Here is a 112,863-nt window from a genome sequence, read left to right on the forward strand (position 1 = left end):
TGATCTCGGCCGATGCCGGACCATCGCTCGCCGCCCTTTTCCGCCGCCTCGCCTCCCGCGCCGAAGCGCTTGCCGCCGCCCATGCCGAAGCCCGGCGGATGGCCGCACGCGGCGATGAAACCCGGTGGCGCCGCGCCGACCTCGTCTGGCCGCTCTTCGCGAAAGGATAAGTGATGGAAATCGCCTTGCGCGCCGCGCTGATCGAATGGCTCGCCGCCGATCCCGCGCTCGTGGCCGAGTTGAACTCGGTAACCGAGGAAACGCCCTCGCGCACCAGCCTGCCGTGGCTGGCCTTGGCCTCCAGCGCCAGCGCCGACTGGAGCTGCAAGACCGCACCGGGCCGGGAAGTGCGCGTCGCGCTCGAACTCCATTGCCGGGGTGACGCGCCCGATGCGGCGGCGGCACTGGTCGCGGCCATCGAGGCGCGGGTGGAAAGCCTTCCGCGCACGCAGCCGACTTTCTCCGCCGCCTCCATCCAGTTCCTGCGGGCCCGCGCCGAACAGCGCGGGGAAAGCCGCCGCGCGATCCTGCTCGAATACCGCTTCCGCCTGCTCGCCGCCTGACCCAACCGCTTCAAAGGAGCCTCACCATGCCCGCCCAGAAAGGCAGCGCCTTCCTTCTCAAGATCTCTAACGGCGGCTCTCCCGCCACTTACCAGACCGTTGCCGGGCTGCGGACCACGCAGATGTCGGTCACGGGCGATGCGGTCGTCGTCACCAGCAAGGAAAGCGGCGGCTGGCGCGAACTGCTTTCGGGGGCCGGGGTCCGCTCGGTCTCGGTAAGCGCGGCGGGCATCTTCCTCGGCAGCACGGCCGAGGCGAAGATTCGCGCCAATGCCATGGCCGGCACCCTCGACGACTACGAACTGAGCTTCGAGGACGGCGAGCGGCTGCGTGGCCGCTTCCTTGTCCAGCGGCTCGATTATGCCGGGGATTTCAACGGCGAGCGCAATTACACGCTCCAGCTCGAAAGCTCCGGCCTGGTGGCGCCGGCATGACCCTTCGACAGGCTCAGGGGGAGCGGGCCAACGCGCTGCGCGGCGAGGCGCTGCTGGAGATCGGCGGCACCGCGCATGTCCTGCGCCCCAGCTTCACCGCGCTGGTCGCCGCCGAGGAGGAACTCGGCCCGCTCTTCGCCCTCGTCGAGCGGGCGGGCGCGGGCCAGCTTCGCCTTTCCGAACTGGCCGCGCTGTTCTGGCATTGCGTCGACCCGCTGCACGCCGTCCCGCGCGAAGCAGTGGGAGAGGCGGTGGTTGCCCAGGGCCTTGCCGCCTGCGCCGCACCGCTGCGGGTGTTGCTCGGCCAGATCCTCAAGGGCAGCGGATGAGCGAAACCCGGCTCGCCCCGGCGGCGCTCAGGCTCTGCGGTCTCGCCGCGCGACAGCTCGGCTGGCGCCCACGGGATTTCTGGGCCGCCACGCCCGCCGAACTCGCCGCCGCGCTCGGCCTGCTGCCCCCTGGGCCAGCTGGCGCCGCCGATGCACCGGGCGTCGACCGGTCCCTGCTCGACAAGCTGATGGAACACGACAATGAGCGATGACATCGACAGCCTGCTGGTGGAAGTCCGCGCCAGCACCGAAGGCTTCACGCGCGACATCGCGCAGATGCGCGGCAGCATCGACGGCGATCTCGTCTCCGGCTTCACCCAGGCCGGGCAGGCGCTGGAAAAGGGCCTGACCGGCGCGATCCGCCGCGGCAGCCTCGGCTTCGACGACCTCAAGCGCGTCGCCCTGAGCACGCTTGGCGAAATCGCGGCACAATCGCTGCAGGGCCTGTTCGGCGCGGCGGGCACGGGGGGCGCAGCCACCGGCGCGCTCGATCTCTCCGGCCTGTTTTCCAGCGTGCTCGGCCTGCCCGGGCGCGCGACCGGGGGCAATGTCTCGCCGGGGCGGGGCTATCTCGTCGGCGAACGCGGACCGGAGCTTTTCGTGCCGACTTCCGCCGGGCGGATCGAGACCGGCACTGGCTCCGGCACCGGTTCCGGCGCCCGCGACGTCAAAGTGGCCATCAACCTCACCGGGCCGCGCGGCGCCAGTACGCCGCAATCGCTCCAGCGCTCGTCCCGCCAGGTCGCCAGCGCGGTGCGCCGCGCCCTTTCCAGCCGCTGATCTCACCGGAGCACCCGACATGGCATTCTGGCTTGCTGACAAGCGCAACGGACAGGAGAGCGACTGGATCAGGCGCTTCGACCCGCGCTTCTGGACCGTCAATTTCCCGCGCCCGATGATGGCCTCCGTCATCTCGACCGGCCCCGACTCCCTACGGGTGGACGCCGCATTCCTGCGCAAGGGCGACCTCGGCGGACTGATCTGGGAGAGCGAGGACCGGCTCGACCACCCGCTGCTCGCCTACAAGGCCGACCGCGACTACGCCCATACCTCGCTCAGCTTCCGCTGGCGTTCCTCGGGGGTGATCCCGCTCGACGCCGGGAACGGTCCGACCCTGACGATAGAGGGACAGGACGCAAGCGGCACCGCGCGCGCCTGGTACGTCCGGCTCTGGAACTATGCCGAGGGGACGGGTGAGGATGCCCGGATCAGCCTGCGCTTTTCGGAGCTGGACGCCGGCTTCGCGCTCCCTGCCGAAGCAGAGCGCATATGGCCCCATGCGATCGACCGCATGTTCATTTCCTTCTGTCCGCCGGGCTACGACGGCAGCACCGCCCCCTTGCCGGCCGAGGCCGAAGGCTGGATCGAACTGAGCGAGATCGCGGTGGACGGCGCGCGCGCCATGCTGGAGATCGGCGACGTCATCCTCCCGCCGAACGGCCTCGCCATGGCGACCGGATTCGACGATCAGGGCGTGCAGACCCCCGCCCGGCTCCTGCGCGGCGTGCGCCAGCTCGGCTACCGGGGCTCGGTGGTCCACTATCTGGGCATGAGCCATTACTTCCGGCTCGCTTCCGCAGACGGAGCCTATCTCGCCGGCATGGGGGGCGACCCGCTCAACGCGCCGACGCGGGTCTGGCACCGCACTTTCTTCGCGGAATGCGTGAAGCTCGGTTTCAACCCGATCGCCTCGCTGTCCTACGAACTGCTCGACCAGCACTGCCCCCCCGCGTGGAAGCAGCGCGACCTGGAGGGCAATCCGGCGCTGACCGGATGGGACCCGCCCTCAACCCTGCTCTCCCCCGCGAACGGTGCCGCAATGGGCTGGCTGCAATCGGTCGGCGCCGCTTTCGCGCAGCTCATGACCGAGGCAGGCGCCGCGGTGCGGTTCCAGGTCGGCGAACCGTGGTGGTGGTGCTTCGCGGACGGCCGCATCTGCCTTTACGATGCCGAGGCGACCGCCCGGCTTGGCGGTGCGCCTGCCGCCATTCCCGACATGCGCGCCCCTCTCGATACCGCGCAAAAGGCCTTGCTGGACGAAGCCGGTGCCCTTCTTGCGCAGTCCACCGCCGATCTCGTGGATGCGGTCCGTGCCGCCGCCGCTCCGGCGCCGGTCGAAACGCTGGCGCTGGTCTTCACGCCCACCCTGCTCGATCCGGCGATGCCCGAGATGCGCCGTGCCAATCTCCCGGTCGGCTGGGCCTCGCCCGCCTTCGACCGTTTGCAGGTGGAGGACTATGACTGGCTCACCGCCGGTGCCGATACCCTGCGCCGTTCCGCCTATGCCGCAGTGAACGAGCGGCTCGGCTATCCCCCCGAAGAGCAGGACTACCTCGCCGGTTTCGTGCTGACGCCGGCGCAAGGCGACCAGTGGCGCCGCATCGACGCCGGGCTGGACGAGGCCCTCGCCCGCTCGCCGCGCGAAGTGGTGGTCTGGGCACTGCCCCAGGTCGCGCGCGACGGCTTCGTCCGCCTTCCCCCCCTCTCTCCGCAAGCCTCAGGAGCCGATCAGATGCAGGCCTTCGACGACGTGCTCTATCCCCTCGCGCTGGGCCGCGATGCCACGGTGATCCCGGAGTTCTCCACTTCGATCTCCGTCACCGCATCCGGCTTCGAACGGCGCAACAGTCTCTGGTCCAACGCCCGCCTGCGCTTCGATGTCGGCCCCGGCGTGCGTTCCGAAGCGGAACTGGGCGAACTGATCGCCTTTTATCGCGCCCGTCGCGGCCCCGCGCGCGGCTTTCGACTGCGCGATCCGAGCGATTACAGTTCGAACGGCATGGTCGGCACGCCAAGCCCGCTCGACCAGCCGCTCGGCACCGGTGACGGCATCACCGCCCGGTTCCCGCTCGTGAAGCGCTACGGCGAAGGAAGCGCCGAACAGGTCCGCCGCGTGACCCGGCCGCTGTTCGACACCCTGCTCGTCTCGATCGGCGGCGCCGTGCAGGTCGGCAACTGGACGCTCGAACCGCAAGGCGTGATCGCGTTCGACGATCCTCCGCCCCTGGGCGCGGCCGTCCGGGCAGGCTTCCTGTTCGACGTGCCGGTGCGCTTTGCGGAAGATCAGCTCGAAGTCGCGGGCGCCGCTTTCGCGGCAGGCGAGGCGCCGAGCGTGCCCGTCGTCGAAATCCGGGAGGCATCATGAGCCGCAAGTGGTTCTCGGGCGACCTGGAAACGGTCGCCACCTTCTGGCGCATCGACCGGCGTGACGGCGTGACCCTGGGCTTCACCACGCACGATGCCGATCTCTGGTTCGACGGCCTCTCGCATCGGGCGTCACCCGGCATGGTTCCGTCCTCGATACGCAAGTCCGCCGGCTTCGAGGCAGACAGTGCCGAAGTGCGCGGCACGATCACGCATGAGGAGATTTCCACGGAAGATCTGGCCACCGGGCGGTTCGACGGTGCCCGTGTCCGCATCGGGCTGATCGACTGGGAAACGCTGGAACACGAAACCCTTTACACCGGCACTATCGGCGCCGTTGCCGAGGAAGACGGTGCGTTCTCCGCCGAACTCGCGTCGCGCAAGGCGGAACTGGCGCGCGATCCGGTCCCCCGCACAAGCCCCGCCTGTCGCGCCGGGTTCTGCGGGCCGGGATGCAATCTCGATCCCCAGCGCTTCACCCGCGAACTGGCCGTCGCACTGGTGGATACCGCCAGCAATACGGTCTCCTTTGCCGAACCGGCCTCTCCGGACCTGTTCGCTGGCGGCACGCTGCGGTGGCTCGAAGGGCCGCAAGCGGGCGTGCGGATGGGCATCGTAGGCGGGGAAGACGGCAGGCTGATCCTCGATGTCCCGCTGGACGGGAGTATTCCGCCCGGCACCCGCGCCTTCCTGCGCGAAGGGTGCGATCATACGCTGGGCACCTGCGCGGAACGGTTCGGCAATGCCGTGAACTTTCGCGGCGAACCCTATCTTCCCGGAAACGACCTGCTCACCCGCTACCCCTCGCCCTCGCAATGACGGGCGAGAATCTGGCCGGGGCGGCGCGGGCACTGATCGGCGTGCCGTTTCGACTTCATGGCCGCGATCCGGCGGCCGGGCTCGATTGCCTCGGCCTCGTCGCGGTCGCCGCGGGCAGGCCCATGGCCGTTCCCAACGGCTACAGCCTTCGCGCCATGCGGATCGACCGCGCAGATGCCGTTGCCGCCGCGCTGGGGCTGGAAGCTGCCACCGGCGGAATCGCGGCGGGCGATGTGCTGATGCTGCGCCCCGGCCCCTGCCAATACCATCTCGCCATCGCGCTCGGCGAGGCGCGCATCGTTCATGCCCATGCGGGCCTGCGCCGCGTCGTAATCGCCCCGCTCCCGCGTGAATGGCCGCTCACCGGGCACTGGCGTGCCCGCTTCGGCTCCCTTTCCTGAAGGACAAGACATGGCAACGCTCGTTTTCAGCACGGTAGGCACGGCGCTGGGCGGCCCGGTCGGCGGTGCGATCGGTTCGCTCGTAGGCAGTCAGTTCGATGCCGCGATCTTCGGATCTCCCAACCGGCAGGGTGCAAGGCTCAAGGAACTGGAAGTGACCACTTCCAGCTACGGCCAGCCCCTCCCCCGTCATTTCGGCCGGATGCGCGTTGCCGGCCAGATGATCTGGGCGGCGGAACTCACCGAGCACAGCGAAACGCTGGGCGGCGGCAAGGGCGCTCCCTCCGTCACGACCTACAGCTATTCGGCCAGCTTTGCCGTGGCACTCTCCAGCCGCCCGATCCTGGCCCTCGGCCGCATCTGGGCCGATGGCAGACTGCTGCGCGGCGCGGAAGGCGACCTCAAGGTCGGCGGTACGCTGCGCATCCATACCGGGCACGGCGATCAGGCCTGCGATCCGCTGATCCTTGCGGCAGAGGGTGAAGCCCTTTGCCCCGCTCACCGCGATCTGGCCTACGTGGTGTTCGAGGATCTCGACCTTTCGGAATATTACAACCACATCCCCGCGCTGACTTTCGAGGTCATCGCCGACGAACGCTTCGATCTCTCCGGGGTGATCGGCGATCTGGTGGAGGATATCGACGCGGCAGTCCCGCTCGAAAGCTTCGGCGGGCTGAGCTGTGACGGGTCTCTGGCGGATATCCTGCAGGTCATAGACCAGGTCGAGCCGCTCTGCACCGATGCCGGGCGGGACCGTCTGGTGATTGCCAGGGAACGGCTGCAGACGAGCCCGATCGCCCTCACCGAAGCCGCGATATCCGCCCAGGACGGCGATTTCGGCGCCGCGACGGGTTTTTCCCGCAGCCGTGCCGCCCCCGGCGAACAGCCGCTGTCGGTGCTGCGCTATTTCGACCGCGACCGCGACTATCTGCCCGGCGTGCAACATGCCACCGGCCGCGCCATTGCCGGAGAACCCCGCGCGCTGGAACTTCCGGCCGCGCTCGATGCCGCCACCGCCCGCAGCCTGATCGAACGCATCCGCAGAAGGATCGACTGGAGCAGGGACCGCATTTCCTGGCGGACCAGCGAACTCGACTGCGATGTCGCGCCCGGTGCCTCGGTGACGTTTCCCGGCCTTCCCGGCCTGTGGCGCGTAGAGGCATGGGAGTGGCGAGACAGCGGCATCGAGATTTCCGCCACCCGCCGCGTGCCGACCGGAGCAGACGCTCCGCCACGGCTTGCAACCGACCCGGGACGGATAAACCCCCAGCCGGATCTCCCCCCCGGCCAGACCGCGCTCGTGGCGCTCGAACTTCCCTACGATGCCGCGACGGGCACGCCAGACAGCGCCCGGCCCATTGCCGCACTGTCCTCCTCCACTGCAAACTGGAGCGGTGCGGCGCTCTTTGCCGACCGCGGCGACGGGGGCCTGCTGCCGCTCGGCCCCAGCGGCCGGATGCGCTCGATCGTCGGCACGGCCTCGACGGCGCTTCCACCGGCAAGCGCGCTGCTGTTCGATCGCGCCTCCACCCTGGAGGTTCGCCTGACAGGGGCGGACCTGCAATTGGCATCGGCATCGCTACGCCAGCTCGCGGAAGGCGCCAACCTTGCCCTCGTGGGTGACGAAATCATCCAGTTCGCCGGCGCCCTGCCGCTTGGCGGCGGCACCTGGCGGCTCACCGGTTTTCTGCGCGGAAGGGGCGGAACGGAAACCGCAATCGGCACGCACCTGCCCGGCGAACCGTTCGTCCTGCTCGACCGCAAGGCCGTCGCGCTCGATCCGGCCATCGTCGGAACCGGGAGCGAACGCCGGATCGTGGCGGCAGGGCGCGGAGATCCCGAGCCGGTCGCCGTCCCGATCCGCCTTGAAGGCATCACATTGCGCCCGCTGGCACCGGTCCACCCTCGTGTCACAAGACTGGCGGACGGCACCTTGCGCGCGGCGTGGACACGCCGCGCACGGGGCAACTGGACATGGCAGGACGGGCTCGACGTGCCCCTGGTCGAACAGACGGAGAGCTATCTCGTGACGTTCGGTGCGATCGGGAGCCCGCTGGCCACGTGGACCCTTGCCGCCCCTTCGATCGATCTCGCCCCCGACCTCGTGGCACGCCTGTCCGCAGGAGCCCCCGGCGAATGGCTGCGCGTGAGGCAGCAGGGAACCCACGCCCTTTCCGAACCCCTTCCCGTCCTTTCGCTGAACTGATCCCAAGGAGCCCAGCATGAGCGATACCATCACTTTCGACAGCGCCAGCGCGCGTTTCTCGCTGCCGTTTCTCTATGCCGGCCAGTCCCAGAAAGAGGTCTTCGTCAACGAAGCCCTGGCCCGCTGCGACATGCTACTGCACCCCGCGATCGAGGGCGAAACCGATCTCCCGCCTCCCTCCCCCTCGGAGGGAGAATGCTGGCTGGTCGGCATGGAAGCGAGCGGGGCCTGGAACGGGCAGGCGGGCACGCTTGCCACATTTCAGGGCGGAAACTGGATGTTCGTGAAACCACGGCACGGAATGCGCGTCTTCGATCTGTCGACCCGGCAGGAGCAACTATTTTGGGGCTCATGGAGAAAAGCTTCCCTTCCCGTGGAACCACTTGGCGGATCGACAGTTGATGTTCAGGCTCGGGCGGTGATCGGTCAACTGGTTGCTGCCCTGCAAGCCTTGGGTATCTTCCCGTCAGCATGACGCGGCACATTGAACAGGGGTAGGAACAGTGCAGTCGATTTCCAATAAATGGGGTCACGAGGCGGCACCAACCCTCCGAAATCGCGACATTCTTGCAACAGTCGCTTTCAATGTGCGCTTGCACACGCAATGCTGAGGGGGTAGACACTCGACGCACTCGGTGGCTCCAAATCTCTTAGTAGGGGAAACGTATGAGGAAACTCGTCCTTGGTCTGGCGCTGGCTTCGACAGCTATCGCCACGCCCGCGCTTGCGCGTGACAAGTCGTGGTATCTTGAACTCGACTTCGGCGGCATGATCGTCGAAGACGCTGATCTTAAGGTCGACGGCGTCAGCAACGCCGCAACTGCCGACTTCAAGACCGGCTTCGACGGCGGCGCCGTTCTCGGTTACGACTTCGGTCCGTTCCGTCTTGAAACCGAAGCCAGCTATCGCCAGGCTCCGGTCAAGTCCTTCGGCGGTGACGCCAGCAACCTGTCGTTCATGGTCAACGGCCTGCTCGATTTCGGTCCCGATGACGGCCTCCAGGGCTTCGTCGGCGGTGGTGCGGGCGTCGCTCGCGTCGATGCCGACTTCATCGACGATTCCGACACCGGCTTCGCATGGCAGGCTATCGCGGGCGTTCGCGCTCCGATCAGCAGCCACTGGGACGTGGGCCTGAAGTATCGCTTCATGAACGTCGCCAATGTCGACCTCGTCGACGTGGACGGTTCGTCGGTCAGCACCCGCTGGCGTTCGCACTCGCTCATGGGCACCCTGGCGTACAACTTCGGCGAACCGGCAGCTCCGCCGCCGCCCCCGCCGCCGCCCCCGCCGCCCCCGCCGCCTCCCCCGCCGCCGCCTCCGCCGCCGGTTGTGGAATGCAACAAGGGTCCGTACATCGTGTTCTTCGACTGGGATAAGTCGGACATCACGCCGGAAGCCGCCACCATTCTCGACAGCGCGATCAGTGCCTATGGCAACTGCAACAGCGTTCCGATCATGCTGGCCGGTTACACCGACCGTTCGGGTACCGAAAAGTACAACCTCGGCCTGTCGGCTCGTCGTAACGACGCTACCCGCGCGTATCTGACCAGCCACGGCATTCCGGACGGCTCGATCTCGAGCCAGGCGTTCGGTGAAGCTAACCCGCGCGTTCCGACTGCTGACGGCGTGCGCGAGCTGCAGAACCGCCGCGTCGAAATCACTTACGGTCCGGGTTCGGGCATGTAAGCGAACCGGCAACGGTTACAGATCAGGGGGTCGGAGCAATCCGGCCCCCTTTTCTTATGGAACTTGCACCAGCATGTTCCCGGCAGCCCGGGCATCCGTGGGCCGGCCGCACAAACGAAAACGCCCCGCGGGTCAGGCGGAGCGTTCGTAATTTCAGCTCTGAAAAAGATCAGGCGGCGTAAGGCGTAGGGTCGATCAGCCCCGCATCGGCAAAGCCGCTCTTTCGCAGGCGGCAGCTGTCACACTCTCCGCAGGCGCGGCCATCCGGCTGCGGATCGTAGCACGACCAGCTCATGCCGGCATCCAGCCCAAGGCGATCCGCCTCGCGGGCGATATCCGCCTTGCCGAGGAACTGCAGCGGCGCGTGAATGCTGAACTTCGTGCCCTCGTCGCCTTCCTTGGTCGCCAGGGTCGCGATGTTCTCGAACGCCGAGATGAATTCGGGACGGCAGTCGGGATAGCCCGAATAGTCCAGCGCGTTCACGCCGATGAATATATCGGAAGCCCCGATTGCCTCGGCCCAAGCCAGCGTAAGCGACAGGAAAACGAGGTTGCGCGCGGGAACATACGTCACCGGAACACCGGGACCGACGCCATCCTTCGGCACCTCGATATCGTCCGTCAGCGCAGACCCGCCGAACTGGCGCAAGTCGAGCGGAAGCACGACATGACGTTCGGCGCCAAGGAAAGCGGCGATCTTGCCGGCGGCATCGATTTCGCACCGATGACGCTGGTTATAGTCGATCGTCAGCGCATTGATGGAATAGCCCGCCTCTCGTGCGAGCCCCGCCGAAACCATCGAATCCAGTCCTCCTGAGAGAAGGACGACCGCCTTGCGGCCTGAAAGCGTTGAAGTATCCTGCATGGTTCTTTCGCTAAGCCTTCGCCGAAGCGATGACAACCACCAGCCGGCAGCGTCAGTTCCGGCAGGAACCGGTCCGCCGTCCCTCAGCGGTGACAACGAAGGGAAGTCCGCTGACGATCCCCTGACTGTCGATCTGGATCAGCCCATTGGTCTCGCGCCGAACCCGCGTTCGGCCATAGCCCTGCCCGCGACAGGTATACTGGACGACGACTTCGTTCGCCGTGTCCTCGACCACGACCGCGCGGCAAGGAATCCCCTGATGCCTGAGCTGAATCAGTTGCCTGCCATTTCCGATGCAAAGGTTGCGCGTGACGCTGCTCTCGCCGTGCTCACGCAGTTCCCAGGAGCCCGGCTCCAGCTGGTCAAGCATCGCAAGCGATCGCTTCTGCCCTTGCGCGCCCGATCCAAGCAGCAGCAATGCCCCGGCTGCCACTGCTACCGTCGCTGCCCTGCGTTTCGTCCAGTCGAATTTGCGGCCCCTCGCGCGCGTTGGCGCAAGACCTCGTGCTTTACCCGTGGTCATCCGCCCCATATCGGTACTCCCGACCGGCAAGACAAGCATCCCCCGCGCCGACAGGTCCGCAACGGCCCGATATGTTCAGACAGGGACGTGCAATATCTTCGAACAGAACGCGCAATCTACCGGAACCATACCGGTTTCATCGCGCATATCCGCCCGCTCGGTCTCGGGAAACCGTCCAAGGATATTCTGATAATATTCCACCGAGCATCGGCAGCCCCGCGTCAACGGCGCCAGCGGCTCCACCCGGATAACATCCTCTTCATGGAACAGGCGCCAGACGAGCTGCTCCAGATTGAGCACCGGATCGACCAGTTCGCCCGCCTGAACGCTGCCCGCCATGATCGAGACATGCTCCCAATCGGGGTGCTGTTCCTTGACGTGAAGGCGCTCCTTGCCTTCCTCGCCATCCGGGAAATGCTGGACGAGCAGGCCCCCCGCAACGCATCGCGGGCCATTGGAACGGACGGCAATGCGGATCACCGTCGGAACCTGCTCGGACTGGGCGAAATAGCTCTGGCAGGCTTCGGCAAGCGATGCGCCTTCAAGCGGCACCACGCCCTGGTAGCGCTCGTTCGAGACGTCCAGATCGAAGGTGATCGCAAGATAGCCCTTGCCGAAGATCGTTTCGAGCGAGCAGTCCTCTTCCAGCTTCTCGGCCAGAACCGGGTCATGTCGCAGATAACCGCGAAGTTCGCCGCCCCGATAGTCGCAAACGAGCAGATCCACAGCTCCGCCTTCGGCTTGCGCCTGGAAGGTCAGCTGAGCGCCCTCCTCCTTCAGAAGCGACCCCATCAAGGCCGTCAGCACCAATGCTTCGGCCAGGACGTGCTTGACCGCCTTGGGGTAGCTATGGGCCGAGAGTACCGTTTCCAGCACAGGGCCAAGGCGCACCACACGACCGCGCGCATGGCGCGAAGGCACGGTGAACGCCAGCACCCGATCGAAGCCGGTATCGTCGTCCCGAGGGAGAAGATCGTCGCTCACAGCTTGCCAAGCGCCCACAGCAGCACGGACTTCTGTCCATGGATGCGGTTTTCGGCCTCGTCCCATACTGCGGACTGAGTGCTGTCGATCACGTCATCCGTCACTTCCTCGCCGCGGTGGGCGGGAAGACAGTGGAGGAACATGGCGCCCGGATTCGCAGCCGCCATCAGCGCCTGATTGACCTGATAGGGCTGCATGGCTGCAACATGCTTCTCGCCGCCCGGCTGCCCCATCGACACCCAGGTATCGGTAACCACGACCTGGGCACCTGCAACCGCTTCGGCCGGGTTCTGCGTCAGAATGACCTCGCCGCCCGCCGCACGAGCGCGCGCGATGAATTCAGTATCCGGCTCGTAGCCCGCAGGGCCGCCGATGCGGATCGTGAATTTCATCAGCCCTGCCGCCTCGATCAGCGAGTTGGCAACGTTGTTGCCATCGCCAAGCCAGGCCAGCTGGAGCCCCGGAAGCGCAAAGCCGCCCTCGACGATCGTCAGCAAGTCGGCAACGATCTGGCAGGGGTGGGAAAGATCCGTCAGCCCGTTGATAACCGGAACCTCGGCATAGTGCGCCAGTTCCTCGATCTTGGCGTGATCGTCGGTACGGATCATGATCGCATCGACCATCCGGCTGAGCACGCGGGCGGTATCGGCGATCGTCTCGCCGCGACCGATCTGGGTGCTGCCCGCTTCGAGAATGAGCGCACTGCCGCCGAGCTGACGCATCGCCATGTCGAACGAGACGCGCGTGCGGGTCGAGTTCTTCTCGAAGATCATGGCAAGCACATGGCCCGCAAGCGGAGCATCGGCGTCGACCTGGCCTTTCGGCCAGGCCTTGCGCGCGGACTTCCGGTCGATCGCATCGTTGATCAGCGCGGCGAGCGCAGGCCCACCGGCATCACTCAGATTGAGGAAATCCCGCATCTTCAGGCGACCTCTTGGGGCTGGTAGCTCGCCGCCGCGGCGGACAGCTTCTCCATGAATTCGTCGATATGGCTGTCGTCGATGACGAGCGGCGGCAGAACGCGGACCACATTGTCACCGGCCGAAACGGTGAGCACCTGATGGTTGTCACGCATATGGGCAACGAAAGCCCGCGGCTCCATCTTCAGCTTCATGCCGATGAACAGGCCGCGGCCATGCACCGAATCGAACAGATCGGGATAGTTGCCGATGAACTGTTCGAGCCGCGAACGCAGTCGCTCGCCCTTTGCGCGCACATCGGCAAGGAATGCCTCATCGGCCACGACGTCGAGCACCGCACCGATCGCTGCCATGGCGAAAGGATTACCGCCATAAGTCGAACCATGCGTTCCGAATACCATCCCGCGCGCGGCCTTTTCGGTGGCAAGGCAGGCGCCGACGGGGAAGCCGCCGCCGATGCCCTTCGCGGTCGACATGATATCGGGCACGATCCCGTACTGCTCGTAGGCGTAGAGCGTACCGGCACGACCGACGCCGCTCTGAACTTCATCGAACACCAGCATCAGGTCATGCTCATCGCAAAGTGCGCGCAGGCCCTGGAGGAATTCGTCCGAAGCGATGCGGATGCCGCCTTCGCCCTGAATCGGCTCAACCAGGAAGCCTGCGGTATTCGGGCCGATAGCGGCCTTTGCGGCTTCCAGATCGTCGAACTCGACATATTTGAAACCGGGCAGCAGTGGCAGGAAGCCCTTGTGCATCTTGTCCTGATTGGACGCGCTGATCGTCGCCATCGTCCGGCCGTGGAAGGCATTCTTGAACGTGATCAACTCGAACTTGTGATCGTTGCCGACGTGCTGATGATAAGCACGCGCAGTCTTGATAGCGCATTCGACCGCTTCGGCGCCCGAGTTGGTGAAGAACACCGTATCGGCGAAGGTCAGTTCGGTCAGGCGGGTGGCAATCGCTTCGCCCTGGGGGCTACCGTAAAGGTTCGAAACGTGCATGAGCGTCTCGGCCTGCTTCTGGACCGCACCGATCAGGCCTTCATGCGAATGACCCAGCAGGTTGACCGCTATCCCGCTTGCAAAATCGAGGAATCGGCGACCGTCTTCACTGATGAGGTGACAATGCTCGCCGCGAACGGGCCGAACGCCGCACCGGGGATACACGGGCATCAGCGGAGTGATCGACATGATGGAATTCCTCGATAACGAATCAGTGACGTGAACGTGAAAACGTGAATCGGAAACGACAAATGGCGGCCCTAACCGGACCGCCATTTGCGCGCTTTTAGGTGTTTGCAGTCCCCCGGTCAAACACCGGGGGCGTTGCAGGCAGGATCAGCCCTGGAGCGGCGCCAGGTTGACCGCCGAGTACTTGCCTCGTCGATCGACCTCGATGTCGAACTCCACGCGATCGCCTTCGTTCAGACCGCCAAGGCCCGAACGCTCAACTGCGCTGATGTGAACGAATGCGTCCGGCTGGCCATCATCACGGGTGATGAAGCCGAAGCCCTTCATGGAGTTGAAGAACTTGACCGTGCCGCTGGCCTTTTCACCGGTCAGCTGACGCTGCGGTGCAGGCTCGCGCTTGGCGACCGGAATCACGTCGCCGACGACGACGAGTTCGCTGGCCGAAATCTTGCCGCCACGATCGACGAGCTGGAATTCGAGCTGCTGGCCTTCGGCCAGGCCTTCAAGGCCGGCACGCTCGACAGCGCTGATGTGAACGAACACATCTTCGCCGCCCTCATCGCGCTGGATGAAGCCGAAACCCTTCGCTCCGTTGAAGAACTTCACGACGCCGCGACCCTGGCCGACGACCTGAGCGGGCATACCGCCACCGCCGCCGCCGCCGCGCGGACCACCGCCGAAGCCACCGCCACGGTTGCCGCCGCCGAAGCCGCCGCGATCACCGCCGCCGCCGCCGCCGAAGCGATCACCGCCGCCGAAACCGCCGCGATCACCGCCACCGCCGAAACGATCGCCGCCACCGAAGCGGTCACCGCCACCGAAGCGATCTTGCCCGGCAAAGAACGGATCGAACTCGTTCTCCCCGAAGCTATCGCGCTTGTCGCGTCCCCTTCCGCGACGACCTCTGTCAAAACCCATGTTTACGAACGTACCTTCGCTGCGCCCCAAAAAGCATACACCCGGACACGTGGACGAACCGCGCCGACCGTCAGGCAAACAGCCGAGAAAAGCCCCGGACCTTTACCTGCAGGCCGGAGTCATACACGAGGTTCTGCCACATGGCGAACACATTTACGTCCCATTCTCCCGCGCCAGGGACGAAATATCGCGTTTTCCGTGCATTCCACCTTGCTTTTCGTCGGAATTGGGAGCTTGACGAGCGCTCATTTCAGGCCGAACCGGTGCCCACAAACACCATTCGACACCGGAGAATCGCGCCCATGTTCCGCCAGATCACCGAGACCGTGTTCGCGAGCCCGCAAATCGGAACGGATGCCATCGCCGAGGCGAAAGCTCTGGGGATCGTGCGGATCATCAACAACCGTCCCGAGGGCGAAAGCGAAGACCAGGTCGCAGGGGACGTCATCGCCGCCGAAGCCGCTGCGGCCGGGATCGATTATGTCGCGATTCCCGTGGGCCACGGCGGCTTCAGCCAGGCTCAGGTCGATGCCATGGCCGATGCGCTCGATACTGCGGAAGGTCCGGTTCTGGCCTACTGCCGTTCGGGTACGCGCTCGACTCTGCTTTGGGCGCTTGCCCGCGCCAAGGCAGGCGACAGCCCTGCCGTGATTGCCTCCAAGGCTGCGGCAGCGGGTTACGACGTTTCCCCGATTCGCCAACTCATCGACATGCTTTCCGCCGGGAAGTGATCCGACGCCGGTTTCCGGTGTTCAGAGCGCGATGTCGCCCTGTTCGCCGGTCCGGATTCGCAGCACGTCTGCCAGATCGAAAACGAAGATCTTGCCGTCACCGATTTCGTCGGTGCTTGCGGCTGCTTTGACGATCTCGATCACCGTGACCGCAAAAGCGTCGGAAACCGCGATTTCCAGCTTCAGCTTCGGAAGCATGCTCGAGGCATATTCCGCCCCCCGGTAGATTTCGGTCTGACCTTTCTGCCGACCGAAGCCGCTTACCTCAGAAACCGTTAGCCCTGAAACGCCGGCGGCCGAGAGGGCATCCCTTACTTCCGTGAACTTGAACGGCTTGATGATCGCGATGATGTACTTCACGCCCGATCTCCCGGTGGAAGGCTGTGGGCAGAACATCACACATTGTCGGCATCGCGACAAAGACAAATCTGGGCAAATCCGCGACAATAAAAAGAATGAAAAATGGGCCGGAGCGGCTGGCTCCGGCCCTTGAGTTTGTGTTCGCAGGAGGAACACCGGGAGGCGGCAACGGATGTAAGGAGAGGAAGAAGTATCCGCCGCCGCCAAGCTCTAGGAGATTTGAAACTTAGTTGTAGGCACGCTCGCCATGTTCGCCGATGTCGAGGCCTTCCTGCTCGACTTCCGGAGCGACGCGCAGGCCGGTGACTGCCTTGGCAACGTAGATCGAGATGACGGTGCCGATGGTGGCCCAGACGATTGCGACGAGAACCGCGATGATCTGCGTTGCGACCTGCGAACCCATCGAGAAGTCGGCGCCGCCGGGTCCACCCAGCGAAGGCGCATAGACGATGCCGGTGCCGATGGCGCCGACGATGCCGCCGATCCCGTGGACACCGAAGGCGTCGAGGGCGTCGTCATAGCCGAGAGCGGGCTTGAGCTTGCTGACCGCGAAGAAGCAGATGATCGAAGCGACGGCGCCCAGGACGATCGCTCCGAACGGGCCCGAGTTGCCCGCTGCCGGGGTAACGGCGACGAGACCCGCCACGATGCCCGAGCAGAAGCCGAGAGCCGAACCCTTGTGGCCGCTGAGACGCTCTGCGAGCATCCAGAACAGGCCCGCAGATGCGGTGGCGACGAAAGTGTTGATCATGGCAAGGGCGGCCGAGCCATTGGCTTCGAGAGCCGAACCGGCGTTGAAGCCGAACCAGCCCACCCACAGCAGGCCGGTGCCGACCATCGTCAGCGTCAGCGAGTGCGGGGGCATCGGCTCGTTGGGATAGCCCTTGCGCTTGCCGAGGATCAGTGCCGCGACGAGCGCCGAAACACCGGCATTGATGTGAACGACGGTACCGCCGGCGAAGTCGAGAGCGGCAGGGAGTTCGGTGCCGAACATCTTGCCTTCGAACAGGAAGCCGCCCGCTGCCCAGACCATGTGCGCGATCGGGAAGTAGGTGATCGTCAGCCAGACGACCGCAAATACCATCACGGCCGAGAACTTGATGCGTTCGACGGTCGAACCGAGGACCAGCGCGACGGTGATCGCGGCGAAGGTCATCTGGAAGCTGATGAAGACGTATTCGCTGATGACTTCGCTGGTGAAGGTCGCCGCCGTGCTGTCAGGCGTGACGCCGGCGAGGAAGAACTTGCCCCAGGCGATGAAGGCATTGCCTTCCGGACCGAAAGCGAGGCCGTAGCCGTACATGACCCAGATCAGCATCGCGAGCGCAGCGGCCGCGCCGATCTGCGTCATCGTCGAAAGCATGTTCTTCGAGCGGGTGAGGCCGCCGTAGAACAGCATGAGGCCGGGCAGGATCATGAGCAGGACCAGGATGGTCGAGGTCATCATCCAGGCATTGTTACCGGGATTGGGGACGGGCGCGGCCGCGGCAGCGGCTTCCTGCGCCCATGCAGGCATGGCGGCGAACAGCGACGCACCAAGAGCGCCGGCGCCGCAAAGAATTTTGCGGTTCATCGTGGTTTCCCTCCTGTCGGAAGCGCCGGTCAAAGCGCGGTATCGCCGGATTCGCCGGTGCGGATGCGCACGGCCGAGGCCAGGTCGAGGACGAAGATCTTGCCGTCGCCAATGGCTTCGGTGCTGGCGACCTGCTGGATCGTTTCCACGATCTTCGGCGCCAGATCGTCGGGCGCTGCCACTTCGATCTTCACCTTGGGGAGCATGTTGGTCGAATACTCGGCCCCACGATAGATTTCCGTCTGACCCTTCTGGCGCCCGAAGCCCTTCACTTCGGAAACGGTCATCCCGGCGACACCGATCGCGCCCAGCGCTTCTCGCACTTCGTCGAGTTTGAAGGGCTTGATGATGGCTATGATGAACTTCATGCCTATCCCCTGTTTGTCACCGGCCCCGCGCCGGCTCCAAACAGTGAATGCAAAGGCCGTGCCAATTTACCAAACGACGGGATTCAAGGGCCTGATCGCTCCGTTCAACGCAAGTGCAGCATGACGTATCGCTCGATTCCTGAGCAGTTGCCTATTTTTTAGGCAACTCAAGCGACGCAAAGACCGGCAGGTGGTCAGATCCTATCGCCGCAAGGGGGCTGTGGTGAACGTTTGTTCCCAGAATCCGCCACTGTTCGGATACGATGATGCGATCCAGCCTTGCCAGAGGCCTGCGGGAAGGAAAGCTCCGACCCGGTACCAGCACCTGCCAGGGGGCATGAAACTCTCGGAAACAGCCGCCGTGGCTGGACCATTCATTCAGATCGCCCATCATCACGGTCGGCACATGTTCATCGCAGGCGCCGACATGGGACAGCACGCTTCGCACCTGCAACCGTCGGCGCAGACCGGACAGGTCGAGGTGCATGCCGACCACCCGAACCTTCCGCCCCTGAACCGAAAGATCCGCACGGATCGCGCCGCGCGGCTCGAGAACCGGCAGGGCCACGGGCTTGGCTTCGAGCAGTTCGATGCCCTTGCGCACAAGCAGGGCATTGCCGTGCCAGCCCAGGCTGTCCGGCTTCATCGACAGGGGCACCGGGACATAATCGGTTGCCCCGTGAATCACCTCCAGCGGCAGCGCGCTCATCCGGCGGCCAAACCGGCGATCCACTTCCTGCAGCGCCACGATGTCGGCATCGATCTCGCGCAGCACCGTGAGGATGCGCTCGGGATCGCGCCGCCGGTCAAGCCCGACGGCCTTGTGGATGTTGTAGCTGGCGAACTTGATCTGCAACGAAGGACTTCCGGCGAATGGGATAGCGTAGCAATCCGCCGGAATAGCATGAGGTTCCCTGTCCGTCGTCCCGGACTTGCCCGCACGCGCGAAAGCGCAGGCTGCGGAGACGGGACGACGAAAGGTTTCAGCGTTCCTTCGTGGCGCTGAAGGTCATGTCCGGGTTGCGTTCCTGCTGATAGTTCACGTCCCACGCCGAGCGGGCCATGAACACGGGATCGCCGTCACGGTCCTTCGCGAGGTTCATCTTGTTGATTTCGCCGAAGTCGCGCAGCGTCTTTTCGTCGCCCTTGATCCAGCGGGCCGTGTCGAACGGGGAAGCTTCGAGCACGGCTTCCACCTTGTACTCGGCTTCGAGGCGGCTGATCAGCACATCGAGCTGAAGCTGGCCGACCACGCCGACGATCCACTGCGAGCCGATTTCCGGGTAGAAGACCTGAATCACGCCTTCTTCCGAAAGGTCGTCGAGCGCCTTGCGGAGCTGCTTGGTCTTGGTCGGATCCTTCAGCGCGACGCGGCGCAGGATTTCCGGCGCGAAGTTCGGCAGGCCGATAAAGCGAACCTGGTTCTTTTCGGAGAGGGTATCGCCCACGCGCAGGGTGCCGTGATTGGGAATGCCGATGATATCGCCCGGCTCGGCATTGTCCGCGATCTCGCGGTCCTGCGCGAAGAACAGGATCGGCGAATGGACCGCGATCGGCTTGCCGAGGCCCGAGGGCGTCAGCTTCATGCCGCGCTTGAAGGTGCCCGAGACCAGACGCATGAAAGCGATGCGGTCACGGTGCATCGGGTCCATGTTGGCCTGGACCTTGAAGATGAAGCCGGTGACTTCCTTGTTGTCCGGCTCGATCGTGCCTTCGTTCGAAGGCTGCGGCCGCGGCGGGGGCGCGAACTTCTCGATCGCGTCGATCAGTTCGGTAACGCCGAAGTTCTTGAGCGCCGAGCCGAAGTAGACCGGCGTAAGGTCGCCGCCCCGATAGGCCTCCACATCGAATTCGGGATAGCCGGCCTGCGCCAGTTCCAGCTCCTCGGCGACGGCATCGGGAAGCGCCGCGCCTTCGTCGACCTTGCCGAGGAATTCCTTGCTCGGCCCTTCGGGGCGGCTGATCTTGCCGCTGGCGATGTCGAGGATACCCTCGAACAGGCCGCCCATGCCGACAGGCCAGGACATCGGGCAGACGTCCAGCGCCAGCATGTCCGCCACTTCGTCCATCAGGTCGAAGCAGGCGCGGCCTTCGCGGTCGACCTTGTTGATGAAGGTGATGATCGGCACCGAACGCAGGCGGCAGACCTCGAAGAGCTTGCGGGTCTGCGGTTCGATACCCTTGGCCGCGTCGATCACCATGATCGCCGAATCGACTGCGGTGAGCGTGCGGTAGGTGTCTTCCGAGAAGTCCTCGTGGCCCGGCGTGTCGAGCAGGTTGAAAGTGATCCCGTCCCGCTCGAACGTCATGACCGAGCTGGTCACGGAGATGCCGCGCTGCTGCTCGATCTTCATCCAGTCAGACCGCGCGCGCCGCGCGGCGCCGCGTGCCTTGACCTGTCCTGCCAGATGGATGGCACCGCCTTGCAGCAGCAGCTTCTCGGTCAGGGTGGTCTTACCGGCGTCAGGGTGCGAGATGATCGCGAAAGTGCGCCGGGACTGGTGGGGAACATTGCTCATCGGCGCGCTATTAGTGGGCGCGGGGCCAGATGGAAAGGGCGGAAAAAAGGGGGAGCCCCCCTCACTACGGCCTGCGGAGTGGACCGTTTCCTGGCCCGCGCTCGGCCCCTGTACCCGGCCCTGTACTCGGCCCCTGCACCTAACCTTCGTCATTGCGAGCGTAGCGAAGCAATCCAGGGCGCGTTACGCCGCTCTGGATTGCCGCGTCGGCTTCGCCTCCTCGCAATGACGAAAGTGGAGGAAGTCAGCCCTCGCGCGCGACCTGGAAGCCGGCGAAGGACTGGCTGACCGGCATCAGTTCCAGCGTGTTGATGTTGAGATGCGGCGGCAGGGTCGCCACCCAGAGCACGGTTCCGGCGATATCCTCGGCCGTCATCGGATTCGCGCCGCCATAGAGGTTGTCCGAAGCCTGCTGGTTGCCGCCGGTCCGCACGAGGGTGAACTCGGTCTCCACCATGCCCGGCTCGATCGAGGTCACGCGCACGCCCGTTCCCGCGAGGTCGGAACGCAGGCCCAGCGAGAACTGGTGCACGAAGGCCTTGGTGCCGCCATAGACGTTGCCGCCCGTGTAAGGGTAAGTCGCCGCCACCGAGGACAAGTTGACGATCGCGCCCTTGCGCGCAACCAGCGCGGGCAGAAGCTTGTGAGTGAGCGAAACCAGCGCGGTGACGTTGGTATCGATCATCGTCTTCCAGCTTTCGAGCGATGCGCTCTGCGCCGGTTCGGTGCCGAGCGCGAGGCCGGCATTGTTGACGAGACAGTCGATCCCGGCGAACTCGGCAGGCAGGGCGGCAAGAGCAGCATCGCGCGCCGCTTCATCGCGCACGTCGAAAATGGCGGCGTGGAACTTGTCCGCGCCCAGTTCGGCCTTCAGCGCGTCCAGACGCTCGGTCCGGCGACCGGTGCCGATCACACGCCAGCCCGCCGTCACGAATGCGCGGGCACAGGCTTCGCCGATGCCGGAGGTAGCCCCGGTTACGAGTGCGGTCTTCATCGGAAATAGGTCTCCTTCAGTCGGCGGTCAGGACGCTGACGTCCATGCGGAAGCTCCGGCTCATGCCGGGTTCGAGCGAAAGCACGCCGGGCTTGGCGCGGAAATCGCCGGAATAACCCAGCGGGTCGGCCATGCCCTGCCAGGGCTCGATGCAAAGATAGTTCGCGCCCGGCTTCTGCCAGATGCCCAGCATCGGCATATCCGGGAAAGCGACGGCAAGCTGTGTACCGCCCGGCGTGCCGAACGTGAGCGAGCGACTGGCAAGCCGATCCCAGATCAGGGCATCGGTCTCGAACTGCGCGGCTTCGGGCATGAGCAGATGCCCCTCGACCGGAGTGGCGACGGGTTCGGGCTGGACGAGACCGGTCGGCAGGTCGATGCGGCGGATCGGCTGGGGCTCCGCTTGCTCGAAAGCGATCGTGTGATCGGCCTTGGCGGCGCCGCCCGGCAGCGGCCAGGCGAAAGCGGGGTGATAGCCGAAGCTGAACGGCATGGCCCCGTCTCCGGCGTTGATCACCGTCGCCGTGGTGTGCAGGCACATGCCTTCGAGGCGGAATTCCAGATCCAGCGCGAAGGCGAAAGGATAGACCTTGCGGGTTTCCGCACTGTCGCGGAGGCGGAAGACGGCGCGATCGGCCGCGGTTTCGACCACGTCGAACAACGAATGGCGCGCGAAGCCGTGCTTGGGCAGTTCGTATTCGCGGCCATCGAGGCGATAGCGATTACCGTTCAGCGCGCCGACGATCGGGAACAGGATCGGCGCATGTCCGGTCCAGAACGCCGGATCGGCGTCTGTCATGTATTCCCGGCCGAAGCGGTCGGTCAGAGACCAGAGTTCGGCCCCGAACGGGGTGATCCGCGCGGTGAGTTCGCCGGAAGAAATGGTCACGAATTCCATGTCGGTCACCGGCTCACTCCAGAAGCGTCGTCCCGGACCCGGTCCGGGACGACGTAATGCATCAACCGCGCAGCACGGCGCCAAGCTTGGCGGCGGCGGCAGTCACCTTGCTGCTGATCGCCTTCAAGTCTTCTTCCTTGTAGCTCTTTTCGAGCGGTTGGAGAGTGACTTCGAGCGCGAGCGACTTCTGGCCTTCCGGCACGCCTGCCCCACGGAAGTCGTCGAACAGACGGGCCGAGACGATATTCGCCTTGTCTGCACCGGCAACCATGCGGACGAGATCGCCCGCAGCCTGCTCGACCGGGACGAGGAACGCGAAGTCGCGAGTCACCGCCTGCAGCGCCGGGGGCGCGTAGCGGGTACGGGCGAAGGTAGCAGCGCCCTTCCTGCCGGGGATCGCGTCGAGATAGATCTCGGCAATCGCCACCGGACCTTCGATGTCGAACTGCCTGGCGACAGTCGGGTGCAGCATGCCGAAGCGCGCCAGCACGTTCTTGGGCCCAAGGCGCAGCGTGGCCGACTGGCCGGGGTGGAACTGCGGACCGGCCTCACCCATGACCTGCAGCTTCTCGACCGGGGCGCCGGCCTCAGCCAGCAGCGCGGTCACTTCGGCCTTGGCGTCGTAGGCGTCGAACGCAGTCGCCTTGCCGGTCGCCCAGCCGCGCGAAACCTTCTCGCCGGCCAGCACGAAGCCGAGCGCCAGACGCTCATCGCTCGCGCCGCCCTCTCCGCGCAGATAGCGACGGCCGAGTTCGAACAGGCGAAGCGACGAGGCGCCGCGATCGAGGTTGCGCTTGGCCGCCATCAGCAGGCCCGGCAGCAGCGACGGCCGCATGACCTTCATGTCCTCGCTGATCGGGTTGGCGAGCGACCACAGGGCGTTTCCATCCGCGAAGGCATCGGCCTCGGCGGAGGGCAGGAACGACCAGGTTACCGCCTCGTGCAGACCGCGCGCAGCAGCCGCACGGCGAACACGGCGCTCCAGCGCCTGCGTCGGCGTGGCGGTCGGACGGGCGACACCGTCAGCGCGCGGCAGGGCCACGCTGGTCACCTTGTCGAGACCGTGGATGCGGACGACTTCCTCGACGATATCGGGCGCGCCATCCACGTCCGGGCGCCAGCCGGGGACGGTAACGGCCCACGACGTGTCGAAGTTCGCCTGCTCGGCCACCACCGAGAAGCCGAGGCTTCCCAGAATGCGCTGCTGCTCAGCCGCTTCGATGCGGACGCCGCCCAGCTTCTCGGTCAGCGCCGGATCGAAGTGGACGATCTTCGGCGTGCTCGGCGCTGCACCGCTGCGCACCGCCTGCGAAGCCTCACCGCCGCACAGCGTCTGGATCAGCTGGGTCAGGTGGTCGAGGCCGGTATCGAGGAAATTCGGATCGATCCCACGCTCGAAACGGCTACGCGCGTCCGAGGTGAGGTTGAGCTTGCGGCCGGTCCTGGCGATGCGCTCGGGATCGAAATAAGCGATTTCGAGCAGGACGTCGGTGGTCTCGTCCCCGCAGCCCGAATGCTCGCCGCCCATGATGCCCGCAATGTCGTGCACGCCCGAATCGTCGGCGATCACGGTCATCTCGGCGTCGAGCGTGTAGGTCTTCTCGTTCAGCGCAACGACCGTTTCGCCATCCTTCGCCCGGCGCGCGACGACGGCGCCGTTCAGCTTGGCGAGGTCATAGGCGTGGGCCGGGCGACCATAGGCCAGCATCAGGTAGTTGGTGGCATCCACCAGCGCCGAGATCGGACGCTGCCCTGCCGCCTTCAGGCGATCCTGCAGCCACTGCGGCGAGGGGCCGTTCTTCACGCCCTTGATCACGCGGCCGTGGAACGCCGGGCAACCCTCGGCATCGTCGGTGCGCACGTCCACCGGGCAGGGGAAGCTGCCGGCGATGTCCAACGCCTCGATCGGCTTCAGCGTGCCCAGGCCGGCGGCGGCCAGATCGCGGGCGATGCCGTAGACGCCCATGCAGTCCGGACGGTTGGGGGTGATGGCCACCTCGATCACCGGATCGGCGCCGTGGTAGTCCGCGAAAGGCGTGCCGACCGGCGCGTCTTCGGGCAGTTCAATGATGCCGTCGTGATCTTCGCCCAGCTCCAGCTCGCGCGTGGAGCACATCATGCCGTTCGATTCGACGCCGCGCACGGCAGCGACCTTCAGCACCATGCCGTTGGCGGGCACGGTCGCACCGGGCAGGCCCAGCACGCCGACAAGGCCAGCCCGCGCGTTCGGCGCGCCGCAGACGACCTGCAGCACGCCCTCACCCGTATCGACGGTCAGGACCTGCAGCTTGTCCGCCTGCGGATGCTTGTCGGCGGTGAGCACCTTCGCCACGCGGAAGCCCGAAAGCTTGGCAGCGGGGTCTTCGATGCCTTCGACCTCAAGGCCGATGGCGTTGAGCTTCAGGGCGATATCCTCAAGCGAGGCGTCGGTCTCAAGGTACTGCTTGAGCCAGGAAAGCGAGAACTTCATTTTCTAGATCCTTCCCGCGCTCAGGCCGGAGTGCCGACGCCGCCCGAAAGGGTCGGCACGTCGAGGGCGGAGAAACCGTAGTGGGAGAGCCAGCGCACATCGCCGTCGAAGAAGGCGCGCAGGTCGTCCATGCCGTACTTCAGCATGGCCAGGCGATCGATGCCGATGCCGAAGGCGAACCCTTGCCATTCGTCGGGATCGAGCCCGGCGAATTCGATGACGCGGCGGTTGACCATGCCCGAGCCGAGCACTTCCATCCAGCCGCCCTCGCCCTTCGACGGATCGCCGCCGATCACGCGCTTGCCGTCGATCAGGGTGAAGCCGATATCCGCTTCCACCGAAGGCTCGGTGAAGGGGAAGTAGCTGGGGCGCAGGCGCAGGACGATGTCCTCACGCTCGAAGAACGCCTTCAGGAACGTCTCCAGCGTCCACTTGAGGTGGCCGAGGTGGACGTCCTTGTCGATCACCAGACCTTCGACCTGGTGGAACATCGGCGTGTGGGTGGCGTCGCTGTCCGAACGGTAGACCCGGCCCGGCGCGATGATGCGCAGCGGCGCGCCCTGCTTGAGCATCGTGCGCATCTGCACGGGCGAAGTGTGCGTGCGCAGCAGCATCTCGCGTTCCTGCGCATCGCGGTCCGGGAAATAGAAAGTGTCGTGCATCGCGCGCGCCGGGTGGCTTTCCGGCATGTTGAGCGCGGTGAAATTGTGCCAGTCGTCCTCGATCTCCGGCCCGGTGGCGACAGAGAAGCCGAGGTCGGCGAAGATCTCGGCAATCTCGTCCATCACTTGCGAGATCGGGTGGACGGTGCCGCGCGGTGCTTCGGGTGCGGGCAGCGAAAGGTCGATGGTCTCGGCAGCAAGCCGGGCTTCCAGCGCGGCGCCTTCCAGCGCATCCTTTCGGGCGGCGAGCGCATCGCTCACGCTTTCGCGCAAGGCGTGGATCTTCGGTCCTTCGACCTTGCGCTCTTCGGGATCGAGCTTGCCCAGCGTCTTGAGCAGGCCGGAAATCGAGCCCTGCTTGCCCAGAAACTCGACACGCAGGGCCTCCAGCGTTTCGAGATCGGATGCTTCCGCAATCCGCGAGAGCGCCTCCTGGCCGGTTGCTGCGTAGTCCACTGGTGTCTGCCTGACTGTTGCTGAATCTGGAAGCGCGGTCCTTAGGGGGCCGGCGGGCAAATCGCAACGCCGAGGGTAAGTCCCGCGACCATCATCGAGCCGAAAAGGCCGCTATCTTCCCATGAGCCGCGCATGGCGGGCCCGCTCTCGCATGAGGGGGCCTGTAACCGGCTTTTCAAGCTGCGCATATTGCCGCGGGGTCATGCCCATGAATGCGCGGAAATCGCGAACGAACTGCGCCTGATCGTGATAGGCCGCGTCGATCGCACCGATCCACTTGCGCTTGGGTTCCAGAGTGAACTGCTCGATACTGCGCAGGAAGCGCTGCCGACGCAGCAGGAGCTTGGGCGTGAAGCCGAACGCCGCCCTGCAGATACGCTCCACCATGCGGGGATGCGCGCGCACCCGGGCCGCGAGATCGGTTGCCGAGCGCACTTCCGTATCGGTCAGCGCATCGCAAAGCGCCAGAATCAGCCCCTCATGGGGCACGACGCGGCGGGGAACCGCCTCCAGGAATGCGATCAGCAGATCGAGTTGCTCACCGGGCGATTCTTCATGTGCGAGGAGATCGTAAAGCGGCCGCAGCCGGGCGAAAGCCTCGTCCTGATCGCCATCTGCGAGCACGTTCGCATAGCGATCGGCGGATACGCCAACCAGGGCGGCCCATCCCAATGGCGTCAGGCGAAAGCCCCACTGCCGCGCAGGCCCCATCGAGAAGCGCACTTCTTCCGAACGCGGCCCCGCTACGGTAAATCGGCAGCCGGCAATGGACGATCCGCTCCGCATCGTCCCCTCGATGCTGGCACCGTAGTGAAATCGCAAACTGGCCCAATCGGGAAACAATACGTCATGAAGACGCTCCCCCTCGCCCAGATCGATTTCGCAATAAAACAGCACCGAAACGTAGCGATCCAGCCCGGAAGGCACTGGACAATATTGTATTACCACCCTTCTTGCCGTCATTCCCTGTCTATTCTTCGCACCAGAAAACCCCCCATCCCCGGTCGTAAAGCCACTTCGACAGGAGCGCAAATACTTCGAAGGGCAAAAAAATTCGGGGCGCGGATGCCATCGCACCCACGCCCCGAATCATGTTCTTCGCGATCGAGAAGCCCGGCGGCCAGCGCCGGTCTTCATCGGATCAGGCCGGAAGAGCGGCCTTCGCCTGAGCGATCACAGTCGAGAACACCGAACCCTCGTTCATGGCGAGGTCGGCCATCGACTTGCGATCGAGCTCGATGCCGGCAAGCTTGATGCCGTGCATGAACTGCGAGTAGGTCAGGCCTTCGGCGCGGACGGCAGCGTTGATACGCTGGATCCAGAGCGCGCGGAAGGTCCGCTTCTTGATCTTGCGGTCGCGATACGCGTACTGGCCGGCCTTTTCGACGGCCTGACGGGCAACGCGGATCGTGTTCTTGCGGCGGCCGCGGTAACCCTTGGCCTGTTCCAGAAGACGCTTGTGCTTGGCGCGGGTGGTAACACCCCTCTTGATACGGCTCATCGGTCAGTACTCCTCAGTTGAGCCCGTAGGGCGCCCACTTTTTGATCGTCTTGGCATCGGCGTCGGAAATGACTTCGGTGCCGCGATTCTGGCGGATGTACTTGCCGTTATGGCTCATCAGGCGGTGGCGCTTGCCGGCAACGCCGTGCTTCACCTTGCCGGTGGCGGTGAGCTTGAAGCGCTTCTTCACACCGCTCTTGGTCTTCAGCTTGGGCATTTTCGTCTCCTTTCACAGGGACACGTCCGGTCAGCCATGGCAGCCCTTTTCGCCAGGCGGACGCGCGAATCTCTTTGGTAAAGACTCAACCGTGTCGATTGAAGCGCGGGCCTTTAGTTGGAGAAGGGCCGGATGGCAACCCCTGCAACGACGCCTGCAGCGCGCGCCCGCCGTCAGGCACCGTTTCGCGGTGTCGTGAAGGCCTGCCGTCCGGTCCGCTCCAGCCAGGCGAGATAGTCTCCGCCAAGGATGGGCCGCGATCCGCCGGGAAGTTCGATGCGCCAGAGATAAAGCGCCGCGCGGGTCCGGCGCCCTGCCTGCGTCCGCACCGGCAGGCTGGCCCGGCGATATTCCCGCCCCTCGTACCGATCCAGCGTCGCCAGGTCGCCGGGTCTCAAGGCAAGCTCGCAAAGCGTTCCGCGCACGCGTGCCGCGGACTTGGCGGGCACGAGCGCCGGAAACCAGCCGTTGCCGCCGCAGACGGCATGGATGTGCCCCGGCACGCTGGCCGGTTCCCCGCGCACCATCCGTTCGGCAACCCAGCGCCCCATCCGCGTACCGGCGTGGGGCTGCAGGGTGCCGTAGACGAACAGCCGCAGCGTGCGCGCCTCCCGCGTCAGTGGTGGCAGTCCAGCGCTTCGACGACATCCTCAAGCCGCGCAGGATCGCCCAGCGCCAGGACGTGCCCGTCCGACTGCGCGTTGAGCGGTTCGCCGTTCCAGTCGCACATGGTGCCGCCCGCACCCTCGACCACCGGCACCAGCGCCGCCCAGTCGTGAATCTTGAGCCCCGCTTCGCACACCACGTCGAGATGGCCGGAGGCGAGCAGGCCGTAGTTGTAGCAGTCCCCCCCCATGACCATGCGCTTGTGGTCGGTCTTCGCCGCCAGCGCCATGAAGTGCTCGCCCTGATGGTCATCGAAATAATGCGGACCGGTCGTCGCCAGCATGGCCTCGGAGAGTTCCCGGCACGAACGGGTCCGCACTTCCTGCCCGTTGAAGGTGGTGGCGAAGCCGCTCGCGCCCACCCAGCGTTCGCGCAGGATCGGCTGGTCGATGATCCCGAGCACGGGCCAGCCATCTACCAGCAAGGCGATCAGCGTGCCGAAGATAGGCCTTCCGGCAATGAACGAAACGGTGCCGTCGATCGGGTCGAGAACCCAGGTCCGGCCGGACGAGCCTTCCTCCGTGCCGAACTCTTCGCCGATGATACCGTCGCGCGGCACTTCTGCCTTGAGAATGCGCCGCATCACCTCCTCGGCGGAACGATCGGCCACGGTTACGGGCGAGGCATCGCCCTTTCGCTCGATACCGACGCCGGATCGGAAATGCGGGCGAATCGCGTCACCGGCGGCATCGGCGAGGCGCAGGGCGAGGGCAATGTCGTTATCCAGTTTCATGCCCCCGCTCTGCCCGTCGCCGCGCGGACTGGTCAAGGGACCATCGAAAAAACCCCGGAAATGGGAGAAAACAGCACGCGTTTTCGCCTCTTATATGGTTTTCCCACATTGCAGCCGAAGCGCGAGGGACCTAGTTTTCCGGTGCGGGGAGCGTCACTCAAGACGGGCAGGGCATGCACTACAGAATGCGTCCGGCAATCGACAGGTCGATCGCGCCGGAACAAGGGTTGCCCCGAGAGGGTCAGCCGATCAGTTACAACCGGGCTCCGGCGCCGGACCTCGCCCCCTGGATCTCACGGCTCTACGTGACCAGGATTGCGGCGCCGGTGGATCACACCGTTTCCTGCGGCCTGCTGTGCGACGCGGCATTCCTGCGCGTCCAGCTTGCCGGCCTGTGGGAAGCCCGGACCGCCGACGGCCGCGTGGAAGCGGGAAACGGGGCGATGTTCTTCGGTCCGCATTCCCGCCGGATGCCGATCGCGATGACGGGAAGCTTCATCAGCGTCGGGATGGCTTTCCGGCCGGGCGCCTGTACCGCGCTGCGCGGTCCGCATATCGCCGAATATGTCGACCGCATCGTCCCGACCGACGCGATCGGGATGCCCTCGGACCAGATACTCTCGATGCTTCCCCCGGATGGCGAACCGGAGGACTGGCTCCAGGCCATCGAGGACATCATCCGTGCGCGGGTTCTGGAGCTCGGCTGCGAAGCGCCCGATCCGGTCACCGCCCGCTTCGAAGAAATCTGCTACCGCGATCCGACCAAGACGGTGGGCAGGGCCGCGATCGAATGCGGCGTGGAACGACGCAAGCTGGAGCGCGTGATCAGCCGCGATTTCGGCATGGCGCCCAAGCAGGTCCTGCGCCGGGCCCGCGCGCTAGACATGGCAAGCTGCCTTCGCGGTGTGGCCGACAGGGAGGAAGCGGACGAGATCGCCCTGCGCTACTATGACGAGAGCCACCTCATCCACGAATTCACCGAGCTGTTCGGGATATCGCCCCGCCAGTTCGTGATAACGCCCCAGCCGATCCTGACGATTGCCCTGGAATCGCGCCAGTCCCGGCGGCTGGAAGCGCTGAAGCGGCTCAGGCCCGGACAGAGCAGGCCGTGGGAGTGACGCGGAACGCAAAACGCCTCCGGCGCGTGCCGGAGGCGTTTTTGATCGCAACGTTCCACGTGTGACAATCGCCTCCCGAGGGAGGCAGATGCCGATCAGTCGAACAGGCTCGAAACCGAGCTTTCGTCGGCGATGCGGCGGATCGCCTCGCCGATCAGCGGCGCGATGGTCAGGATGCGGATCTTGTCCGACTGCTGCGCGGCTTCGGTCGCCTGGATCGAATCGGTGATGACCAGTTCCTTCAGCGCCGAGTTGGTGACGCGCGAAACCGCCGCACCGGACAGCACGCCGTGGGTGATGTAGGCGGTGACGCTGGTGGCGCCTTCGTCCATCAGGGCCTGCGCGGCGTTGCAGAGCGTGCCGCCCGAATCGATGATGTCGTCGATCAGGATGCAGGCGCGGCCCTTCACGTCGCCGATGATGTTCATGACTTCCGACTGGCCGGGACGGTCACGACGCTTGTCGACGATGGCGAGCGGCGCATTGTCGAGGCGCTTGGCCAGCGAACGGGCGCGCACCACGCCGCCGACGTCAGGCGAAACCACCATCAGCGACTGGTCGCCGTAGCGGGCCTGGATATCCGCCGCCATGACGGGGGCCGCGAAGAGGTTGTCGGTGGGGATGTCGAAGAAGCCCTGGATCTGGCCAGCGTGCAGATCGACCGAGAGCACTCGGTCGGCGCCGGCTTCGGTAATCAGGTTGGCGACCAGCTTGGCCGAAATCGGCGTGCGCGGACCGGGCTTGCGATCCTGGCGGGCGTAACCGAAGTAGGGGATGACCGCCGTGATGCGCTTGGCCGAAGCGCGGCGCAGCGCGTCTATGCCGATCAGCAGCTCCATGAGATTGTCGTTCACGGGATAGCTGGTGGGCTGGACGATGAAGACATCCTCGCCGCGCACGTTCTCGTGGATTTCGACGAAGATTTCCTCGTCGGCGAAGCGGCGCACCGCCGCATCGGTGAGCGGCAGTTCGAGATACCCCGCGATCGCACGAGCGAGCGGAAGGTTGCTGTTGCCGGACATGATCTTCATTGCGAATCCCCGAGACGGCCGATTGGGCTATGGCTGAACGCGCCCGCCTCTAGCCATGAGTCATCGGATTGCAATAGAAAGCGGCGCTTTTCACCGTGAAGCCAACGCGAAAAGGCCGGCCCCGGATATCCCGGAACCGGCCTTTCGAATGTACAAGTGCTTGATTGGAAAAGCGCCCCGCGCCCATCCATCGCGCCGTCAGCCGTGACGGTGTTCGCCCTTGATCCAGCGCACCGTCCCCGAGCTGGCCCGCATGACGACACTCTCCGTCGTCATCTTGCCGCCCTTGAGGCGCTTGACGCCGGAGAGCAGCGAACCATCGGTAACGCCGGTGGCCGCAAAAATGCAGTCGCCCTTGGCGAGATCCTTGAGCGTGTAGATCCGGTCGAGATCCTCGATGCCCCACTTGCGGGCGCGGCTGCGCTCGTCATCGTTGCGGAACAGGAGCTTGCCCTGGATCTGGCCGCCGACGCAGCGCAGGGCGGCCGCCGCCAGCACGCCTTCCGGTGCGCCGCCGGAGCCCATGTAGATATCGATCGTGGTGTTCTCGTCCGTCACCGCGATCACGCCGGCCACGTCGCCATCGGGGATCAGGTGGATGCCGCAGCCGATGTCGCGAAGCTCCGCAATCAGATCGGCATGGCGCGGACGATCGAGCACGCAGACGATGATCTCTTCCGGCTTCACGCCCTTGGCCGCTGCCACCGCCGCGACGTTCTCGGTCGCGGTCTTGCGCAGGTCGATCACGCCATCGGGATAGCCGGGGCCGACCGCCAGCTTCTGCATGTAGACGTCGGGAGCGTTCAGCAGGCCGCCCTCTTCGGCAGCGGCAAGGACGGCCAGCGCGTTCGGGCCTGCCTTGGCGGTGATCGTCGTGCCTTCCAGCGGATCGAGCGCGATATCGATCTTCGGACCGCGATCCGGGGCGCCGCCCACCTTCTCGCCGATGAACAGCATCGGCGCCTCGTCGCGCTCACCCTCGCCGATGACGACGGTGCCGTCCATGTAAAGCGTGTCGAAAGCCTTGCGCATTGCCTCGACTGCGGCATGGTCCGCAGCCTTCTCGTCGCCGCGACCGATGAGATGCGAGGCGGCGATCGCCGCTGCCTCGGTTACACGGACCATTTCGAGCACGAGAACGCGGTCGAGAACTTTACTTGCAGGAGTCTTGTTTTCAGGCATGTTCACTCCGGATTAATCCGAGGAGGAAAGGTTCGGGGAGCGGCTTAGACAGAGGAATTTCAATTGTCGAGAAGATGGCGGATACTATTCGCAATCGCATTGTCAGCCCCCGCTCCGGCGATCGCACAGGTGAATACCGGCGGCGCCACGACGACTTCAGGCGCCGGTTCCAACACCCCCTCCATATCCGATGAAGATCGCGCCGTGGCGCAGAAGATGATGTCCCAGGGAGGCCGGATAACGCCGGAATCGGCCCGCAAGCGCTGCCTGCGCGAAGGCCGTCCGGGTGAAATCGTGGTCTGCGCCCCGGACGAGGAAAAGTACCGGATCCCGTCCACTTCGCAGGAAGATCCGGAATCGCCGCAAGCGCTGAACGACGGCAGGCTCCATCCGCCCGACGTTGCCGGCAACGGCATCTTCAGGGGCAAGGCCACGATGGGCGGGATGTGCCTCGTGCCGCCCTGTCCGAAAACGCCCTACCTGATCGATCTGTCCTCCATCCCGGAGGCGCCGGCAGGCTCGGACGCGGACAAGATCGCCAAAGGCGAGATGCGCGCGCACTGAGGGGAGCGAAAGACTGGCGGGAGCGAACGGGCGCATCATGGCGCCCGTTCGTTCTCTCACCCCTCGATGATCTGCATCACCAGCGGCCGGGCGGTCAGGCTGTCCGATCCGTCGAGGATGCGCAGCGCTTCGTTCACGGCCGATTCGGGGCCATCATGCGTGACGATGGCAAGGATCGCCTCGCCAGCCTGCTCGGCCTCGCCCTTCTGGATCATGCTGGCGATCGAGACGCCGGCATCGCGCATGGCCGCCGTGATGTTGGCCAGCACGCCCGGACGGTCCGGCACGGTGAAGCGGATGTAGCACCGTCCGCGGCGGTGCCCGGTCGGCGCCGGCTCCATCGCCTCCAGTTCGCCCTCGGGCATCGAGAACGCCGCCCCCTTCTCACCGCGCGCGATATCCATGATATCGGCAACGACGGCGCTGGCGGTCGGCCCGTCACCGGCACCGGCACCCTGGAACAGCAGGCGCCCCATGAAATTGCCCTCGGCGACAACCGCATTGGTCGCACCATCGACATGGGCCAGCGGATGGTCGAACGGCACCAGATGCGGATGGACCCGCTGGAACAGGCGGCTGGAACCGTCTGCCCGGTCAACCTCGCTCATGCCGATCAGGCGGATCACATAGCCCAGCGAACGTGCCTGCTCGATGTCAGCAGCCTTCACGCGGGAAATGCCGGTCGTCTCCACCGCATCGAAGCGCAGACGCGATCCGAAGGCGATCGCAGCCAGGATAGAGAGCTTGTGCGCGGCGTCGATGCCCTCGACGTCGAAGGTCGGATCGGCCTCTGCATAACCCATGCGCTGGGCCTCGGCGAGAACATCGCCAAAGTCGCGCCCGGTATCCTCCATGGTGGACAGGATGTAATTGCAGGTGCCGTTCAGTATGCCGTAGACCCGTTCTATGGCATTGGCTGCAGCGCCTTCGCTAAGGCCCTTGATCACCGGGATTCCGCCCGCCACCGCCGCCTCGAACTTGAGCGCAACCCCAGCCTTTTCGGCAGCGGAAGCCAGTTCCAGGCCATGGTGCGCGATCATCGCCTTGTTGGCGGTGACAAGGCCCTTGCCCTGGCCGATGGCATTGCGCGCCAGCGCCAGTGCAGGACCGTCCGAGCCGCCGACCATCTCCACCACCACATCGACATCGGGGCGAGCGGCAAGCGCAGCGGGGTCGTCTACCCAGTCATAGCGCGAAAGGTCGACACCGCGATCCTTCGTGCGGTCACGCGCGCTGACGGCGGCAATGCGAATCGGCCTCCGCGCACGGCGGGCAATCAGTTCGGCATTGGTCTCGATGAGACGGACGACACCCGTGCCGACGGTCCCCAGACCGGCCAGCGCAATATTCAGCGGTTCAACCATGGAGTTCCCTTTCGGGAGCGGCACCTAGGGGAGCCTACGGCGAAATTCCAGTACCTTCGCGCTCCCCATCGGCGAAACCTCTCGCCGGCCCGGCTCAACCCTGCCCGAGCGTCCTGCGGCACGGGCCGAGTTCGCCCAGAACCGTGCGATAGTCGGCATCGGCCTGACGGCGTTCCTCGATCCCCTCGGAAACATTGGCGCGAGGCGGCGGATTGTTCGGCAGGAAGCAGGCGAGCCGATACCATTCGATGGTCTCGGGCTGTGGCGGATTGCCGATGTCCGCCACCAGCTCGGAGAAGGACACCCCCCAGGCCGGAGGCGAGCCCGGCTCGTGATGGACCGTGATCGAAGCAGCCGCGCCTTCGCGGGTGTTGAGGAAAATCTGCGTCTCCCCCTGTCCCGCAAGATTGCCCGGAACATAGAGCAGTTCACGTACCCCGGTGATGTGCACAGGCGCGTCGGGAGAGAGCAGCGTCTTGAGAATGCCCCTCACGCGCGCTTCCGCCTGATCGGTCCAGACCTGCTGGGCGGTCGGCGTCACCAGTTGAAGCTCTCCGGGCCGCCCCGGAACGGCGCGTGCGAACAGCAGAACGTCCTGCTTCTTGAGATTCGGTGCCTTGCCCCTGGAATCGAGCGGCAGGTCGACCAGATAGACGAGCGATTCGCCGATCGGGGCCTTGCCGGCGATCAGCGCACGGGTCTGGGCCGTGACATAGAATCGCCCCATTCCCGGCGCCCGTCCCGGCGCGCGTTCATCCTCGACACGGACCATTTTGCGGACCTGCGCCTTAACCACGAGTCCAGCCGATTCGGAGAGATCGGCGATGTCGGCGAAAGTGGGGCCGGATGCATCCATTGCGGGCGCGGATGCGGTTAACTGCGCCAGGGCCGGAACTGCCTGCACGGCCAGCGCAACTCCCCCGAGATTCGCGACAAGTCGGTGCAACTTCGATGACATGCGAGGCAAACTCCGTGGAAAAGGCCAGCCTATAGCGGCTTGGGGCTCGGCCACAAAATCCCCCTTTTTCGATTGGAACTTATCCGCGCTGAATTGACCGTTAACGATTGACGTGCCGATAAGGCGTTGCACATGTGCAACTGCCCGGCTAAGAAACTCGCAAAATGGGGCCAAAAAACTAAAAAGTCCCACGGTTCGCCTCCCGTAAAATGTCAACGGAAAGGCTGACTGTCAGCCGTCAGGGTGGGTAATTTGGAGTTTCGTCATGGACCTTGCCTCCGGGTGAGGGCCATGGGCGCCCTTGGACACGTCCGGCTCGGGCTTTTCCGGGGCTTGGTAATGGAGTGATGCGTTTGAATGGCTTACGCTGACCAGCAAATGAGCGGTAACAAGATTACCGCGCTTGTCATTGTTGCGCTGATCCACGTCTTTGTAGGCTATGCGCTCGTCACGGGCCTGGCCTACCAGGCTGCGCAACAGGTCATCAAGAAGGTGACCACAGTCGACATCAAGGAAGAGAAACCGAAGGAGGAAGAGCCGCCGCCGCCGCCGCCGGAGCCGCAGGAAAATACCCCGCCGCCTCCGATCGTAGCGCCGCCGCCGCCGATCAACATCGCCCCGGCACCGCCGCCGGTGCAGACGGTGATCACACCTCCGCCGGCACCGCCGGTGGTGATCACGACCGCGGCGCCCCCGGCACCGCCGGCACCGCCGGCTGCGCCTCCCGGACCGTCAAAGGCTCGCGGCGTTTCGCCGAAGGGTCAGGCTGGCTGGGCTGCCCGCATTCAGAACAACTACCCGACCAAGGCTGCTCGTGAAGAGCGTGAAGGCCGCGTCGGTGTACGCGTTGCGATCGGTCCCGACGGCAAGGTCACGAGTTGCTCCGTCACTTCTTCGAGCGGTAGCCCCGATCTCGACGAAGCGGCTTGCGACGGCATGACCCGTTATGCGCGCTACAACCCCGCGCTTGACGATGCCGGCAACCCGATCGCGGGCAGCACTTCGACGGCGATCGTCTACAAGCTCAACTAACTTCTGACTGGTCGGGCCCACACCCGCGCCCGGATCGGTCCCTGCATTCTTCTTGAGAGGTAAATCGCATGCTTATCGTTGATATCCTTGCCGCCGCGGGCGATGCCGCGCCGCAGAACAAGTTCGGTTTCATGGAAGCCCTCCAGGCCGGTGGTTTCATCTCGTATGCCACCGTCATCATCATGGGCATCATGTCGTTCGGTTCGTTCTACATCCTGTTCACCAAGTGGTTCGAGCAGGCCAAGATCATGCGCCAGTTCAACGCAGTGCGCACCACCTTCTGGAAGGCCCCGACCCTTCGCGAAGGCGCAGCCAAGCTCGAGAAGAACAGCGCATGGCGCCAGCTCGTCGACGACGGCATCGCCGCTGAAGACCAGCACGCCAAGATGACCGATTCGCTCGAAGCCCATGACTGGATGCACGCTTCGCTCGCGCGTTCGGAAGCTTCGATCAACGCTCGCCTTGCACAGGGCCTGCCGTTCCTCGCCACCGTCGGCGCAACCGCACCGTTCATCGGTCTGTTCGGTACCGTCGTCGGCATCTACCGCGCCCTGATCGCCATCGGCATCGCCGGTTCGGCTTCGATCGACAAGGTTGCCGGCCCCGTCGGTGAATCGCTGATCATGACCGCACTCGGCCTGATCGTCGCCGTTCCCGCCGTTCTGGCCTACAACTACCTGCAGAGCCGCAACAAGCGCATTGCAGAACTGCTGACCGGCTTCTCGAGCGACGTTCTCGCGAACATCAACTCGCGTGGCGCCGTGAAGCCCCTCGTTGCTGCTGCTCCGGCGAAGCCCGCCGCCGCTCCGGCCAAGCCCGCCGCTGCCCCGGCCAAGCCGTAAGCAGCACGGGACGCGCGCCGCACAAGCGGCCGCGCGTCCAAGGGGCCAGGCGACGGTGCGTTGCATGCGCGTCCGTCGCCTCCCCAAGGCAACGCAAGGATTAGGATAAGACTATGGCGATATCCACGGGCGGAGGCGGTGCCGAAAAACCGATGTCCGAAATCAACACTACGCCGCTCGTCGACGTCATGTTGGTGCTCTTGATCATCTTCCTGATCGCGGTTCCGGTTGCGATCCAGACGATCGAAAAGCTGCGCATTCCGATCATCGAGGCTGTCGAATCGAAGGACAAGGTCGAAAACCTTCTCCTCACCGTTTCGACCACCGACGATGCCGGCAAGGCTGCGGGTGAACCCGGTTATGCCGGTGCTTCGCGCAACGGCGAATGCCGCGTCTACTTCAACAACATCACGCCGGTGACCTCGCAGGAACTGCGCGACCAGGCCTTCAAGCGTCTCGATGCGATCGTGAAGCGCGAAGGTGGCCCGCAGGCCCTTCAGGCCAACCCCGATCTCGTGCCGCAGGTCCACATTCGCGGTGACGTCAACGCCCCGTGGCGCTGCGTTGCCGGTGCGATCTACAACGTCCAGATCTCGGGTTATCCGACGGTTGGTTTCATCACCAACCCGGTTGATCCGAACGGCTGACGTTCAGGCAGGAACAGGAGTAACTTTCCATGGCAATGTCAGGCGGTAGCGATGATGGCTCGCCGATGATGGACATGAACACGACGCCGCTTATCGACGTCATGCTCGTGCTCCTCATCATGTTCATCATCACCATCCCGGTTGCGACCCACTCGATCGATATCGATCTCCCGGTCGCGACTCCTCCGGACAACAATCCTCCGCCGGTCGACCCGATCCGTAACAAGGTCGTGCTCACCGCGGATGACAAGATCCTCTGGAACGGCACACAGGTTGACGGTCCGGGTCTGGCCAAGCTGCTCAAGCAGTCGCTCAGCTACCCGGTCGAACCCGAGCTGCAGTACCAGCCGGAGCCGCAAGCCAGCTATGAACTCTCGGCCTCCGTGCTGCAGGTCATCAAGGCTGCGGAAGTCACGAAGTTCGGCTTCGTGGGCAACGAACAGTTCCGCGACTTCGGCAAGTAAGCCGACTAGCGGAACCGGTCTCTCAAGGACCAATGAAGGGGCGGAGCAATCCGCCCCTTTTTTGCTGCCCGAAAGCCTTCCAGGGGTTGGGCTTTACTCTTCCTCCGGCAGGGCCACGGGATCCATTCTCATGGCCAGCGAAGCAAGGCTTTCCGCCTCCACCAGCAGGTCTTCGTCAGCCGAGCCCGAGGGGAGCGATTCGCGCCCGATCATGGACAGCGCCGGCACCGAAAGCGGGCTGATCCGATCGAGGTGGACGTGATCGATTTCACGCGCGGCCCGGTCCAGAACATCCGCCACGCGGGCCACGTCCGTCATGCGCGCGCGCGCATCGGCCCAGGCAGCCTCGATCAGCAGGTGATCCGGCTCGTACTTGCGAAGTACGTCGTAAATGAGATCGGTCGAGAACGTGACCTGCCGGCCGGACTTGCGCTTCCCGGGCTGCTGCCGTTCGACGAGACCCGATATGACGGCCACTTCGCGAAAGGCGCGGCGCAACAGGTAGGATTGCTGTACCCAGTCGACGAATTCATGCGTGAGGATGTCGGGCGACAGCAGCGCCGCCGGGTCGTCCACGGCCTTGAGCCCCCAGACGACCAGCGCATAGTCCGTGGCGACGAAGCCGAGCGGGCCAAGCCCCCGGTCTTCCATGCGCCGGGTTATGAGCATTCCCAGCGACTGGTTCGCCGGCCAGCCTTCGAACGTGTAATAGGTCGTGTAGGCGTGGCCCCGATGCGGAAAGCTCTCCACCAGCAGCCGGCCCGGCGCCGGCAGGTGGGAACGCCAGCCCTGCACCTCCAGCCATTCGCGGACATCATCCGGGAACCGTGCCCATCCTGCCTGGTCGGAAAGCATGGCGCGTACCCGATCGGCGAGATGCGTGGAGATCGGCATCCGCTGCCCCATATAGCTGGGAATGGTCGCCGAACGCCGGGCGGCCCGCACGATCAGCTCCAGATCGCGGAGGGCCTCCACCTCGAGATCCATTCCCGCAAAACGGAAGGTATCGCCGGGCTTCAGGCTGGCCCCGAAGCCTTCCTCCACCCGTCCCAGCGAACGGCCGTTGCGGAACCGAACATCCAGCATCTCCGCATCGACGATAATCCCGGCATTGAGCCGATGCCGCGCGGCATGTTCGGGATGGGTGAGCCTCCAGCGCCAGCCTGAAGTGCCATCCTTCTCCCGCACGATACGGCGGAACCGTTCGTAGGATCGCAAGGCATATCCACCGGTCGCCACGAAATCGAGCACCCTTGCGAAGATGGCCTCGTCCACCCATGCGTAAGCGAGCGAGGAGCGCACTTCCCGCAGCAGGTCCTCCTCCCGGAAAGGGCCGGAACATGCGATGGCCATGACGTGCTGCGCGAGCACGTCAAGCCCACCGGGGCGGAAGCCCTCACCGTCACGCTGGCCCTCCTGAACCGCCTCCCGGGCGGCGAAAGCCTCCAGGAATTCGAAGCGGTTGCCCGGCACCAGCAACGCCTTGCTCGGTTGGTCCAGCCGGTGATTGGCGCGTCCGATGCGTTGCAGCAGGCGCGAGGAGCCCTTTGGCGCACCCATCTGCACCACGAGATCTATATCACCCCAATCGACACCTAGATCGAGGCTGGCGGTACAGACAAGGGCCCTGAGGCGCCCTTCCGCCATCGCGCCTTCCACCTTGCGACGCGCCTCCTTCGAGAGCGAGCCGTGGTGGATTCCGATCGGCAGATTGTCCTCGTTCGCGTTCCAGATTTCCTGGAATATGTACTCCGCGAGAAAGCGGGTGTTGGTGAAGATCAGCGTGGTGCGATGCGCCTTGATCTGTTCGATGAGTTGCGGCACCGCCCAGGTTGCCGCGTGACCGCTCCATGGGATGCGCTCCGCCTGCGGCAGCAGGATCGAGACGTCGGGATCGGCCCCTTCCTCCCCCTCCACGAGTTCGACCCCGTCGATATCGCCCCATGGCGCCAGCCAACCGCGAAAGGCATCGGGATCGGCGAGCGTCGCCGACAGCCCGGCCCGTTGCAGTTCCGGCGACAGCGCCTGAAGCCGGGACAATGCCAATGCCAGCAGGTCTCCCCGTTTGCCCGTGGCAAAGGCATGGATTTCATCGATGACGACGCGCTTGAGCCCGGCGAACAGCCCCGGCGCCTCCGGATAGCTCAGCAGGAGCGAGAGCGACTCCGGGGTGGTGAGCAGGACATGCGGCGGCCGCGCCCGCTGGCGGGCCTTGCGGTCCGAGGGCGTATCGCCGCTGCGCGTCTCGATGCGGATGGGCAGGCCCATCTCCTCCACCGGCGTAAGCAGGTTGCGCTGCACGTCATGGGCAAGGGCCTTCAGCGGCGAGACGTAGAGCGTGTGCAGCCCATCCGGCGCCCTGGCGCCGCCCAGCCGCGAGGGGCAGAACGCCGAGAGGGTCGGCAGGAAGCCCGCCAGCGTCTTGCCCGCGCCGGTATCGGCGACGAGCAATGCATGATTCCCCCGGTCCGAGGCTCCCAGCATCTCCATCTGGTGGCGACGCACCCGCCAGCCGCGCGCAGAGAACCACTCCGCTATCTCCACAGGCACCGGCGGTCCGCCGGTCACGATTTCGGTCTCGAGGAGAACACGGTCTGGAACATCATCCGAGGTGGAGCATATCGGCGCCCAAGAGGAAAGCCCGAGCCCGCATCGAGGTTGCAGGTCCAATCTTCTTGCGCGCCGGGCGGGCTTGGCCGATGAATTCCCATCCCTCGCAAGGAGATCGCGCGCCGATGCCGACCGGACAGGACTTCAGCCACCTGATCGCCCTTGCCGTCAGCCTCGCCCTCGGCCTGCTGGTGGGCCTGCAGCGCGGCTGGGCGGCCCGCGAACAGGCGGACGGCACGCGCTTCGCCGGCATTCGCACTTTTGCCCTGCTCGCCCTGGCGGGAGGCGTGGCGGGCGTGATGTTCGCCGATGCCCCCGGCCCTGCCACCGTGCTCGTCGCTGCCGCCGCCGCGCTGGTGATCGCCGGCTACGTCCGCGATGCCCGCGTCAACGACCGCGTGAGCGGAACCTCGGGCGTGGTGGCCCTGCTCACCCTGGTGAGCGGGCTGCTCGTGGGCATGGGAGAGCGCCTGATCGGCACCGCGATCGCGGTCGTCATGGTCCTGCTGCTCGCCATGCGGGCACAGCTCCATGGCTGGATCGATCGCCTGAGCCAGCGCGAGGTGCTCTCGATCGCCCGCTTCGCGCTCATCGCGCTCGTCATCCTGCCGTTGCTGCCGGACCGGAACTTCGGGCCGTTCGATGCCTGGAACCCCCGCAAGCTCTGGCTGATCGTCGTGTTCGTGTCCGGCTTCTCCTTCGCGGGCTACTTCGCCACGCGGATCGTCGGCGCGGCGCGCGGCATCATCGCCACCGCGGCGGCAGGCGCACTGGTTTCCTCCACGGCCGTCACCGCCTCGATCGCCAATCGCCTGAAGGAAGACACGATCCCGGCGCCGGTCCTGGCCGCCGCGATTTCGGTTTCCTCGGTCGTGATGTTCCTGCGCGTCATGGTGCTGGCGGGATTGCTGGCACCGGCCGCCCTGCCGATGCTCGCCAAGCTCATCGCCCCGGGCCTCGTCGTCAGCCTCGGCTGCGCGGCATTCCACCTGCATCGCACCCGCTTCGTGGAAGCAGGCGACACCAGCCATGAAATGACCATCCGCAATCCGTTCGACATCGGTCCCGCACTCATGCTGACGGGGCTTGTCATGGTGCTGACCGTGGCCTCGCTCTGGGTGCTCCAGAACTTCGGAGACCGGGGCCTTGCGCTGGTCCTTGCGATCTCCGGCACGGTGGACGTCGATTCCGCGATCATCACCATGGGCGGCCTCGCCGGACGGACGCTGGATGCGCGAACCGCCGGTCTCGTCCTGTCCGTGCCGGTGGCGCTGAACACGCTGTTCAAGGGCGGCGTGGTCGCCAGCGTCGCGGGTTGGGAGAAAGGCCGGCAAGGCATCATTCCCCTGATCGCCAGCGCCATCGCGGTCGGCCTGGCCTGGCTGCTCCTGCGCTAGCCCGTAAACCCGCGCCGCAGCCCCGAAGCCGCAAGCTGGGCATCCACTTCGGCGATCAGGCGGGTCAGTCCGGCCGCCGTATCGCTCTCGGCCCGGGCGACCAGCACGTCCTGCGTATTGGATGCCCTGAGCAGCCACCAGCCGTCCGGCGTGGTAACGCGCACACCGTCGATATCCACGAACCGCGCACCGGCCCCGGCCAGACGCTCGCGCACTTCCGCGATCGCGGCGAACTTGCGGCTCTCGTCCACCTGGAATCGCAGTTCAGGCGTGTTGAGCATTTCCGGCATTGCGCCCCTGAGCGCGGTGACCGACCGCCCCAGCCGAACCGTGGCCGCCATCAGCCGCACGGCGGCATAAAGCGCATCGTCGAAGCCGTAGAAGTCGTCGGCGAAGAAGACATGGGCACTCGTCTCCCCCGCAAGCGGCGCGCCGATTTCCTTCATTTTGGACTTCATGTGGGAATGCCCGCTCTTCCACATGAGCGGCTTTCCTCCGTGGCGCGCAATGGCGCCGAACAGCGCGCCCGAGGCCTTGACGTCGGCGATCACGGCGGCACCCGGCATCCGCTGAAGCAGATCCTCGGCAAATATGCCAAGTAACTGGTCCCCCCAGATCACCCGGCCCAGCCCGTCGACAACGCCGATCCGGTCCGCGTCGCCATCAAAAGCCACTCCGAAATCGAGGTTCTTGGCAGCGACGAGCGCCTTCAGATCTGCAAGGTTGCTTTCCTCGGTCGGATCCGGGTGATGGTTGGGAAAATTCCCATCGACTTGGGTGAAAAGCAGATGGTGCTCGCCAGGCAAACGCGAAGTCAGCATTTCCAGCGCGGGCCCGGCAGCCCCGTTTCCGGCATCCCAGCCGATCCGCAACCCCCGCAAGTCGGTGGTCGCGATTCCGGCGATCCCCTCGGCGATCCGGCTGACATAGGGTTCGAGCACATCGCGGACTTCAACGCGCCCGGCGCCTTCGTCCCACTCACCGGCCGCCGCCATGGCCCCAAGGCGGAGGATATCCGCGCCGAAGAACGGGCTTCCTCCCATTACCATCTTGAAGCCATTGTGATCGGCGGGATTGTGGCTGCCAGTTATCTGAATGCCGCCCTGTACATCTTCGGCTGAGGCCTCCGCGTAATAGAGCATCGGCGTCGGCCCCAGGCCGATGCGCACCACGTCCACGCCGCTGGCCGTCAACCCTTCGACAAGAGCCGCTTCCAGCATCGGCGAACTGAGCCGCCCGTCGTAACCCACGGCAACCTTTCGGCCTCCGCCGCGGCGCAGGATCGTTGCAAAGCCGCGCCCGATCGCGCGGGCGTCCGCCGGTCCAAGGTCACGGCCGACCACACCGCGAATGTCGTATTCACGCAGGATCGTGGGATCGAACCTGTGGCTCATGCTCAGCCCTGCACGTCGCCCAGCCTTGCCAGAAGGAGATCGCGGGCCGCGTTCGCCTCATGGACCTTCTCGTTCGATCCGCCCTTGTCGGGATGGACCTGGGTGACGACGCGGCGATGCGCATCGAGAATCTCGCGGCGCCCCGCCCCTTCTGCCACGCCCAGCAGGGCGCGTGCCTGTGCATTGGCGTGGACATCGGCGAAAGACGGGCCGGGCAGCGACTTGCCCTGCCAGGGCCAGCGCCCCTTGATGAGCCGCCAGGCGATGCAGCCGAGCGCGATGAGCCAGAGAAGTTTCATTCGTCGGCGGCGAGTTCGAGGTCCGGCTCGCGGTTCGCCGGCATCGGCAGGTTCAGGCCGGCCACGAGCTGGCGCAGTTCCTGCCGGGCGACCAGATGACTGGTGCCGAGTTCGCCAAGGTGCCCCTTGTCGAGCAGGGTCAGGCCCGAAGGAAACAGCTCGCGGAAGATGACGCGCTCGGACAGCCCGTTGGAAATACGGAAGCCCACGCGCTTGGACAGTTCCAGCAGCGCGCCTTCGAGACGGCGCATGTTCTTCGCCTCGACGTGCTGGACACGGTTGCGCACCACCACCCAGTCCAGCTCCCGGCGACCCTCGTTGATGGTCTTCAGGCCGCGCTTCTTGCGGGTTTCCCACATGAGCTCGGCATAGAAGGAGAGCTTCTTCACCTTGAAGGATTCGCTCTCCACCTGGCCGATCAGGTCGAAGTCGATGAAACTGTCGTTCAGCGGCGTGACGAGCGTGTCCGCCGTCGCCGCGACATGGCGGGCGAACTGGTCGTCACGGCCCGGCGTGTCGAAGATCAGGAAGTCGTAACCTTCGGCAATGGCTTCGGAGAGCTCGTCCAGCTCGTCGATATCGTCGCCATCGTAGACGGAGAAGCGGGCGCCCGGCAGCGCGATCTCGCGGCGGCGCTCGGTTTCCACGCGATTTTCAAGGTAGCGATAGAGCGTGCGCTGGCGCGGATCGAGGTCGATCGCGGCGACCCTGGCGCCCTGATAGGCCAGCGCGATGGCCACGTGAACGGCCGTCGTTGACTTGCCGGTGCCGCCCTTTTCGTTGGCGAAGACGATGCGATGCGCTGTCACGGACCCTGTTCGCTTTCCCTGTTGCCCCCGAGCCATAGCCCGGCAAGCGAAATCAAATCCTTAACCGCCGAAGCGGGTCAAACCCATTGCCGCCCGAGGCGCGGTGCGGCTAAAGGCAGGCGCGACCCCCGGTCAAGTGCATCCTATCGGAGCAGTGACACCCAATGCAAATCCTTCACAGCCTTGATCCACTGCGCCGTGCCGTTGCCGAGCTGCGCCAGGCGGGAACGGCTTCCGGAACTCCGCAAGCAACCATAGCCCTCGTGCCGACCATGGGGGCCTTGCATGAAGGCCATCTGACACTCGTGCGCGCGGCGCGGGAAAAGGCGGATCACGTCGTCGTCTCGATCTTCGTGAACCCGCTCCAGTTCGGCGCGGGCGAGGATCTCGACAAGTATCCGCGCCAGCTCGAACGCGACTGCGCATTGCTGGAGGCCGAGGGCGTGGCCGCGGTCTGGGCCCCCACGGTCGAGGCGATGTATCCGCGAGGGTTTGCCTCCAGCATCTCGGTCTCGGGCGTCAGCGACGGCCTGTGCGGCGCCTCGCGCCCCGGCCATTTCGACGGCGTCGCCACGGTCGTATGCAAGCTGTTCCACCAGGTCCTGCCGGATGTCGCCCTGTTCGGTGAAAAGGACTGGCAGCAGCTCGCCGTGATCCGCCGCATGGCGCGCGACCTCGACCTTACGCGGCCCCATGCCGACGCCGTGCTGGGCGTGCCGACCGTGCGCGAAGTGGACGGGCTCGCCATGTCCTCGCGCAATGCCTACCTCACGCCCGAACAGCGCGAGCAGGCGGTAACACTGCCCATGGCGATGAAAGTCGCGATCGCGGGTATCGAGGCGGGCAAGGATGTTGCCGCCGCCACGGCCCGGCTGAAGGATGCGCTGCTCGCGGGCGGGTTCTCCTCGGTCGACTACGCGGAACTGCGCGACGCCGATGGTCTTGCCCTTCTGGACAGCCGTTCCGATGCCCCGATGCGCCTGCTCGTCGCGGCGCGGATCGGTTCCACCCGCCTGATCGACAATATGGCCGTCTCTCCCCGATAACCCTGCAATTCCAGGGAGAACGCGGGTTCCCCAGCGGCAATTCTCACAGGAATAGTCATTTGCCCCGAGGGATTTCGGGCCTAAAGTCTGCGGGGGTTGTGAAAGCCGCGACGGTCGCTGCGCGGCGCAACAGAGGGACGTCACCATGAAGAAGATCGCCTGCGCGCTGGCCGCGCTTGCCGTCATGACGGGCTCACCCTCGGCATTTGCCGAAGACAAGTCCTCCGCCCGCAAGATTCAGGACAAGGGCACTCAGGAAATCCCCGTGTGCCGCAAGAATCTCGGCACCGTTTCCATCGTCGAGCCGGATAACCAGTGGTGGCGCGAATTCAGCCTCGGCAGTCCCGAGGCGATCCTGCGCGTATTCGTGCAGAGGTCCGGCTGCTTCACGCTGGTCAATCGCGGCCGCTCGCTCCAGAGCAGCGCGATGGAACGCGCGCTCGCCGATCAGGGTGAGCTGCAAAAGGGCTCCAACATCGGCAAGGGCCAGATCAAGGCAGCGGATTACTTCCTCCAGCCGGACATCGTCTCCACCAACAACAATTCCGGCGGCGGCGGTCTTGGCGCGGCCCTTGGCGGCGTAGGCGGCCTGTTCGGGCGCGGCTTCGGCTCGATCGCCGGCGGCCTCAACGTCAAGAAAGGCGAGGCGAACGTCACGCTCTCCATCGTCAATTCGCGCACCACGGTCGAGGAAGCGCTGACCGAGGGTTATGCCCGCAAGTCCGACATCAGCTTCGGCGGCGGTGGCGGCGGCTTCTTCGGCGGCACGTTCGGTGCAGCCGGCGGCGGCGGCTACCAGAACACCCAGATCGGCCAGATCATCGTGCTGGCCTATCTCGATGCCTATACCAAGCTGGTCACGCAGCTTGGCGGCCTGCCCGAGAATGCCTCGGCCGCAGCCCCGCCGGCGCGCTGATCCTCTATCCGTCGCAAGATCGAAAACCATGCCGGCCGGGAAACCTCCCGACCGGCATGCGCGAAGGCGAACCATTGCCCATGAGCGGCCTGAAAACCCTCTACATCGAAGACGACGCCCGCGCCGCCCAGCAAGTGCGCGAACTGGCCGACCAGTCGGACATCGCGCTGGTCTGGGCGGCCAGCGGTCAGGAAGGGCTCAAGCTGGCCGGTGTCGAGCGTTTCGACGTCATCATCCTTGATCGCATGTTGCCCGATCTCGACGGGCTGACCATCCTGTCCCGCCTGCGTGAAAGCGGGATCGGCACGCCGGTGCTCATGCTTTCGGCGCTGGGGCGCACCACGGACCGCGCGGAAGGACTGGACGGCGGCGCTGACGACTATCTGGCCAAGCCGTTCGAGGCAGAGGAACTGCTCGCCCGGCTACGCGCCCTCCATCGCCGCGCTTCCGGACGAGAACACAGCGCGGTCATCCTCTACGGCGCGTTCGAGTGCCATGTGAAGGCCCGCACCGCCTTTCGCGACAACCGCCACCTCGCGCTCAGCCCCAAGGAGTTCGAGCTTTTCCGCTACTTCATGGAAAACGCCGGCGAAATCCTCACCCGCGAAATGCTGCTGCGAGACGTGTGGAAAATGAATTTCGATCCGCAGACCAATGTGGTGGACGTCAACATCGGCCGCCTTCGCCGCAAGCTGGAGGACGGCTTCGATCTCCCTGCGCTGGAAACCATCTGGGGCTCCGGCTACCGCCTGCTGGACGGCCGGTAGGGCGGGCATGGCCGCCGTCGTCGATATCCGCAGGTCCATCTTCGCGCAGATCGTGGCCTGGGCGATCCTGATTGCCGCGCTCATTACCTTCGGGCTCTGGCTGCTGACGAACGCCACGATCCAGCGGACCAATGCGCTGGCTCTCGAACGCGCGGTCGATGTCGATCTGGCCGGCATGGTGGACATCTACGCCAGCGGCGGCACGGTCGAGCTATCCGACCGCATCAACGATCGCCTCGCGCTTCAGCCGCGCGATGCCAATCCGGCCCACTATCTGCTTGCCGATGCCAAGGGCCGCCCACTGGCGGGGGATCTGAGAAGCTGGCCCGGTCTTCACGCCAGCCTTTCGGAAACCGGCGACGTCCAGCTGCCCGATGGCGTGCGCGCCTTTGCCCGCGCGACCCAGCTCGGCCCCGACCTGCGCCTGCTGGTCGCGCATGAATACCGCGATCTTGGGCTGCTGCTCCGGCAGGTGGCCTTTGCCTTCCTGACCGGGGGCCTGCTGGCGGTCGGCGCCGTAGCGCTCGTCGGCTGGCTCGCGGCACAGCGGCTGGCGGGACGGATCGGGCGCATCAACGCCGCCTTCCGCCATCCCGACGACGATGCGCTGACCCAGCTTGCCAGGGATTCCAAGGATCGCGACGAGATCGACGAGCTTACCCGCCATTCGGGCGAAGCCCTTGCCCGTCTGCGCCGCCTTGCCAGCGCCCAGCGCGAAACCACGGATCAGGTGGCACACGAGATGCGCACTCCGCTGATGCATCTCGACAACCGGCTGGTGAAGGCGCTGGCCGCCACGCCCGATGGGGAGATCGCCTCGCGCATCGTCGATGCCCGGCTGGAAATCCGAGGCATCATCCGCATGCTGGAGTCTCTGCTGGACATCGCCGCCAGCCAGGCCCGGCGCGGCGACCGCCACGGCCTTGCTCCCGTCGACCTGAGTCTGCTCGCCGAGCGGCTGGGCGAACTCTATGCCGACAGTGCCGAAGATTCCGGCCATCGGCTGGAGCTGGCGATCACGCCCGGGGTCATCATCGAGGGGGAAGAAATGCAGCTCACCCGCCTCATCACCAATTTGCTCGACAACGCGTTCAAGTTCGTGCCGCTGGGGGGAACCGTGCGCCTCGAACTGGCAATGGGGCCAAGACTGACGGTCTGCGACGATGGCCCCGGCGTGCCCGAAGGCGACCGGGAGCGGATCTTCGACAAGTTCAGCCGGGCCGGGAACCATGGGGCCGCCGGGGGCGGTGCGGAAGGAGCCGGCCTGGGCCTTGCCCTGTGCCGTGCCATCGCCGAGCGGCATCATCTTGAAATCGCGCTCATACCTTCGGAAAAGGGTGCCTGCTTCCTGATTGCCCCCGAGTCGAAGAAATAGAACAGAGACGATGATCGCCCTCACCCATAAAGCCCCGAAGGGCGCCGCGCTCATCGCGTTCCTCCTTGCCGTGCTCCTTCCCGGACCGGCTTCCGCGCAGGCAAGCATGGCAGCGCCCGCAGAAGGACGGGGAGAGCGCGTGGCCACCGCCCTCGCCGCTGCGCAGGACGCCCAGGGCCGGGCGGACCAAAATGCGCTTTCCGATGCCCTGCGCATCATCGACAGGTCCGGTGCCCGCCCGCTCGAAGACTGGAACGGGCCGGACCCTGTCCCAGCGTGGCGCGCGCTCCTTACCGATCGGGCGGCGGTTCCACTGCGCGGCAGCCCGCTCGGTCCGGGCTATCGCTCCGGCCAGGTTCGACCCGGCAAGAGCGAAAGCTTCCAGCAGGTCTTCCTTTCCGGCCGCAAGGCCAGCATCGCCCTTTCCTCTCCGGGCGGCGCACCGCTGAGCCTGCGGGTCGTCGATGCCGATCGCAAACAGGTCTGCGTGTCCGAAACCGCAAGGCAGGCCTGCCGGTGGGTTCCGATCTTCACGCAGCGATATGTGATCGAAGTGCGCAACAGCGGCGAAAGCCAGGCCAGCTACTTCCTCGTCGTGGACTGATCGTCCCGGCGGCAATGCTCCTTCCACCTGCAGGGTGGGACATTTTCGCCTGATGACGAGCGGCAGGATTGGGGTTAGACGGCTGTTCGTGGGCACTCTTCGGCATTTCTTCCGGGCTTCTCCCGGCTTGGCAGCGCTGCTGCTGGCGGCTGCGCTGTGCCTGAAGGTCTTCGTACCGGCCGGCTACATGCCCTCCTCCCAGGGCGGCGCGCTGGTGGTGGAATTGTGCTCCGGCTCCGCTCCGGCAGGCTCGAAGGTTGTCATCCAGATCGAGCGCAAGGCCGGAAGCGGCGGACACGACGACGCCGGCAAGACGATGGACCATCCCTGCGCCTTCTCGTCGCATTCGGCCGCCGCGCTCGGCGGGCCGATAGCCTTGCTGCTGGTCGCGGCGCTGCTCCACGTTTTCGTGGCCGCCATCCTGCGCGATCCGCTGGTGCTGCGCGCTGCCGCCCCCCGAATTCGCCCACCCTTGCGAGGGCCGCCCGCGCTCGCCTGATCCCGTTGCCATGCCGCAAGCCCTTGTGCCCGCGGCATTTCATGCAGGTGCCGCCCGCTTTCCCGGGGACACCTCGCACATGGACGCGCTTGCCGCCGCAAGGCAGCGCTTCCCGATCAGGTGAATATCCACGATGTCCCGATTCCTGCTCGCGCTCGGCGCGGCTCCGCTTGCCTTCTGTTCTGTCCCCGCATTGGCGGGAGAAGCCGCCGGGGAAGCCCCCGGAGATTCCATCCTCGTCGTCGGCCAGCGCAATGTACCGATCAGCCTCGACGCGCGCGGCCTCTCGGTCAGCCTTGGCGACGAACAGTTCGCGGGCGTCAACGCCCAGAACGTCGAAGACCTGATGAAATATGCCCCCGACTTTTTCGTTCGCAAACGCTACGCGGGCGATTCCAACGGCGTTCCCGGCTTTCGCGGCACCCATTCGACCCAAAGCGCCCGCACATTGGTGATGGTGGACGGTTTCACGGTGTCCAACTTCCTCGGTAATTCGTTCGCCTATTCGCCCAAGTGGGGTGTTGTCGGCCCGGGCGAAGTGAGCCAGTTCGACGTGGTCTACGGCCCCTATTCCGCCCGCTATGCCGGCAATTCGATGGGCGGCGTGGTGAACATCACCACCCGCGCGCCTGAACGGACCGAGGCTTTCGCAACGGTTCAGGGCCTCAGCCAGGCTTACGACCAATATGGCACCCACGAGACCTACCGAGGCTATTCCGCCGAAGCCGGCATGGGGTTCCGGCAGGAAAACGGGCCGTGGTCCGTGCGGCTCTCGGGCCGCCACTTCCGCAACGACGGCCACCCGCAGATGTTCTACGGGCTCACGCCATCGGTGCCGACCGGCGGCACGCCCGTCACCGGCGCGATCGTCGACCCCGGCCAGCACATGGCGAACGCACCCGGCACGGCCAGCAACCCCATTTTCGCGGCGCAAAGCCCGGCGGCGATCACGCAGGACCAGGCCAAACTGCGGCTGGGCTATGACGGCACGTCCGGCGCCACCAGCGAACTGCTGCTCGCCTACTGGCACAATCTGGACAGCCAGACCGCACCGGACTGCTATCTGCAAGACAGTTCGGGCCATGCCGTCTGCGACGGTCTCGTCTCCATCGACGGGAAGACCTACACCGCCAGCGGCGCCAACCGGTCCCGCACCATCCGCGACGAACTGTTGGCGGGGCTCAGGTTTTCCATCCCGCTGTCCGATGCGGTGACGGTGCAGGCGAGCGCCTCTACCTACCAGATCCTGCGCTCCGACGCATTTACGTCCAAGGGCTATGCAGCGGGCGAGGCGAACGGTGCCGGCACGCTCGCGCGTCAGGGGCCAACCGACTGGTACACCGGCGAGGCCGCGCTGACAGCAAGGCTCGGCGAACTGGAACTGGCTGGCGGCGGCAGCGCCAACCTCTACCGCACCGACCTTGCGACTTACACGCTGACCAACTGGCGCAGCGATGCCGGGGGCACTTTCGCCAGCCGGACCTTCGGCAAGACCCGCAACCTCGCCGCATGGGCCGAATTGCGCATGCCGGTTGACGCGGTGACGCTGACCTTGGGAGCCCGCTTCGAGGACTGGCGCGCTTTCGATGGCGGGCTTGGCCGGATCGGCACCAGCGGCCAGCCGGTCACCAACCGCTATGCCAGCCGCCATGCCCGGGGCTTTCAGCCCAAGGCCTCGGCCGAATGGGCCATCGACGCCGCTACCCGCCTGCAACTGAGCCTCGCCAGGGCCACGCGTTTTCCCACCGTGGGCGAACTGTTCCAGGGCAGCCTCGATGGTAACGGCAATTTCGACGGCAACAGCTTCGACCCGAATCTGAAGCCCGAACGCTCGACCGATGCCAACCTCCTGCTTGCCCACGATTTCGGCAAAGTGAAGCTCACCGGATCGGCGTTCTGGCAAAAGGTCAGGAACACGATCTTCTCGTTCACCGGGTTCAACCAGAACGGGGTGACGACCTCCAGCTTCAAGAACATCGACCTGACGCGCCAGTATGGCTTCGAACTGATCGCCGAAGCCCGCGATGTGCTGCTGCCGGGGCTGGACCTCGATGCGAACGCGGCATGGATCGATTCCGTCACCCTGCGGAACGACAGCGCCCCCGCCGCCGAAGGCGTGCAGTTCCCGCGCATCCCCCGCTGGCGGCTCAATGGCAACGTACGGTACCGGGTGATCCCGCCGGTCATGATCGCGATCGGCGTGCGCTATGCCAGCCGCCCCAACACCGACCTGTTCGGCCTCCAGCGAGGGGACACTTACGGCTACACCTCCGAACTCTTCGCCCTTGATGCGAAAGTGAACTGGGACGTGACCGAGCAGCTTCGGCTGAGCGCTGGCGTGGACAACATCACCAATGACCGGGCCTGGGTCTACCATCCCTATCCCCAGCGCAGCTTCCTCGTCGAAGCGGGGTGGAAGCTGTGACCGAGGTTCTCCCGGCGCCGCGCAGGGAGCGGTGGTATCGCGCGGTCTGGCGCTGGCATTTCTACGCAGGGCTGCTCTGCGTGCCGCTGGTGCTGTGGCTATCGGTGACGGGCGGGATCTATTTGTTCAAGCCGCAGATCGAAGGGCTGCTCTACGCCCCCTATCGCGATGTCGCCAACCCGGCCGGGCCGCGCCTCGTCCCCGAAGCCATTGCCGCCAGCGCCGTCTCGGCGGTGCCCGGTTCGATCCTGCACAAGTACGTCCTGCCGAAAGCGCCCGGAGATGCGGTGGAAGTGCTGGTCGGCCGGAACGGGGAGGACGTGCGGGTATGGGTCCATCCCCGGACCGGCGAGGTGCTGCACCGGGCCGCCGAAGAAAGCCGCTTCATGCGCGTGGTGTTCCGCCTCCACGGCGAGCTTCTGGCGGGCGACCGGGGATCGGCCCTTGTCGAGACCGCAGCCTGCTGGACGATCGTCATGCTGCTGACCGGCCTGTTCCTGTGGTGGCCGCGCCAGAGCGGGGGACGGCTGGCCGGTGTGCTCTATCCTCGCCTGCGCCGCGGCCGCGCGCTGTTCTGGCGGGATATCCACGCCGTCACCGGCCTGTGGATCACCATTGGCGCGCTGTTCCTCATCGCCTCCGGCCTGCCCTGGGCCAACGCCTGGGGAGATTACTTCCGGCAGGTCCGGGCGATTACCGGTACGCTTGACGGCAAGCAGGACTGGTCGGCCGGTTCCGGCGCGGAAACCCGCGAGCGCGTTCGGGCGGATGCCGGGATGCGGGCGATGATGTCCGAACACGCCGAACACGGGGGCATGTCCATGATGCACATGGCCCCCGCCCCCGCAGCGCTCGATGCGGTGGTCTGGCGCGCGGAGACGCTCCGCTTCGCGGCACCGGTGGAGGTCAGCCCGCCCACCGCTCCCGGCATGCCCTGGCAAGTGCGCAGCCAGGCCGAGAACCGTCCCCGGCGCGACAGCGCGGAAGTGGCCGAAAGCGGCAGGCTGATCGGCATTCAGCGCTTTGCGGACCGCCACTGGATCGACCGCACGGTGGGATACGGGGTCGCGATTCACGAGGGCGCCTGGTGGGGGCTCGCCAATCAGCTTGCCAACCTCGCGGTGCTGATCGGCCTCATGATGCTCTGCATTTCTAGCATCGTGCTGTGGTGGCGTCGCCGTCCCGGCGGGATGCTGGGCGCCCCCGCAAGCTTCGCGCCTCTGCGGCACAGTTGGGCGCTGGTCTTGCTGGTGGTGGTGCTGGCGCTGGTGATGCCGCTGTTCGGGCTCTCGCTGGCGCTGGCGGTTGTGGTGGAAGGGAGTTTCAAGCGGCTTCTTCCGCCCCTTGCCTCGTGGATGGGCTGGCGGAAGGCCTGAAACGAGGAAACGGCGGCGTTCATCCGAACGCCGCCGTCATGCCTCCGGTCAGTCGAGAACCGTCTGCTCATCGGCGGGGTCGGTATGGAATTCGTGCCACACGCCGTTGATGATGCCGAAGCCGACAGCGAGGCCGACGCCGAGAATCCATGAGAAGTACCACATCGTCGTTTCCTCAGTAGAAATCGGGATTGAGGCCGACTTCGCGCTCGGTCACCCGGCCGAACATGACCTTGTAGGCCCAGGCCGTGTAGGCCAGCACGATCGGCAGGAGGATCAGCGTCACCAGCAGCATGATGAACAGCGTCGTATGGCTGGACGATGCGTTCCACACCAGCAGGCTGGAGCGCGGATCGATCGAACTGGGCAGGATGAAGGGGAACATCGAGAGGCCGACAGAGGCGATGATGCCCAGGTTCGCCATCGATGACCCCGCGAAGACCACCGTGTCCTTGCGCCCACGAATGCCGATCAGCGCAACCAGCGGGCCGGCCAGCCCAAGAAGCGGGGCCAGCACCATCCACGGATGCGCGCCGTAGTTGGCAAGCCATGCCCCGGCCGCATGAGCCGCCTGCGCCATGCGCGGGTTCGAGGGGCCGAGCGGATCGACGGTACCGACGATCCGGTAGCCGATGTCGCCCATCGCAAGCCATACGCCGCCCGCTGCATAAAGCACGAAGGCCACGAGCGCGGCGACCTGGCCGTAACGCAGCGCCCGGTCGCGGACCGGACCGTCCTCCAGCTTGAGCGTCAACCAGCCCGCACCATGCAGGACCAGCATCGCCACGGAGACAAGGCCGCCCAGCAGGGCGAAGGGGCTGAACAGGCCGAGCAGGCTGCCTTCGTAGAAGCTGCGCATGTCGCTATCGAGCCGGAAGGGCACGCCCTGCAGGACATTGCCGACCGCCACGCCGAACACCAGCGCGGGAACGAAACCGCCGACGAAGAGCGCCCAGTCCCAGCGCGAACGCCAGGCCGGATCGGCCTTCTTCGAACGGTACTTGAAGCCCACCGGACGCAGGATGAAGGCCGAAAGCACGAGGAACATCGCAATGTAGAAGCCCGAGAAACTTACGGCATACACGTAAGGCCAGGCCGCAAAGATCGCGCCGCCGCCGAGGATGAACCACACCTGGTTGCCTTCCCAGGTGGGGCCGATGGCGTTGATCACCATGCGGCGCTCTGCGTCGGTGCGGCCCACGAAGGGCAGGAGCGAAGCCGAGCCCAGGTCGAAGCCGTCGGTCAGGGCGAAACCGATGAGCAGGATGCCCATCAGCGCCCACCAGATCAGCCGCATCGTTTCATAGTCGAAAGGTATGGACATTCTCGCCTCCGTCTTACTCGGCCGGAATGGCAGTGAAAGTGCTGGCGGGGGCACGCTCGCGAACAGGCTCACCCTCGTAGGGCTCGTAAGGTTCGGGACCGTGGCGGATCGTCGACAGCATCAGCCTGACCTCGATCACCGCCATGATTCCGTAAAGCGCGGTGAAGCCGAAGATCGTCGCCCAGATCTGGGTCGTCGTCAGGCTCGATGCGCCGAGGAAGGTCGGCAGCACACCGTCCACCGCCCAGGGCTGGCGGCCCAGTTCGGCAACGAGCCAGCCCACTTCGATCGCGATCCACGGCAGCGGCATCGCGATCAGGGCCGTGCGCAGGAACCACTTGCGGTCGAACCGGCGGCGCACGGAAAACGCGAATGCGGTGGCGAAGAAGACGATGAAGAAGAAGCCCAGCCCCGCCATGATGCGGAACATGAAGAACAGCGCCGGTACGTTGGGCACGGTGCTCCATGCGGCCTTTTCGATCGTCGCGGCATCGGCCTTGCGCGGGTCGGCGACGAAGCGCTTGAGCAGCAGGGCATAGCCGAGGTCGTTCTTGTTACGCTCCCAGGCTTCGCGCGCGACCATGTCGTTGCGATCGACCTTGAGCTTCTCCACCGCGTCGTAAGCCAGGATACCGCTGCGGATACGCTGGTCGGCGCGTTCCACCAGCGGGATGATGCCGGTAACTTCACCCGAAAGACTGCGCGTTGCGATCAGGCCCAGAACATAGGGAATCTTGATCTCGTAGCGTGTCTCGTGGGCCGAGTTGGAAGGAATGCCGAACAGGGCCAGGCCGGCGGGGGCCTTGTCGGTCTCCCACATGGCTTCCATGGCCGCCAGCTTCATCTGCTGGTTGTCGGTCAGGGCATAGCCGCTCTCGTCACCCAGCACGACGACCGAGAGCGAGGAGGCGAGGCCGAACGCCGCAGCCACGGTGAAGCTGCGCTTGGCCAGCTCGATATGGCGCCCGCGCAGGAGGTAGTAGCAGGACACGCCCAGCACGAAGACGCTGGCGCAGACGTAGCCCGCGCTGACGGTGTGGACGAACTTGGCCTGCGCAACCGGGTTGAAGAGGACGTCCTTGAAGTTGGACACTTCCATGCGCATCGTCTCGGGATTGAACACGGCGCCCGTCGGGTGCTGCATCCAGCCGTTGGCGATGAGAATCCACAGCGCCGAGAGGTTAGAGCCGACGGCGACCATGATCGTCGTCAGCAGGTGGCCGCGCTTGGAAAGCCGGTCCCAGCCGAAGAACATCAGGCCTACGAAGGTCGCTTCCAGGAAGAAGGCCATGAGGCCCTCGATCGCCAGCGGCGCACCGAAGATGTCTCCCACGTAATGCGAGTAGTAGGCCCAGTTGGTGCCGAACTCGAATTCCATGGTGAGGCCGGTAGCCACGCCGAGCACGAAATTGATGCCGAAAAGCTTGCCCCAGAACCGGGTGACGTCCCGCCAGATGGGGCGATCGGTTATGACATATACACTTTCCGTAATTACGATAATGAAGGAAAGGCCCAATGTCAAGGGAACGAAGAGAAAGTGGTACAGCGCCGTCAAGGCGAACTGCAGCCGGGATAGTTCAACCACTGCCATGTCGATCATGTCGAATCCCGCCGTTTTAGCGGCCCAAGGCATTGAGAAATGGTTGCCTTGGGCAGGTTGGTTTCGTAGGGTCGCGTTAGGCTTGCATGTGAAAGCTGTCAAACTTTACTTACATGGTTTCTTTAATTTGATCTATGTCAAATTTGCCAGTTTCTGGCTTCTCGATATTGCCGGGGCAGCGCTCTTTTCGTGGGGCATTGCGAGTGGGGTAGGCCGTATCGCCGAAGGTAGCCCCGTGCTGCTTCCCGCCGCACTTATCCTGTGCGGGGTACTTCTGCGCGCGCTGGCCACTTGCGCGGTTGACCGCCAGGCCGTGTCCGCCGCCCAGACTTCGGGCGAGGAACGGCGTGCCGGACTGTGGCGAAAGCTCCTCGGTGGAAGGCTGGCCAGCCCTTTGTCCACCGGCGAAAGCGCCACGCTTGCGCTGGACCATAACACGGCGATCGAGAATCGCGATATCCGGTTCACGCCCATACGATTCAACGCCGTAATCGGACCCATGGTGGTGGCCGCGGTCGTTGCGCCGTTCAGTTGGGTGGCCGCCGCGATCATGCTGGCCACGCTGTTGCCGTTCACGCTGGGCATGATCCTTGCCGGCACCGCCTCGCGCCGCGCCGCCGAACGCCAGCTTGCCGCACTGGGCGCTCTCTCCGGTCTGTTCGTCGATCGCGTCGCGCACCTTCCGCTGATCCGCCACTTCGGCGCCGAGGCCCGCATCGGAAAGCAGGTGCGCGCCGCCACGGGTGACGTCGCCCGGCGCACCGTCACCGTCCTGCGCACCGCCTTCCTTTCGAACGCCGTGCTGGAATTCTTCTCGGCCCTCTCCATAGCGCTCGTCGCGGTATACTGCGGATTTTCGCTGCTGGGACTGCTGCCCTTCCCCGCCCCCGAAAAGCTCACGCTGGTGCCAGCCTTCTTCGTGCTGGCCATGGCGCCGGAATTCTACCTTCCGATGCGCCGCCTCGCCGCCGCCTATCACGAGAAGCAGCTTGGCGAAGCCGCGGAAAAGGCGCTGGACGCCCTCGCTGCCGAGCCGATCGAAGCGCCCGCATCGCCCCCCGCCGCCTTCGCGGGCCTCAGCGTGGAAGGACTCGCGCTCGCCTTTCCAGGCATCGCCGTGGGGCCGCTCGATTTCGCGATGGCCGAAAACGACCTGGTCGCCCTGACCGGCCCGACCGGCAGCGGCAAGACCAGCACGCTTGCCGCCATCGCCGGCCAACTGGCTCCGGCCGCCGGCCGCGTCGCGGGGGCGAACGGCAACCCGCTGAACGCCGACAGTATCGCCTGGGCCGCCCAGCGCCCCCTGCTGGTGACCGGCACACTCGGCCGCAATCTCGCCCTCGCCTCACCCGGAACAGGGGCGGAGGAAATCCTTGCCGTGGCTCACCGCGTCGGCCTTTCCACACTTCTGGAGCAACGGGGAGGACTGGACATGCCCGTCGATCATGCCGGATCAGGCCTATCCGGCGGAGAGCGGCGCCGTATCGGCCTTGCCCGCGCTATTCTCTCCGACCGCCCGCTGATCCTCTGCGACGAACCCACTGCCGACCTCGATCCCGTTTCGGCCGCCGCGATCGTCACCCTGTTGATCGAACTTTCACGGAGCCGCTGCGTGCTCGTCGCCACCCATGACACTCTCGTCACCAGCGCCGCCCGACGGGAGATCGCCTTGTGAGCACCTCTCATTCAAGCATCGATCGTCCCGGCACCGGCCTCCTCGCCACGGCCGGACTGGCCCGCAGGCGGCTGTTCCTAGCCAGCTTCTGTGCAGCCCTCGCCGCCATCTCCGCCATCGGATTGCTGGCAGTCTCAGGCTGGTTCCTGACTGCCGCAGCGCTCGCAGGGTCGGCTGGCGTGGCCACGGCCATGGCGTTCAACTACCTGATCCCCGGCGCCGCGATTCGCCTGCTGGCCATCGTGCGCACCTTGTCCCGCTACGGCGAGCGCCTCCTTTCCCACAAGGTCGCGCTGGAGGGCATGGCCGAATTGCGCGGCTCGCTGTTCGAAAAGCTTGCCGCACAGGACAGCCGCAAAACCCCCGATACGGCGCCGGGAGAGGCCAGCACCCGGCTGATCGACGATGTCGAGGCGCTGGAAGACCTGGTGATCCGCCAGCCCGCCCGCCACGCTGCACTTGTCGCTGCCGCCACCAGCCTTGCGCTGGTCGCCTTCACCGGGCTTGCGGCGACGATCTTCCTGGCCGCGATGATGGCCGCCCTTCCCGTCCTGTTCGCGCGTATATCCCGGCGGCTCACTCACCTGCCCGCCGAAGCCGCTGCCGCCGCGCTGGGCGACTTGCGCGAACGCTACGTGGAACTGGCGGCATCGCGGGCAGAGATCGCCGCCTATGGCCTTGCAGGGCAGGCTATCGCCGAGCTAGCGCCGCTCGCCCGCAGGCTCGATCTGGCGCGCGCGAAACTGTTTCGTGCCGAGGCGCTGCAGGGCGCCCTGCTTTCGATTTACGGAGCCCTTGGCGTGGCCGGAGTGCTGTTGCTGGCCAAAGCCTCGGCGCCGCTGGTGGCGCTTGCGATGCTGGCGACGACTTCCTCGGTCGAGGCCATGGGCGGCCTTTCGCGCAGCCTGCTTCGCCGCGCCTCGCTCGCGGCGGGCCTTCGCAGGATAGCGGCACTGAACGCGCTCGACCCTGCGCTGTGTCCCACAGCAGAATCGGTGCCGGTGTCACTGACGCTGGGCGGCCGTACTTTCGAGCCCGGCGCGCGAATCGCGATTACCGGGCCGTCCGGCTCGGGCAAGACCCGCGTTCTGCTCGCCCTTGCCGGCATGGGGATGCCCACCGTTTCGCTGCGGCTTGATGGGCAGGATATTGCAAGCTGCCCGCCCCCCCAACTGCGTGCGGCGTTTGCCCTTTCGCCTCAGGACGCACCGATGCTGATCGGCAGCGTGGCCGACAACTTGCGCATTGCCCGACCGGGCCTTGGCGAAGCGGAGATGTGGGAAGCCCTCGAAACCGCCCAGTTGAAAAAGCGTATCGCCCGCAGCGAGTGCGGGCTCGACACGCCCGTTTCGGAAGGCGGCGGCATTCTGTCCGGCGGCGAACGCAAGCGGCTGTCGCTGGCCCGTGCCCTCCTGGCCGGCCGCCCCTGGCTTCTGCTGGACGAACCCAGCGAAGGACTGGACGCGGCGACCGAACAGGCACTCGTCGGCAGCCTGCGCAACTGGCTGGACTGCACCGGAACCGGCCTCGTTCTCGTGTCGCACCGCAAGGCCCCGCTGGACCTGTGCGACGTGCATGTCGCGGTAGAAACGCTCGCCTGAAGGTTCAGCGAAAGACGCGGGCGAACCGTGCCGCGCCGCTGTCAGGCGCAAGCACGGGCGCGTCTTGCGGCGGGGGGACCTCGGCCTTGCCCCCCATAACCGCGAGCGCATGCCCTATGCCGCTCATGCGTTCAGGATCGACCTGATAGAATACCTGCTTGCCGCTACGCTGCGACAGCACCAGGTCGGCCTTTCGCAGGATCGAGAGTTGCTGCGACAGGCCGGGCTGGCCGATGCCGGTAGCATCCTCGATCTCTCCCACCGAAAGCTCCCTTTCGCAAATTGCGTGGAGAATCTGGAGGCGCACCGGGTGGGCGAGGGCGCGCAGGACTTCGGCCAGGGCGTCCAGTTCTTCGGAAACGGATGGATCGGCCATGTCAGCCCCCGTCGCTCAACGGCGCGTGAAACCAGCCGGCCGGATCTTCGGACGCGAACGCCGCCTCCGCCGTTTCGCCTGGAATTCGCAAGAGATCCGCGCCCGGCTGCCAATCGGCCGGTGCCAGCCCGGAGCCGCCACGCACGCGCTGCAGCGCCGTCAGAATGCGCAACATTTCCGGGATCGAGCGGCCCACTGTCAGCGGATAGCTGTTCATCGCCTGAATCACCCCGTCCGGGTCTATGAAATAGGTCATCCGCACGGTGCCGCTGTCATGGGCATTGCTCGAGACCATGCCGTAGCCACGGGCGATCTCCATCGTCGGATCCTCGATGATCGGGAAATCAATGGTGACGCCGGTAGTATCGCGAATCAGGCGAATCCACGCGAGATGCGAATAAAGGCTGTCGACCGACAGTCCCACCAGCCTGCAACCAAGCGCCCCGAACTCCGGAGCGGCGCGGGCGAGGGCCACGACTTCGCTGGTGCAGACCGGGGTGAAGTCAGCCGGATGGGAAAACAGGATCAGCCATTCCCCCCGGCAGCTATCGAGATCAAACGGCCCCTGCGTACTGCGCGCCACGAAGCGCGGCACCACGTCGCCGATTCGCAAAGGCTGCATTGCAACGTCCCAGCCTTCCACGATTTCCCCGCCCGATGTCATTGTCATCGGAAAACAATTACATGTTTATTTTCTACCGTAAAGCGTCACGGACAAAATCAGGCGTGAATCTGCAAGTCAGCCCGCCAAAAGCGGTCATTATCTATTCTGATGGATTATCGAAGAAGGAATTGTCGTAAGTGAAGTCCGTGCCGGGTCATGCGATTGCGAGGTGGTTTCATCTCCGTCACAGCGCCGTACACTTTCGGACAATATGATGCAGATGCGGCAAAAACCTGCGACATGTGGGGCTCAGGAAGGCGTCATCGACAGTCAGGACACGGACCGCACCGATGATTCGCCTCTTTCACGCCGTCGGCGCACTTGCCGCTTCTTCCTGCTTCCTCACAGGCATCAGCGCCCCGTCGCCGAACGCAGCTGCAGACAGACCCGCCATGATCGGTTCCGAACATCCGGTGTTTCTCGGCCGCATGACGGTTTCGGCAACCGCACTGCCCGCGAAATAATACAGGTAAGAGGGAAAAGACGGCTTGGAGCGGGTAGCGGGAATCGAACCCGCATAGCCAGCTTGGAAGGCTGGAGCTTTACCACTAAGCTATACCCGCCCGTTCAGGGACCGTATCCAGCCGTCGTGGCAGCCGCTTGCCACGAGAGGGGCGCCGCCGTCAACGGCTCTCTTTCATATTGTGCCCAATAGATGAACTGGCGGCTTAGTGCCCCGGATAGTCGAGCAGGGCGTGAGGGACGATTCCCGCTTCGCGAAGGCGTTCTCCGCCGCCCAGGTCGGGCAGATCGATTGCGAACAGCGCATGATCGACCCTGGCCCCGACGCGGCGCAGCAATTCAGCAGCGGCCAGCGCGGTGCCGCCGGTGGCCAGCAGATCGTCAACCAGGACGACATGGCTTCCTTCGCCAACCGCTTCCGGATCGACTTCCAGCGTGTCCGTACCGTATTCCAGGGCATAGTCGATGGCGATCACCGGAACCGGCAGCTTGCCCGGCTTGCGGATCGAAATGAACCCCAGCCCCAGACGCGCCGCGATGGCCGCACCGAAAATGAAGCCTCGGGCTTCGACACCGGCGATTGCTTGCGCACCCGCCGCCTCGGCCTTTGCCGCCATCAGTTCGACCGCTGCCGCGAAGCCGGGCCCGTTGCCGACCAGCGTCGTGACGTCACGGAACAGGATGCCGGGCTTGGGAAAGTCCGACACGGTGCGCACCAGCGCCTTGATCTCGTCGATGGTCATGGTCGCCGTCCTTAGGGGCTGGAGCCTGTAAACGAAAGGGCCCCCGCCATGGGAATGGCGGAGGCCCTTCGGTCAGGTCAGGATCGGAAAGCTCAGTGCTTCTTGCCGGCCCAGATGTTGCGGTAGGACATATAGCCCAGGATCGTGGCAAAAAGCAGGAATCCGAGGACCGGCCAGCCGGTCTGCTTGCGCTTTTCCAGCTTGGGCTCGGCAGTCCAGATCAGGAAGGCGGCAACGTCCTTCGACATCTGGTCCACGGTCGCCTTGGTGCCGTCTCCGTAAGTCACCTGGCCCTCACCGGTCAGCGGCGGCGGCATCGCGAGGTTGAGGTTCGCGAAGTACGGGTTGTAATGCAGACCTTCAGGAGTCTTGGAATCCGGGAACTTCTTCAGGAGTTCCGCGGGCTGGTCCTGATACCCGGTCAGTAGCGAGTAGACGTAGGCGGGGCCTTCGTGACGCGCCTTGGTGATCAGCGACAGGTCCGGCGGAGTACCCTGGCCACCATACATGACCGGCGGGAAGTAGTCGGTCGCCATGCCTTCGCGGGTTTCCACTTCGCCGGTCGCGTTGTTGTAGACCGGAACCTGGAACCCCTTGGCGATCGCCTTCACTTCGGCGTCGTTATAGCCAAGCGCGGCAAGGTCACGGAAGGCGACGTGGCGGATCGCGTGACAGGCGGCGCAGACTTCCTTGTAGACCTGGAAACCGCGCTGAAGCTGCTGGCGATCGAACTTGCCGAAGGCGCCATCACTGGCGAAGCTGACTTCCTTGGGCGTGAGATGGAACTCGTGCTCGGCGGTTGCCGCAGGCGGTTCGGTTATCTGTTGATAGGCGCCCTTGCCGAAGGACCATGCCAGGGCCACCGTGAAGAACAGCCCGACGAGGATCGAGAGAATGCGTGCCATGTCTTTCGTCTTTCGTTCCAGCTGTGGTCAGGCGGCTGCCGTCGGCGCGGGCTGCGCCGGGGTCAGCTTGGCGGCTTCATCCTCGCCGAGAACGGACTCGGTGATGGAAAACGGCAGCGGATCCGGCTTCTCGATGGCCGAGACGATCGGGATCACGATCAGGAAGTGCGCGAAGTAATAGAGCGCCGCGATCTGGCTCAGCATCACGTAGGGCTCTGCCGCCGGTGCACCGCCGCAGTAGAACAGTACCGCCATCGCCGGGATCAGGCCGAAGAAGAAGAACTTGCGGTAAAGCGGACGGTACGAACCCGAGCGGACCGGCGAACGGTCCAGCCAGGGCAGGAAGAACCACACGAGGATTGCGCCGAACATTGCCAGCACGCCCATGAGCTTGGCCGGAATGAAGAAGAAGTCCTGCGTGAAGGCGCGCAGGATCGCGTAGAACGGCCAGAAGTACCATTCAGGCACGATGTGCGCGGGGGTGCTCATCGGGTTGGCCGGGATGTAGTTGTCCGGGTGGCCGAGCGCATTCGGGAAGAAGAACAGCGCGGTGCAGAACAGGATCGCGAAGACGCCGATCGCCCAGCCGTCCTTGGCGACGTAGTAGGGATAGAACGGAACGGTGTCGCTCTCGCTCTTCACTTCGACGCCGGTGGGGTTCGACGAACCCGGGATATGCAGCGCCCAGATGTGCAGGATCACCACGCCCACGATGACGAAGGGCAGCAGATAGTGCAGCGAGAAGAAGCGGTTGAGCGCGGCGTTATCCGGTGCGAAACCGCCGAGCAGCCACTGCTGGAGCGGTTCGCCCACGAAGGGAATCGCGCCGAACAGGCCGGTAATGACCTTGGCCCCCCAGAAGCTCATCTGACCCCAGGGCAACACGTAGCCCATGAAGGCGGTGGCCATCATCAGCAGGAAGATCACCACGCCAAGCAGCCACACCATTTCACGCGGGGCCTTGTACGAACCGTAGAAAAAGCCGCGGAAGATGTGGATGTAGATGACGACAAAGAACGCCGAGGCGCCGTTGGCGTGCGCATAGCGCATCATCCAGCCCCAGTTCACGTCGCGCACGGTCTGCTCGACCGTATCGAACGCGACTTGCGTGTTGGCTGCATAGTGCATGGCCATCACGATGCCGGTGACGATCTGCAGGCCGAGGCAGAGCGCGGCGAGGAAACCGAAGTTCCAGAAATAGTTCAGGTTGCGCGGAACCGGATAGCCGCCACCGACCGAATTGTAGACAAGGCGCGGCAGGGGCAGCCTTTCGTCCATCCACTTCATGAAGGGATTGGTCGGGGTATATTCCTTGGCCCAGGGAAAGCTCATGTTCTTGATCCTCTCTCTTGGCCTCAACCGATCTTTACGACCGTGTCAGTGGTGAACGCGTAGTCCGGAACCTCGAGGTTCTTGGGCGCCGGGCCCTTACGGATACGGGCGGCAGTATCGTAGGAAGAGCCGTGGCAGGGGCAGAAGTATCCGCCGAATTCGCCTTTCGGCTCGCCTTCTCCGGCACCGAGCGGAACGCAGCCAAGGTGCGTGCAGACGCCCATGGTGATCAGCCAGTTTTCCTTGCCTTCCTTGGTGCGCTCCTCAAGCGTCTGCGGATCGCGCAGGGAGGAGACGTCCACCTTGTTGGCTTCCGAAATCTCATGCGGCGTCAGGTTGCGCACGAAGACCGGCTGCTTGCGGAAGATCGCCTTGATGGCCTGTCCGGGCTGGATCGAGGAAATGTCGATCTCGGTGGAAGAAGCCGCGAGAACATCCGCCGATGCGGACATCTGGCTGACCAGCGGGACGACGATACCCACGCCGGCGACACCCGCCGCGCTTACCGCGGCGATATTGATGAAATCGCGCCGCCGCACGCCATCTGCTTCTGCCATGTTTGCCCTTGCCTTGTTTTTCGACAACCCACCCCCGGAAATCCGGAAAGCAAGCCCAGATCCTGACCAATTCTATTTTAGCCTGGTATCCCCCGTGACGGTTTAATGATCCGGGAGCGACCCGAAACGAATACCGACTTTGCGGACCTGATATACACGGAAGCCAGCCCTGCCAACCGCCTTTTTGGACGCAAGGGGGCCAGCGACCGCCAACAAATTCAAGGCATAACCGTTCGGCGGTCATCCCGGATGGGTCGGTTCAGCCCAGCCCTATCACCGAAATCTGGCGCCCGTAGGCCGCCTCGCCGCGGTGCGTGGCGCGGCGATAGGAATAGAAACGCCGGGGCGCCGAATAAGTATCAAGGCCAAGACGCTCCACACCGCCGATTCCCGCCGATTCCAGGCGGGAGGCGACATAGAGTTCGAGATCGAACTGCCAGTGCCCATCCCGCCCCGCGGAGAAGAAACGGGAGTTGTCCACCCCCTTGCCGAGGAAGCCGTTCCGGAAGGCATCGTCCACTTCATAGGATGCCTGGGAAATGCACGGGCCGACCGCCGCGACGATGCGCGAACGCTGAGCCCCGAGCGATATCATCTGAGCGATGGTGCTGTCCGTAACCCCGCCGATCGCGCCTTTCCATCCTGCATGCGCCGCGCCGATGACGCCCGCCTCCCGATCTGCAAGCAGGACCGGCGCGCAATCCGCCGTAACGACGCCGATCAGCACGCCCGCCTGACGGGTGACAAGTGCATCGGCATGAGGGCGTTGCTCGTCGCTCCACCCGTCAGCCCCCAGAATTACGCAGTCGGGCGAATGAACCTGATACACCGATAGCAACGACGCCCCCGGCAGAACTGCGGCAGCGGCGCGGCGGCGGTTCTCGGCGACGGCTTCGGGCTCGTCGCCCGAACCCAGGCCGACGTTCAGGCCTTCGACCTCGCCGGTGCTCACACCGCCCCGGCGGCCGAGGAAGCCGTGCGGCAATCCTTCGAGCAGGCCCGCCCGGTTGACTTCGACCGCCTCCCCCACGTCAGCCAAGGCTCTTGCTCACCTGCTCGCGCACGTCGCGCGAAAGGTTCGGCTCCGCGGCGATCTTTTCCAGTTCGGCGCGCATCATCGCGGCGCGGACAGGCTCGATCCGCCGCCAGCGGCCGAGTTGCGGCACGAAGCGCGCTGTCGTCTGCGGATTGATCGGGTCCAGCTTGCGGATCACTTCGCCGATCATCCTGTATCCGGCGCCGCTCGCATCGTGGAACGCCTTGGGGTTGACCGCCGCCGTCATGAAGAGCGCCCGGACCCGGTTGGGGTTGTTCATCGTGAAGTCGGGATGCCGCGACAGTGCCTCGACATGCTCGAGCACCTGTGGGTGGAACGAGCCCGCCTGAAGCGCAAACCACTTGTCGATCACGAGCGCGTTGCCTTCGTACCGGCGCAGGAAGTCCGCCAGCGCTTCCTCGCGCTCGGGGCCGTCGATATTGCAAAGCACGGTCAGCGCCGACTGGCGGTCAGTCATGTTGTCGGCCGCCCGGTACTGCGCGATGGCACGGCGGGCCCCTTCGGCCGCATCGCCCGAAGCGATCAGGACCAGCGCCTGTCCCTTGGTCTTTCGCGCTCCGCGCGCATGCGCCTCGCGAGAGTAAGATACGGCGGAAACGCGGTCATGCAGCGCCCGCAATTCACCGGTGAGTTCGGCGCCGAGCCAGGACTTGAGCGCCTCGCGTTCCTCGTGAATCGCAGCCGGATCTGCCACCAGCACCTGTTCGGCGAGATAGGCGACGCCGGGAAGTACCATCAGCTCGCCGCGCATCAGGTCATCGAGCGCCTCGTCGGCCAGAATCGAGGCAAAGGCCTGCCCGATCGCCTCGCGCCCCTCGGCGCGCGCCGCATCCGAAAGACCGCCGCCGACAGCCGCGACCAGGTGCTGGACCACGAGGCTCTGCATCGCCTCGTACCGGGCGAAGGGATCGTCATCGTGAGCCGCCAGGAACACCAGATCCTCGTTACTCCGCTCGATCTCGATGGCAACGGGGGCCGAGAAGCCGCGATTGATGGAAACCACCGGCGGGCGGGTGAAACCCTCGAACGAAAAGCTGGCGCTGTCCTTGTCGAGCACGATCAGTCGCTCGCCCGAGTGCGTGCCGCTGTCACGGTCATAAAGGGCGATACGCAGCGGAATCGGCACGGCCTGCTTTTCGGGCTGGCCCGGCGTTGCCGGAACGGTCTGGGTCAGCGTGAGGGTTGCCGTTTCCGCCTCGTGCGACAGTTCGGCGGCGACCTGCGGCGTGCCGGCCTGGGAATACCACAGACGGAACTGCGCAAGGTTCAGCCCGGTACCGTCCTCGATTGCCTTGACGAAGTCCTCGCAGGTTGCCGCCTCGCCGTCATGGCGGCCAAAGTAGAGATCGGTGCCCTCACGGAACTTGTCGGTGCCCGCCATGGTCCGCATCATGCGGATCACCTCGGCGCCCTTGTTGTAGACGGTGGCGGTGTAGAAGTTGCTGATTTCCTGATAGGAATCAGGCCGGATAGGGTGTGCCAGCGGCCCCGAATCCTCGGGGAACTGGGCAGCGCGCAGAACCCGCACGTCCTCGATCCGCTTGACCGCCTCGCTGCCCATGTCGGCGCTGAACAACTGATCGCGAAGGACGGTGAAGCCTTCCTTGAGCGAAAGCTGGAACCAGTCCCGGCAGGTCACGCGGTTGCCCGACCAGTTGTGGAAATACTCGTGCCCGATCACGCTCTCGATGCCGTCATAGTCGGCATCGGTCGCGGTTTCCGGCTCCGCCAGGACATAGCGCGTGTTGAAGACGTTGAGGCCCTTGTTCTCCATCGCGCCCATGTTGAAGTCGGAAACGGCAACGACGTTGAACAGGTCCAGATCGTATTCCCGCCCGAAGACCTCCTCATCCCACTTCATCGAGCGGATCAGCGAATCCATCGCGTGATCGGTGCGCTGTTCGTCACCGGGACGGACCCAGATGTTGAGTTCGACCTTGCGGCCGGAGCGGGTCGTGAAATCGGCATGATTGGCCACGAGATCACCCGCGACCAGCGCGAAAAGGTAGCTCGGCTTGGGCCAGGGATCGTGCCATTCCGCCCAGTGCGTACCGTCCTCTCCCTCACCCGTGGCGATGCAGTTGCCATTGGCGAGCAGGATCGGGAACTGCGCCTTGTCGCCCGCCATGCGGACCGAATAGGTGGAGAGCACGTCCGGACGATCGGGGAAGAACGTGATGCGACGGAAACCCTCGGCCTCGCACTGGGTGCAAAGCATTCCGTTGGAGGCGTAGAGCCCCATGAGCTGGCTATTCGCCGCCGGATTCACCGCAGTCTCGACCGCGACTTCGTGTGCCTCCCCGGGCAGTTCGACGAGAAGATCCGGACCGTCGAGGCGCCAGTCGTTCACGGCTTCGCCATCGACGTGGACAGAGAGCGGGGCGATCTGGTCGCCGTTCAGGCGCAGGGTCGACGTGCCGTTCCCTTCCGGGTTGCGGCGGACCGAGAGCCTGGCCAGAACCCGCGTTCCATCGATACCGAGCTGGAAATCGAGGGCGATCTGCGGCACCAGCCACGCCGGCGGCAGATAGTCCTCGCGATGAATGACCGGCGGCGCCTGAGGCGCGGGAGCGGCATCGGCGATCTGCACGTTGGCATCGGGCGAGGAGGGGGTGCTGGCAATGTCCATGCCGCTAAATTAGAGCCTTGCGCTTCGAATGCCAGTCATGGCGCACGAATTCACCGCCGAAACGAGAGGAATGCCTCATGACGCCCCGGATGCCGAAGCGCCTGTTCATTTTCGGGCTGGGCTATACCGCGCGGGTGATCGCAAGCCGCCTCTCCGCACAGGGTTGGGAAGTGATCTCCACCGGCCGCGAAGGAACGCTTTCGTTCGAGGATGCAGGCAATGTCCGTCTCGCGCTGGCCGACGCCGATCATGTGCTTTCCTCCGTTCCGCCCGGCAGCGAGGGACGCGGTGAACCACTCGATCCGGTGCTGGAGCGTTACGGCGATGCAATGAAGGGCAAGGCGCTGTCCTATCTCTCGTCCACCGGGGTCTACGGCGATGCGGGCGGCGCGTGGGTGGACGAAAGCGCGCCCGTGGGCACAGGTCGGCGGACGGCGCGGGCCGAGGCGGACGGCGAATGGCTGTCCCTCGGCGCGCGTGTCTATCGCCTGCCGGGAATATACGGCCCAGGCCGCTCGGTGCTGGATCGTGTGCGCAACGGACGCGCGCACCGCATCGACCTGCCGGGGCAAGTGTTCAGCCGCGTCCACGTCGAGGACATCGCCTCCGGCGTTATCGCCGGGCTGGAGCGGTCGCCGGGTGCCTACAATCTCGCGGATGACCTGCCTTGCAGCCAGAATACGCTGGTCGAGGAAGCCTGCCGCCTGCTGGGCCTTCCGCTGCCGCCGCTGCAGTCGGTGGAGGAGGCGCAGCTCTCCGCCATGGCGCGGGGCTTCTATGCGGAAAACCGCCGCGTGGCGAACGGCAAGGCAAAGCGCGTGCTCGGCTGGACCCCGCGCTTCCCGACTTATCGCGAGGGGCTGCGCGCCCTCAGCGCCACCACCAGCCCCACCGTCGCCAGAACCGCCCCCGAGATCGCCAGCGGCGACCAGCGATAGCCCTCGAACAAGGTCGAGATGAACATGGCAATGATGATGACCGCGACACCGTTATAGGCCGCCTTGCCCGCCCCAAGCTGGCGGATCAGGGTGTAATAGAGGGGGAAGGTCACCACCGAGCCCAGGATCGCCAGATAGGCGGTGCCCAGCCAGTAGGCGGGCTCCGTTGGGATCACCGGCGGTCCGGCAAGGACGTATGCCACCACGAGATCGCAGATCGTGCCATAGAGCATTGCCCATGCCAGCAGGCTTGCCATGGGCAATGCCTTGCCAGTCTCGTTGGCCTGGATCACGTTCGAGACCGAGGCGCACATCATCGCGATCGATGCAAAGACGGTACCCAGCAGGACCTTGCCGCCGAGCGGCGCCTCGTGCGCCTCATGAAGGAGCAACAGCGCCAGTCCGCCGATGGCGATCAGGCTGCCGATGGCGAAACGCCATGTGACGGGCTGCTTCAGCAGCACCCTTGCGAGAATCGCATTGGGCACCAGAAGCAGTCCGATCATCACCGCGACGATCCCGGACGTAAGATGCATCTCGGCCCGGTAGACGAAGTTGTAATTGCCGCAGAATTGCGCCGCGCCCACCGCGAATGCGAGGATCTGTCCGGCCTTGCCCAGCTTCAGGCCCTTCCTCGTCACCACGGCGACGAGGAACATCGCCGGTGTCGCCAGGACGAAACGCCAGGCGACGGACCAGCTTGCCGGCACCTCGCCGATCTGGCCGGTGATGACGAACCACGTCGATCCCCATATGAGCGCCACCAGCAGGAACGGCAGCGCGATCGCGGGCTTCATGAATTCCGGTGCCGCCTCGGTGCCCTCGGTCACAGCGCGGCAATCGCGCGGGCAAGGGCGGAAACGTGTTCCTCCTGCGAATCCCACGCCGTCACCAGCCGGGCGGCATCGTCGCCCCAATCGTAGAACTCGAACCCTTGTCCGCGTAGCGCTTTCCGTTCGGCGGGGGTGGAAACCAGGAATACCTCGTTCGCCTCTACCGCGTGCAGCAGGCGGTCCTTCGCCGCTGCGGCGATCTCGGCTGCCGCCCGGTTTGCCGCGCGCGCATTGTCCAGCCAGAGATCGTCCTCCAGCATCGCGAGAATCTGCGCCGCCAGATAGCGCCCCTTCGATTGCAAATGCCCCGCACGCTTGCGGCGGAAGCGCACCTTTTCCGCCAGAGCCGGGTCGAAGAACACGATGGCCTCGGCGCTCATCCCGCCGTTCTTGACCATGCCGAAGCTCAACGCATCGACATTGCCGGCCGCCTGCGCCGCGTTCCCGCCCAGAAACGCGGCCGCATTGCCGAAACGCGCGCCGTCCATATGCAACCCGAGCCCCCGGGCTTTCGCGAAATCCGAAAGCGCCGCCAGTTCTTCAGGCCGGTAGACCCGGCCATATTCGCTCGCCTGCGTGATCGAGATCGCATGAGGCTGCACCTGATGCACGCCGTCACGAATCGGATCGATGACTTTCGCGGCAGCTTCCGGCGTGATCTTCGCACCTTCCCCGTCCGCCAGCAGCAGCTTTGCACCGTGCAGGAAAAAGCCCGGAGCGCCGCCCTCGTCCATCTCGATATGCGCTTCGCGGTGGCAGATCACCGCGCCATGCGGCTCCACCATCGCCGAAAGCGCGAGGCAATTCGCCGATGTCCCCGTGGCCACCCAGAGAGCGGCGCATTCGCGTCCGAACAGCGCGGAAAAACGCTCATCCAGCGCGCGGCTCAAGCCATCGCCGTCGTAAGGCGAATCCGGCGCATCGGCAGCCTTCATGGCATCCCATATCTTCGGGTGGACCCGCGCGGCGTTGTCGGAAAGGAACTTCATGGCCATATGCCCTGTAAGCGGACGCAAGCGCCGTCAAGCACCCCTCTTCAGGAGATATGCCCGTGGTAGGCGTGACGATCACCAAGCACGAGACCCCGACCGGCGGCGAATACAAGGCCCACATCGCCGACAGCGACATCACCGGCCACCTGACATGGCAGACCCGGGACGGCATTCATTATGCCGACCACACCCTGGTCCCCTCCGAAATCGGCAATCGCGGCGTGGCGGCGCGGCTCGTCGAGGCGATGGTGGCGGACGCGCGGGAGAATCAGTTCAAGATCGCGCCCTTGTGCAGCTACGTCGTGGCGGCATTTCGGCGCCATCCCGAGTGGGAAGACGTAAAGGCCTGATGCGCCGGCCCGGCGGAGAGAGGGTCAGGCAAACGCGCTTACTGCTCCCCGAAACCGCCACCGCCGGGCGTTTCGATCACGAACACGTCCCCCGCCCCCAGCCGGGCCGTGGCAGTGGCTCCCAGTTCCTCCACCGAACCGTCCGCTCGCTCGATCCGGTTACGGCCCGGCTCTCCGTCCATTCCTCCGAACAATCCGAATGGCGCGGTGCCGCGCCGCTGCGAAAGGATGCCGGCCTGCATCGGTTCGAGGAAGCGCACCCGCCGGGTAGCGCCGTCGCCGCCCTTGTGCGCGCCCTTCCCGCCCGAACCGCGACGGATCGAGAATTCCTCCAGCAGCACCGGATAACTGGTTTCCAGCACTTCGGGATCGGTCAGGCGGCTATTGGTCATGTGAGTCTGGACCACCGGCGTACCGTCGAAATCAGGCCCGGCCCCCGAGCCCCCGGCGATCGTTTCGTAATACTGCCTCGTCGCATCGCCGAAGGTGAAGTTGTTCATCGTCCCCTGTGATGCAGCCATCGCGCCAAGCGCGCCGAACAAGGCGTCGGTGATCGACTGGCTGGTCTCCACATTGCCCGCAACGACGGCGGCGGGCGCCTTGGGGTATAGCATCGAGCCTTCCGGCACGCGCAAGGTGATCGGCCGCAGGCACCCCTCGTTCATCGGCACGGCATCGTCGATCAGCGTGCGAACGACATAAAGCACGGCCGCCCGCACGACCGGGAGAGGGGCATTGAAGTTATCGGTAAGCTGGGCACTGGAACCGGCGAAATCGATGACCGCGCCGCGCGCTTCACGGTCGATCGAGATCGAAACCGCTATCTCGGCGCCATTGTCCATCGGCACGCGGAACTCACCGTCCTGAAGCCGGTCGATCAGCGTGCGAACGGCCTGCTCGGCATGGGCCTGCGCATGGGCCATATAGGCGTCCACCACCTCGCGGCCCTGTTCGTCCGCCACCCGGCGCAGCTCCGAAGCACCGCGCTGGCAGGCGGCTAGCTGGGCGCGCAAATCGCCAATGTTCTGCTCGATGGCGCGCGAGGGATGTGGGCCGGAGGCGAGCAGATCGCGCAGCGGTGCTTCCTGAAGCGCGCCGCGATCGACCAGCAGCACATTATCGATCAGCACGCCTTCCTCATCCAGCGAGCGCGAGCCCGGCGGCATCGAACCGGGGCTGATCCCGCCAATATCGGCATGGTGCCCGCGCGCGGCAACGAACCAGGCGGGGACCGTCTCGCCCTCGATGAACACCGGCATGACCACGGTGATATCGGGCAAATGCGTGCCGCCGTCATAGGGCGCATTGAGGACGTAGGCATCGCCGGGCAGGATGCCCCGCCCGTCCTGCCCGTTACCGCGCCGCTGGAGGATCGTGCGCACGCTCTCCCCCATCGAGCCGAGGTGGACCGGCATGTGCGGCGCATTGGCGACAAGGTTTCCCTGCCGGTCGAACAGCGCGCAGGAGAAGTCCAGCCGCTCCCGGATATTCACCGAACTGGCCGATTGCTGGAGCGCGGCTCCCATTTCCTCGGCAATGGCCATGAACAGCGCGCCCATGATCTCCAACCGCACCGGATCGCATTCGGTGGAGCTGTCTGCCTGAACCTGCTGCGGGGCATCCCGGTTGAGGATCAGGTTGCCGACATGATCGACCCGCACACGCCAGCCGGGTTCGACGACAGTGGTGGAAACGTCATCCACCACCAGCAGCGGGCCATCGGCCGTGAAGCCCTCTGCCAGCCCCTCGCGCAGATAGAGCGGCACGCGGTGATGCGCGCCCTGCGTCCAGAGATCGACCTGCTCGGCCGCGGGCGAGGACTTCACGGGAAGAACAAGCGTCGCACCGCCGCCGGAATGGCCGGCATGGACAGCCTCCACCCGCAGCGTCTCGCCGATAAGCTGCTCGCCCGCACCGAAGCCGAAGCGCTGGAGCCAGCCGTCCCGGAATGCCTCCCGCATGGCGCCAAGCGGTCCTACCGGCACTTCGATGGCATTGTCGCTGCCCTTTGGTCGCACCGCCAGCGCAGCCTCGATCGCGATGTCGTCCGCCGCGATGCCCTGCGCGGCCAGCGCCGCGCGGGCTTCGTCCCCCAAGGCGGCAACGGCGGCATCGAGCGACGTCATGGCATTGCCGTCCAGCGGGAGCGCCAAGGTCCGCTGGCGCAGCATCCGCCGGTCGGCAAGGCCCATGCCGTAAGCCGACAGCACCGAGGCGAGCGGGTGGCACAACACGCTGGTCACGCCCAGCGCATCGGCCACCTTGCAGGCGTGCTGCCCGCCCGCGCCGCCGAACGTCACCAGCGCCGCGCGGGTCATGTCGTGGCCGCGCCGCAGCGAGACTGTCTTGATCGCATTGGCCATGTTGGCAACGGCGATCTCCAGGAAGCCTTCCGCCGCCTGTTCGCGCGTCATTTCACGGCCGGTCGCGATGCGAACGGACGCCAGCACTTCGTCCATGCGCGACTGCGCCGCGGCCAGATCGAGCGGCTCATTGCCTTCGGGGCCAAAGACATGCGGGAAATGCCCGGGCCTCAGCTTGCCGAGCAGCAGGTTGCAGTCGGTTACCGCCAGCGGGCCGCCGCGCCGGTAGCAGGCGGGGCCGGGCACAGCGCCCGCGCTCTCCGGCCCCACCAGGAAGCGTGCACCGTCGAAGCGGCAGATCGAGCCGCCGCCGGCTGCCACCGTTTCAATCCGCATCATCGGCACGCGCACGCGCACGCCCGCCACGCGCGTCTCGCTGTCGCGCTCATAGGCACCGGCATAGTGCGAAACGTCGGTGGAGGTTCCGCCCATGTCGAAGCCCAGGACATGATCGAAACCCGCCTCCCTGGCGATGGCCGCCATGCCGACGATGCCGCCCGCCGGGCCCGAGAGGATCGCGTCCTTGCCCGCAAAGGCGTCTCCGGTGGTGAGCCCGCCGCTCGACTGCATGTAGAGCGCCGTGACCTTCGGGCCGAGACCTGCTTCCAGTCCGGCCACATAACGTGCCAGCACCGGCGAGAGATTGGCGTCCACCACCGTCGTATCACCGCGCGCGATCAGCTTGATGAGCGGGGCTACCTCGTGGCTGACCGAAACCTGACTGAAACCGATCTCGCGCGCCAGCCCGGCCAGCGCCGCTTCATGCGCACTGTGGCGATAGCCGTGCATCAGCACTACCGCGACGGCGCGAAAACCCTTGTCGAAATGGCGTTGCAGCCCCTTGCGCGCGGCATCGAGGTCGAGCGGGCGGTGGACGGTGCCGTCGGCGCCGACACGCTCGTCGATCTCCAGCACCGCGGCATTCAGCGGCTGCGGCAGGACGATATGGCGAGCGAAGATGTCGGGCCTTTCCTGGGTCCCGATCTTCAATGCATCGCCGAAGCCCCGCGTGATCGCCAGCAGCACCGGCTCGCCCTTGCCTTCCAGCAGGGCATTAGTGGCAACGGTAGTGCCAAGGCGCAGTTCGGCTTCGGGCAATTCACCTTCGGCGGTTCCGGTCAGCCGCCGCATCGCCTCTACGGCGGCATCGTCGTAACGGCCGGGGTCTTCGGAAAGCAGTTTCAGCCGCTCGAACCGCCCATCGGGCGCGCGCGCCACGATGTCGGTAAAGGTGCCGCCGCGATCGACCCAGAATTGCCACATGTTCGTCATGCCGGGCTTCATGACGGCGACGACGCGGGGAGGAAAGGGAAAAGGTGGAAACTATCCCGCCCCGGCCAGCCCCTTGCGCAACCGGTCGAATGCGGTGCCCGGCCCTTCGGCAAGCCGCGCCTCGACAAGGGCGCAAACCTGATCCGGCGAATGGACCGAAGTATCGATCACCAGATCGGATTCGCTGTTGCGGTAGACTTCCTCGAAGAACCACGGCCGCAGGCGGGAGAGGCGGTCCACGATCCTTGCAACCGCATCCTCGCCCAGCAGGTCCGTAGGCATCCGCTTGGTCATGGCCCGCTCCGCCACCCGCCGTTCCAGCACTTCGAACGGTGGCTTGAGCGTGACGAGCAGGACCGGAAGCCCCTCGGTCCGCCGCAGGAGATCCTGAAGCACCGGTGGATCGGTCATCAGCAGATGGTCGAAAATGACGTTCAGTCCTTGCCGGGAACTCGCCGCCATCCACTCGTGAAAAGCGCCGAAGGCGGCCATGGCACGCGGCGCAAAGCGCCAGCGCAGCGGCCCCTCCGGCCGCGCGGGATCCAGCGGGATCGCCTCGATCCCCTCGGCGGCGAGCGGCCCGTGGTGCCCGAACCGCGCGGGAAGCGTCTGCGCGAGGAAATGATCGATGCCGTAAAGCAACCAGTAGTCCTGCTGCCGCTTCTGGAAAAGCTCGCAGGCCGTGGACTTGCCGGAACCCGAACTGCCATTGACCACGACGATCTGCCCCAGGCTCATGCCGGCGCCCCCGGTGCGATTTCGCCGCGGGCGATGCGCCGGAACCGGTCGGCAGGGCAGAACTCCTGATTGTCGCCCCAAAGCTCCACATCGTCCCAATCCGACCGCATGAGCGACCAGACCACCGTATGGTCCGTATAGCCGGTAAAGATCAGGCCGGTATCGATTTCCGCCACGGCCAGCAATTCCCGCCCGAGCGCGTCGCTCGCCTCGAAACGAATGCGGGACGGGCCGTCCTCTCCCCATTCCAGCACTTCACGGCGACCGGACACGAGGCTGGACAAGACCCCGTCCTTCCAGATGAAACCGCCGATGCAACGTGCCTCGCGGCCCTCACCCATGACGATGGCATGGAAGGCGCGATCCTGCGCGATGCCCCAGAAATAGCCCCCGCAGGCCAGCGATTCATAATCGCGCGCACCGTAGGAACAGTCCCGCAGGGACAGGCAGTCTACCGCGAACTCCTCTCCCTTGCAGCGCAGGGTGCCGGTCATGCGGCCGGGCTGTTCCAGATGGAACTTCGCTGTTGCCGCCTGTCCTGCCTCGCCAGTCCTGAGTTGATGGACCGGGCCGATCGCGGTCCATGTCAGATCGAAGAACAGGCCATCCCGGTCATAGTCCAGCTTGTACCGCGAAAGCGGCTCAATCATCCGGCACGACAGCGAATTGCGCGCCTCCATGTCGAACTTGGCGGCAGTGGCGGGCATCGCCTGGAGATGGGCCCAGTCGTAATGGAGGCAGTTCCACTGATACCGCCCGCTGGCGTCCCACAACACCGGCCCGCCGTTCAGCATGCCCATGTTGGGCCGGAAATAGTGCTGGATCAGCCCGTGAATCCGCCGCTCGGGAAGCGTGACCGAGAACCAGGCGCTTTCATTCCAGTAGGGATTGTCATCACGCTCGGCGGCAAAGAAATCGGCAAACGCAAGGTCGGTCATGAAGCCCTTCTCCTTGCCGGCCATGGCAGCAAGGAGGATGCTTCAAGGCAATGACCGCAGCGGCAATCGCGCCTACCCCAAGCCGCGCGCGCCTACCCGAAGCCGCGCGAAAGCCAGTCCTCGGCCAGCCCGGCGAGGAACGCGGCACCGCGCGGCAAGGCCTTTTCGTCGACCATCATCTTCGTGGAATGGATGCCGCAGCAGTGCTTCCAGTCCGCGCCTTCCTGCGCCACGCCGAGGAAGAACATCGCCCCCGGCACCTTTTCGAGAACGTAGGCGAAGTCCTCCGCGCCCATGATCGGGTCCTTGAGGCGCTGGAATGCCGCCTCGCCGTGAAGGTCGCGGGCCACGCGCTCGCCAAAGTCCACCGCGCGGGCATCGCAGACCGTGACCGGAAAGCCCTCGTGGATCGCCACCTCACCCTTGAAACCATGCGCGCCCGCGATCCCGGCGACGAGCAGCGGCAGTTCCTCCTTCAGGCGGGCGCGGTTGGCGGCGGAAAGCGTGCGCATCGTGCCGGTGAGCCGCGCCGTGTCGGGTATGACATTATGGGCGCTGCCCGCCTCCACCTTGGCGATGGTGACGACGACAGGGTCGAACACACTGAAACGGCGCGCGACCATGGTCTGGATCGCCATGACCACCTCGCAGGCGACCGGAACCGGATCGAGCGTATCGTGCGGCATCGAGGCGTGGCCGCCGCGCCCCGTCACCGCAATGCGCAGTTCGTCCGCCGCAGCCATGAGCGGCCCCGCGCGGCCGCCGATCACGCCGTGAGGAGCATTGGGCATGATGTGCAGCGCAAAGGCGGCATCGGGCAGGGGGCGGTCGAAACCATCGCCGCCCAGTAGCCCGTCCTCCAGCATGAAGCGGGCACCATGATAGCCCTCCTCTCCGGGCTGGAACATGAAGCGGACCTCGCCTTTCAGCCGTTCCGCGCGGGCGGCGAGGAGTTCGGCCGCTCCGGCCAGCATGGCGACGTGGGTGTCATGCCCGCAGGCGTGCATCACCCCGGGAATGGTGGACGCGAAGTCCAGGCCGGTTTCCTCCGGCATCGGCAGCGCATCGGTATCGCCGCGCAGCAACACGCAGCCGCCTTCTCCCGCACCGCCCCTGAGCGTTGCGACGAGGCCGGTCGTCGATGGTCCTTCGCGCCATTCCAGCGGCAGGTGGGACAGGGCCGCCCTGATCTTGTCCCGGGTCTTTGGATTGTGAAGGCCGATCTCGGGTTCGGCATGAACGGCGCGGCGCAGCGCAACGATGCGATCGGCAAGGCCTTCGGCCTGCTGGGTCAGGGAGAGGGAGAGCATGGCGGCATGATAGCTCTCCCCCCTCACCTGTCGAGACTCAGCCTGCGCTGGAATCCGCGACCGGAAGATCGCCTTCGGGATCGGGCATGATCCGGATTTCGTTACGCTCGATCTGCTGGAGCGTTCGCCACGCCATAAGCCCCATGGCGACGTAGGAAACCGCGCCGCCCAGCGCCACCGCCCATGCCGCGCCGCTGGAACCGGTAGGCAGCAGGATGACCAGCCCGATCGCCATCGCCACCAGGGCGATGAGCCGTGCGATCAGCGAATGCCGCGCCCGGCCGGTGGCGTGAAGCACGGGCTCGAAGGCCACGCTGGCAAGGTCGAAGCTCGCCGCAAGGGTCAGCGGCACGAGGATCGCCGCGCCCTGTTCGAAATCGTTGCCGCCGATCACTTCCAGCATCTGCTTGCCCAGCAGCACCGCCACAGTGACGACGACGATGCCGGCAAGACCGGCGATCTTGCTGGTCTGGAGCGCCAGCTTGCGGAATTCCGCCGCCTCGGAGGAAACGCGGGCACGCGCCACTTCGGCATAGACCGACCGTGTGAGCAGCGAGGAAAGCTTGCTGAGCGCCTGCGAAAGCTGCGAGGCGAGGCGGTAAAGGCCTGCCGCCTTGGTGCCCACCCAGGCCCCGACGATCAGCAGCGGGCCGTTCTTCATCGCCGCATCGAGCGTGGAGGCCACGTAAGTCTGCATGAAGAACCGCGTGACGCCGGGATTCTCGTCAATCGACTGGCGCCAATTGCGAAGGTTCCGCAGGTTCACCGCTTCCGGGCAAAGCCGACGCGCCATGACCCAGTAGAGCGCGGCTTCCAGGATATCGATCGCAGCCCATGCGAACAGGAAACGCCCGACGCTCGGCCCGGTCAGCCATATGACCAGAGAAGCGGCCAGTCGTCCGCTGGGAACCACGGCCTCCACATAGACGGCCATGTCGAACCGGTTGAGCGCGCGCACGATGCCGGTGGGCGCCGAAACCAGCGCCCAGAGCGACCCCACGCAGAACCAGAAGGCCACGTCGATGAAATGCGGGTTGAGGTCCAGCATATGGGCGAAGCCGTAGATCAGGATCGCCGCGAGCCCGCAGCCGATGATCGCGCCGACCGCATCGAGTATGCCGCACAGCATCCCGAGGCGGCCAAGCTTGCCCCAGTCCTTCTGGTGGACATGCTCGCTGCCGTAACGGACGACCACGCGCCAGGTCTGGAAACTGGCAAGCGCGATGAGCGCCTGCGCGGTCCCGAAGATCAGCGAAAAGTGGCCGAAATCCTTGAGGCCGAGCGACCGTGTCTGGATGGCCAGATAGGCGATGCCGCAAACGGCACCGAAACCCTTGCCGCCCAGCAGCCAGGCCGTGTTCTGGAGTATCCGCCCTAGCGGAGATTTGCTCTCGCGGCGGTGAAATTTGGCGGACATTGGGCCAGCATGTGAACGAGGGGGAAGAGACTTGCAAGCTATCGCGACCCGGGATGTCACCAGCCTGAACGAATAGGCCCGCACGGGGATCGTCCCGGCCCGTTCGTGCCGCACCTTTTCCTTTTGCCTTGCAATGCCTAGATGCCGGGTTCCTCCCCCAGCACGAAACGTAGAACCTATGATCGAACACGCCATTCTTCTCAGCGCCGGCCAGGGCTCGCGGCTGCTTCCGCTTACCGCCGAACGGCCGAAATGCATGATCGACTTCTCGGGCAAGTCGCTGATCGAATGGCAGATCGAGATGCTGGCGCGCGGCGGCGTGAAGCGGATCGACGTTGTCACCGGCTTCATGACCGACATGCTGGAAGAGCACCTGAATGCGATCAGCGACCCGCGAGTCGAGATCAACATCCGCTTCAACCCTTTCTTCAAGGTGGCGGACAATCTCGGCTCCTGCTGGATCGCGCGCGAGGCGATGCGTGGAGACTTCCTGATCCTCAACGGCGATACGCTGGTGTCGGAGGAAATCGTCAGAAAGGTGCAGCAGGGCGCCGCCGATGCCGACGGCAATCCCTGGCCCATTACCGTTACCGTGGACATCAAGGCCGAAGGCTACGACAGCGACGACATGAAGGTGGAGCGCGAGACCGACGGCCGGCTGGTCCACATCGGCAAGACGCTCACCGCGCAGCAGTCCAACTCCGAATCGATCGGGTTCCTGGCCTTCCGGGGCGAAGGGGCGGACCTATTCCGCGAAACCGTCCGCCAGGCCATGCGGACGCCCGAAGGCGTCCAGCACTGGTATCTCAAGGTCATCGATTCGATTGCCCCCACCGGAAAGGTCGGGACCGTCTCGATCGAGGGCCTGGATTGGGCCGAAGTCGATTTCCTCAACGACATCGAGATCGCGACCGGCCTCACCGATACCTGGAAATGACCCAAAAAGGCGGGCAAAGCCATGCTTTGTCCGCCAACTCCGACTGATAGGCGGGCTAGCGTCGCCCACTGCCACGCGTCATGGCGCCCGCCCTTCAGGACGATCGGGACGGGCGAGCCGAAAAGCCCTCAGCAAGACAGCGTAACTGGCCCTCCGGCGCTTTTACCCTATAGTGCCCGATATGAATGTCCCTTCCCCCGCCCCCGGAAACAAGTCCGCAACCTTTCCTTGTTTTGGGCTGGCTCCCTGGGCGATCGCGGTTCCGTTTCTCGCGGTTGCGGCCATCGCGCTGGGCAAGCCCTCGAATGTGCTGATGGCGGCATCGCTGGCGGTCGTGCTGGGCGGTGCCATCATGTCGGCGGTCTATCATGCCGAAGCCATCGCGCACCGTGTGGGCGAGCCGTTCGGCACGTTGATCCTGGCCTTTGCCGTAACGGTGATCGAAACCTCTCTGATCGTCTCGATCATGCTCAGCGAAGGAAACGGGGCACAGGCATTGGCACGCGATACGGTGATCGCCGCCGTCATGATAACGATCAACGGGATAGTCGGTGTCTGCCTCCTGCTGGGCGGCGGCCGGCACCATGAACAGGGCTATACCCAGTCCGGCGTGAACCACGGCCTCGCCATCCTCGCGACGCTTTCGGTGCTGACCCTGGTGATGCCCAACTATACCACCAGCCAGGTCGGCCCGTTCTACAACGAGAAGCAGCTGATCTTTGTCGGCGTCGTCTCGTTGATGCTCTACGGCACCTTCGTCGTCGCCCAGACGATCCGTCACCGCGACCACTTCCTCTATCCCGAGGAAAGCGATGATGGGCACGAAAAAGTCCCGGTGAACAAGGCCCTGGCTGCGGGCGTCATGCTCCTTGTTGCGCTTGTCGCGGTGGTCATGCTGGCCAAGGCGCTTTCGCCGTCGATCGAGGCCGGAGTGGCCGCCATGGGCGCCCCCCATGCCACGGTCGGCATCATCATCGCCGCACTGGTTCTGGCACCCGAAAGCCTGGCCGCGCTTGGCGCGGCCCGTGCCAACCGGGTGCAGACCAGCCTCAATCTCGCGATCGGTTCGGCACTGGCGACGATCGGTCTCACCATCCCGGCCGTTGCGGTCGCCTCGATGTGGATGGAGCTGGATCTCGAGCTCGGCCTGTCGATCAAGTCGACGGTCCTGCTGGCGCTCACCCTGCTGGTCGCCACGTTGACGCTCAGCACCGGACGGACCACCCTGGTGCAGGGTATGGTCCATCTCGTGATCTTCGCGACCTACCTTTTCACGACCCTGGTTCCGTAGAACCGAGGTTCAACTCCGGTAGAGCGCATCCAGTCGCTCGCCGTAACGCTCCTTGAGCTTGTGGCGCCGAATCTTGAGGCTGGGGGTCATTTCCTCGTTCTCGATCGAGAAGGGTTCGTCCGCGAAAGTGAACTGACGAACCTTCTCGATGACGGAGAGATCGGCATTCACGCGGTCGATCGCGCCGCGAATGACCGCACGGAAAGCGGGCAGCCCCTGGAGCGCCTTGAAATCGAATTTCTCGCCGTTTTCCTTGGCCCACTCCAGAGCCCAGTCGGCATCCGGCACGACGAGCCCGACGATATAGGGCCGGCGGTCGCCATGGACCATGGCCTGCGCGATCTCGGGCTGGAGCGTCAGCATCGATTCGACCTTCTGGGGCGAGACATTGTCGCCCTTGTCGTTGACGATCATGTCCTTCTTGCGGTCGGTAATCATGATGCGCCCGCGCTCGTCGATATGGCCGACGTCGCCGGTGTGCAGCCAGGTGTCGTGCAGTACCGCCTCGGTTGCGGCGGCATTCTGCCAATAGCCCTGCATGACCAGTTCGCCGCGTACGAGAATCTCCCCGTCTTCGGCGATCTTCACTTCCACCCCGCGCAGCGGCGGACCGACCGTATCGTGCTTGATGCCTGCGGCGGGGCGGTTGCAACTGATGATCGGTCCGGCCTCTGTCTGGCCGTAGCCTTGCAGCAGGGTCAGGCCCATGGCGTCGAAAAAGGCCCCGATTTCGGGGTTGAGCGGCGCCCCGCCTGAAACCAGCGCCTTCATCCGCCCGCCGAACTTGGCGCGCACCTTGGGCCGCAGCGTCCGTTCGATCAGCATGTCCAGCGGATAGTCCAGAAGGCGGCGTCGACCGGCCTGCTCGCGTCCGGCGATGCCGAGCGCCATTTCCATGAGCCGGGCGGGGATCGCGCCCTGCTTCTCGATCTGCTTCATGATTCGCGTGCGCAGCACCTCGAACAGGCGCGGGACGACGACCATGATCGTCGGCCGCACTTCCTCGATATTGGACGCGAGCTTGTCGAGCCCTTCGGAATAATAGATTTGCCCGCCGACCGCGATCGGCAGGAACTGGCCTCCGGTATGCTCGTAAGCATGGCTGAGCGGGAGGAAAGAGAGGAAGGTCTCGCTATGATCGAGGCCGAAATCGTCAATGACGATCTGCGCCGCGCCCGCCACGTTCATGAGGAGCATGCCGTGATGCTGCCGCACGCCGCGCGGGGCGCCGCCCGTGCCGCTGGTGTAGATGATGCAGGCAAGATCGCGGCGGCGAACGCCGGCGACCCGCTCGTCCACCTCGGACCGTGCCTTCGCGGCGTCGCCTTCGAGCAATTCCGACCAGTCGTGCACGTCATACGCGCCGCCCTGCATCGGCGGCAGCGGCTCCATACCGATGACATGGCGGCACAAGTCCGTCTGCACGATCGCCGGCAGCAGGGCCTTTGCCAGCTTTCCACTGGAAACGATCGCAGCCCTGGCACCCGAGTTTTCGAGGATATGGATGTGATCGCGGGTCGTGTTGGTGGTGTAGGCGGGCACTGTCACGCAACCCGCCGCCATGATCGCAAGATCGGCAAGGCACCATTCCGGCCGGTTCTCGGAGACGATCAGCACGCGGTCTCCCGCCTGCAGGCCCATCCGGCGCAGCGAAGCGGCAATCAGCGAGACCTTGCGCGCAGCCTCGGCCCAACTGGTGGAATGCCAGGCGCCATCCCGCTTCGCCCAGAGCATCGGCGCATCGCCAAGCCGATCCGCCCGCTTCAGGAACAGCGATACCAGGTTGGTGCACTTGTCGAAGTCACCAAGATCCATGCCGACCCTTTTCCTCTCTCATCATGCGGAAATTTCCCTGCAGATCGTCCGCGTGGATATCCGTTCTGGCCAACGTCTAGGCGCGCGCGATGGTTGCGACAAGCGCGGGACTTGACCTTGTCGTGTGCCTGTCGTGCCAGGCGCCGCGCTATTCAGTGCCCACTGCTTCGGCGATGGAGGCGAATCCGTCGCGCTTCATCAGCCGTTCCAGCCCCTTGCAGACGGTCTTGGCGATTCCCGGTCCCTCATAGACCATGGCGCTGTAGAGCTGCACGAGGCTGGCCCCGGCACGGATGCGATCCCAGGCATGTTCGGCCGTGGCGATACCGCCGACCCCGACCAGCGGGACCGCCCCGCCGGTCGCCTTGCGGAAGTCGCGCAGGCGCTGATGCGCCAGATCCCGCACAGGCGCACCGGAAAGACCGCCGGATTCGCCGCGATGGACCGAACGCAGCGCCGGCCGTGAAATCGTGGTGTTGGACACGATCAGAGCGCCCAGTCGCTTGTCGATCGCAATCCGCGCAATCGCGTCGATGTCCGCCGGTTCGAGATCGGGTGCGACCTTCAGGAATATGGGCGGCCTGGTTTCGCCGCAAACCTCGTCACGGGCTTCGATCACCGCGTCCAGTAGCCCGGTCAGCGCCGATTCGTCCTGAAGCGCGCGAAGGCCCGGCGTATTCGGGCTGGAAATGTTGACGGCCAGATAGCCCGCGAGCGGTGCCATGATCGTCGCCATCCTGGCGTAATCGGCTACGCGGTCGCTGGAATCCTTGTTGGCCCCGATATTGATACCCACCACGCCCGGACGGCCGAGACGGGCGCCCAGATGCGCCTGTGCCGCTGCGCTGCCATGGTTGTTGAAACCCATCCGGTTGATGACGGCGCCATCCTCCACCAGGCGGAACAGGCGCGGCTTCGGGTTGCCCACTTGCGGCAGCGGCGTGATCGAGCCGACTTCGGCATAGCCGAAGCCCAGGCCCAACAGCGCGTCAGGCACTTCGCCGTCCTTGTCGAACCCGGCCGCCATGCCGACGGGGTTCGGGAAAGCGAGTCCCGCCACTTCGGTGGCCAGCGAGGCCGGAAACACGGGCGCGCGCTTCGGCCGCGTGAGCTTGAGCGCCTTGAGGGCGAGGCCATGGGCTGATTCGGCTTCGAGCCGGAACAGGGCGGGTCGGATCAGGGAATAGAGCACGGCTTGCGCATAAACACGTCGCGCCTGTTGCTCAAACGCTTCTTATCACACTCGTGCGCGCAAATTCGACCCGAACCCCGCCGCTCCGGCCGCGCGTGTCGCGTTTATACAATAAATCGCCGGGGTGGCGGCATACAGGAGAGTCGCGACCCGAAGGGCTCGTAGCGGGATGCGCACGAGTTCTTTATTACCTTGACGGCGGTTCCCGGTCCTGACCGGGGACCGCCTTTTTTCTCGGTTTTCCCCTTCGTCGCAGCGAATTCTGTCCAAAAGCGAAAGATTTGCAACAGCGCGGGCGATTTTGTCGCACAAAACCTGTGCGAAACTCCATTGAAACGGGAGGGGTCCTGCACTAGGTGGCAAATCGGAAAGAATTGATCCACTTTAACCGCTGAGTCCCGAAAGCCGCCATATATGCGCCTGTCCAGCATGGCCGATTACGCTGTCGTCATCATGTCCGCCGCGACTCGGCATTCGGGCGCCTGCGCGCATCACCCGGAAGATTCGCGGATGAGCCGCATCTCGGCCGCGCAGCTTGCGGAAGACACCGGCCTGCCCGCTCCGACGGTGCAGAAGCTGGTGAGCAAACTGACTGCCGCGGGATTGCTGCAATCGACCCGCGGCGTGGGCGGCGGGCTGAAGCTCGCCCGCGCTCCCGGGACGATTTCGATTGCGGATATCGTCGAGGCAGTAGAAGGGCCCATCGCGCTCACCGCCTGTCTCGAACAAGGCAAGCACGAATGTACGCTGGAAAGCGGCTGCAGCGTGCGCCCGCACTGGCCGCAGGTAAATGCGGCATTGCGCGGTGCATTGGCGCAAGTGGTCCTGACCCAGCTCGTCGAGGAAGTGTAAATGACTGACGAAACCTCCCCCGAGGGCACCATCGAGGTGCGCGAAGTCCATGGGGACGAAGTGCGGGAAGCGGACGTGCGCGATCAGGCTGCGCGCGAAGCCGCCGCACGCGTGGCCGATTACGAACACGGCTGGGTAGCCGACATCGAGCAGGAATACGGCCCCAAGGGCCTGTCCGAGGATACCGTCCGCTTCATCTCGGCCAAGAAGGACGAGCCGGAGTGGATGCTGGAATGGCGTCTCAAGGCCTATGCCAGGTGGCTTGAGATGACTCCGCCGGACTGGGCCAAGCTCAACGTACCGCCGATCGACTACCAGGAAGCCTATTACTGGGCCGCGCCCAAGAAGAAGCCTTCGCTGTCGAGCCTCGACGAGGTCGATCCCGAAATTCTCAAGGTCTACGAGAAGCTGGGCATTCCGCTGGAGGAGCAGAAAGTGCTCGCCGGTGTCGAAGGCGCGCGCAAGGTGGCCGTGGACGCCGTGTTCGATTCGGTTTCGGTCGCAACGACCTTCCGTAAGGAACTGGAGCAGGCGGGCGTGATCTTCCGCTCGATCTCCGAGGCGATCCGCGAATACCCGGAACTGGTGAAGAAGTGGCTCGGCAAGGTCGTGCCCGTGCAGGACAACTACTTCGCGGCGCTGAATTGCGCGGTCTTCTCGGACGGCACTTTCGTCTACATCCCGGAGGGCGTGCGCTGTCCGATGGAGCTTTCGACCTATTTCCGCATCAACGCGGAGAATACCGGCCAGTTCGAACGCACCCTGATCGTCGCCGAAAAGGGTAGCTACGTATCCTACCTCGAAGGCTGCACCGCGCCGATGCGCGATGAGAACCAGCTTCACGCTGCCGTGGTCGAACTGGTCGCCATGGAAGACGCCGAGATCAAGTACTCGACCGTGCAGAACTGGTACCCCGGCGATGCCAACGGCAAGGGCGGCATCTACAACTTCGTGACCAAGCGCGGCCTGTGCCAGGGCGCGCGCTCGAAGATCTCGTGGACGCAGGTTGAAACCGGATCGGCGATCACCTGGAAGTATCCCAGCTGCGTCCTCAACGGCGAGGATTCGGTGGGCGAGTTCTACTCGGTGGCCGTCACCAACAATTACCAGCAGGCCGATACCGGCACCAAGATGATCCACAACGGCAAGGGCAGCCGCTCGACGATCATTTCCAAGGGCATCTCGGCCGGCAAGTCGAACAACACCTATCGCGGCCTTGTCCGCGTGGCCGCCAATGCGGACGGCGTGCGCAATTTCACCCAGTGCGATTCGCTGCTGCTCGGCAAGGAATGCGGCGCCCACACGGTGCCCTATATCGAAGTGCGCAACCCCAGCGCCCAGATCGAGCACGAGGCGACCACCAGCAAGATCAGCGACGACCAGCTGTTCTACGCCATGCAGCGCGGGCTCGATACCGAGCAGGCGGTAGCGCTGATCGTCAACGGTTTCGCCAAGGAAGTGCTTCAGCAATTGCCGATGGAGTTCGCCGTCGAAGCGCAGAAGCTGCTGGGTATCAGTCTTGAAGGGAGCGTGGGTTGATTTTCGACCGCGGCGCATCCCTCTCTCGCAAGAATTTCGAAGGAACTCTCCCATGACCACCGCCCGCAAGACTCTGGGCATCAGCACGGCCGCCACGCCGAAAGCAGACGCCAAGGCCAGCTTCAACGTTACCGGCGCCCGCCTCGAAACGCTGAAGGAACGCGCCAAGGACCAGCGCCGCAACCCCAGCGAAGCGCAGAAGGCGCTGTGGGCAGAGCTTTCGGGCTCGAAGCTGGGCGGCGTGAAGTTCATTCGCCAGTCGGTGGTCGGCTCGGCCATCGTCGATTTCGCCTGCCCCTCGCGCTGGATCGTGATCCAGCTGAGCGCCGAGGATTCCAACCCGGACGTCAACGAGTTGCAGGACCGCAAGCTTACCGAAGTCGGCATTCGCGTGCTGCGCTTCTCCGAAGAGGAAGTGCTCGGCAACGTCGATACTGTGGTGCGTGAGATCAATACCGAACTCAACGTGCCCTTCGACAAGCGCTCGGCCCGCAGGAAGGCCGGCACCACCGCTTCCCCCCGTTTTGACGAGGGCGCCGAAGGATGACCATGCTCAAGATCGAAAATCTCCAGGCCAATGTCGCCGACAAGCCGATCCTCAAGGGTCTCTCGCTGACGATCAACCCCGGCGAGATTCACGCGATCATGGGGCCCAACGGCGCGGGCAAGTCGACGCTGGGCTACACCCTGGGCGGTCGCCCCGGCTATGAAGTGACCGGCGGTTCGGTCGATTTCCTGGGCCAGGACCTGCTGGAACTGGAACCGCACGAGCGCGCCGCTGCCGGCCTGTTCCTGGGCTTCCAGTATCCGGTCGAGATTCCCGGTGTCTCCTTCGTCCAGTTCCTGCGCGAGGCGGCCAATGCCCAGCGCAAGGGCCGGGACGAGACCCCGCTTTCGGGCGGCGAGTTCCTGAAGCTCGCACGAGAGAAGGCGGGCCTGCTGCGCATGGACATGGACATGCTGAAGCGCCCGGTGAACGTCGGTTTTTCCGGCGGCGAGAAGAAGCGCGCCGAGATGGTGCAGATGGGCATCCTCGATCCAAAGCTGGCGATCCTCGACGAGACCGACTCCGGCCTCGACATCGACGCGCTGCGCATCTGCGGCGAGGGCATCAATTCGATCATGCGCGCGCCCGACAAGGCCGTGCTGCTGATCACGCACTACCAGCGCCTGCTCGACTATGTGAAGCCGGACTTCGTCCACGTCCTTGCAGCCGGCCGGATCGTCAAGACCGGGGGCCCCGACCTTGCGCTGCGGCTTGAGGAAGAGGGCTACGAGGCGGTGGTCCAAGAGACGGCGGCATGAGCGAACTGGCGCCTCTCCCCACGCGGAAGAGCGAAGACTTCCGCTATTCCGACATCGCGGCACTGGCCGATGTCTGGCCGATCGCGCGCGAGAACATCGTCGTGGCCGACGATGCCGAAGATTCGCTCCAGATCGTCGAGGACGGCGCAGCAGCGGTGGCCCGCCACCTCGTCATCTCGCTGGGCAAAGGCGCGAAATTCGACCTTCGCGTGCTTTCGGCGGGTCCCGTTTACGGCCGGATCGCCGTAGATGTGCGGCTGGCCGAAGGTGCGGACTTCACGCTGGGCGCGGCGCAGCTCGCCACCGGCAACGAGACGCTGGAGCTCGTCACCGAAGTCACTCACGCAGGGCTGAACGCAACATCCAGCCAGATCGTGCGCACTGCGCTCGCAGGTCATTCGGTCGGCACCTATCTAGGCCGTATCGCCGTCGAACGCGGGGCAGACGGCACTGATGCCGAACAATCGGTGCGCGCCATGCTGCTGGACCGCACGGCTACCGCCAATGCCCGGCCGGAACTCGAAATCTACGCCGACGACGTCAAGGCGGCACATGGCTGCGCGGTCGGCGAACTCGACGCCAACGGCCTGTTCTACCTGATGAGCCGCGGCCTCACTCCGCCCGAAGCCAAGCGCCTGATGCTCCAGGCGTTCATCGCCGAGGCCTTCACCGGTGCGCCCGGCGAGGCGGAACTGAGCGAAGCCGCCATCGCCCGTCTGGAGCAGATCCTGTGACCGCTGACGTGCTCGTCCTCAAGGACCAGTTCCCCGGTCTTGCCGGAGACTGGCACTATCTCGACACTGCGGCGACCGCACAGAAGCCGCAGGCGGTGATCGACGCCACCGTGAATGCGCTGGGCCGCGACTATGCGACCGTCCACCGTGGAGTCTATGCCCGTTCGGCGGAGATGACGCTGGCTTTCGAGGCGGCACGCCGAAAGGTCGCCGCGTTCCTGGGCGGGCACGAGGATGAGATCGTCTTCACGCGCGGCGCGACCGAGGCGATCAACCTTGTCGCCCAGACATGGGGATCGGCGAACCTCAAGGCCGGCGATCGCATCCTGCTTTCCACGCTGGAGCACCATTCGAACATCGTCCCGTGGCAGATGCTGCGCGATCGCATCGGCGTCGAGATCGACGTCTGCCCCTTGACCGCCGATGGCCGGATCGATCTCGAAGCCGCCGCGCGCATTCTCACCCCGGCCCATAAGCTGGTTGCCTTCGCGCATGTCTCCAACGTGCTCGGTTCGGTGCTGGATGTGGCCGAGGCTGCCAGACTGGCGCATGCGGTCGGCGCTAAGTTGCTGGTGGACGGCTGCCAGGCCGCTCCCCGCATCGCGCTCGACATGAAGGCCATGCAGGCGGACTTCTACGTGTTTTCCGCACACAAGCTCTACGGCCCGACCGGGATCGGAGCGCTGTGGGCTCGCAAGGAAATCCTCGATTCGATGCCGCCCTGGCAGGGCGGCGGCGCGATGATCGACCGCGTCACCTTCGAGAAGACCACTTTTGCACCTGCCCCGCAGCGATTCGAGGCCGGCACGCCGATGATCGTAGAGGCCATCGGACTGGCGGCCGCCATCGACTGGCTCCAGGCTTACGGGCTCGACCGTGCCGAGGCACACGAACGCCACCTTGCCGGCAAGCTGCGCGAGGAACTGGGCAAGCGCAACGACGTGACCCTGTTCGGTCCGGCCGATTCCGTGGGAATCGTCAGTTTCGCGCTCGACGGGGTGCATCCGCACGACCTCGGCACCATATTGGACGAAGAGAACGTAGCAATTCGGGCGGGCCACCACTGCGCGCAGCCGCTGATGGATCAGCTCGGCGTCCCCGCCACCGCCCGCGCAAGCTTCGGGCTCTATAGCGACGACAGCGATATCGAGGCGCTCCTCAAGGGAATCGAGCGCACGAGGAGAATTTTCGGATGAACGACGACACTCCCGTCTCTGGCCCCACCTTCACCGTCGAGGAAGTCGATTCGGTGGCCCCTGCGCCGCGTGCGCGGGTGGACGATGCGCCTGTCGAGCGCAGGCGCGACTATCTGGACGGTTTCCTTGCCGAAAAGCCGCAGGGTATCGACCCCGGCCAGCCCGGCGGCTCGATCTACGACGGCGTGATCGATGCCCTGAAGGAAATCTTCGACCCGGAAATCCCGGTGAATATCTACGACCTCGGCCTGATCTACGGCGTCGAAGTCTCGCCCGAGGCTTCGGTCGCGGTCACGATGACGCTGACCACGCCGCACTGTCCGGTGGCGGAATCGATGCCCGGCGAAGTCGAGATGCGCGTCGCGGCGGTGCCCGGCGTGCGTGACGCCGAGGTCAATCTCGTCTGGGATCCGCCGTGGGACATGGCCAAGATGTCCGACGAGGCAAAGCTCGAACTCGGCATGCTCTGATGGCGACGCTTGCCCCTCCTGCCTTGACCGTGCGCCTTGCCGATTATGCCGACGCGGCCGATGCCGCGCGCGTGGTCGCGCTGCTCGACAGCTATGCGCGCGATCCGATGGGAGGAGGCAAGGCGCTGTCCGATGAGGTCCGCGAACGGCTGGTCCCCGGCCTTGCCGCTCATGGCGGCGCCTTCTCTCTGCTGGCCTTCGCTGGCGAGGAAGCCGTAGGCCTCGCCAACTGCATCACTGGCTTTTCGACTTTCGCCGCGCGGCCCCTGGTGAATATCCACGATATGGCCGTGCGCCCGCAGGTTCGCGGCAAGGGTGTGGGCCGGGCCTTGATGCTGGCGGTAGAAGCAGAGGCCCGCGCGCGCGGCGCCTGCAAGATCACGCTCGAAGTGTTGAGCGGCAATGGCACGGCCAAGGGCCTCTATGCCTCGCTCGGCTACGGCGATTACGCACTGGACCCGCAGGCGGGCACGGCGCTGTTCTGGGAAAAGAAGCTATGACCACAACCACCGAAAGCAGTTCAGTGAAGCCTGTGGCGACAGCGCGGCAGCGCCCTGCCGCCGTGATCCTCACGCCCAATGCCGAGGCGCGGATCGCGAAGCTGATGGCCGATGCCCCCGAAGGGACGATCGGCGTACGCCTTTCGACGCCGCGTCGGGGCTGCTCGGGCCTTGCCTATTCGGTTGACTACGTTGCCGAGGAAAAGCCCTTCGACGAGAAGATCGAAACCCCCGGCGGCATCTTCTACATCGACGGTGCCTCGGTCCTCTACCTGATCGGCAGCGTGATGGACTGGAAGGAAGACGACTTCACCGCCGGCTTCGTATTCGAGAACCCGAATGCCAAGGGCTCGTGCGGCTGCGGGGAAAGCTTTACCGTCTGACTGGCTCCCGCTTGCTCGAGCAGGCATGAAAAAAGGCGTGATCTCGCGGATTATCCGCCAGATCACGCCTTTTTCGTTATCGTGTCGGAGATCGGCGGACTTACTCGGCCGCGACGATCACTTCCGCGTCGCTGATCCGGTTAGGCAGCTGCGCGATGGCAGGCGGCATCTGGCCGCCGTTGGGGCTGAGGCGCCCTTCGAGCCGCGCGCCCTGTTCGATGGTCAGGGCATCATAGGCGACATCGCCGATGATCTGCGCGCTTTTGAGGATCACCACTTCGCGGGCGGCGATGGTTCCGCGCACGGTTCCGGCGATGCGGACCGTTTCGGCGCTGATGCCACCGGCGATCTCGCTATCCTCGCCCTGGATGAGGGCTTTGCAGGAGATGTCGCCGATCACGCGGCCGTCGACGTGGAGGTCGGCGGAAGCCTCGATATTGCCGGTGAGGGTGATGTCGTTCCCGAGCATCGAGAAGCCCGATGCCGAGCCGTTGCGGGTGCTGGTGAAAGTCTTGGCCATGATGTTATCGGGCTTCTTGCTGAACATTGCGGGCGGCCTCGAGGAAGGGGCGTGGATTGACCGGACGCTCATTGACGCGCACTTCGAAGTGAAGATGCGGGCCGGTCGAACGGCCGGTGCTGCCCATTGCGGCGATACGTGCGCCGCCTTCCACTTCCTGCCCGGCGCGAACGCCGAAACCGGAAAGGTGGCCGTAGCGGGTCATCAGGCCATTCCCATGGCTGATTTCGATGCAGTTGCCGTAGCCCTGGCGCTGGCCCACGAAGGTGACCTTGCCCTTGGCGGCTGCATAGATCGGGGAGCCCATCGGGCCGGGGAAATCGAGCCCGGCATGGAATGCGGCGCCGCCGGTGAAGGGGTCTGAACGGTAGCCATAGCTCGACGACACATAGGCGACGTGGGCCGGGCTGACCTGCGGGATCGAGGCGAGGCCGTTTTCCAGCGCATCCATGCGCGCAAGGCTGAGGCCGAGGCGCTGGAAGCGGGGATCGAGCGAGCCGTTCGCCGAAGTGGCGAGGCGTTCGAGCGGGCCGCCTTCGGCAACCTTGGAGCGGACGCCGGCAATCATCGTGCGGGGATTCAGGCCAAGCTTGCGGATGGCATCCGAAGCAGCGGTCGCGCGGCGGTCTGCGTAGCGGGTCAGGCGTTCGACGAAGGCGAGCTGTTCCGCCTCGATGCCGGCGAGCCTGCCGGCTTCGGGAAGCGCGGCGCTGACTTTACGCACCGTCTCGGCGGCCTCTGCCGAACTGTCGGTCACGGTTTCGCCGGCCTGCCGGTCTTCCGGCAGTTCGCCGATATGGGCATCGACCATCTTCTCGATGAACTGCTGGCGGCGGGCGAGATCGGCGACGGTGCCGTTCAGATCGTCACGATACTGCTGGACGCGGCTTTCGGCGGTGGCCACCTTGGCTTCGCGGTTTACCAGGGCTGCATGTTCGCTGTTCGCCGAAAACTGCGAGAAGGCGACCGCGCCCATCGAAACGCACCACGCACCGAGCAGCGAGACGACAACGCCGACGGCGGCCTTCTGCATGCCGGAAGAGATGCGAATGAAGCGGACCTGCCCCTGCGATCGCATGATGAGTTCGCGATCCGGGAATGCCGCCCTGAGGCGCGTGCGAAGCGCCCCGGCAGATGTGAATTTCAAAACGACCCCGCTTAAATTCTGGCTTTTCGCCCCGGCGGCGAGCTAGCAGGAGCGGGGAACTAAGGCGAATCGACTGATCGTAATCCCTTGCGGAATCCGGCTGAAGCGAAGTCTGTGTGCGATGAATCGAGGGAACCGTTTCAGGAACAGGACGAGCGGTTCATCGCGATGAAAGGGTGATTCGCCGAAAAACGTCGGTTTGAAAAGCACTTGCGCCCGTTTTTGCCGCATTCTTTTTCAGCTTGCCCCGATCGGTGACTCGTCGGCGCATCGGTGCTAGTTCCCCTTGCCATGAACCTGCAGACGAACCTTGCCGACGACGTTCGGCCTGAGAACGGCGACGAAACGCCCGAGGCCCTCGTTGCCCGTATCGCCGCCGCCGGCCGCGCCGCACAGCGCGTTCTTGCACAGCTGTCGGATGCGCAGAAAGCCGGGGCGCTGCGCGCCGCCGCCAATGCCCTGCGGGCCGCCGAACCGGCAATCCTCGCCGCCAATGCCCGGGATGTCGCAGCCGGTGAGGCGAAGGGCCTGACAGGCGCCATGCTCGATCGGCTGAGGCTGGATCCCGCGCGCCTCGCCGGGATTGCCGATGCCGTGGAACAAGTGGCGAGCCTGCCCGATCCCGTGGGCGAAGTGATTTCCGAAAGCGAGCGGCCCAACGGCCTCAAGCTCTCGCGCGTGCGCATCCCCATCGGTCTGATCGGCATCATCTACGAAAGCCGTCCCAACGTCACCGCGGATGCCGCCGCGCTCTGCCTGCGTTCCGGCAATGCGGTACTGCTTCGCGGCGGCAGCGAGGCGCTCCATTCGAACCGTGCGATCCTTGCGGCAATGACTTCGGGGCTGGAAGAGGCAGGCGTTCCCGCCGCTGCCGTCCAGCTCGTGCCGTCGCAGGATCGCGCCGTGGTCGGCGCCATGCTGACGGCTGCCGGGCTGATCGACATGATCGTGCCGCGCGGCGGCAAGGGCCTCGTGGCGCGCGTCCAGGCCGATGCGCGCGTTCCTGTGCTCGCGCACCTCGATGGCATCTGCCACACTTATGTCCATGCTTCCGCCGATCCCGAAATGGCGCGTGGAATCGCGGTCAACGCGAAGCTGCGCCGCACCGGCATCTGCGGTTCGATGGAGACTCTCCTGCTCGACACCCAGTTCCCGGCCTCCGCCGAGGTGGTCGAGGCACTGGCCGATGCCGGTTGCGAACTGCGCGGAGATGCACGGGCGCAGGCTCTGGACTCCCGCGTTCTGCCCGCCAGCGACGAGGACTGGGACACCGAATATCTCGACGCCGTGCTCTCGATTGCGGTGGTAGACGGACTCGATGCCGCGATGGAGCATATCGCCATCCATTCATCGCACCACACCGATGCGATCGTCGCTGCCGACCCCGCCGCCGCCGAGCGCTTCCTTGCCGAAGTCGACAGCGCCATCGTCATGGTCAACGCCTCCAGCCAGTTCGCCGATGGCGGCGAATTCGGCCTTGGCGCGGAAATCGGGATCGCCACCGGCCGCCTGCACGCTCGCGGCCCTGTCGCGCTGGAAGGGTTGACCACCTACAAGTGGCTGGTGCGCGGCACCGGGCAGGAACGACCCTGACAGCGAGAACCACGATCCGTAGCGGTCCTGTTACCGGGCTGCTCGGCGGCAGCTTCAACCCGGCTCACGGCGGGCACCGGCGCATCAGTCTCTTCGCGGCAGAGGCGCTGGGACTCGACGAGGTGTGGTGGATGGTCTCGCCCGGCAATCCGCTCAAGCCCCGGGCGGGGATGGCGCCGGTTGCCGCCAGGGTCGAATCGGCCCGGCGTCAGGCCCGTCGCTCACGCATCCGCGTGACCGCGATCGAGCGGGAACTCGGCACGCGCTACACCGTGGATACGCTCAGAAAGCTGGTCCGGCGCTACCCGAAACGGCGGTTCGTGTGGCTGATGGGGGCCGACAATCTGGCCCAGTTCCACCAGTGGAAGAACTGGCGCGGCATCGCCAGACTCATGCCGATTGCGGTTATCGCCCGTCCGGGGTATGATGCCGACGCTTTCGCGAGCCCCGCGATGGCCTGGTTGGGAAGATTCCGGAGGTCCCAGTCCAGTCTTCGTGGTCCGGAAAGGTGGAGCGCCCCCGCGCTGGTGACATTGCGATTCGACCCCGATACGCGGTCGGCCACGGCTATTCGCCAGGCTGATCCGGACTGGGCCCGCAAGCTTTCAAGGGAGCTTTCGCAGGCCGGTTCCAGTCGCGCCGGATCGTGCAGAGAAACCCTATCGCGCAGGGACAACGTAACGCACCGCCCGATACCCGGAGATGCAGCGTGAGCAGGCGTCAGGCCTCTCCTACGCATGCCCGGAATTCCAAAGATCAGATCGAACGTGGCAGGACGACATTCGCCCTGCCCGGTCGGTCGCTGAAAGGAGCAGACCCTACTTAAGATGCCACAGGCACAGATACAGCCGGCTTCAACCGGCGCAACGCCCCCGGCCATGGTCGAATCAGACGATCCGCAATTGGCCCTCGTCCTGCAGTCCCTGGATGACGACCAGGCGCAGGACATCGTGACCATCGACCTCGCCGGCAAGTCGACGATCGCCGAATTCATGGTGATCGCGTCCGGCCGTTCGACCCGCCAGGTCGCAGCCATGGCGCAGAAGCTTGCCGAGCGCCTCAAACATGGCGGCTTCGGTCTTTCCCGTATCGAAGGCCTGCCGGCGGCAGACTGGGTACTGGTCGATGCAGGCGGCGTGATCGTCCACCTCTTCCGTCCGGAAGTGCGCAGCTTCTACAACCTGGAACGGATGTGGGGCTTCGACGGGCCGTCCGGCGCGGCCTGATACCGCGACCGGCACACGGTTGAGAGGATGACCCGGCCGCGGATGTGGCCGGGCCCTGACAAGAACCGGGATGCGCTGGGCGCATCGCCGGCTTCCCTGCGCCGTCTCGTCGGTCCCCAGAACCTGGCCATCCCTGACAGGGCGGCTGCAGAGGGCGTCCATGCTTCTCCACATCATCGCCCGCGGCAAGATCGCCCGCTCGCCCGAGGCAGAGCTGCTCGATCGCTATGCCAAGCGCCTCACCTGGCCCTTCAAGCATAGCGAACTGCCGGACACGGGTGGAAAAGTGCCGCCTCCGGTCCACACCCCATTCCGGGAAGTGCTGCTCGACGAACGCGGCAAGGCCATGAGTTCCGAGGAATTCGCAGCCCTGCTCGGCCGCTGGCGCGACGAGGGCGTGCGGGAATGCCGTTTTCTCATCGGCGCCGCTGACGGCCATGGCGACGCGGCCCGCGCCCAGGCCGACCATCTTCTCTGCTTCGGCAAGATGACCTGGCCGCATATGCTGGCCCGTGCCATGCTGGCCGAACAGCTCTGGCGCGCCACCGCGATCCTTTCAGGCCACCCCTACCACCGCTCGGGCTGAGCCGCTTTCGTCAGCTGGTGAACAGTGCCTTGCGGATCACCGCATGGACGCCGTAATTGCCGTTCACGATCTGCGAAACACCGAAATCCACGCCCACCGAAAGCAGCGAGATCGCCTCGTCTTCGGTCAGCTGCTTGGCCGTCATCAGGAAGCGGCGCGCCTTGCGGAATGCATCGCGCATGGCGGCATCGATCGATGACTGCTTGTAGACCTCGCTCTGCGCGTCCTCGCCCAGCTCCTTCAGGTAGTTGGGATGACTGAAGCCCATGATGACCCATTCGGTCTCGGTCTCGATCAGCGGATAATCGACATCCTTGAGCTGCTCCATCAGCCCGGCCGCCTTGTGGTGGACGATCTGGACAAGGCCGGTCATCGAGCATTCGATGGCCGTGCCGCATAGCTCGCTGTCCCCCTGCGAGGCATGGGGATCGCCCAGCGAGAGCAAAGCACCGGGCACCTGCACCGGCAGGAATACGCGCGCGCCAGGCCCAGTGCGCCAATTGTCCAGATTGCCGCCGAAACTGGCAGGCGGAACCGAATCGACGAGGCCATTGTAGGCCGGTGCCACCGCGATCACGCCGAAATGCGGACGGATCGGAATCTCCACGTTGCGCAGGATGTCGTAATTGCGCTCGATGGTGTCGGGGTCGACCGGCACGCCCGGATAGTCGTAGCGTGCATGAGTGACGCCCGAGGGATCGACCTGTGGTGTCCAGCGATAGGAATAGACCGCGTGCGCCGTGGGCAGGCGCCCGCCTGCTGCTTCGACCTCGTAGATGGTCACGACCTCGCGCATCTTGGGCTCGGTAAGCAGGTCGTTGTAGTGGAAGCCCCAGTAAGTAGCCGCATTGGAGCCGAAGCATTTGCCGGCAAAACGCGGATTGCCGCTTGGCCTGGGCTTGAGATCGAGGATCCGCACTTCGACAAGATCGCCCGGCATCGCGCCTTCGATGTGGATCGGGCCTGTGCAGATATGCACGCCGAAGCCTTCGCCCGGCCCCCGGCCGAAGGCGCTGGCATCCATCGGCCCCGCTCCGCGCCGCTCCACGGCCTTGCCCGTCTCATCCCAGCGGTAGACACTTTCCACGCCCGTATCGCCTTCGACCATGCGTTCGTGATCGTCGTTGGCGTGATGAGTCAGGGCCTCGATCGTCACGAAATCCCCCGAACGGACGTGAAGCGCGGGCTTCAGGTCCTTGCTGAGGTAGCCCCAGTGGATCGTTTCGGGCGTGGCAGGCAGGTGGTGGTGGCGCGAGATGCCGGTATCGCCCAGCAACGCCGGGCCCATCGGCGCTTCCAGCCGGTCGGCCTGCTCCTCTCCTTCAGGCGATAGCTCAGATTCGGCCTCTGCCTCTACCGCTTCGGGCTTGGCGCGCTCCTTGCGCCCCGGACGGCCGCGGCGCAGCAGCTCGACCGCCTCCTGTTCCTGCGGCGGCGCCTTGCGGTATTCGCGCGGGGATATGCCGTACTGCTCGCGAAAAGCGCGGCTGAACGAGGCGCTGTCGTTGAAGCCCCATTCGAACAGGATGTCGGAGATTGACTTCTGGACATGCAGCGGGCTGCGCAAGTCGAGACGGCAGCGTTCGAGCCGGCGCACCTTCACGTAATGGCCGAAACTGTCGTTGATCGATTCGAACAGCTTCTGAAGGTAGCGCGGCGATATGCCATGCTCGGCGGCGACCTGCTGATAGCTGAGATCGGGATCGGACAGGCGAATCTCGATGGTCTGGAAGATGCGTTCCAGCAAGGCGGCGCGCATGCCCGCCGCGCCGCCCATCGCCTTGGCCGGCGCGTTGTCCAGCAGGCTGGTGACGAGGAATTCGGGAAAGGCCAGTTCGACCGGGCGGGCCTGATCGGTGGTGATGTCCGAGATCGTATCCGCCAGCGAGCGCAACATGCCGGAGAACACGCGCGCGGTTCCGCTTTCCGTGGCGATCTTGCGGGGCGGGCCGCTGATCGGGGTCTTGAGGCGAGCGCTGAGTTCGCTGTGGGGAACCTGCACGATCAGGCTGCGGTTATCGCCCGAGAACGTCAGGTTGACCGGGCTGTCACCGCGTCCGCAGATCATCTCCCCATCGGAAAGTCGCAGTTCCTGGCTGGAATCGCGCACGATCGCGCTGCCGTCCAGCACCATCGCCAGCCAGTAGGTGGCGGGCTGGTCGCGGAAGTCTATGGTCCAGGACTGGGGCGTGCCGGTAACGCGGATGAAGTCGATACCGGTGCTGGCGCGAAACTGGATAAGCTCGCCGTAAAGCGTGGCGTCATCCGCATCGTCGAGCGTGATCGACAGCCGCTTGAGCGCAAAACGCCAGGCGTCGCGCCGCTGCTCCTTGGGGTAGACATTCGTCGTAATGCGCAAGCGGAAACCACCTTGAAGCGGGTGGCACCCTTCCCGGATCGGGCGACCAGTTTAACTAACTTTGGCGACCTTTATGACGAAGGTCTATCGGCCCGATTGACTGTCGGCAAGGGTGCGAACGACCTATTCGAAAGGCGTCTCGTTGCCGTACACGCTGGTCCCCGCGCATGTCTGCGGCGCCTCGCCCCGGCCGCAGACGGCAAGCATCGTCAATGCGTAGACAAGCGCGCTCGAAGCCATGTCTTCCGGCGTCGGGCGCCAACGCGGCATGCCGGTGGTAACGGCCGGAACGCGGTGCATGTTGAAGACATTGTGATCGCGCCACATGCTGGAGAACACCGGATGGGCAGGCTCCACCACCGTCCCCCGCGCCAGCCGCGTGGCCGCATCGACAGCGCCCGCCAACGGGGCGACTTCTGAAGGACGCGCCTCGAAACCATGGCGAACCACCATCGGCTCCACATCGAAGCCTTCCACGTCCACGCCGCGCATGGCCTCCATGATGCCGTGGTAGGCATCGGCCGCCTTCTGGCGCGGGTTCAGCGAAACGTCGATGTAAAGCGCGCAGACTTCGGTTCCGGCGCCGAAGTCTATCGGCATGCCCCCGCGTACCGAGGCGATCTGCACCTTGGGATGGATCGCACCGCTGGCAGTTTCCATGACAGAATCGGCCTCGAATTTCAGGCCCCAGGCGTGCAGGGCCTCTATCACCGGGCCCAGCCGGTAGATCGGATTGGGATGGCGGCGCGGATCGGCGGGTGCATCCAGGATCGGCGAGAACACGCCCCGCCCGAAAATCCGCACCCGGTAGAGCGCATAGCCGCAGCCCTGCCAGGTCAGCCCGAAGTCGGTGCCCTCCGCCGCGATGGCATAGTCCGGCGCGACACCGCCGTGGTGGAACAGGTAATGCGCGCCGATGTCCTTGCCGTTCCAGCCGATGCCGGCGAATTCCTCGATCGGCTCGGGACCGATCTCTCCCGGACAGGCGGTGAGCCAGGTTTTGCCGGACAGGCCTATGCCGGCCTTCTTCAGCGCCTTGGCGGCGATCAGGAAGCAGGACATCGGGCCGCGGTCGTTGCTGATCGGGTAGCCGCGCAGACGGCCTTCCTCGTCCAGCCAGCACTGGGTCCATTCGGGATCGGCCAATGTGGAATCGCGATAGCGGAACTTGTCGTGCTCGCTCATGCCGCTCGGGCTCTCGGTATCGAGATGTGCGGTGAACAGCAGGTTCGCCCCCCGACCCGTCCCGCCGTATTCGCCGATCACATTGGGCCGCTCCGGCGTTGCGCCGACCTTGCGGGGGTTGAAGCCCTCCTTCGCCATCCAGCCATGGACGAACTCGGCCGCCGCCAGTTCCTCGCGCGAGCGGCTGGGAATGTTACCCAGGGTCAGGGCGAGCTCCACCAGTTCGTCGGTGTCGATGGCTGCGGCGATGGCGGCGCGCTCTTCCTCCGATACGGCATAAGGCGCCTTGGCGGGGTCGGCGAAGGTGGAAACGGGATCGGGCATGTCGGCCAAGGGATGGGCTCCGTGAAAAATCAGTGACCGGCGGCGAAGAGGTTCTCCGCCACTTCAGCCTCTCGGCCGTAACGCGGCAGCAGCATAAGCAGCAGCGCGCCGGCCAGCAGTGCGCCGCCCACGCCGACCAGCGCAGGGCGATAGGAATGGCGCGCATCGAACACGAGGTCGAGCAGGATCGGTGTTGTCCCCTGCGCGGCGATCACCGCCGAATACATGGCGCCGATAACCGAGCCGAAGTGCCTGGTGCCGAAATAGCGGGCGATGAAATAGGGCAGGGCTCCGAACTGGCCGCCGAGCCCGATGCCGAGCAGCGCACCGCCGACCATCAGCAGCGGCATGCCCTGTGCGGTTTCGAGCAGGACGAGTCCGGCCACTGCCATGAGGTACATCGGCACGGCCACGCGCGGCGTCTGGATCTTGTCCATGATACGGCCCGTGGCGATCTGCCAGCCTGAGGTGACAAGTGCGAAGACGCTGACCACTGCCGTTCCGGTGGCCACCGAGAAGCCCCGGTCGGAAAGGATCGGAACCACATGGCTGAATACCGCCGTTGTGCCCCCGGCGCCCGCCGCCAGCGCGATGAGGACCAGCCAGAACATCGGGGTCTGCGCGGCCTCGCCAAGAGTCATGCCCTCTCGCGCGGATTCCGCTTCGGCGCCGCTTGCCGCAGCACGATCGCGCAGCAACAGGAACAGCAGCGGCAGCGCGATCACCAGCATGAAACCGCTGATACCGAGATAGCCCGCACGCCAGCCCCAGGTCTGCACCAGCACGGCCGCCATGACCGGCAACACTACCGAGCCGATCCCGCAGCCGCCGCCCGCGCTGATGCCCAGCGCGGTGCCGCGATTCTCGTTGAACCAGTCCGCGATGACTTTCTGGAAGATCGGCGTTCCAGCCATGGCCCCGAAGGCGGCAAGGACCGTGAACGTAGCGTAGAACTGCACGAGACTGCCGTTGTTGAGCGCCAGCGCCGCGATCGACAGCGCAAGGCCGAATATCCCCACCAGCAGGGTCTGGCGCGCACCGCCCTTGTCCACGTATCGGCCGATAAGCGGATAGGTCACCGCGCCGACCAGCGCGAGGATGCCGAGCACGCCGGAGATGCTCGCCCGGCTCCAGCCGAACGTGTCGGAAAGCGGCACCAGGAACAGCCCGAAGACGGCGTGGACCGCCGGCGTCACGCTCACCGAATTGCCCAGAGTGCAGGCGAACAGCACGCCGCCCTTCGATCCGCGTTGGGGAGTGGTCACGGTCATCGGCGGCAACTCCTGAAAGGGATGGTGAGCGCGAAGGCTCAGGCGTTATCGCCCTTTGGCCAGGCCTGCTCGACCGCCTCGGTGGTGGTCAGCAGGACGCAGTTCTTCTCCATCGCCGAAAGCGAGCTTTCATGGAGGCCCGGCTCGTAAGCGGCGCTGGCATCGGAAACGAGGAACACGTCGTAATCATGATGGAAGGCCGAGCGCGCGGTCTGATCCACGCAGCAATCGGTTGAAAGGCCGCAGATCACCAGCGTCTCGATGCCCCGTGCGCGAAGCCGGGCGTCGAAGTCGGTACCATGGAAACTGTCATAGAGCAGCTTGGCGATCTCGATGTCGCCCGGCTCCGGGAAGATGCGGTAATAGTCGGCACCGCCATCCTCGACGCGGCAGATCGCCTCGCCGCCCGGCTGGCCGCGCCGCGCCATCAGCGTCTTGAGCGCGCGCGAATCGGTCTCGGGGCTGGTGACGACGCGCATCAGCGCCACTGTGGCCCCGGACGCCCGCGCCGCCGCCACCAGCTTCTCGCAGTTGTCGATCGCCGCCTCGGCCGGCGAGAGATCGACGCCATATCGTCCGAGCAGGCCATGCGGCGCGGCGAAATCGACCTGGATGTCGACGACCACCAGCGCGGTCGTCTTCGGGTCGATCATCGCCGCCAGGCCGGCGGGCTCGACATGGGGAAGGTCCTGGGTGCGCAGCGGCATCGGATCAGCACGCCACCGATGCGGCGACCTTGCCGGGGAAACGTTCGCGCAGGACCGGCAGGATCTCGGCTCCGAACACCGGCAGGCCCTTCAGATAATCGTCGAAGATCAGCATCAGGCCGTCGGTGCCCGAAGTGTCCAGCAGCTCGCCGAGCTGCTCGGTCACGCTCGCGGCGCTGCCGACGATCTGGGCCGACATGAACGAACTGCGCGCCTTGCGGGTGAAGTCGTTCTCCTTGCCGATCTCGGCATCGAGGAAGCCGTAGGCCCGCATCATGCCGGCCAATGCCCCTTCGTCGAGACCATCGGCATAGTGCTGTGCCCGCGCCTTGGCCGCTGCATCGCTTTCGTCGATCACCAGGGTCATCATCGAATAGGTGCGGATGTTGCGTCCATATTCGGCGGCGATGGTCTTGGCCCGGTCGCTGTTCCTGGCAAGTTCCGGCGCGGTGCCGCCGGAGAGGAAGATCGCATCCATCTCCTCCGACGTAAGCCGCATGCCGATCTCCGAGGAGCCGGCGCAGACGAGGAACGGCCGCTGTTCGGGCTTGGGCCAGGATTCGCAGTCCTCCAGCGTGAAATAGTCGCCCTTCATCGTGACCGAATCCTCGCTCCACAGGGCCTTGACCGCGCGGACCCATTCGTAGGCGAGGTCGTAGCGCTGGTCGTGATTCACGTCCTCGGGCCAGGCGCCCATCTGCGCGAACTCACCCTTGTAGGAGCCGGTGACGACATTGAGACCGGCACGGCCCCCGCTCACCTGCTGGAGCGTCGCCATCATCTTGGCGGCAACCGCCGGGTTCTGGAGCAGGGTGTGCAGCGTGGTGACGATGCGGGTCTTGCTCGTCACTTCGCTGAGCGCGGCCATGAGCACGATCGGATCGAGCGAGGAATCCCAGTGATGGGTTTCGCCGCCGTAGCCGCGGAACTTCGACATCGACATGATGAAGTCCATGCCCGCCGCCTCGGCCAGCACGGCGCACTGGCGGTTGTAGGCATAGGAGCCGTCAAGTTCGGGCTTGTTCTTCGACAGGATCCAGCCGCCATTGGCGACCGGCAGGAACAGGCCGAGGTCCTTGCCGCCGTTGTCCGAAGGAAGTCCGAAGGGCGTCATGGGAAACTGGTTCATCGTATCCTCTTGTTGGCCTGTGTCTCCGCCAGACGGGCATTGAAGCCTGTCTCGCTTGTGCGCCGATCAGCTTAGGGAAGCGGCCGACCGGTTCTTGATTGGCAGCGCATGTTCTGTTGCCGGCCTGCCGATAAGGTCCTCCACCGCCTCCCGCATCGGCATCGCCGGCGCGGCTCCCTGCCCCAGCGTGCAGAGGGCGGCGGCGACAGTGGCATAGGGCAGCGCCTCCTCAAGGGAGACGCCCTCGTCAAGCAGCGCTGCCAGCGCTCCGCAGAAACAGTCCCCTGCGCCGATCGTGTCCACCGGGATCACCGGCAGGGCGGGCACGTGAAGCTGCCAGCCGGTCCGCACCGCCAGCGCGCCCGCCGCCCCCAGAGTGACGATGACGGTCTGGTCCTCCCGCCGCAGGAGCCCGCGCGCGGTTTCTGCGATCACGGCCATGTCGTCATTGTCAGGGGCACTTTCGAGGCCGAGGAAAGCGGCCATCTCGTGCTGGTTCACGATCAGGATATCGACATGTTCGAACAGCGCCCGTCCTTCCTGCACGGCGGGGGCGCCGTTGAGGATGCGGACCGCCTTCGACTTCGCGAAAACGGGCAGCAGGGCGGAAACCGGCACTTCGAGTTGGGCAAGCAACACGCCCTCGCTCACCGGTCTGGCGTCCCTCAGCCGCGCATTGGCGCCGGGCACGACGATGATCTGATTCTCGCCCACCGAATCCACGGCGATATAGGCAGTGCCGGTGTCCACGCCGGGCAACATGGCAACGCCGCCGACGTCGATGCCGTCCGCTTTGAGGCGCGAGAGCATCCAGCTTCCCGAATCGCCTTCGCCCACCGCACCCACCATGTAGGTTTCCGCACCCATCCTTGCCGCCGCAACGGCCTGGTTTGCGCCTTTTCCGCCCGGTAGCCTGGCCGTGGCCATGGCCATGACCGTCTCGCCGGGCCGGGGAAGATGCTCCAGCGAAGTGATGATATCGAGATTGATCGAACCGAAGATGTGAACTGCCAAAGCTGTCACCTAACTTGTCTGGCGCCCAACCTGTTTCGCGCCCCTGCTTTTGTCATGGGCTGCATGGCCCCCACAGGCAGGTCAAGCGCGAGGCGCCGCCGTGCGCGCTGCCGCAACAATTGCGGTCTCCAGCGCAAAGAGCGCGGCTCGGCCCTCCTCCTACTCTCTCCTTGACCGAGCCCGCACCGGCGCCGGTATTTCTGCTTCGATAGTTCTACGCCAATCCTGAAGGGAAACGAAGATGACGAAATGGCTCATCACGGGCATCGGCGGCGGCCTCGGCCGCGCGGTGGCGCGTGCCGCGCTCGCACGCGGGGACGTGGTCGTCGGCACGACCCGAAGTGCGGGAGACCCGGAATTCGAGGCGCTGGCACCGGGCCGCGCGCATGTCCTCACCGTCGACCTGACCGACGAAGCCTCGGTCCGGTCCGCCGTTGCCCGGGCCGAGGAACTGACCGGCGGAATCGACCGCCTGCTCAACAATGCCGGTTACGGTCTGGTCGGCGCGATCGAGGAAGTCTCCATCGAAGAAGCCAAGGCGCTGTTCGAGATCAACCTGTTCGGCGCGATCCGCATGATCCAGGCGGTGCTTCCCGCCATGCGGGCGAGACGCGCCGGTCACGTAGTCAACATCACTTCGGTTTCTGGACATGCCCCCTGGGCGGGCACGGCCATCTACGGCGCCAGCAAATATGCCCTCGAATGCGTGGGCCAGACCCTTGCGCAGGAAGTGGCACCGATGGGCATCCGGGTCACCAATGTCGCGCCGGGCGGCTTCCGCACCGGATTCGCCGCCTCGGGTCTCAAGGTCGCCGCGAAGGACATCGCGGACTATGAGGAAGGCGCACACTTTGCCCGCCGCAGCCTGACGGAGGGTGCCGGCAGCGAAAAAGGCGATCCCACGCGCGGAGCCGAAGCGATTCTCGCGGCGCTCGATGCGCCGGAACCCCCGCTGCACCTGTTCCTTGGTGAAGACGCCCTGCACTACGCCCGCGACCAGATCGCCTTCGTGGGCGCGCAGATGGACGAATGGGAATCGCTTTCGCTTTCCACTGCGTTCGAACCCGCCTGATGCACCGGGCGCGGCTTCCCGAATGGGCCGTTGCGCGCGGGGCGGGATACAACAGCTTCGATACGATCCTTCCCGCCCGCAGTGCGCTGGTCGTGATCGACATGCAGGCTGCCTTCGTTGCCGAGAGCGAGGTCTTCGGCAACGCCTACGCCCGCGCGGCGATCGAGCCGATCAATCGGCTGGCAGCAGCCATGCGCCGGGCGGGAGGACAGGCCATCTGGACCCGCCAGACGGTCAGCGACGAGCCGCACCTCGCGGTTCCCGCATGGCAGTACGACATGTCGGACCCCATGGTCGCCCGTGCGGTGGAAGCCTTGCGCGCAGGCACGCGGTCGCACGCCATCCATCAGGCCATGGAATGCCGAGAGGACGACCTCGTGCTCAACAAGTACCGCTACGGCGCCATGTCCTGCCCGGCGGGCGCGCTGGAGAAGGTGCTTCGGGTAAGCGACGTGGAACTCGTCGTGCTGGCAGGCACGCTCACTAACGTCTGCGTGGAATCGACGGCGCGGGAGGCCAACATGCGGGGCTGGAAAGTGATCGTCGTTGCGGACGCCTGCGCAGCCGTGAGCGACGAGGAACACAACGCCGCACTTCTCAATCTGCGGCTGAACTTCGCCGATGTGAAGACGACGGACGAAGTGCTGGAAATGCTGGCCCCCCGGCCCTCTTGAGCGGTGCAGGGGGGGAGCCTGCCCCCCTGCATTCCCTTCATCAGCTCATCAGGCGCGGCACCGAGACGGAGAACACGTCGAAGTGCCCATCGGGATGCTCTTCCTTCCCGTCACGCGGCGCGGCGCGGTGCTGGACGACACCGTTCTTGCCGAAACCGTCCACCACCGGACGCCCGGCATCGCGGCTCAACCAGAGGCGCAGGAGATGGCGCTTGCGCTGCGGCTCGGGCCAGTCCCAGAACGTGGTGCGGGCATGAAGCGCGGCGTAGTTGGAAAGCCACTGGATGTCGCCGGGGCGGAAATCCATCTCGATCGCCATGCCCTCTTCGTAAGTGATCGTATCGAAGAGTTCGAGCACCTCGATCTGCTCGGGCGTCAGCTTGGGCACGCCTTCGTATTCCTGCGCGGTGAGGATATAGAGCGAACCCGCATACATCGAGAACACGCCGTCCACGAGGCTGACGATCGGCGAGGTATAGGTATCCGCCGGGGCATTGTGGTCCTGACGGCGCCAGTCCCAGTGGAAGGGTTCGAGCAGCAGCGGCGCCAGATCGGGGCGGCGGCGCAGGATCTCGTTGTAGATTTCGGCACCGGAAACGAGGCAGGAAAGCCCACCCTCCTTGGCCGGACGCAGGCACATGAGCGCGACGATATCCGAGCTGTCCGAGTGATAGACCAGCTTGTCGCGTACCTTGGAGGACAGCGCGGTGGGATCGTCCATGGTCTTGTCGCTGGTGGCGTAGACGTGGTCGATCAGGTCGCCCATCTCGTTCTGGCGGATCGGATCGCCCATATGCAGGCCGAGCACGTAGTAGATCGCGTTAGACAAGGCATCCGAATAGAGCTGGGTGCACAGGCCCCGGACCAGCACGAAACCGCGCCCATAGTCCACGTCCGCGCCCCATGATTCGACGGCATCGGCGCAGGCGACCAGCGGATATTCCTCGGCAGTGACGGTGCGCAGGTCCGGGTTCTCGGCCAGGAAGCGGGTACCCAGCTGCTCCAGTTCGGCAACCTGATCGTCCGAGAGCATGTAGATCCACTCGTCGGTAGCGGCCAGTCGGTCTCCGCGCCATGCGGCAGCAGTGGTGACGGGCGGGACGGCCTCCAGCGGCGCGGGAGCGGAACTGGCCATGCTTCGTGAGTCCTTCTCTGGGTCTGTAGCTATTGCCGGAGACCCTAGGCGGAATGCCACAATGTGACTTGGCGAGCGATGCCCGAAACCTTTTCCCCATGCGCATCCCATGATCGAACGGACTTCGATTGCGCAGGACAGAAATAGAACATAATATGAACATATGTTCGATTCGAGTCGCCTCAAACGTGCCGCGAGCCTCGTGCAGCCCTCTCTTGAGGGCTGGCCCGAGGCGCCTTTGCAGCAGGACGGCGTTCACGAATTCTACGCCGCCGGCGCTCAGGACGGCAGCGCCGCACTCGCCCTGGCCCTGCTTTGCGTGGTTCAGGGCACGGTCCAGAGATGCAGGCCAAGCGGACCGCTGATCTGGCTGCGTCTGGCAAAGGGCAAGCAATCCCGGCAGCGCCCTTATGCGCCCGGCCTTGCCGAACTCGGCATCGATCCCGCCGCGATAGTGCTGATGCGCCTGCCCGATATCCAGAGCCTGCTGCGCGCGGGTGTGGACTGCGTGCGGCACGGCGGCGCGGCAGCGGTGGTGATGGAGATGGACGGGCGCGCGCCAACCTTCGATCTTACCGCTTCCCGCCGTCTCGCGCTGGCGGCGGAACAGAGCGGCACCATGGTGATGATCGTGCGCAGCGGCGCCGAACCGACGCCCAGCGCCGCCCATACCCGCTGGCAAGTGGCCAGCGCGCCCTCGGTGCCCCTGCCCGCCGATGCACCGGGAGGTCCGGTGTTCGACATTACCCTGCTGCGCCGGCGCGGCGGGCGAGAGGGACTCAACCTGCAACTGGAATGGGATCGTGAGCGAGGCACCTTCCGAGCACCGATACCTGGCCGAGCGCCGATACTTGGCCGCCCGCCGCTATCTGGCGATCTATCTGCCCTTCCTGCCGTCCGAACGGGCGATGCGGGAAGGCGCAGCGCCGCCTGACGCGGCTTTCGCCCTCATCGCGAAGCAACGCGGGGCGCAGCGCATCATGGCACTGTCCCCCGCCGCGCTTTCGCTCGGCCTTTCGGCGGGGATGATGCTGGCCGACGCCCGCGCGCAGGAACCCGACCTTGTCGCGCTGGAGCATCGCCCCGAAGCGGACAATGCCCTGCTGCTGCGCGTGGTCGAGGCCTGCGAGCGTTACACGCCGATGGTCGCCCCCGATGGCGAGGACGCAATGGTGCTAGACCTCACCGGCTGCTTCGACAGTCTGGAAATGGACGAAACCGGCGTGCGGAACGATCTCGTAACCCGCCTCTCCCGGCTGGGTCTGCGCGCACTGGCCGCCTCAGCCGCAACCCCGGATGCGGCGCTCGCGCTCGCCCGCTTCGGCAAGAGCAGCTTGCGCGAACTGCCGGTGAGCGCGCTCGCCCTGGGAGAAGACGCCCACCTCGCCCTGCGACGGGCGGGGCTGCGCACTGTCGGACAACTCGCGGACCGCCCCCGCGCGCCTCTCGCCGCCCGGTTCGGCAAGGCCATGTCGATCGCGCTCGCCCGCCTGCTGGAGGAGCAGGATCGGCGCATCACCCCGCACCGCACCCTGCCCCCGATCTGGGTGGAGCAGCGTTTCGCCGAACCGATGGCAACGGTCAAACCCCTGCTCGGCGTGATCGAATGGCTGGCCGGACAGGCGCGGGATCTGCTCGTCGCGCGCGGACGCGGGGGGCGCCGCTACGAAGTCTCCCTGTTTCGCACCGACGGTCATATCGCCCGGCTGGCGGTAGACAGCGGCTTGCCCCTGCGCGAACCTGCCGATGTCGTGCGGCTGTTTCGCGAACGCATCGAATCGCTGGCCGATCCGCTCGATCCGGGATTCGGCTACGACCTGCTGCGCCTTTCCGTTCCGCTGCATGAAGACGTATCGGAGGGACAGGTTCGGCTGGATGAAGAGACCTCCGGCAAGCCGGACCTCGCCCCCTTGCTGGACCGCTTGCAGGTACGCTTCGGGGCCGAATGCCTTCACCGCTTCGCCCCGCGCGATGAACATTTGCCGGAATATGCAGACCGCCTCGTACCCGCCGCTTCGGCCCCACAATCCTGGCCCCAGCCGGAAGTGGGCGAACCGCCCCTGCGCCCGCTGTTCCTGTTCGACCCGCCCCAGCCTGTCACCGTCCTGGCCGAAGTGCCCGACGGCCCCCCGCGCCGGTTCGGCTGGCAGGGCCGGCAACACCGGGTCGTGCGGCAGGAAGGTCCGGAGCGCCTCGCCTATCCCTGGTGGAAGACGGTCGAGGCCACAGGCCCCACCCGCGACTACTATCGGATAGAGGACGAGGACGGCCGCCGCTTCTGGCTGTTCCGCCACGGCCTTTACGGCAGCGAGAAGACCGATCCCCGCTGGTATCTGCACGGCGTCTTCGCATGAGTGCGGACACGCCGCCTTATGTCGAATTCGCCACGACGACGGCCTATTCGTTCCTGCGCGGCGCCAGCACACCGGGTGAGATGGCGCTCTGGGCCATGGCCCTCGGCCACCCCGGTATCGGCATCGCCGATCGTAATACCGTGTCCGGCGTCGCCCGCGCCCTCGCCGCGCTGCGCAAGTTCGCGGAAAAAGCCGAGGCGGAGGGCGAGACCCTGCCCGATTTCCGCCTCATGGTAGGCGCAAGGCTGGTCTTTGCCGACGACACGCCAGAAATCCTCGCTTATCCGACCACCCGCTACGGCTGGGGCCGCCTGACTCGCCTGCTCACCACTGGCAACTTGCGCACGACCAAGGGAAACTGCGTACTGCACCTCGACGACCTGCTCGCCTTCCTGGAGGACATGCAACTGATCGTCGCCACGCCCGCCTCAGACGACCTCTTGCGCCGACTCTGGGATGCAGCCCCCGGCAAGGTGTGGCTGGGTGCGACGATGCTGCGGCAAGGCCGCGACGCCCGCCGCTTAATGGCCCTGCGCGAACAGGCCGCCATGACCGGCGTGCCGCTGATCGCCATCAACGACGCGCAATACGACAAGCCAGAGAACCGCCCCCTCCACGACGTCATGACCGCGATCCGCGAGAAAACCACGGTGCAGGCCGCCGGCCGCCGCCTCGCCGCCAATGCCGAACGGCACCTGAAACCCGCTGCCGAAATGGCACGCCTCTTCGCCGCCGCCCCCGAAGCGATCGCCGCCACCCAGGACTTCATGAACGGCATCGCGTTCAAGCTCGACGACTTGCGTTACCAATATCCGCACGAGCCGGTGCCCTATGGCTATACCGCGCAAGGCTGGCTGACCGAACTTGTCTGGAGCCGGGCAAGCGACCTCTATCCGCAAGGCACTCCCGACAAGCTGACCGGGCTGCTCGCCGGGGAACTGGAGATCATCGGGAAGCAGCAGTACGCCGCCTACTTCCTCACCGTCCACGATATCGTCCAATGGGCGCAAGGGCAGGGCATCCTCTGCCAGGGGCGCGGCTCGGCGGCCAATTCCGCTGTCTGCTTCATCCTCGGGGTCACAGCCGTCGATCCCGTGAAACACAGCCTCCTGTTCTCCCGCTTCATCTCCACCGAGCGCAAGGAACCGCCGGATATCGACGTCGATTTCGAGCACGAGCGACGTGAAGAGGTGATGCAGTACATCTACAAGCGCTACGGCCGGGACCGCGCCGGGATCGCCGCCACGGTGATCCACTACCGCTCGCGCAGCGCCGCCCGCGACACCGGCAAGGCGCTGGGCCTGAGCGAGGACGTAACCGCCCGTCTCGCCAGCACTGTCTGGGGCAGCTACGCCGCCAAATACGATCGGAACCGCTGCCTCGAAGCCGGACTTGACCCCGACAACCCGACGATCGCGCGGGTCAATCGCTTCACCGAAGCGATTCTGGAGTTCCCCCGCCACCTTTCCCAGCATGTCGGCGGTTTCGTCCTGACTCAGGACCGGCTCGACGAGACCGTGCCGATCCACAACGCCGCCATGGAAGACCGCACCTTCATAGAATGGGATAAGGACGACATCGACACGCTCGGCCTGATGAAGGTCGATATCCTGGCGCTCGGCATGCTGACCTGCATCGGCAAGGCTTTCGCGATGATCGAGACTCACATCGGCCGCCAGTATCAGCTGAACTCGGTGCCGGGTGACGAGGAAGACCAGAGGAACAACCCACCCCATGTCCGCGCCGTCTACGAGATGCTCCAGCGCGGCGACAGCATCGGCGTCTTCCAGGTCGAGAGCCGCGCCCAGATGAACATGTTGCCCCGGCTGAAACCGGAGAATTTCTACGATCTGGTCATTCAGGTCGCCATCGTTCGGCCCGGCCCGATTCAGGGGGACATGGTCCATCCCTATCTGCGCCGCAGGCAAGGGATCGAGAAGGTGGAATTTCCTTCTCCCGCCCCGCCGCATGACCCCAGGGAACTCCACGAGGTGCTAGGCAAGACACTGGGCGTTCCCCTGTTCCAGGAACAGGCGATGAGGCTGGCCATCACCGCCGCGAACTTCTCCGATGCCGAAGCCAACCAGCTCCGCCGCGCCATGGCGACTTTCCGCAATCTCGGCACCATCGACTCCCTGCGCGGCAAAATGGTCGGCGGGATGATCGCACGCGGATACCAGCAGGACTTCGCCGAGCGCTGCTTCAGGCAGATCGAGGGTTTCGGCAGTTATGGCTTCCCGGAAAGCCATGCCCTCGCCTTCGCGCGGCTGGTGTGGGTCTCGGCCTATATCAAACACCACTACCCGGCCGTTTTCGCCGCAGCCTTGCTCAATTCGCAGCCCATGGGCTTCTACGCCCCGGCCCAGATCGTGCGCTGCGCACATGAGCACGGCGTGGAAGTCCGCCCCGTCGATGCGAACCACAG

109 protein-coding genes and 1 tRNA gene (2 of these 110 only partly in view) are annotated in these 112,863 nt (G+C 65.3%); 52 read left to right on the forward strand and 58 right to left on the reverse strand.

The annotated features are described in order from the left end of the window. The 12 genes from ACLIMP_RS02235 to ACLIMP_RS02290 form a co-directional block, all read left to right on the forward strand. A protein-coding gene (locus ACLIMP_RS02235) for a hypothetical protein (protein ID WP_054442196.1) crosses the window boundary here: on the forward strand, window positions 1-170 show its 3' portion. It extends 10 nt beyond the left edge of the window; 170 of the gene's 180 nt are visible here — the last part of the coding sequence; its start codon lies off the left edge, out of view; its stop codon occupies window positions 168-170. 3 nt (window positions 171-173) lie between these two features. Then, window positions 174-563, forward strand: coding sequence for a tail completion protein gp17 (gp17, locus tag ACLIMP_RS02240; protein ID WP_324697266.1), 390 nt, complete (start codon window positions 174-176; stop codon window positions 561-563). Between the two features lie 26 nt (window positions 564-589). After that, the gene (locus ACLIMP_RS02245; protein ID WP_324697268.1) at window positions 590-997 is read left to right on the forward strand and encodes a phage major tail protein, TP901-1 family; all 408 of its coding nucleotides are present in this window, start codon (window positions 590-592) and stop codon (window positions 995-997) included. Next, window positions 994-1,326 (forward strand): gene transfer agent family protein, encoded by a 333-nt coding sequence (locus ACLIMP_RS02250; protein WP_324697270.1) that lies wholly within the window; start codon window positions 994-996, stop codon window positions 1,324-1,326. The genes ACLIMP_RS02245 and ACLIMP_RS02250 overlap by 4 nt, the downstream gene beginning before the upstream one ends. Further along, window positions 1,323-1,538, forward strand: coding sequence for a phage tail assembly chaperone (locus ACLIMP_RS02255; protein ID WP_324697272.1), 216 nt, complete (start codon window positions 1,323-1,325; stop codon window positions 1,536-1,538). The genes ACLIMP_RS02250 and ACLIMP_RS02255 overlap by 4 nt, the downstream gene beginning before the upstream one ends. Further along, window positions 1,528-2,106 carry a tail tape measure protein gene (locus ACLIMP_RS02260; protein WP_185998419.1) on the forward strand — a complete coding sequence of 193 codons (579 nt, stop codon included), beginning with the start codon at window positions 1,528-1,530 and terminating at the stop codon, window positions 2,104-2,106. Before ACLIMP_RS02255 ends, ACLIMP_RS02260 begins: the two co-directional genes overlap by 11 nt. 19 nt (window positions 2,107-2,125) lie before the next feature. Then, the gene (locus ACLIMP_RS02265; protein ID WP_324697275.1) at window positions 2,126-4,471 is read left to right on the forward strand and encodes a DUF2460 domain-containing protein; all 2,346 of its coding nucleotides are present in this window, start codon (window positions 2,126-2,128) and stop codon (window positions 4,469-4,471) included. Then, a complete protein-coding gene (locus ACLIMP_RS02270; RefSeq protein WP_324697277.1) occupies window positions 4,468-5,289 on the forward strand; it encodes a phage/gene transfer agent baseplate hub protein in 822 nt (273 codons plus the stop codon). The genes ACLIMP_RS02265 and ACLIMP_RS02270 overlap by 4 nt, the downstream gene beginning before the upstream one ends. Continuing rightward, complete coding sequence (locus ACLIMP_RS02275) at window positions 5,286-5,690, forward strand: NlpC/P60 family protein (protein ID WP_054442188.1); 405 nt, start codon at window positions 5,286-5,288, stop codon at window positions 5,688-5,690. Before ACLIMP_RS02270 ends, ACLIMP_RS02275 begins: the two co-directional genes overlap by 4 nt. 10 nt (window positions 5,691-5,700) lie before the next feature. Then, a complete protein-coding gene (locus ACLIMP_RS02280; protein WP_324697279.1) occupies window positions 5,701-7,896 on the forward strand; it encodes a phage tail protein in 2,196 nt (731 codons plus the stop codon). Between the two features lie 16 nt (window positions 7,897-7,912). Next, window positions 7,913-8,371: a DUF2793 domain-containing protein gene (locus ACLIMP_RS02285; RefSeq protein WP_324697281.1), complete on the forward strand. Its 459-nt coding sequence runs from the start codon at window positions 7,913-7,915 to the stop codon at window positions 8,369-8,371. Window positions 8,372-8,562: 191 nt separating this feature from the next. After that, window positions 8,563-9,582, forward strand: coding sequence for an OmpA family protein (locus ACLIMP_RS02290; RefSeq protein ID WP_132468655.1), 1,020 nt, complete (start codon window positions 8,563-8,565; stop codon window positions 9,580-9,582). A 169-nt stretch (window positions 9,583-9,751) separates the two neighbouring features. On the opposite strand, the gene queC is transcribed toward ACLIMP_RS02290, so the two are convergent. From queC to ACLIMP_RS02320, 6 genes are all read right to left on the reverse strand, one after another. Then, window positions 9,752-10,447 carry a 7-cyano-7-deazaguanine synthase QueC gene (gene queC / locus ACLIMP_RS02295; protein ID WP_324697283.1) on the reverse strand — a complete coding sequence of 232 codons (696 nt, stop codon included), beginning with the start codon at window positions 10,445-10,447 and terminating at the stop codon, window positions 9,752-9,754. Window positions 10,448-10,499: 52 nt separating this feature from the next. Beyond that, complete coding sequence (locus ACLIMP_RS02300) at window positions 10,500-10,817, reverse strand: DUF3617 domain-containing protein (protein ID WP_082370637.1); 318 nt, start codon at window positions 10,815-10,817, stop codon at window positions 10,500-10,502. A 228-nt stretch (window positions 10,818-11,045) separates the two neighbouring features. Next, the gene (gene hslO, locus ACLIMP_RS02305) at window positions 11,046-11,954 is read right to left on the reverse strand and encodes an Hsp33 family molecular chaperone HslO (RefSeq protein ID WP_324697286.1); all 909 of its coding nucleotides are present in this window, start codon (window positions 11,952-11,954) and stop codon (window positions 11,046-11,048) included. Beyond that, window positions 11,951-12,874, reverse strand: a complete 924-nt coding sequence (gene argF / locus ACLIMP_RS02310) for an ornithine carbamoyltransferase (RefSeq protein ID WP_443478022.1) — start codon at window positions 12,872-12,874, stop codon at window positions 11,951-11,953. The genes hslO and argF overlap by 4 nt, the downstream gene beginning before the upstream one ends. 2 nt (window positions 12,875-12,876) lie before the next feature. After that, complete coding sequence (locus ACLIMP_RS02315) at window positions 12,877-14,067, reverse strand: aspartate aminotransferase family protein (RefSeq protein WP_324697290.1); 1,191 nt, start codon at window positions 14,065-14,067, stop codon at window positions 12,877-12,879. 147 nt (window positions 14,068-14,214) lie between these two features. After that, window positions 14,215-14,985: a cold-shock protein gene (locus ACLIMP_RS02320; RefSeq protein WP_132468654.1), complete on the reverse strand. Its 771-nt coding sequence runs from the start codon at window positions 14,983-14,985 to the stop codon at window positions 14,215-14,217. A 302-nt stretch (window positions 14,986-15,287) separates the two neighbouring features. Between ACLIMP_RS02320 and ACLIMP_RS02325 the strand changes: the two genes are divergently transcribed. Continuing rightward, a complete protein-coding gene (locus ACLIMP_RS02325) occupies window positions 15,288-15,716 on the forward strand; it encodes a protein tyrosine phosphatase family protein (RefSeq protein ID WP_185998412.1) in 429 nt (142 codons plus the stop codon). Between the two features lie 21 nt (window positions 15,717-15,737). On the opposite strand, the gene ACLIMP_RS02330 is transcribed toward ACLIMP_RS02325, so the two are convergent. The 14 genes from ACLIMP_RS02330 to hisN all read right to left on the reverse strand — a co-directional run bounded on the left by ACLIMP_RS02330 (window position 15,738) and on the right by hisN (window position 29,133). Beyond that, window positions 15,738-16,076 carry a P-II family nitrogen regulator gene (locus ACLIMP_RS02330; RefSeq protein ID WP_054442179.1) on the reverse strand — a complete coding sequence of 113 codons (339 nt, stop codon included), beginning with the start codon at window positions 16,074-16,076 and terminating at the stop codon, window positions 15,738-15,740. A gap of 226 nt (window positions 16,077-16,302) precedes the next feature. Next, on the reverse strand, window positions 16,303-17,649 hold the full coding sequence (locus tag ACLIMP_RS02335) for an ammonium transporter (protein WP_054442178.1): 1,347 nt from the start codon (window positions 17,647-17,649) through the stop codon (window positions 16,303-16,305). 29 nt (window positions 17,650-17,678) lie between these two features. Beyond that, window positions 17,679-18,017 (reverse strand): P-II family nitrogen regulator, encoded by a 339-nt coding sequence (locus ACLIMP_RS02340; protein WP_054442177.1) that lies wholly within the window; start codon window positions 18,015-18,017, stop codon window positions 17,679-17,681. Window positions 18,018-18,168: 151 nt separating this feature from the next. Further along, on the reverse strand, window positions 18,169-18,873 hold the full coding sequence (locus ACLIMP_RS02345) for an endonuclease/exonuclease/phosphatase family protein (protein ID WP_185998411.1): 705 nt from the start codon (window positions 18,871-18,873) through the stop codon (window positions 18,169-18,171). A gap of 127 nt (window positions 18,874-19,000) precedes the next feature. After that, complete coding sequence (locus ACLIMP_RS02350; RefSeq protein ID WP_185998410.1) at window positions 19,001-20,536, reverse strand: peptide chain release factor 3; 1,536 nt, start codon at window positions 20,534-20,536, stop codon at window positions 19,001-19,003. Window positions 20,537-20,780: 244 nt separating this feature from the next. Then, window positions 20,781-21,530 (reverse strand): SDR family NAD(P)-dependent oxidoreductase, encoded by a 750-nt coding sequence (locus ACLIMP_RS02355; RefSeq protein WP_324697297.1) that lies wholly within the window; start codon window positions 21,528-21,530, stop codon window positions 20,781-20,783. A 16-nt stretch (window positions 21,531-21,546) separates the two neighbouring features. Further along, window positions 21,547-22,428: an aldose 1-epimerase family protein gene (locus ACLIMP_RS02360; RefSeq protein WP_420719891.1), complete on the reverse strand. Its 882-nt coding sequence runs from the start codon at window positions 22,426-22,428 to the stop codon at window positions 21,547-21,549. 61 nt (window positions 22,429-22,489) lie between these two features. Next, window positions 22,490-24,898: a phenylalanine--tRNA ligase subunit beta gene (gene pheT / locus ACLIMP_RS02365; protein ID WP_185998407.1), complete on the reverse strand. Its 2,409-nt coding sequence runs from the start codon at window positions 24,896-24,898 to the stop codon at window positions 22,490-22,492. Window positions 24,899-24,918: 20 nt separating this feature from the next. Then, window positions 24,919-26,016, reverse strand: a complete 1,098-nt coding sequence (pheS, locus tag ACLIMP_RS02370; RefSeq protein ID WP_132468651.1) for a phenylalanine--tRNA ligase subunit alpha — start codon at window positions 26,014-26,016, stop codon at window positions 24,919-24,921. Window positions 26,017-26,127: 111 nt separating this feature from the next. Then, the gene (locus ACLIMP_RS02375; RefSeq protein ID WP_054442173.1) at window positions 26,128-26,943 is read right to left on the reverse strand and encodes a helix-turn-helix domain-containing protein; all 816 of its coding nucleotides are present in this window, start codon (window positions 26,941-26,943) and stop codon (window positions 26,128-26,130) included. A gap of 214 nt (window positions 26,944-27,157) precedes the next feature. Continuing rightward, complete coding sequence (gene rplT / locus ACLIMP_RS02380; protein WP_054442172.1) at window positions 27,158-27,517, reverse strand: 50S ribosomal protein L20; 360 nt, start codon at window positions 27,515-27,517, stop codon at window positions 27,158-27,160. A gap of 13 nt (window positions 27,518-27,530) precedes the next feature. Then, window positions 27,531-27,734, reverse strand: coding sequence for a 50S ribosomal protein L35 (gene rpmI / locus ACLIMP_RS02385; RefSeq protein WP_021232722.1), 204 nt, complete (start codon window positions 27,732-27,734; stop codon window positions 27,531-27,533). Window positions 27,735-27,907: 173 nt separating this feature from the next. Next, window positions 27,908-28,363, reverse strand: coding sequence for a gamma-glutamylcyclotransferase family protein (locus ACLIMP_RS02390; RefSeq protein WP_443478155.1), 456 nt, complete (start codon window positions 28,361-28,363; stop codon window positions 27,908-27,910). Then, the gene (gene hisN / locus ACLIMP_RS02395; protein WP_054442170.1) at window positions 28,351-29,133 is read right to left on the reverse strand and encodes a histidinol-phosphatase; all 783 of its coding nucleotides are present in this window, start codon (window positions 29,131-29,133) and stop codon (window positions 28,351-28,353) included. Before hisN ends, ACLIMP_RS02390 begins: the two co-directional genes overlap by 13 nt. 173 nt (window positions 29,134-29,306) lie before the next feature. Between hisN and ACLIMP_RS02400 the strand changes: the two genes are divergently transcribed. Continuing rightward, on the forward strand, window positions 29,307-30,251 hold the full coding sequence (locus ACLIMP_RS02400) for a helix-turn-helix transcriptional regulator (protein WP_324697310.1): 945 nt from the start codon (window positions 29,307-29,309) through the stop codon (window positions 30,249-30,251). A 95-nt stretch (window positions 30,252-30,346) separates the two neighbouring features. Here the strand turns inward: ACLIMP_RS02400 and ACLIMP_RS02405 are convergent, their stop codons facing one another. Further along, a complete protein-coding gene (locus ACLIMP_RS02405; RefSeq protein ID WP_054442168.1) occupies window positions 30,347-31,282 on the reverse strand; it encodes a ribose-phosphate pyrophosphokinase in 936 nt (311 codons plus the stop codon). Window positions 31,283-31,480: 198 nt separating this feature from the next. Continuing rightward, entirely contained in the window at window positions 31,481-32,464 is a 984-nt protein-coding gene (gene glpX, locus ACLIMP_RS02410) for a class II fructose-bisphosphatase (protein WP_054442289.1), read from the reverse strand. Window positions 32,465-32,593: 129 nt separating this feature from the next. Between glpX and ACLIMP_RS02415 the strand changes: the two genes are divergently transcribed. After that, window positions 32,594-33,028, forward strand: coding sequence for a hypothetical protein (locus ACLIMP_RS02415; RefSeq protein ID WP_231636304.1), 435 nt, complete (start codon window positions 32,594-32,596; stop codon window positions 33,026-33,028). 56 nt (window positions 33,029-33,084) lie between these two features. Here ACLIMP_RS02415 and ACLIMP_RS02420 read toward each other — a convergent pair whose 3' ends face one another. Continuing rightward, the gene (locus ACLIMP_RS02420) at window positions 33,085-34,392 is read right to left on the reverse strand and encodes a homoserine dehydrogenase (protein WP_054442287.1); all 1,308 of its coding nucleotides are present in this window, start codon (window positions 34,390-34,392) and stop codon (window positions 33,085-33,087) included. Between the two features lie 94 nt (window positions 34,393-34,486). Beyond that, window positions 34,487-35,350, reverse strand: a complete 864-nt coding sequence (locus tag ACLIMP_RS02425) for a hypothetical protein (RefSeq protein WP_420719853.1) — start codon at window positions 35,348-35,350, stop codon at window positions 34,487-34,489. Between the two features lie 357 nt (window positions 35,351-35,707). Between ACLIMP_RS02425 and ACLIMP_RS02430 the strand changes: the two genes are divergently transcribed. The 4 genes from ACLIMP_RS02430 (at window position 35,708) to ACLIMP_RS02445 (ending at window position 38,335) form a co-directional block, all read left to right on the forward strand. After that, window positions 35,708-36,382 (forward strand): TonB family protein, encoded by a 675-nt coding sequence (locus ACLIMP_RS02430; RefSeq protein ID WP_054442167.1) that lies wholly within the window; start codon window positions 35,708-35,710, stop codon window positions 36,380-36,382. Window positions 36,383-36,450: 68 nt separating this feature from the next. Then, window positions 36,451-37,224, forward strand: a complete 774-nt coding sequence (locus ACLIMP_RS02435) for a MotA/TolQ/ExbB proton channel family protein (protein WP_185998402.1) — start codon at window positions 36,451-36,453, stop codon at window positions 37,222-37,224. A gap of 113 nt (window positions 37,225-37,337) precedes the next feature. Further along, entirely contained in the window at window positions 37,338-37,871 is a 534-nt protein-coding gene (locus ACLIMP_RS02440) for an ExbD/TolR family protein (RefSeq protein WP_185998401.1), read from the forward strand. A gap of 29 nt (window positions 37,872-37,900) precedes the next feature. Next, the gene (locus tag ACLIMP_RS02445; RefSeq protein ID WP_054442164.1) at window positions 37,901-38,335 is read left to right on the forward strand and encodes an ExbD/TolR family protein; all 435 of its coding nucleotides are present in this window, start codon (window positions 37,901-37,903) and stop codon (window positions 38,333-38,335) included. A gap of 93 nt (window positions 38,336-38,428) precedes the next feature. Here the strand turns inward: ACLIMP_RS02445 and ACLIMP_RS02450 are convergent, their stop codons facing one another. Next, window positions 38,429-40,903 carry a ligase-associated DNA damage response DEXH box helicase gene (locus ACLIMP_RS02450; protein WP_443478023.1) on the reverse strand — a complete coding sequence of 825 codons (2,475 nt, stop codon included), beginning with the start codon at window positions 40,901-40,903 and terminating at the stop codon, window positions 38,429-38,431. A gap of 167 nt (window positions 40,904-41,070) precedes the next feature. Between ACLIMP_RS02450 and ACLIMP_RS02455 the strand changes: the two genes are divergently transcribed. After that, window positions 41,071-42,342: an MgtC/SapB family protein gene (locus ACLIMP_RS02455; RefSeq protein ID WP_324697318.1), complete on the forward strand. Its 1,272-nt coding sequence runs from the start codon at window positions 41,071-41,073 to the stop codon at window positions 42,340-42,342. Here the strand turns inward: ACLIMP_RS02455 and pgmG are convergent. From pgmG to ACLIMP_RS02470, 3 genes are read right to left on the reverse strand one after another with little or no spacing between them, the layout of a single operon-like run. Next, entirely contained in the window at window positions 42,339-43,736 is a 1,398-nt protein-coding gene (gene pgmG, locus ACLIMP_RS02460; RefSeq protein WP_324697320.1) for a phosphoglucomutase/phosphomannomutase PgmG, read from the reverse strand. The two genes, ACLIMP_RS02455 and pgmG, sit on opposite strands and share 4 nt — an antisense overlap. Window positions 43,737-43,738: 2 nt before the next feature. After that, window positions 43,739-44,035 carry a J domain-containing protein gene (locus tag ACLIMP_RS02465; RefSeq protein WP_185998397.1) on the reverse strand — a complete coding sequence of 99 codons (297 nt, stop codon included), beginning with the start codon at window positions 44,033-44,035 and terminating at the stop codon, window positions 43,739-43,741. Then, on the reverse strand, window positions 44,032-44,844 hold the full coding sequence (locus ACLIMP_RS02470) for a division plane positioning ATPase MipZ (RefSeq protein ID WP_082370626.1): 813 nt from the start codon (window positions 44,842-44,844) through the stop codon (window positions 44,032-44,034). The genes ACLIMP_RS02465 and ACLIMP_RS02470 overlap by 4 nt, the downstream gene beginning before the upstream one ends. A 164-nt stretch (window positions 44,845-45,008) precedes the next feature. Between ACLIMP_RS02470 and panC the strand changes: the two genes are divergently transcribed. The 8 genes from panC to ACLIMP_RS02510 all read left to right on the forward strand — a co-directional run bounded on the left by panC (window position 45,009) and on the right by ACLIMP_RS02510 (window position 53,852). Next, window positions 45,009-45,890 (forward strand): pantoate--beta-alanine ligase, encoded by an 882-nt coding sequence (gene panC / locus ACLIMP_RS02475; RefSeq protein ID WP_324697323.1) that lies wholly within the window; start codon window positions 45,009-45,011, stop codon window positions 45,888-45,890. Window positions 45,891-46,035: 145 nt separating this feature from the next. Beyond that, complete coding sequence (locus ACLIMP_RS02480; protein WP_054442159.1) at window positions 46,036-46,806, forward strand: CsgG/HfaB family protein; 771 nt, start codon at window positions 46,036-46,038, stop codon at window positions 46,804-46,806. An 80-nt stretch (window positions 46,807-46,886) separates the two neighbouring features. After that, window positions 46,887-47,573 (forward strand): response regulator transcription factor, encoded by a 687-nt coding sequence (locus ACLIMP_RS02485; protein WP_185998395.1) that lies wholly within the window; start codon window positions 46,887-46,889, stop codon window positions 47,571-47,573. A gap of 7 nt (window positions 47,574-47,580) precedes the next feature. Continuing rightward, complete coding sequence (locus ACLIMP_RS02490) at window positions 47,581-48,948, forward strand: sensor histidine kinase (protein WP_324697326.1); 1,368 nt, start codon at window positions 47,581-47,583, stop codon at window positions 48,946-48,948. A gap of 10 nt (window positions 48,949-48,958) precedes the next feature. Next, window positions 48,959-49,552: a hypothetical protein gene (locus ACLIMP_RS02495; RefSeq protein WP_324697328.1), complete on the forward strand. Its 594-nt coding sequence runs from the start codon at window positions 48,959-48,961 to the stop codon at window positions 49,550-49,552. Between the two features lie 127 nt (window positions 49,553-49,679). Further along, window positions 49,680-50,051 (forward strand): DUF2946 family protein, encoded by a 372-nt coding sequence (locus ACLIMP_RS02500; protein WP_324697331.1) that lies wholly within the window; start codon window positions 49,680-49,682, stop codon window positions 50,049-50,051. Window positions 50,052-50,184: 133 nt separating this feature from the next. Next, a complete protein-coding gene (locus tag ACLIMP_RS02505; protein ID WP_324697333.1) occupies window positions 50,185-52,476 on the forward strand; it encodes a TonB-dependent receptor in 2,292 nt (763 codons plus the stop codon). After that, window positions 52,473-53,852 carry a PepSY-associated TM helix domain-containing protein gene (locus tag ACLIMP_RS02510; protein ID WP_324697335.1) on the forward strand — a complete coding sequence of 460 codons (1,380 nt, stop codon included), beginning with the start codon at window positions 52,473-52,475 and terminating at the stop codon, window positions 53,850-53,852. Before ACLIMP_RS02505 ends, ACLIMP_RS02510 begins: the two co-directional genes overlap by 4 nt. 48 nt (window positions 53,853-53,900) lie before the next feature. Here the strand turns inward: ACLIMP_RS02510 and cydX are convergent, their stop codons facing one another. From cydX to ACLIMP_RS02525, 3 genes are read right to left on the reverse strand one after another with little or no spacing between them, the layout of a single operon-like run. Continuing rightward, on the reverse strand, window positions 53,901-54,017 hold the full coding sequence (gene cydX, locus ACLIMP_RS02515; protein ID WP_082370625.1) for a cytochrome bd-I oxidase subunit CydX: 117 nt from the start codon (window positions 54,015-54,017) through the stop codon (window positions 53,901-53,903). Between the two features lie 10 nt (window positions 54,018-54,027). Next, on the reverse strand, window positions 54,028-55,176 hold the full coding sequence (gene cydB / locus ACLIMP_RS02520; RefSeq protein WP_324697339.1) for a cytochrome d ubiquinol oxidase subunit II: 1,149 nt from the start codon (window positions 55,174-55,176) through the stop codon (window positions 54,028-54,030). Between the two features lie 13 nt (window positions 55,177-55,189). Beyond that, the gene (locus ACLIMP_RS02525) at window positions 55,190-56,773 is read right to left on the reverse strand and encodes a cytochrome ubiquinol oxidase subunit I (RefSeq protein WP_324699091.1); all 1,584 of its coding nucleotides are present in this window, start codon (window positions 56,771-56,773) and stop codon (window positions 55,190-55,192) included. A gap of 130 nt (window positions 56,774-56,903) precedes the next feature. Between ACLIMP_RS02525 and ACLIMP_RS02530 the strand changes: the two genes are divergently transcribed. Continuing rightward, window positions 56,904-58,451 carry an ABC transporter ATP-binding protein/permease gene (locus tag ACLIMP_RS02530; RefSeq protein ID WP_292635385.1) on the forward strand — a complete coding sequence of 516 codons (1,548 nt, stop codon included), beginning with the start codon at window positions 56,904-56,906 and terminating at the stop codon, window positions 58,449-58,451. Continuing rightward, a complete protein-coding gene (locus ACLIMP_RS02535) occupies window positions 58,448-60,052 on the forward strand; it encodes an amino acid ABC transporter ATP-binding/permease protein (RefSeq protein WP_443478024.1) in 1,605 nt (534 codons plus the stop codon). The genes ACLIMP_RS02530 and ACLIMP_RS02535 overlap by 4 nt, the downstream gene beginning before the upstream one ends. A 4-nt stretch (window positions 60,053-60,056) precedes the next feature. On the opposite strand, the gene ACLIMP_RS02540 is transcribed toward ACLIMP_RS02535, so the two are convergent. The 9 genes from ACLIMP_RS02540 to pepN all read right to left on the reverse strand — a co-directional run bounded on the left by ACLIMP_RS02540 (window position 60,057) and on the right by pepN (window position 68,777). Further along, the gene (locus tag ACLIMP_RS02540; protein ID WP_185998390.1) at window positions 60,057-60,428 is read right to left on the reverse strand and encodes an ArsR/SmtB family transcription factor; all 372 of its coding nucleotides are present in this window, start codon (window positions 60,426-60,428) and stop codon (window positions 60,057-60,059) included. A 1-nt stretch (window position 60,429) separates the two neighbouring features. After that, the gene (locus ACLIMP_RS02545) at window positions 60,430-61,071 is read right to left on the reverse strand and encodes a peroxiredoxin (protein WP_420719854.1); all 642 of its coding nucleotides are present in this window, start codon (window positions 61,069-61,071) and stop codon (window positions 60,430-60,432) included. Between the two features lie 510 nt (window positions 61,072-61,581). Continuing rightward, window positions 61,582-61,655 (reverse strand) — tRNA-Gly (locus tag ACLIMP_RS02550). A gap of 105 nt (window positions 61,656-61,760) precedes the next feature. Continuing rightward, window positions 61,761-62,297 carry an adenine phosphoribosyltransferase gene (locus ACLIMP_RS02555; protein WP_324697343.1) on the reverse strand — a complete coding sequence of 179 codons (537 nt, stop codon included), beginning with the start codon at window positions 62,295-62,297 and terminating at the stop codon, window positions 61,761-61,763. A gap of 92 nt (window positions 62,298-62,389) precedes the next feature. Continuing rightward, window positions 62,390-63,202, reverse strand: a complete 813-nt coding sequence (locus ACLIMP_RS02560; RefSeq protein WP_054442151.1) for a cytochrome c1 — start codon at window positions 63,200-63,202, stop codon at window positions 62,390-62,392. A gap of 27 nt (window positions 63,203-63,229) precedes the next feature. After that, the gene (locus tag ACLIMP_RS02565; protein WP_132468644.1) at window positions 63,230-64,534 is read right to left on the reverse strand and encodes a cytochrome b; all 1,305 of its coding nucleotides are present in this window, start codon (window positions 64,532-64,534) and stop codon (window positions 63,230-63,232) included. Between the two features lie 23 nt (window positions 64,535-64,557). Beyond that, window positions 64,558-65,091, reverse strand: a complete 534-nt coding sequence (gene petA / locus ACLIMP_RS02570; protein WP_054442150.1) for a ubiquinol-cytochrome c reductase iron-sulfur subunit — start codon at window positions 65,089-65,091, stop codon at window positions 64,558-64,560. Between the two features lie 259 nt (window positions 65,092-65,350). After that, the gene (gene pgeF / locus ACLIMP_RS02575; protein WP_324699093.1) at window positions 65,351-66,121 is read right to left on the reverse strand and encodes a peptidoglycan editing factor PgeF; all 771 of its coding nucleotides are present in this window, start codon (window positions 66,119-66,121) and stop codon (window positions 65,351-65,353) included. A gap of 1 nt (window position 66,122) precedes the next feature. Continuing rightward, the gene (gene pepN, locus ACLIMP_RS02580) at window positions 66,123-68,777 is read right to left on the reverse strand and encodes an aminopeptidase N (RefSeq protein ID WP_324697346.1); all 2,655 of its coding nucleotides are present in this window, start codon (window positions 68,775-68,777) and stop codon (window positions 66,123-66,125) included. 89 nt (window positions 68,778-68,866) lie between these two features. Here pepN and ACLIMP_RS02585 point away from each other — a divergent pair, with 89 nt between their 5' ends. Next, complete coding sequence (locus ACLIMP_RS02585; RefSeq protein WP_185998912.1) at window positions 68,867-69,715, forward strand: Rossmann-fold NAD(P)-binding domain-containing protein; 849 nt, start codon at window positions 68,867-68,869, stop codon at window positions 69,713-69,715. On the opposite strand, the gene ACLIMP_RS02590 is transcribed toward ACLIMP_RS02585, so the two are convergent. Next, window positions 69,625-70,545, reverse strand: a complete 921-nt coding sequence (locus ACLIMP_RS02590) for a DMT family transporter (protein ID WP_324697348.1) — start codon at window positions 70,543-70,545, stop codon at window positions 69,625-69,627. The two genes, ACLIMP_RS02585 and ACLIMP_RS02590, sit on opposite strands and share 91 nt — an antisense overlap. Further along, window positions 70,542-71,537, reverse strand: a complete 996-nt coding sequence (locus ACLIMP_RS02595) for a threonine aldolase family protein (RefSeq protein ID WP_324697350.1) — start codon at window positions 71,535-71,537, stop codon at window positions 70,542-70,544. The genes ACLIMP_RS02590 and ACLIMP_RS02595 overlap by 4 nt, the downstream gene beginning before the upstream one ends. Before the next feature lie 56 nt (window positions 71,538-71,593). Here ACLIMP_RS02595 and ACLIMP_RS02600 point away from each other — a divergent pair, with 56 nt between their 5' ends. Beyond that, on the forward strand, window positions 71,594-71,890 hold the full coding sequence (locus ACLIMP_RS02600) for a GNAT family N-acetyltransferase (protein WP_420719855.1): 297 nt from the start codon (window positions 71,594-71,596) through the stop codon (window positions 71,888-71,890). A gap of 38 nt (window positions 71,891-71,928) precedes the next feature. On the opposite strand, the gene ACLIMP_RS02605 is transcribed toward ACLIMP_RS02600, so the two are convergent. The 5 genes from ACLIMP_RS02605 to ACLIMP_RS02625 form a co-directional block, all read right to left on the reverse strand. Continuing rightward, window positions 71,929-75,525 (reverse strand): hydantoinase B/oxoprolinase family protein, encoded by a 3,597-nt coding sequence (locus ACLIMP_RS02605; RefSeq protein ID WP_443478025.1) that lies wholly within the window; start codon window positions 75,523-75,525, stop codon window positions 71,929-71,931. A 51-nt stretch (window positions 75,526-75,576) separates the two neighbouring features. After that, window positions 75,577-76,263: a phosphotransferase-like protein gene (locus ACLIMP_RS02610; protein WP_443478026.1), complete on the reverse strand. Its 687-nt coding sequence runs from the start codon at window positions 76,261-76,263 to the stop codon at window positions 75,577-75,579. Beyond that, window positions 76,260-77,201: a DUF7064 domain-containing protein gene (locus tag ACLIMP_RS02615; RefSeq protein ID WP_324697356.1), complete on the reverse strand. Its 942-nt coding sequence runs from the start codon at window positions 77,199-77,201 to the stop codon at window positions 76,260-76,262. The genes ACLIMP_RS02610 and ACLIMP_RS02615 overlap by 4 nt, the downstream gene beginning before the upstream one ends. 92 nt (window positions 77,202-77,293) lie before the next feature. Next, window positions 77,294-78,511 carry a M20 metallopeptidase family protein gene (locus tag ACLIMP_RS02620; RefSeq protein WP_054442145.1) on the reverse strand — a complete coding sequence of 406 codons (1,218 nt, stop codon included), beginning with the start codon at window positions 78,509-78,511 and terminating at the stop codon, window positions 77,294-77,296. Window positions 78,512-78,548: 37 nt separating this feature from the next. Next, window positions 78,549-79,928, reverse strand: coding sequence for a lipopolysaccharide biosynthesis protein (locus ACLIMP_RS02625; protein ID WP_054442144.1), 1,380 nt, complete (start codon window positions 79,926-79,928; stop codon window positions 78,549-78,551). Between the two features lie 178 nt (window positions 79,929-80,106). Between ACLIMP_RS02625 and ACLIMP_RS02630 the strand changes: the two genes are divergently transcribed. Continuing rightward, on the forward strand, window positions 80,107-80,865 hold the full coding sequence (locus tag ACLIMP_RS02630) for a phosphocholine cytidylyltransferase family protein (RefSeq protein WP_054442143.1): 759 nt from the start codon (window positions 80,107-80,109) through the stop codon (window positions 80,863-80,865). Between the two features lie 313 nt (window positions 80,866-81,178). After that, a complete protein-coding gene (locus ACLIMP_RS02635; protein WP_443478027.1) occupies window positions 81,179-82,156 on the forward strand; it encodes a calcium:cation antiporter in 978 nt (325 codons plus the stop codon). A 9-nt stretch (window positions 82,157-82,165) separates the two neighbouring features. Here the strand turns inward: ACLIMP_RS02635 and ACLIMP_RS02640 are convergent, their stop codons facing one another. Next, window positions 82,166-83,971 (reverse strand): AMP-dependent synthetase/ligase, encoded by a 1,806-nt coding sequence (locus tag ACLIMP_RS02640; protein WP_324697361.1) that lies wholly within the window; start codon window positions 83,969-83,971, stop codon window positions 82,166-82,168. A 148-nt stretch (window positions 83,972-84,119) separates the two neighbouring features. Continuing rightward, window positions 84,120-85,163: a quinone-dependent dihydroorotate dehydrogenase gene (locus ACLIMP_RS02645; protein ID WP_054442140.1), complete on the reverse strand. Its 1,044-nt coding sequence runs from the start codon at window positions 85,161-85,163 to the stop codon at window positions 84,120-84,122. A 414-nt stretch (window positions 85,164-85,577) separates the two neighbouring features. On the opposite strand from ACLIMP_RS02645, the gene ACLIMP_RS02650 reads away from it, so the two are divergent. The 9 genes from ACLIMP_RS02650 to ACLIMP_RS02690 are packed head-to-tail and all read left to right on the forward strand — an operon-like array spanning window position 85,578 to window position 92,142. Further along, the gene (locus tag ACLIMP_RS02650; RefSeq protein WP_054442139.1) at window positions 85,578-86,015 is read left to right on the forward strand and encodes an SUF system Fe-S cluster assembly regulator; all 438 of its coding nucleotides are present in this window, start codon (window positions 85,578-85,580) and stop codon (window positions 86,013-86,015) included. Next, window positions 86,016-87,554 carry a Fe-S cluster assembly protein SufB gene (gene sufB, locus ACLIMP_RS02655; RefSeq protein ID WP_221937034.1) on the forward strand — a complete coding sequence of 513 codons (1,539 nt, stop codon included), beginning with the start codon at window positions 86,016-86,018 and terminating at the stop codon, window positions 87,552-87,554. It abuts the gene before it with no gap. A gap of 52 nt (window positions 87,555-87,606) precedes the next feature. After that, on the forward strand, window positions 87,607-88,101 hold the full coding sequence (locus tag ACLIMP_RS02660) for an endonuclease domain-containing protein (protein ID WP_054442137.1): 495 nt from the start codon (window positions 87,607-87,609) through the stop codon (window positions 88,099-88,101). A gap of 2 nt (window positions 88,102-88,103) precedes the next feature. Continuing rightward, complete coding sequence (gene sufC / locus ACLIMP_RS02665) at window positions 88,104-88,859, forward strand: Fe-S cluster assembly ATPase SufC (RefSeq protein WP_054442275.1); 756 nt, start codon at window positions 88,104-88,106, stop codon at window positions 88,857-88,859. Then, window positions 88,856-89,593: a SufD family Fe-S cluster assembly protein gene (locus tag ACLIMP_RS02670; RefSeq protein WP_443478028.1), complete on the forward strand. Its 738-nt coding sequence runs from the start codon at window positions 88,856-88,858 to the stop codon at window positions 89,591-89,593. The genes sufC and ACLIMP_RS02670 overlap by 4 nt, the downstream gene beginning before the upstream one ends. Continuing rightward, entirely contained in the window at window positions 89,590-90,789 is a 1,200-nt protein-coding gene (locus ACLIMP_RS02675; RefSeq protein WP_324697368.1) for an aminotransferase class V-fold PLP-dependent enzyme, read from the forward strand. Before ACLIMP_RS02670 ends, ACLIMP_RS02675 begins: the two co-directional genes overlap by 4 nt. Beyond that, window positions 90,786-91,259 carry an SUF system Fe-S cluster assembly protein gene (locus ACLIMP_RS02680; RefSeq protein WP_054442134.1) on the forward strand — a complete coding sequence of 158 codons (474 nt, stop codon included), beginning with the start codon at window positions 90,786-90,788 and terminating at the stop codon, window positions 91,257-91,259. The genes ACLIMP_RS02675 and ACLIMP_RS02680 overlap by 4 nt, the downstream gene beginning before the upstream one ends. After that, window positions 91,259-91,759, forward strand: a complete 501-nt coding sequence (locus ACLIMP_RS02685; protein WP_054442133.1) for a GNAT family N-acetyltransferase — start codon at window positions 91,259-91,261, stop codon at window positions 91,757-91,759. Before ACLIMP_RS02680 ends, ACLIMP_RS02685 begins: the two co-directional genes overlap by 1 nt. Then, complete coding sequence (locus tag ACLIMP_RS02690) at window positions 91,756-92,142, forward strand: HesB/IscA family protein (RefSeq protein WP_324697372.1); 387 nt, start codon at window positions 91,756-91,758, stop codon at window positions 92,140-92,142. The genes ACLIMP_RS02685 and ACLIMP_RS02690 overlap by 4 nt, the downstream gene beginning before the upstream one ends. A 100-nt stretch (window positions 92,143-92,242) precedes the next feature. On the opposite strand, the gene ACLIMP_RS02695 is transcribed toward ACLIMP_RS02690, so the two are convergent. Together ACLIMP_RS02695 and ACLIMP_RS02700 are read right to left on the reverse strand one after the other, a co-directional pair. After that, a complete protein-coding gene (locus ACLIMP_RS02695; protein ID WP_054442274.1) occupies window positions 92,243-92,662 on the reverse strand; it encodes a bactofilin family protein in 420 nt (139 codons plus the stop codon). Between the two features lie 4 nt (window positions 92,663-92,666). Then, window positions 92,667-93,809: a M23 family metallopeptidase gene (locus tag ACLIMP_RS02700; RefSeq protein WP_443478029.1), complete on the reverse strand. Its 1,143-nt coding sequence runs from the start codon at window positions 93,807-93,809 to the stop codon at window positions 92,667-92,669. A 291-nt stretch (window positions 93,810-94,100) separates the two neighbouring features. Here ACLIMP_RS02700 and ACLIMP_RS02705 point away from each other — a divergent pair, with 291 nt between their 5' ends. From ACLIMP_RS02705 to ACLIMP_RS02720, 4 genes are all read left to right on the forward strand, one after another. After that, on the forward strand, window positions 94,101-95,402 hold the full coding sequence (locus tag ACLIMP_RS02705; RefSeq protein ID WP_324699095.1) for a glutamate-5-semialdehyde dehydrogenase: 1,302 nt from the start codon (window positions 94,101-94,103) through the stop codon (window positions 95,400-95,402). Further along, entirely contained in the window at window positions 95,366-96,115 is a 750-nt protein-coding gene (locus tag ACLIMP_RS02710; RefSeq protein WP_324697377.1) for a nicotinate-nucleotide adenylyltransferase, read from the forward strand. Before ACLIMP_RS02705 ends, ACLIMP_RS02710 begins: the two co-directional genes overlap by 37 nt. A gap of 165 nt (window positions 96,116-96,280) precedes the next feature. Then, complete coding sequence (gene rsfS / locus ACLIMP_RS02715; RefSeq protein WP_054442128.1) at window positions 96,281-96,628, forward strand: ribosome silencing factor; 348 nt, start codon at window positions 96,281-96,283, stop codon at window positions 96,626-96,628. 160 nt (window positions 96,629-96,788) lie between these two features. After that, complete coding sequence (locus ACLIMP_RS02720) at window positions 96,789-97,214, forward strand: 23S rRNA (pseudouridine(1915)-N(3))-methyltransferase RlmH (RefSeq protein ID WP_054442127.1); 426 nt, start codon at window positions 96,789-96,791, stop codon at window positions 97,212-97,214. A 10-nt stretch (window positions 97,215-97,224) separates the two neighbouring features. On the opposite strand, the gene ACLIMP_RS02725 is transcribed toward ACLIMP_RS02720, so the two are convergent. From ACLIMP_RS02725 to ACLIMP_RS02750, 6 genes are all read right to left on the reverse strand, one after another. After that, entirely contained in the window at window positions 97,225-99,573 is a 2,349-nt protein-coding gene (locus ACLIMP_RS02725) for an acetamidase/formamidase family protein (RefSeq protein ID WP_132468643.1), read from the reverse strand. A gap of 123 nt (window positions 99,574-99,696) precedes the next feature. Then, a complete protein-coding gene (locus tag ACLIMP_RS02730; RefSeq protein WP_324699096.1) occupies window positions 99,697-101,082 on the reverse strand; it encodes a zinc-binding metallopeptidase family protein in 1,386 nt (461 codons plus the stop codon). Window positions 101,083-101,111: 29 nt separating this feature from the next. Beyond that, the gene (locus tag ACLIMP_RS02735; protein WP_185998376.1) at window positions 101,112-102,353 is read right to left on the reverse strand and encodes an MFS transporter; all 1,242 of its coding nucleotides are present in this window, start codon (window positions 102,351-102,353) and stop codon (window positions 101,112-101,114) included. A gap of 38 nt (window positions 102,354-102,391) precedes the next feature. After that, window positions 102,392-103,060 (reverse strand): cysteine hydrolase family protein, encoded by a 669-nt coding sequence (locus tag ACLIMP_RS02740; RefSeq protein ID WP_054442126.1) that lies wholly within the window; start codon window positions 103,058-103,060, stop codon window positions 102,392-102,394. A 4-nt stretch (window positions 103,061-103,064) separates the two neighbouring features. Further along, the gene (locus tag ACLIMP_RS02745) at window positions 103,065-104,189 is read right to left on the reverse strand and encodes an LLM class flavin-dependent oxidoreductase (RefSeq protein ID WP_054442125.1); all 1,125 of its coding nucleotides are present in this window, start codon (window positions 104,187-104,189) and stop codon (window positions 103,065-103,067) included. 66 nt (window positions 104,190-104,255) lie between these two features. Next, window positions 104,256-105,203, reverse strand: coding sequence for a ribokinase (locus tag ACLIMP_RS02750; protein ID WP_324697383.1), 948 nt, complete (start codon window positions 105,201-105,203; stop codon window positions 104,256-104,258). A 241-nt stretch (window positions 105,204-105,444) separates the two neighbouring features. Between ACLIMP_RS02750 and ACLIMP_RS02755 the strand changes: the two genes are divergently transcribed. Beyond that, entirely contained in the window at window positions 105,445-106,275 is an 831-nt protein-coding gene (locus ACLIMP_RS02755; protein WP_054442123.1) for an oxidoreductase, read from the forward strand. Then, a complete protein-coding gene (locus tag ACLIMP_RS02760) occupies window positions 106,233-106,949 on the forward strand; it encodes an isochorismatase family protein (protein ID WP_443478030.1) in 717 nt (238 codons plus the stop codon). The genes ACLIMP_RS02755 and ACLIMP_RS02760 overlap by 43 nt, the downstream gene beginning before the upstream one ends. Before the next feature lie 40 nt (window positions 106,950-106,989). Here the strand turns inward: ACLIMP_RS02760 and ACLIMP_RS02765 are convergent, their stop codons facing one another. Then, the gene (locus ACLIMP_RS02765; protein WP_324697388.1) at window positions 106,990-108,084 is read right to left on the reverse strand and encodes a TauD/TfdA family dioxygenase; all 1,095 of its coding nucleotides are present in this window, start codon (window positions 108,082-108,084) and stop codon (window positions 106,990-106,992) included. Window positions 108,085-108,247: 163 nt separating this feature from the next. On the opposite strand from ACLIMP_RS02765, the gene ACLIMP_RS02770 reads away from it, so the two are divergent. The 3 genes in view from ACLIMP_RS02770 to ACLIMP_RS02780 are tightly spaced (each overlapping or abutting the next) and all read left to right on the forward strand, a layout consistent with a single transcriptional unit that may run on beyond the window. Further along, entirely contained in the window at window positions 108,248-109,018 is a 771-nt protein-coding gene (locus ACLIMP_RS02770) for an ImuA family protein (RefSeq protein ID WP_324697390.1), read from the forward strand. Further along, window positions 108,993-110,438 carry a Y-family DNA polymerase gene (locus tag ACLIMP_RS02775; protein ID WP_185998905.1) on the forward strand — a complete coding sequence of 482 codons (1,446 nt, stop codon included), beginning with the start codon at window positions 108,993-108,995 and terminating at the stop codon, window positions 110,436-110,438. The genes ACLIMP_RS02770 and ACLIMP_RS02775 overlap by 26 nt, the downstream gene beginning before the upstream one ends. After that, window positions 110,435-112,863: the 5' portion of an error-prone DNA polymerase gene (locus ACLIMP_RS02780; RefSeq protein ID WP_324697394.1), read on the forward strand. Its footprint extends 829 nt past the window's final position; only the first 2,429 of its 3,258 coding nucleotides appear in the window; it begins with the start codon at window positions 110,435-110,437; its stop codon lies off the right edge, out of view. Before ACLIMP_RS02775 ends, ACLIMP_RS02780 begins: the two co-directional genes overlap by 4 nt.

This window comes from Novosphingobium aeonii (assembly GCF_052279045.1).
Lineage (GTDB): Bacteria > Pseudomonadota > Alphaproteobacteria > Sphingomonadales > Sphingomonadaceae > Novosphingobium.

Bases quoted from the DNA above. Each gene is read 5' to 3' on its own strand.
- gp17 (WP_324697266.1), top strand. From the start codon at position 174: ATGGAAATCGCCTTGCGCGCCGCGCTGATCGAATGGCTCGCCGCCGAT.
- ACLIMP_RS02245 (WP_324697268.1), top strand. From the start codon at position 590: ATGCCCGCCCAGAAAGGCAGCGCCTTCCTTCTCAAGATCTCTAACGGC.
- ACLIMP_RS02250 (WP_324697270.1), top strand. From the start codon at position 994: ATGACCCTTCGACAGGCTCAGGGGGAGCGGGCCAACGCGCTGCGCGGC.
- ACLIMP_RS02255 (WP_324697272.1), top strand. From the start codon at position 1,323: ATGAGCGAAACCCGGCTCGCCCCGGCGGCGCTCAGGCTCTGCGGTCTC.
- ACLIMP_RS02260 (WP_185998419.1), top strand. From the start codon at position 1,528: ATGAGCGATGACATCGACAGCCTGCTGGTGGAAGTCCGCGCCAGCACC.
- ACLIMP_RS02265 (WP_324697275.1), top strand. From the start codon at position 2,126: ATGGCATTCTGGCTTGCTGACAAGCGCAACGGACAGGAGAGCGACTGG.
- ACLIMP_RS02270 (WP_324697277.1), top strand. From the start codon at position 4,468: ATGAGCCGCAAGTGGTTCTCGGGCGACCTGGAAACGGTCGCCACCTTC.
- ACLIMP_RS02275 (WP_054442188.1), top strand. From the start codon at position 5,286: ATGACGGGCGAGAATCTGGCCGGGGCGGCGCGGGCACTGATCGGCGTG.
- ACLIMP_RS02280 (WP_324697279.1), top strand. From the start codon at position 5,701: ATGGCAACGCTCGTTTTCAGCACGGTAGGCACGGCGCTGGGCGGCCCG.
- ACLIMP_RS02285 (WP_324697281.1), top strand. From the start codon at position 7,913: ATGAGCGATACCATCACTTTCGACAGCGCCAGCGCGCGTTTCTCGCTG.
- ACLIMP_RS02290 (WP_132468655.1), top strand. From the start codon at position 8,563: ATGAGGAAACTCGTCCTTGGTCTGGCGCTGGCTTCGACAGCTATCGCC.
- queC (WP_324697283.1), bottom strand. From the start codon at position 10,447: ATGCAGGATACTTCAACGCTTTCAGGCCGCAAGGCGGTCGTCCTTCTC.
- ACLIMP_RS02300 (WP_082370637.1), bottom strand. From the start codon at position 10,817: ATGCTTGACCAGCTGGAGCCGGGCTCCTGGGAACTGCGTGAGCACGGC.
- argF (WP_443478022.1), bottom strand. From the start codon at position 12,874: ATGCGGGATTTCCTCAATCTGAGTGATGCCGGTGGGCCTGCGCTCGCC.
- ACLIMP_RS02315 (WP_324697290.1), bottom strand. From the start codon at position 14,067: ATGTCGATCACTCCGCTGATGCCCGTGTATCCCCGGTGCGGCGTTCGG.
- ACLIMP_RS02320 (WP_132468654.1), bottom strand. From the start codon at position 14,985: ATGGGTTTTGACAGAGGTCGTCGCGGAAGGGGACGCGACAAGCGCGAT.
- ACLIMP_RS02325 (WP_185998412.1), top strand. From the start codon at position 15,288: ATGTTCCGCCAGATCACCGAGACCGTGTTCGCGAGCCCGCAAATCGGA.
- ACLIMP_RS02335 (WP_054442178.1), bottom strand. From the start codon at position 17,649: ATGAACCGCAAAATTCTTTGCGGCGCCGGCGCTCTTGGTGCGTCGCTG.
- ACLIMP_RS02340 (WP_054442177.1), bottom strand. From the start codon at position 18,017: ATGAAGTTCATCATAGCCATCATCAAGCCCTTCAAACTCGACGAAGTG.
- ACLIMP_RS02350 (WP_185998410.1), bottom strand. From the start codon at position 20,536: ATGAGCAATGTTCCCCACCAGTCCCGGCGCACTTTCGCGATCATCTCG.
- ACLIMP_RS02355 (WP_324697297.1), bottom strand. From the start codon at position 21,530: ATGAAGACCGCACTCGTAACCGGGGCTACCTCCGGCATCGGCGAAGCC.
- ACLIMP_RS02360 (WP_420719891.1), bottom strand. From the start codon at position 22,428: ATGGAATTCGTGACCATTTCTTCCGGCGAACTCACCGCGCGGATCACC.
- pheT (WP_185998407.1), bottom strand. From the start codon at position 24,898: ATGAAGTTCTCGCTTTCCTGGCTCAAGCAGTACCTTGAGACCGACGCC.
- rplT (WP_054442172.1), bottom strand. From the start codon at position 27,517: ATGAGCCGTATCAAGAGGGGTGTTACCACCCGCGCCAAGCACAAGCGT.
- rpmI (WP_021232722.1), bottom strand. From the start codon at position 27,734: ATGCCCAAGCTGAAGACCAAGAGCGGTGTGAAGAAGCGCTTCAAGCTC.
- hisN (WP_054442170.1), bottom strand. From the start codon at position 29,133: ATGAAACTGGATAACGACATTGCCCTCGCCCTGCGCCTCGCCGATGCC.
- ACLIMP_RS02400 (WP_324697310.1), top strand. From the start codon at position 29,307: ATGCACTACAGAATGCGTCCGGCAATCGACAGGTCGATCGCGCCGGAA.
- ACLIMP_RS02405 (WP_054442168.1), bottom strand. From the start codon at position 31,282: ATGAAGATCATGTCCGGCAACAGCAACCTTCCGCTCGCTCGTGCGATC.
- glpX (WP_054442289.1), bottom strand. From the start codon at position 32,464: ATGCCTGAAAACAAGACTCCTGCAAGTAAAGTTCTCGACCGCGTTCTC.
- ACLIMP_RS02420 (WP_054442287.1), bottom strand. From the start codon at position 34,392: ATGGTTGAACCGCTGAATATTGCGCTGGCCGGTCTGGGGACCGTCGGC.
- ACLIMP_RS02425 (WP_420719853.1), bottom strand. From the start codon at position 35,350: ATGTCATCGAAGTTGCACCGACTTGTCGCGAATCTCGGGGGAGTTGCG.
- ACLIMP_RS02430 (WP_054442167.1), top strand. From the start codon at position 35,708: ATGGCTTACGCTGACCAGCAAATGAGCGGTAACAAGATTACCGCGCTT.
- ACLIMP_RS02435 (WP_185998402.1), top strand. From the start codon at position 36,451: ATGCTTATCGTTGATATCCTTGCCGCCGCGGGCGATGCCGCGCCGCAG.
- ACLIMP_RS02440 (WP_185998401.1), top strand. From the start codon at position 37,338: ATGGCGATATCCACGGGCGGAGGCGGTGCCGAAAAACCGATGTCCGAA.
- ACLIMP_RS02445 (WP_054442164.1), top strand. From the start codon at position 37,901: ATGGCAATGTCAGGCGGTAGCGATGATGGCTCGCCGATGATGGACATG.
- ACLIMP_RS02455 (WP_324697318.1), top strand. From the start codon at position 41,071: ATGCCGACCGGACAGGACTTCAGCCACCTGATCGCCCTTGCCGTCAGC.
- pgmG (WP_324697320.1), bottom strand. From the start codon at position 43,736: ATGAGCCACAGGTTCGATCCCACGATCCTGCGTGAATACGACATTCGC.
- ACLIMP_RS02465 (WP_185998397.1), bottom strand. From the start codon at position 44,035: ATGAAACTTCTCTGGCTCATCGCGCTCGGCTGCATCGCCTGGCGGCTC.
- panC (WP_324697323.1), top strand. From the start codon at position 45,009: ATGCAAATCCTTCACAGCCTTGATCCACTGCGCCGTGCCGTTGCCGAG.
- ACLIMP_RS02480 (WP_054442159.1), top strand. From the start codon at position 46,036: ATGAAGAAGATCGCCTGCGCGCTGGCCGCGCTTGCCGTCATGACGGGC.
- ACLIMP_RS02485 (WP_185998395.1), top strand. From the start codon at position 46,887: ATGAGCGGCCTGAAAACCCTCTACATCGAAGACGACGCCCGCGCCGCC.
- ACLIMP_RS02490 (WP_324697326.1), top strand. From the start codon at position 47,581: ATGGCCGCCGTCGTCGATATCCGCAGGTCCATCTTCGCGCAGATCGTG.
- ACLIMP_RS02495 (WP_324697328.1), top strand. From the start codon at position 48,959: ATGATCGCCCTCACCCATAAAGCCCCGAAGGGCGCCGCGCTCATCGCG.
- ACLIMP_RS02505 (WP_324697333.1), top strand. From the start codon at position 50,185: ATGTCCCGATTCCTGCTCGCGCTCGGCGCGGCTCCGCTTGCCTTCTGT.
- cydX (WP_082370625.1), bottom strand. From the start codon at position 54,017: ATGTGGTACTTCTCATGGATTCTCGGCGTCGGCCTCGCTGTCGGCTTC.
- cydB (WP_324697339.1), bottom strand. From the start codon at position 55,176: ATGTCCATACCTTTCGACTATGAAACGATGCGGCTGATCTGGTGGGCG.
- ACLIMP_RS02540 (WP_185998390.1), bottom strand. From the start codon at position 60,428: ATGGCCGATCCATCCGTTTCCGAAGAACTGGACGCCCTGGCCGAAGTC.
- ACLIMP_RS02555 (WP_324697343.1), bottom strand. From the start codon at position 62,297: ATGACCATCGACGAGATCAAGGCGCTGGTGCGCACCGTGTCGGACTTT.
- ACLIMP_RS02560 (WP_054442151.1), bottom strand. From the start codon at position 63,202: ATGGCACGCATTCTCTCGATCCTCGTCGGGCTGTTCTTCACGGTGGCC.
- ACLIMP_RS02565 (WP_132468644.1), bottom strand. From the start codon at position 64,534: ATGAGCTTTCCCTGGGCCAAGGAATATACCCCGACCAATCCCTTCATG.
- petA (WP_054442150.1), bottom strand. From the start codon at position 65,091: ATGGCAGAAGCAGATGGCGTGCGGCGGCGCGATTTCATCAATATCGCC.
- pepN (WP_324697346.1), bottom strand. From the start codon at position 68,777: ATGGACATTGCCAGCACCCCCTCCTCGCCCGATGCCAACGTGCAGATC.
- ACLIMP_RS02585 (WP_185998912.1), top strand. From the start codon at position 68,867: ATGCCGAAGCGCCTGTTCATTTTCGGGCTGGGCTATACCGCGCGGGTG.
- ACLIMP_RS02595 (WP_324697350.1), bottom strand. From the start codon at position 71,537: ATGAAGTTCCTTTCCGACAACGCCGCGCGGGTCCACCCGAAGATATGG.
- ACLIMP_RS02600 (WP_420719855.1), top strand. From the start codon at position 71,594: ATGCCCGTGGTAGGCGTGACGATCACCAAGCACGAGACCCCGACCGGC.
- ACLIMP_RS02605 (WP_443478025.1), bottom strand. From the start codon at position 75,525: ATGACGAACATGTGGCAATTCTGGGTCGATCGCGGCGGCACCTTTACC.
- ACLIMP_RS02610 (WP_443478026.1), bottom strand. From the start codon at position 76,263: ATGAGCCTGGGGCAGATCGTCGTGGTCAATGGCAGTTCGGGTTCCGGC.
- ACLIMP_RS02615 (WP_324697356.1), bottom strand. From the start codon at position 77,201: ATGACCGACCTTGCGTTTGCCGATTTCTTTGCCGCCGAGCGTGATGAC.
- ACLIMP_RS02620 (WP_054442145.1), bottom strand. From the start codon at position 78,511: ATGCTCTCCCTCTCCCTGACCCAGCAGGCCGAAGGCCTTGCCGATCGC.
- ACLIMP_RS02625 (WP_054442144.1), bottom strand. From the start codon at position 79,928: ATGTCCGCCAAATTTCACCGCCGCGAGAGCAAATCTCCGCTAGGGCGG.
- ACLIMP_RS02630 (WP_054442143.1), top strand. From the start codon at position 80,107: ATGATCGAACACGCCATTCTTCTCAGCGCCGGCCAGGGCTCGCGGCTG.
- ACLIMP_RS02635 (WP_443478027.1), top strand. From the start codon at position 81,179: ATGGCGGCATCGCTGGCGGTCGTGCTGGGCGGTGCCATCATGTCGGCG.
- ACLIMP_RS02640 (WP_324697361.1), bottom strand. From the start codon at position 83,971: ATGGATCTTGGTGACTTCGACAAGTGCACCAACCTGGTATCGCTGTTC.
- ACLIMP_RS02650 (WP_054442139.1), top strand. From the start codon at position 85,578: ATGCGCCTGTCCAGCATGGCCGATTACGCTGTCGTCATCATGTCCGCC.
- sufB (WP_221937034.1), top strand. From the start codon at position 86,016: ATGACTGACGAAACCTCCCCCGAGGGCACCATCGAGGTGCGCGAAGTC.
- ACLIMP_RS02660 (WP_054442137.1), top strand. From the start codon at position 87,607: ATGACCACCGCCCGCAAGACTCTGGGCATCAGCACGGCCGCCACGCCG.
- sufC (WP_054442275.1), top strand. From the start codon at position 88,104: ATGCTCAAGATCGAAAATCTCCAGGCCAATGTCGCCGACAAGCCGATC.
- ACLIMP_RS02670 (WP_443478028.1), top strand. From the start codon at position 88,856: ATGAGCGAACTGGCGCCTCTCCCCACGCGGAAGAGCGAAGACTTCCGC.
- ACLIMP_RS02680 (WP_054442134.1), top strand. From the start codon at position 90,786: ATGAACGACGACACTCCCGTCTCTGGCCCCACCTTCACCGTCGAGGAA.
- ACLIMP_RS02685 (WP_054442133.1), top strand. From the start codon at position 91,259: ATGGCGACGCTTGCCCCTCCTGCCTTGACCGTGCGCCTTGCCGATTAT.
- ACLIMP_RS02690 (WP_324697372.1), top strand. From the start codon at position 91,756: ATGACCACAACCACCGAAAGCAGTTCAGTGAAGCCTGTGGCGACAGCG.
- ACLIMP_RS02695 (WP_054442274.1), bottom strand. From the start codon at position 92,662: ATGGCCAAGACTTTCACCAGCACCCGCAACGGCTCGGCATCGGGCTTC.
- ACLIMP_RS02705 (WP_324699095.1), top strand. From the start codon at position 94,101: ATGAACCTGCAGACGAACCTTGCCGACGACGTTCGGCCTGAGAACGGC.
- rsfS (WP_054442128.1), top strand. From the start codon at position 96,281: ATGGTCGAATCAGACGATCCGCAATTGGCCCTCGTCCTGCAGTCCCTG.
- ACLIMP_RS02720 (WP_054442127.1), top strand. From the start codon at position 96,789: ATGCTTCTCCACATCATCGCCCGCGGCAAGATCGCCCGCTCGCCCGAG.
- ACLIMP_RS02730 (WP_324699096.1), bottom strand. From the start codon at position 101,082: ATGCCCGATCCCGTTTCCACCTTCGCCGACCCCGCCAAGGCGCCTTAT.
- ACLIMP_RS02735 (WP_185998376.1), bottom strand. From the start codon at position 102,353: ATGACCGTGACCACTCCCCAACGCGGATCGAAGGGCGGCGTGCTGTTC.
- ACLIMP_RS02740 (WP_054442126.1), bottom strand. From the start codon at position 103,060: ATGCCGCTGCGCACCCAGGACCTTCCCCATGTCGAGCCCGCCGGCCTG.
- ACLIMP_RS02745 (WP_054442125.1), bottom strand. From the start codon at position 104,189: ATGAACCAGTTTCCCATGACGCCCTTCGGACTTCCTTCGGACAACGGC.
- ACLIMP_RS02755 (WP_054442123.1), top strand. From the start codon at position 105,445: ATGACGAAATGGCTCATCACGGGCATCGGCGGCGGCCTCGGCCGCGCG.
- ACLIMP_RS02760 (WP_443478030.1), top strand. From the start codon at position 106,233: ATGGGAATCGCTTTCGCTTTCCACTGCGTTCGAACCCGCCTGATGCAC.
- ACLIMP_RS02765 (WP_324697388.1), bottom strand. From the start codon at position 108,084: ATGGCCAGTTCCGCTCCCGCGCCGCTGGAGGCCGTCCCGCCCGTCACC.
- ACLIMP_RS02770 (WP_324697390.1), top strand. From the start codon at position 108,248: ATGTTCGATTCGAGTCGCCTCAAACGTGCCGCGAGCCTCGTGCAGCCC.
- ACLIMP_RS02775 (WP_185998905.1), top strand. From the start codon at position 108,993: ATGCGGGAAGGCGCAGCGCCGCCTGACGCGGCTTTCGCCCTCATCGCG.